This window comes from Mycobacterium sp. HUMS_12744610 (genome assembly GCF_041206865.1).
GTDB classification, from domain to species: domain Bacteria; phylum Actinomycetota; class Actinomycetes; order Mycobacteriales; family Mycobacteriaceae; genus Mycobacterium; species Mycobacterium servetii.
The window spans coordinates 854,910-970,252 of record NZ_JBGEDP010000001.1; the positions used below are offsets into that span (position 1 = coordinate 854,910).

The 115,343-nt window shown below is 63.4% G+C and carries 91 protein-coding genes and 24 pseudogenes (2 of these 115 cut by a window edge); 74 read left to right on the forward strand and 41 right to left on the reverse strand.

Annotated elements, in window-relative coordinates:
- The 4 genes and pseudogenes from AB8998_RS04320 to AB8998_RS04335 form a co-directional block, all read left to right on the forward strand.
- On the forward strand, positions 1-185 hold the 3' portion of the coding sequence (locus AB8998_RS04320; protein WP_170826031.1) for a metal-dependent hydrolase. It extends 706 nt beyond the left edge of the window; only the last 185 of its 891 coding nucleotides appear in the window; its start codon lies off the left edge, out of view; its stop codon occupies positions 183-185.
- 69 nt (positions 186-254) lie between these two features.
- Positions 255-1,124, forward strand: coding sequence for a metal-dependent hydrolase (locus tag AB8998_RS04325; protein WP_007172273.1), 870 nt, complete (start codon positions 255-257; stop codon positions 1,122-1,124).
- The gene (locus AB8998_RS04330) at positions 1,096-2,724 is read left to right on the forward strand and encodes a flavin-containing monooxygenase (RefSeq protein WP_007172274.1); all 1,629 of its coding nucleotides are present in this window, start codon (positions 1,096-1,098) and stop codon (positions 2,722-2,724) included. The genes AB8998_RS04325 and AB8998_RS04330 overlap by 29 nt, the downstream gene beginning before the upstream one ends.
- A pseudogene (locus AB8998_RS04335) lies at positions 2,721-3,413 on the forward strand (SDR family NAD(P)-dependent oxidoreductase); the annotation flags it as partial. The gene AB8998_RS04330 and the pseudogene AB8998_RS04335, both read left to right, overlap by 4 nt.
- Before the next feature lie 173 nt (positions 3,414-3,586).
- Here the strand turns inward: AB8998_RS04335 and AB8998_RS04340 are convergent.
- Positions 3,587-4,987 (reverse strand): IS1380 family transposase, encoded by a 1,401-nt coding sequence (locus AB8998_RS04340; RefSeq protein WP_369736302.1) that lies wholly within the window; start codon positions 4,985-4,987, stop codon positions 3,587-3,589.
- Between the two features lie 118 nt (positions 4,988-5,105).
- On the opposite strand from AB8998_RS04340, the pseudogene AB8998_RS04345 reads away from it, so the two are divergent.
- Positions 5,106-5,375 (forward strand): annotated as a pseudogene (locus AB8998_RS04345) (SDR family NAD(P)-dependent oxidoreductase); the annotation flags it as partial.
- Positions 5,376-5,702: 327 nt separating this feature from the next.
- Here AB8998_RS04345 and AB8998_RS04350 read toward each other — a convergent pair.
- The 4 genes from AB8998_RS04350 to AB8998_RS04365 all read right to left on the reverse strand — a co-directional run bounded on the left by AB8998_RS04350 (position 5,703) and on the right by AB8998_RS04365 (position 8,328).
- Positions 5,703-6,110, reverse strand: a complete 408-nt coding sequence (locus tag AB8998_RS04350) for an SCP2 sterol-binding domain-containing protein (RefSeq protein ID WP_007172276.1) — start codon at positions 6,108-6,110, stop codon at positions 5,703-5,705.
- Positions 6,111-6,389: 279 nt separating this feature from the next.
- Positions 6,390-6,677 (reverse strand): NADH-quinone oxidoreductase subunit I, encoded by a 288-nt coding sequence (locus AB8998_RS04355; RefSeq protein WP_007172277.1) that lies wholly within the window; start codon positions 6,675-6,677, stop codon positions 6,390-6,392.
- A 26-nt stretch (positions 6,678-6,703) separates the two neighbouring features.
- Complete coding sequence (locus AB8998_RS04360) at positions 6,704-7,156, reverse strand: hypothetical protein (RefSeq protein ID WP_007172278.1); 453 nt, start codon at positions 7,154-7,156, stop codon at positions 6,704-6,706.
- Positions 7,144-8,328 (reverse strand): ferritin-like domain-containing protein, encoded by a 1,185-nt coding sequence (locus AB8998_RS04365; RefSeq protein ID WP_007172279.1) that lies wholly within the window; start codon positions 8,326-8,328, stop codon positions 7,144-7,146. Before AB8998_RS04365 ends, AB8998_RS04360 begins: the two co-directional genes overlap by 13 nt.
- A gap of 248 nt (positions 8,329-8,576) precedes the next feature.
- Between AB8998_RS04365 and istA the strand changes: the two genes are divergently transcribed.
- Together istA and istB are read left to right on the forward strand one after the other, a co-directional pair.
- Positions 8,577-10,085: an IS21 family transposase gene (istA, locus tag AB8998_RS04370; protein ID WP_079669096.1), complete on the forward strand. Its 1,509-nt coding sequence runs from the start codon at positions 8,577-8,579 to the stop codon at positions 10,083-10,085.
- Complete coding sequence (gene istB, locus AB8998_RS04375; protein WP_007172566.1) at positions 10,082-10,891, forward strand: IS21-like element helper ATPase IstB; 810 nt, start codon at positions 10,082-10,084, stop codon at positions 10,889-10,891. Before istA ends, istB begins: the two co-directional genes overlap by 4 nt.
- 351 nt (positions 10,892-11,242) lie before the next feature.
- On the opposite strand, the gene AB8998_RS04380 is transcribed toward istB, so the two are convergent.
- The 4 genes from AB8998_RS04380 to AB8998_RS04395 all read right to left on the reverse strand — a co-directional run bounded on the left by AB8998_RS04380 (position 11,243) and on the right by AB8998_RS04395 (position 14,969).
- Positions 11,243-12,751: a carboxylesterase/lipase family protein gene (locus tag AB8998_RS04380; protein ID WP_033721569.1), complete on the reverse strand. Its 1,509-nt coding sequence runs from the start codon at positions 12,749-12,751 to the stop codon at positions 11,243-11,245.
- A gap of 132 nt (positions 12,752-12,883) precedes the next feature.
- Positions 12,884-13,780 (reverse strand): alpha/beta fold hydrolase, encoded by an 897-nt coding sequence (locus tag AB8998_RS04385; protein WP_033721570.1) that lies wholly within the window; start codon positions 13,778-13,780, stop codon positions 12,884-12,886.
- 52 nt (positions 13,781-13,832) lie between these two features.
- A complete protein-coding gene (locus AB8998_RS04390) occupies positions 13,833-14,273 on the reverse strand; it encodes a PaaI family thioesterase (RefSeq protein ID WP_007172283.1) in 441 nt (146 codons plus the stop codon).
- 48 nt (positions 14,274-14,321) lie between these two features.
- Positions 14,322-14,969 carry a TetR/AcrR family transcriptional regulator gene (locus AB8998_RS04395; RefSeq protein ID WP_046182710.1) on the reverse strand — a complete coding sequence of 216 codons (648 nt, stop codon included), beginning with the start codon at positions 14,967-14,969 and terminating at the stop codon, positions 14,322-14,324.
- Between the two features lie 120 nt (positions 14,970-15,089).
- Here AB8998_RS04395 and AB8998_RS04400 point away from each other — a divergent pair, with 120 nt between their 5' ends.
- Together AB8998_RS04400 and AB8998_RS04405 are read left to right on the forward strand one after the other, a co-directional pair.
- A complete protein-coding gene (locus AB8998_RS04400) occupies positions 15,090-16,583 on the forward strand; it encodes an acetyl-CoA acetyltransferase (protein ID WP_007172286.1) in 1,494 nt (497 codons plus the stop codon).
- Positions 16,580-17,677, forward strand: a complete 1,098-nt coding sequence (locus tag AB8998_RS04405) for a zinc-dependent alcohol dehydrogenase (RefSeq protein WP_007172287.1) — start codon at positions 16,580-16,582, stop codon at positions 17,675-17,677. The genes AB8998_RS04400 and AB8998_RS04405 overlap by 4 nt, the downstream gene beginning before the upstream one ends.
- A 42-nt stretch (positions 17,678-17,719) precedes the next feature.
- Here the strand turns inward: AB8998_RS04405 and AB8998_RS04410 are convergent, their stop codons facing one another.
- Entirely contained in the window at positions 17,720-18,928 is a 1,209-nt protein-coding gene (locus tag AB8998_RS04410) for an IS110 family RNA-guided transposase (RefSeq protein ID WP_007172600.1), read from the reverse strand.
- Between the two features lie 270 nt (positions 18,929-19,198).
- Between AB8998_RS04410 and AB8998_RS04415 the strand changes: the two genes are divergently transcribed.
- Both AB8998_RS04415 and AB8998_RS04420 read left to right on the forward strand, forming a co-directional pair.
- Positions 19,199-19,744, forward strand: a complete 546-nt coding sequence (locus AB8998_RS04415; RefSeq protein WP_007172288.1) for a carboxymuconolactone decarboxylase family protein — start codon at positions 19,199-19,201, stop codon at positions 19,742-19,744.
- Between the two features lie 287 nt (positions 19,745-20,031).
- Positions 20,032-20,501: pseudogene (locus AB8998_RS04420) on the forward strand (PaaI family thioesterase).
- 31 nt (positions 20,502-20,532) lie between these two features.
- Here the strand turns inward: AB8998_RS04420 and AB8998_RS04425 are convergent.
- From AB8998_RS04425 to AB8998_RS04440, 4 genes and pseudogenes are all read right to left on the reverse strand, one after another.
- Positions 20,533-23,050: pseudogene (locus tag AB8998_RS04425) on the reverse strand (MMPL family transporter); the annotation flags it as partial.
- Positions 23,051-25,984: an MMPL/RND family transporter gene (locus AB8998_RS04430; protein ID WP_007172562.1), complete on the reverse strand. Its 2,934-nt coding sequence runs from the start codon at positions 25,982-25,984 to the stop codon at positions 23,051-23,053. It abuts the pseudogene before it with no gap.
- Positions 25,981-26,400 carry an MmpS family transport accessory protein gene (locus AB8998_RS04435; protein WP_007172563.1) on the reverse strand — a complete coding sequence of 140 codons (420 nt, stop codon included), beginning with the start codon at positions 26,398-26,400 and terminating at the stop codon, positions 25,981-25,983. Before AB8998_RS04435 ends, AB8998_RS04430 begins: the two co-directional genes overlap by 4 nt.
- 104 nt (positions 26,401-26,504) lie before the next feature.
- Positions 26,505-27,698 (reverse strand): cytochrome P450, encoded by a 1,194-nt coding sequence (locus AB8998_RS04440; RefSeq protein WP_007172294.1) that lies wholly within the window; start codon positions 27,696-27,698, stop codon positions 26,505-26,507.
- A 65-nt stretch (positions 27,699-27,763) separates the two neighbouring features.
- On the opposite strand from AB8998_RS04440, the gene AB8998_RS04445 reads away from it, so the two are divergent.
- On the forward strand, positions 27,764-28,345 hold the full coding sequence (locus AB8998_RS04445) for a TetR/AcrR family transcriptional regulator (protein ID WP_007172295.1): 582 nt from the start codon (positions 27,764-27,766) through the stop codon (positions 28,343-28,345).
- A 645-nt stretch (positions 28,346-28,990) separates the two neighbouring features.
- On the opposite strand, the gene AB8998_RS04450 is transcribed toward AB8998_RS04445, so the two are convergent.
- The 3 genes and pseudogenes from AB8998_RS04450 to AB8998_RS04460 form a co-directional block, all read right to left on the reverse strand.
- Positions 28,991-29,614, reverse strand: coding sequence for a hypothetical protein (locus AB8998_RS04450; RefSeq protein ID WP_033717424.1), 624 nt, complete (start codon positions 29,612-29,614; stop codon positions 28,991-28,993).
- Complete coding sequence (locus AB8998_RS04455) at positions 29,599-30,210, reverse strand: hypothetical protein (RefSeq protein WP_087139652.1); 612 nt, start codon at positions 30,208-30,210, stop codon at positions 29,599-29,601. Before AB8998_RS04455 ends, AB8998_RS04450 begins: the two co-directional genes overlap by 16 nt.
- Before the next feature lie 119 nt (positions 30,211-30,329).
- A pseudogene (locus tag AB8998_RS04460) lies at positions 30,330-30,443 on the reverse strand (hypothetical protein); the annotation flags it as partial.
- Between the two features lie 457 nt (positions 30,444-30,900).
- On the opposite strand from AB8998_RS04460, the gene AB8998_RS04465 reads away from it, so the two are divergent.
- The 10 genes from AB8998_RS04465 to AB8998_RS04510 all read left to right on the forward strand — a co-directional run bounded on the left by AB8998_RS04465 (position 30,901) and on the right by AB8998_RS04510 (position 43,424).
- Positions 30,901-31,944, forward strand: a complete 1,044-nt coding sequence (locus AB8998_RS04465; RefSeq protein WP_369736894.1) for a tyrosine-type recombinase/integrase — start codon at positions 30,901-30,903, stop codon at positions 31,942-31,944.
- Positions 31,945-32,162: 218 nt separating this feature from the next.
- Complete coding sequence (locus AB8998_RS04470; protein WP_369741376.1) at positions 32,163-33,200, forward strand: tyrosine-type recombinase/integrase; 1,038 nt, start codon at positions 32,163-32,165, stop codon at positions 33,198-33,200.
- Positions 33,200-33,532 (forward strand): helix-turn-helix domain-containing protein, encoded by a 333-nt coding sequence (locus AB8998_RS04475; RefSeq protein ID WP_369736420.1) that lies wholly within the window; start codon positions 33,200-33,202, stop codon positions 33,530-33,532. The genes AB8998_RS04470 and AB8998_RS04475 overlap by 1 nt, the downstream gene beginning before the upstream one ends.
- Positions 33,533-33,535: 3 nt before the next feature.
- Entirely contained in the window at positions 33,536-35,965 is a 2,430-nt protein-coding gene (locus AB8998_RS04480; RefSeq protein ID WP_369736419.1) for a hypothetical protein, read from the forward strand.
- A 5-nt stretch (positions 35,966-35,970) separates the two neighbouring features.
- Positions 35,971-37,443 (forward strand): flavin-containing monooxygenase, encoded by a 1,473-nt coding sequence (locus AB8998_RS04485; protein WP_369741420.1) that lies wholly within the window; start codon positions 35,971-35,973, stop codon positions 37,441-37,443.
- Positions 37,444-37,701: 258 nt separating this feature from the next.
- The gene (locus AB8998_RS04490; protein WP_007172299.1) at positions 37,702-38,025 is read left to right on the forward strand and encodes a helix-turn-helix domain-containing protein; all 324 of its coding nucleotides are present in this window, start codon (positions 37,702-37,704) and stop codon (positions 38,023-38,025) included.
- 158 nt (positions 38,026-38,183) lie between these two features.
- Positions 38,184-39,293: a site-specific integrase gene (locus AB8998_RS04495; protein WP_225330576.1), complete on the forward strand. Its 1,110-nt coding sequence runs from the start codon at positions 38,184-38,186 to the stop codon at positions 39,291-39,293.
- 254 nt (positions 39,294-39,547) lie between these two features.
- The gene (locus tag AB8998_RS04500) at positions 39,548-40,801 is read left to right on the forward strand and encodes an IS30 family transposase (protein ID WP_101930934.1); all 1,254 of its coding nucleotides are present in this window, start codon (positions 39,548-39,550) and stop codon (positions 40,799-40,801) included.
- A gap of 431 nt (positions 40,802-41,232) precedes the next feature.
- Complete coding sequence (locus AB8998_RS04505) at positions 41,233-42,468, forward strand: IS256 family transposase (RefSeq protein ID WP_042909891.1); 1,236 nt, start codon at positions 41,233-41,235, stop codon at positions 42,466-42,468.
- A 557-nt stretch (positions 42,469-43,025) separates the two neighbouring features.
- Entirely contained in the window at positions 43,026-43,424 is a 399-nt protein-coding gene (locus AB8998_RS04510) for a hypothetical protein (protein WP_174814222.1), read from the forward strand.
- Here AB8998_RS04510 and AB8998_RS04515 read toward each other — a convergent pair.
- Positions 43,340-43,801, reverse strand: a pseudogene (locus tag AB8998_RS04515) (acetyl-CoA acetyltransferase); the annotation flags it as partial. The gene AB8998_RS04510 and the pseudogene AB8998_RS04515 sit on opposite strands and share 85 nt — an antisense overlap.
- Before the next feature lie 126 nt (positions 43,802-43,927).
- Here AB8998_RS04515 and AB8998_RS04520 point away from each other — a divergent pair.
- From AB8998_RS04520 to AB8998_RS04530, 3 genes are all read left to right on the forward strand, one after another.
- Complete coding sequence (locus AB8998_RS04520; RefSeq protein WP_007168379.1) at positions 43,928-44,572, forward strand: TetR/AcrR family transcriptional regulator; 645 nt, start codon at positions 43,928-43,930, stop codon at positions 44,570-44,572.
- Positions 44,573-44,621: 49 nt separating this feature from the next.
- A complete protein-coding gene (locus AB8998_RS04525) occupies positions 44,622-45,020 on the forward strand; it encodes a PaaI family thioesterase (protein ID WP_369736895.1) in 399 nt (132 codons plus the stop codon).
- Positions 45,021-45,096: 76 nt separating this feature from the next.
- Entirely contained in the window at positions 45,097-45,843 is a 747-nt protein-coding gene (locus tag AB8998_RS04530; protein ID WP_369736896.1) for a transposase, read from the forward strand.
- 19 nt (positions 45,844-45,862) lie between these two features.
- Here the strand turns inward: AB8998_RS04530 and AB8998_RS04535 are convergent, their stop codons facing one another.
- Entirely contained in the window at positions 45,863-47,098 is a 1,236-nt protein-coding gene (locus AB8998_RS04535; RefSeq protein ID WP_369741377.1) for an IS256 family transposase, read from the reverse strand.
- 117 nt (positions 47,099-47,215) lie between these two features.
- Between AB8998_RS04535 and AB8998_RS04540 the strand changes: the two genes are divergently transcribed.
- The 9 genes and pseudogenes from AB8998_RS04540 (at position 47,216) to AB8998_RS04580 (ending at position 55,457) form a co-directional block, all read left to right on the forward strand.
- Positions 47,216-47,923 carry a transposase gene (locus AB8998_RS04540; RefSeq protein WP_369736897.1) on the forward strand — a complete coding sequence of 236 codons (708 nt, stop codon included), beginning with the start codon at positions 47,216-47,218 and terminating at the stop codon, positions 47,921-47,923.
- A 179-nt stretch (positions 47,924-48,102) separates the two neighbouring features.
- Positions 48,103-48,189 (forward strand): annotated as a pseudogene (locus tag AB8998_RS04545) (phenylacetic acid degradation protein); the annotation flags it as partial.
- Between the two features lie 52 nt (positions 48,190-48,241).
- The gene (locus tag AB8998_RS04550) at positions 48,242-49,138 is read left to right on the forward strand and encodes an alpha/beta fold hydrolase (protein WP_007168381.1); all 897 of its coding nucleotides are present in this window, start codon (positions 48,242-48,244) and stop codon (positions 49,136-49,138) included.
- A 47-nt stretch (positions 49,139-49,185) separates the two neighbouring features.
- Positions 49,186-49,401 carry a hypothetical protein gene (locus AB8998_RS04555; RefSeq protein ID WP_019732564.1) on the forward strand — a complete coding sequence of 72 codons (216 nt, stop codon included), beginning with the start codon at positions 49,186-49,188 and terminating at the stop codon, positions 49,399-49,401.
- Positions 49,402-49,987: 586 nt separating this feature from the next.
- Positions 49,988-51,379, forward strand: coding sequence for a group II intron reverse transcriptase/maturase (gene ltrA / locus AB8998_RS04560; protein ID WP_224112898.1), 1,392 nt, complete (start codon positions 49,988-49,990; stop codon positions 51,377-51,379).
- Positions 51,380-52,125: 746 nt separating this feature from the next.
- On the forward strand, positions 52,126-52,716 hold the full coding sequence (locus AB8998_RS04565) for a TetR/AcrR family transcriptional regulator (protein WP_007168385.1): 591 nt from the start codon (positions 52,126-52,128) through the stop codon (positions 52,714-52,716).
- A gap of 87 nt (positions 52,717-52,803) precedes the next feature.
- Positions 52,804-54,105, forward strand: a complete 1,302-nt coding sequence (locus AB8998_RS04570) for a cytochrome P450 (RefSeq protein WP_007168386.1) — start codon at positions 52,804-52,806, stop codon at positions 54,103-54,105.
- An 11-nt stretch (positions 54,106-54,116) separates the two neighbouring features.
- On the forward strand, positions 54,117-54,308 hold the full coding sequence (locus tag AB8998_RS04575; protein WP_074021704.1) for a ferredoxin: 192 nt from the start codon (positions 54,117-54,119) through the stop codon (positions 54,306-54,308).
- A 132-nt stretch (positions 54,309-54,440) separates the two neighbouring features.
- Positions 54,441-55,457, forward strand: coding sequence for an LLM class flavin-dependent oxidoreductase (locus tag AB8998_RS04580; RefSeq protein WP_033717470.1), 1,017 nt, complete (start codon positions 54,441-54,443; stop codon positions 55,455-55,457).
- Positions 55,458-55,649: 192 nt separating this feature from the next.
- On the opposite strand, the gene AB8998_RS04585 is transcribed toward AB8998_RS04580, so the two are convergent.
- Positions 55,650-56,519 (reverse strand): metal-dependent hydrolase, encoded by an 870-nt coding sequence (locus AB8998_RS04585; RefSeq protein WP_033712834.1) that lies wholly within the window; start codon positions 56,517-56,519, stop codon positions 55,650-55,652.
- A 76-nt stretch (positions 56,520-56,595) separates the two neighbouring features.
- Here AB8998_RS04585 and AB8998_RS04590 point away from each other — a divergent pair, with 76 nt between their 5' ends.
- The gene (locus AB8998_RS04590) at positions 56,596-57,300 is read left to right on the forward strand and encodes a TetR/AcrR family transcriptional regulator (protein ID WP_057969459.1); all 705 of its coding nucleotides are present in this window, start codon (positions 56,596-56,598) and stop codon (positions 57,298-57,300) included.
- A 26-nt stretch (positions 57,301-57,326) separates the two neighbouring features.
- Here the strand turns inward: AB8998_RS04590 and AB8998_RS04595 are convergent, their stop codons facing one another.
- Complete coding sequence (locus AB8998_RS04595) at positions 57,327-57,995, reverse strand: TetR/AcrR family transcriptional regulator (RefSeq protein ID WP_023900852.1); 669 nt, start codon at positions 57,993-57,995, stop codon at positions 57,327-57,329.
- A gap of 134 nt (positions 57,996-58,129) precedes the next feature.
- On the opposite strand from AB8998_RS04595, the gene AB8998_RS04600 reads away from it, so the two are divergent.
- From AB8998_RS04600 to AB8998_RS04610, 3 genes are read left to right on the forward strand one after another with little or no spacing between them, the layout of a single operon-like run.
- A complete protein-coding gene (locus AB8998_RS04600) occupies positions 58,130-58,966 on the forward strand; it encodes an SDR family NAD(P)-dependent oxidoreductase (RefSeq protein ID WP_007168393.1) in 837 nt (278 codons plus the stop codon).
- An 18-nt stretch (positions 58,967-58,984) separates the two neighbouring features.
- Positions 58,985-59,908, forward strand: a complete 924-nt coding sequence (locus tag AB8998_RS04605) for a hypothetical protein (RefSeq protein ID WP_007168394.1) — start codon at positions 58,985-58,987, stop codon at positions 59,906-59,908.
- Complete coding sequence (locus tag AB8998_RS04610) at positions 59,905-61,551, forward strand: flavin-containing monooxygenase (RefSeq protein WP_007168395.1); 1,647 nt, start codon at positions 59,905-59,907, stop codon at positions 61,549-61,551. Before AB8998_RS04605 ends, AB8998_RS04610 begins: the two co-directional genes overlap by 4 nt.
- Before the next feature lie 17 nt (positions 61,552-61,568).
- On the opposite strand, the pseudogene AB8998_RS04615 reads toward AB8998_RS04610, so the two are convergent.
- Positions 61,569-62,496: pseudogene (locus tag AB8998_RS04615) on the reverse strand (IS5 family transposase).
- 103 nt (positions 62,497-62,599) lie between these two features.
- Here AB8998_RS04615 and AB8998_RS04620 point away from each other — a divergent pair.
- The 6 genes and pseudogenes from AB8998_RS04620 (at position 62,600) to AB8998_RS04645 (ending at position 70,214) form a co-directional block, all read left to right on the forward strand.
- Positions 62,600-64,123, forward strand: coding sequence for a flavin-containing monooxygenase (locus AB8998_RS04620; RefSeq protein WP_007168396.1), 1,524 nt, complete (start codon positions 62,600-62,602; stop codon positions 64,121-64,123).
- A pseudogene (locus AB8998_RS04625) lies at positions 64,120-65,086 on the forward strand (alpha/beta hydrolase). Before AB8998_RS04620 ends, AB8998_RS04625 begins: the two are co-directional and overlap by 4 nt.
- A gap of 177 nt (positions 65,087-65,263) precedes the next feature.
- Complete coding sequence (locus AB8998_RS04630) at positions 65,264-66,721, forward strand: cytochrome P450 (RefSeq protein ID WP_369736898.1); 1,458 nt, start codon at positions 65,264-65,266, stop codon at positions 66,719-66,721.
- Positions 66,718-67,374, forward strand: coding sequence for a transglutaminase-like domain-containing protein (locus AB8998_RS04635; RefSeq protein ID WP_007168400.1), 657 nt, complete (start codon positions 66,718-66,720; stop codon positions 67,372-67,374). Before AB8998_RS04630 ends, AB8998_RS04635 begins: the two co-directional genes overlap by 4 nt.
- Before the next feature lie 32 nt (positions 67,375-67,406).
- Positions 67,407-69,023 (forward strand): long-chain fatty acid--CoA ligase, encoded by a 1,617-nt coding sequence (locus AB8998_RS04640; RefSeq protein ID WP_139093763.1) that lies wholly within the window; start codon positions 67,407-67,409, stop codon positions 69,021-69,023.
- A gap of 48 nt (positions 69,024-69,071) precedes the next feature.
- Positions 69,072-70,214 (forward strand): acyl-CoA dehydrogenase family protein, encoded by a 1,143-nt coding sequence (locus AB8998_RS04645; protein WP_033712837.1) that lies wholly within the window; start codon positions 69,072-69,074, stop codon positions 70,212-70,214.
- A gap of 702 nt (positions 70,215-70,916) precedes the next feature.
- Here AB8998_RS04645 and AB8998_RS31670 read toward each other — a convergent pair.
- The 5 genes and pseudogenes from AB8998_RS31670 to AB8998_RS04670 form a co-directional block, all read right to left on the reverse strand.
- Positions 70,917-71,150, reverse strand: a pseudogene (locus AB8998_RS31670) (transposase); the annotation flags it as partial.
- Between the two features lie 20 nt (positions 71,151-71,170).
- Positions 71,171-72,331, reverse strand: a pseudogene (locus AB8998_RS04655) (ISL3 family transposase); the annotation flags it as partial.
- A gap of 171 nt (positions 72,332-72,502) precedes the next feature.
- Positions 72,503-73,147 carry an integrase catalytic domain-containing protein gene (locus AB8998_RS04660; protein WP_019731991.1) on the reverse strand — a complete coding sequence of 215 codons (645 nt, stop codon included), beginning with the start codon at positions 73,145-73,147 and terminating at the stop codon, positions 72,503-72,505.
- Positions 73,126-73,233 (reverse strand): annotated as a pseudogene (locus AB8998_RS04665) (NAD-dependent epimerase/dehydratase family protein); the annotation flags it as partial. The pseudogene AB8998_RS04665 and the gene AB8998_RS04660, both read right to left, overlap by 22 nt.
- Positions 73,234-73,285: 52 nt before the next feature.
- Positions 73,286-73,989: pseudogene (locus AB8998_RS04670) on the reverse strand (histidine phosphatase family protein).
- Between the two features lie 82 nt (positions 73,990-74,071).
- Here AB8998_RS04670 and AB8998_RS04675 point away from each other — a divergent pair.
- The 3 genes from AB8998_RS04675 to AB8998_RS04685 all read left to right on the forward strand — a co-directional run bounded on the left by AB8998_RS04675 (position 74,072) and on the right by AB8998_RS04685 (position 75,764).
- Positions 74,072-74,944: a MaoC/PaaZ C-terminal domain-containing protein gene (locus tag AB8998_RS04675; RefSeq protein WP_007168405.1), complete on the forward strand. Its 873-nt coding sequence runs from the start codon at positions 74,072-74,074 to the stop codon at positions 74,942-74,944.
- Positions 74,945-75,096: 152 nt separating this feature from the next.
- A complete protein-coding gene (locus AB8998_RS04680) occupies positions 75,097-75,372 on the forward strand; it encodes a type II toxin-antitoxin system Phd/YefM family antitoxin (RefSeq protein WP_007168406.1) in 276 nt (91 codons plus the stop codon).
- Positions 75,372-75,764: a type II toxin-antitoxin system VapC family toxin gene (locus AB8998_RS04685; protein WP_007168407.1), complete on the forward strand. Its 393-nt coding sequence runs from the start codon at positions 75,372-75,374 to the stop codon at positions 75,762-75,764. The genes AB8998_RS04680 and AB8998_RS04685 overlap by 1 nt, the downstream gene beginning before the upstream one ends.
- Positions 75,765-75,911: 147 nt before the next feature.
- On the opposite strand, the pseudogene otsB reads toward AB8998_RS04685, so the two are convergent.
- The 3 pseudogenes from otsB to AB8998_RS04700 form a co-directional block, all read right to left on the reverse strand.
- A pseudogene (gene otsB / locus AB8998_RS04690) lies at positions 75,912-77,071 on the reverse strand (trehalose-phosphatase).
- Positions 77,072-77,112: 41 nt separating this feature from the next.
- Positions 77,113-78,451, reverse strand: a pseudogene (locus tag AB8998_RS04695) (wax ester/triacylglycerol synthase domain-containing protein).
- Positions 78,452-78,609: 158 nt separating this feature from the next.
- A pseudogene (locus tag AB8998_RS04700) lies at positions 78,610-78,837 on the reverse strand (IS1595 family transposase); the annotation flags it as partial.
- A 333-nt stretch (positions 78,838-79,170) separates the two neighbouring features.
- On the opposite strand from AB8998_RS04700, the pseudogene AB8998_RS04705 reads away from it, so the two are divergent.
- Positions 79,171-79,848 (forward strand): annotated as a pseudogene (locus AB8998_RS04705) (transposase); the annotation flags it as partial.
- Positions 79,849-79,888: 40 nt separating this feature from the next.
- Here the strand turns inward: AB8998_RS04705 and AB8998_RS04710 are convergent.
- On the reverse strand, positions 79,889-81,124 hold the full coding sequence (locus AB8998_RS04710) for an IS256 family transposase (RefSeq protein ID WP_369741377.1): 1,236 nt from the start codon (positions 81,122-81,124) through the stop codon (positions 79,889-79,891).
- Between the two features lie 117 nt (positions 81,125-81,241).
- On the opposite strand from AB8998_RS04710, the gene AB8998_RS04715 reads away from it, so the two are divergent.
- Positions 81,242-82,243, forward strand: a complete 1,002-nt coding sequence (locus AB8998_RS04715) for a transposase (protein ID WP_369736900.1) — start codon at positions 81,242-81,244, stop codon at positions 82,241-82,243.
- Between the two features lie 12 nt (positions 82,244-82,255).
- On the opposite strand, the gene AB8998_RS04720 is transcribed toward AB8998_RS04715, so the two are convergent.
- The 5 genes and pseudogenes from AB8998_RS04720 to AB8998_RS04740 all read right to left on the reverse strand — a co-directional run.
- Positions 82,256-83,209, reverse strand: coding sequence for an SDR family NAD(P)-dependent oxidoreductase (locus AB8998_RS04720; protein WP_007168413.1), 954 nt, complete (start codon positions 83,207-83,209; stop codon positions 82,256-82,258).
- Positions 83,206-84,783, reverse strand: a complete 1,578-nt coding sequence (locus tag AB8998_RS04725) for a flavin-containing monooxygenase (protein WP_007168414.1) — start codon at positions 84,781-84,783, stop codon at positions 83,206-83,208. The genes AB8998_RS04720 and AB8998_RS04725 overlap by 4 nt, the downstream gene beginning before the upstream one ends.
- Positions 84,784-84,804: 21 nt before the next feature.
- Positions 84,805-85,693, reverse strand: a pseudogene (locus tag AB8998_RS04730) (metal-dependent hydrolase).
- A gap of 48 nt (positions 85,694-85,741) precedes the next feature.
- A complete protein-coding gene (locus AB8998_RS04735) occupies positions 85,742-86,644 on the reverse strand; it encodes a metal-dependent hydrolase (RefSeq protein ID WP_170826078.1) in 903 nt (300 codons plus the stop codon).
- A 445-nt stretch (positions 86,645-87,089) separates the two neighbouring features.
- Positions 87,090-87,689: pseudogene (locus AB8998_RS04740) on the reverse strand (TetR/AcrR family transcriptional regulator); the annotation flags it as partial.
- Positions 87,690-87,786: 97 nt separating this feature from the next.
- Here AB8998_RS04740 and AB8998_RS04745 point away from each other — a divergent pair.
- The 13 genes and pseudogenes from AB8998_RS04745 to AB8998_RS04805 all read left to right on the forward strand — a co-directional run bounded on the left by AB8998_RS04745 (position 87,787) and on the right by AB8998_RS04805 (position 100,153).
- Positions 87,787-88,635 carry a CoA transferase gene (locus AB8998_RS04745; RefSeq protein WP_065517438.1) on the forward strand — a complete coding sequence of 283 codons (849 nt, stop codon included), beginning with the start codon at positions 87,787-87,789 and terminating at the stop codon, positions 88,633-88,635.
- On the forward strand, positions 88,632-89,807 hold the full coding sequence (locus tag AB8998_RS04750) for a thiolase family protein (protein ID WP_019732177.1): 1,176 nt from the start codon (positions 88,632-88,634) through the stop codon (positions 89,805-89,807). The genes AB8998_RS04745 and AB8998_RS04750 overlap by 4 nt, the downstream gene beginning before the upstream one ends.
- Before the next feature lie 9 nt (positions 89,808-89,816).
- Complete coding sequence (locus AB8998_RS04755; RefSeq protein WP_007168424.1) at positions 89,817-91,493, forward strand: long-chain-fatty-acid--CoA ligase; 1,677 nt, start codon at positions 89,817-89,819, stop codon at positions 91,491-91,493.
- Entirely contained in the window at positions 91,490-92,266 is a 777-nt protein-coding gene (locus tag AB8998_RS04760; protein ID WP_007168425.1) for an enoyl-CoA hydratase/isomerase family protein, read from the forward strand. Before AB8998_RS04755 ends, AB8998_RS04760 begins: the two co-directional genes overlap by 4 nt.
- Positions 92,267-92,273: 7 nt before the next feature.
- Positions 92,274-93,422, forward strand: coding sequence for an acyl-CoA dehydrogenase family protein (locus tag AB8998_RS04765; RefSeq protein ID WP_007168426.1), 1,149 nt, complete (start codon positions 92,274-92,276; stop codon positions 93,420-93,422).
- Positions 93,423-93,447: 25 nt separating this feature from the next.
- A complete protein-coding gene (locus tag AB8998_RS04770; protein ID WP_007168427.1) occupies positions 93,448-94,206 on the forward strand; it encodes an SDR family NAD(P)-dependent oxidoreductase in 759 nt (252 codons plus the stop codon).
- Positions 94,207-94,628: 422 nt separating this feature from the next.
- Positions 94,629-95,096: pseudogene (locus tag AB8998_RS04775) on the forward strand (site-specific integrase); the annotation flags it as partial.
- 97 nt (positions 95,097-95,193) lie between these two features.
- Positions 95,194-96,546: an IS30 family transposase gene (locus tag AB8998_RS04780; RefSeq protein WP_046184758.1), complete on the forward strand. Its 1,353-nt coding sequence runs from the start codon at positions 95,194-95,196 to the stop codon at positions 96,544-96,546.
- A gap of 7 nt (positions 96,547-96,553) precedes the next feature.
- Positions 96,554-97,144, forward strand: a pseudogene (locus AB8998_RS04785) (tyrosine-type recombinase/integrase); the annotation flags it as partial.
- 29 nt (positions 97,145-97,173) lie between these two features.
- Positions 97,174-97,500, forward strand: a complete 327-nt coding sequence (locus tag AB8998_RS04790; RefSeq protein WP_007168431.1) for a helix-turn-helix domain-containing protein — start codon at positions 97,174-97,176, stop codon at positions 97,498-97,500.
- A gap of 140 nt (positions 97,501-97,640) precedes the next feature.
- Complete coding sequence (locus AB8998_RS04795) at positions 97,641-98,768, forward strand: integrase (protein WP_224112882.1); 1,128 nt, start codon at positions 97,641-97,643, stop codon at positions 98,766-98,768.
- 33 nt (positions 98,769-98,801) lie between these two features.
- Positions 98,802-99,194 (forward strand): transposase, encoded by a 393-nt coding sequence (locus AB8998_RS04800; protein ID WP_369736901.1) that lies wholly within the window; start codon positions 98,802-98,804, stop codon positions 99,192-99,194.
- 4 nt (positions 99,195-99,198) lie between these two features.
- Positions 99,199-100,153: pseudogene (locus AB8998_RS04805) on the forward strand (IS256 family transposase).
- Here AB8998_RS04805 and AB8998_RS04810 read toward each other — a convergent pair.
- Positions 100,083-101,318 carry an IS256 family transposase gene (locus tag AB8998_RS04810; protein ID WP_042909891.1) on the reverse strand — a complete coding sequence of 412 codons (1,236 nt, stop codon included), beginning with the start codon at positions 101,316-101,318 and terminating at the stop codon, positions 100,083-100,085. The pseudogene AB8998_RS04805 and the gene AB8998_RS04810 sit on opposite strands and share 71 nt — an antisense overlap.
- A 155-nt stretch (positions 101,319-101,473) precedes the next feature.
- Here AB8998_RS04810 and AB8998_RS04815 point away from each other — a divergent pair.
- Positions 101,474-102,052 (forward strand): annotated as a pseudogene (locus tag AB8998_RS04815) (tyrosine-type recombinase/integrase); the annotation flags it as partial.
- Positions 102,053-102,169: 117 nt separating this feature from the next.
- On the opposite strand, the gene AB8998_RS04820 reads toward AB8998_RS04815, so the two are convergent.
- The 4 genes from AB8998_RS04820 to AB8998_RS04835 all read right to left on the reverse strand — a co-directional run bounded on the left by AB8998_RS04820 (position 102,170) and on the right by AB8998_RS04835 (position 106,392).
- Entirely contained in the window at positions 102,170-102,688 is a 519-nt protein-coding gene (locus AB8998_RS04820) for a hypothetical protein (RefSeq protein ID WP_007168435.1), read from the reverse strand.
- A gap of 68 nt (positions 102,689-102,756) precedes the next feature.
- The gene (locus AB8998_RS04825; RefSeq protein WP_007168436.1) at positions 102,757-105,246 is read right to left on the reverse strand and encodes a tyrosine-type recombinase/integrase; all 2,490 of its coding nucleotides are present in this window, start codon (positions 105,244-105,246) and stop codon (positions 102,757-102,759) included.
- The gene (locus AB8998_RS04830; protein ID WP_369736903.1) at positions 105,243-105,614 is read right to left on the reverse strand and encodes a tyrosine-type recombinase/integrase; all 372 of its coding nucleotides are present in this window, start codon (positions 105,612-105,614) and stop codon (positions 105,243-105,245) included. Before AB8998_RS04830 ends, AB8998_RS04825 begins: the two co-directional genes overlap by 4 nt.
- Positions 105,550-106,392: a hypothetical protein gene (locus AB8998_RS04835; RefSeq protein WP_369736904.1), complete on the reverse strand. Its 843-nt coding sequence runs from the start codon at positions 106,390-106,392 to the stop codon at positions 105,550-105,552. The genes AB8998_RS04830 and AB8998_RS04835 overlap by 65 nt, the downstream gene beginning before the upstream one ends.
- A gap of 150 nt (positions 106,393-106,542) precedes the next feature.
- Here AB8998_RS04835 and AB8998_RS04840 point away from each other — a divergent pair.
- From AB8998_RS04840 to AB8998_RS04890, 11 genes and pseudogenes are all read left to right on the forward strand, one after another.
- A pseudogene (locus AB8998_RS04840) lies at positions 106,543-107,043 on the forward strand (tyrosine-type recombinase/integrase); the annotation flags it as partial.
- On the forward strand, positions 107,040-107,567 hold the full coding sequence (locus tag AB8998_RS04845; RefSeq protein WP_224112849.1) for a hypothetical protein: 528 nt from the start codon (positions 107,040-107,042) through the stop codon (positions 107,565-107,567). The pseudogene AB8998_RS04840 and the gene AB8998_RS04845, both read left to right, overlap by 4 nt.
- A gap of 97 nt (positions 107,568-107,664) precedes the next feature.
- Positions 107,665-108,912, forward strand: coding sequence for a tyrosine-type recombinase/integrase (locus AB8998_RS04850; RefSeq protein WP_369736905.1), 1,248 nt, complete (start codon positions 107,665-107,667; stop codon positions 108,910-108,912).
- Between the two features lie 128 nt (positions 108,913-109,040).
- Positions 109,041-110,063, forward strand: a complete 1,023-nt coding sequence (locus AB8998_RS04855; RefSeq protein ID WP_369736907.1) for a tyrosine-type recombinase/integrase — start codon at positions 109,041-109,043, stop codon at positions 110,061-110,063.
- 14 nt (positions 110,064-110,077) lie between these two features.
- Positions 110,078-110,236, forward strand: coding sequence for a hypothetical protein (locus AB8998_RS04860; RefSeq protein ID WP_369736908.1), 159 nt, complete (start codon positions 110,078-110,080; stop codon positions 110,234-110,236).
- A gap of 3 nt (positions 110,237-110,239) precedes the next feature.
- A complete protein-coding gene (locus AB8998_RS04865) occupies positions 110,240-111,997 on the forward strand; it encodes a hypothetical protein (RefSeq protein ID WP_369736910.1) in 1,758 nt (585 codons plus the stop codon).
- A 41-nt stretch (positions 111,998-112,038) separates the two neighbouring features.
- Complete coding sequence (locus AB8998_RS04870) at positions 112,039-112,668, forward strand: hypothetical protein (RefSeq protein WP_369736911.1); 630 nt, start codon at positions 112,039-112,041, stop codon at positions 112,666-112,668.
- Between the two features lie 5 nt (positions 112,669-112,673).
- Positions 112,674-113,018, forward strand: a complete 345-nt coding sequence (locus tag AB8998_RS04875) for an FAD-dependent oxidoreductase (RefSeq protein ID WP_369741421.1) — start codon at positions 112,674-112,676, stop codon at positions 113,016-113,018.
- On the forward strand, positions 112,988-114,259 hold the full coding sequence (locus AB8998_RS04880; protein WP_369736913.1) for an NAD(P)-binding domain-containing protein: 1,272 nt from the start codon (positions 112,988-112,990) through the stop codon (positions 114,257-114,259). The genes AB8998_RS04875 and AB8998_RS04880 overlap by 31 nt, the downstream gene beginning before the upstream one ends.
- A 151-nt stretch (positions 114,260-114,410) precedes the next feature.
- Complete coding sequence (locus AB8998_RS04885) at positions 114,411-114,725, forward strand: helix-turn-helix domain-containing protein (protein ID WP_144955196.1); 315 nt, start codon at positions 114,411-114,413, stop codon at positions 114,723-114,725.
- A 488-nt stretch (positions 114,726-115,213) separates the two neighbouring features.
- Positions 115,214-115,343: the 5' end (the start) of a tyrosine-type recombinase/integrase gene (locus AB8998_RS04890; protein WP_369736418.1), read on the forward strand. Its footprint extends 1,040 nt past the window's final position; the window shows 130 of its 1,170 coding nt (coding positions 1-130); the start codon lies at positions 115,214-115,216; its stop codon lies beyond the right edge, outside the window.

Consider the following 115,343-nt stretch of genomic DNA (forward strand, 5'->3'; position numbering starts at 1 on the left):
TGCGACTGGTGCGTGAGACCTATCGGCTCTACCGCGGCCCCATTCTTCGTGGCGTGATCCCAGAGCTCAGGCAATACCTGCGACCGGGATTTCATCCCGACGACATCGACACCAACGCGTTGCTGGAGCAATGGCAGGAGGAACTCTTCGGCACCGAGGGGGCCCTGGTCGGCTACCTGAAGTGACCGACCACCACACTCAAAACAAAGGAGAGTGTCATGGTAGCTAGTCACGCAGCAGTTGCGAACACAGGAATGGCACCGGAAAGACCAGCAAAAAAGGCGTATCCGAAAACTCGCCGGATTCGGTTCTCATTCGGTGATCCGCAGCCGATGCAGCGTCACTTCGTTGAGGGCGACATCGTGCTTAGCCACCTTGTGGCGTTGCTGTCGGGCATATTTCCGCCCGGCGAGGAATTATTTATCAGGTCGGTCCGGCGCTTCGCCGATCGGGTGACCGATCCGGAGTTAAAGAAGCGGGTGGCCGGATTCATTGGTCAGGAGTCGGTGCATGGGCAGGAACACCGCCGGCTCAACGAGCAATTGGTGGACAGGGGCTATCCCCTGGTCAGTTTTTTCATGTTCGATGCCAATAGTCGGCGGCAGCGGCTGTTGGTGCGGATCGAAAACCTGCTGCCCGCGCGGGTACCCCTGGCGGTCACTGCAGCGGCTGAACACTTCACTGCCACGCTGGCTGAGCGAATGCTAGGCGAGGAGTTACAGAAGATCCCTGGTGATCCCGAGGTGCGAAACCTGCTCAACTGGCACGCGGTGGAAGAGCTGGAGCACAAATCGGTTGCCTTCGACGTTTACCGGTCGGTCCGCGGGCCGGAGTGGCTTCGCATCGGTGTGATGGGGGTTTTATACGTTCTGGCCATCCCGGTGATAACGATCGGCGTGTTGCTGTCCATCGCGACGGACCCTAAAGGGTGGCATCCGATCAAAGTGACGCGTCAAGCGCGTGCTGTGTTTCGAGGCCCGCTGCTCAAGGGTTTGATGGCCGACCTGCGCATCTACATGAAACCCGGCTTTCATCCCGACGATGTCGACACCCGTGCGCTGCTGAACAAGTGGCAGCAGGAACTGTTCGGGACCCATGGCACCCTTGTGGGTTACCAAAAGTAGCAGCAAGTCCGGCGAGCCCGAATTGAGTACAAAAGTCGAGATTGAACAGTTACCTGCTGCCGAGCGTGTCACTCCTGACCATGACGTCGTCATTGTGGGCGCTGGGTTCGGCGGTATCGGCGCCGGTATCGCCTTGCAACGGAGAGGTATTCACGACTTTGTCATCGTCGACAAGTGGGATCGGGTGGGCGGCACCTGGCATGCGAACACATATCCGGGTGTGGCGGTGGATATTCCGTCGTTTGTCTACAGCTTTTCCTACGAGCAGCGCGGTGATTGGTCGCGGATCTTCGCTCCGGGTGACGAGCTTCGGGATTACGCCGATGACGTCGTGGACCAATACGGCCTGCGTGAGAAGCTTCGGTTGAACACCACCGTCGCCTCGGCGGTGTTTGATGAGCACAACAGTCTATGGCGATTGACCGCCGCCGGCAACCAGGAGATCACGAGCCGATATGTCGTAATGGCGGTCGGCGGCCTGGAACGCCCGAAGATGCCCGATATCCCAGGTTTGGACGAGTACGGGGGTGCGCTCGTGCACACCGCGCTATGGGATCACGACGTGGTGCTGGCCGGTAAGCGCGTCGCGGTGATCGGCACGGGCGCCACGGCGCTCCAGCTTGTCCCGGCCATCGTTGACGAGGTCGAACATCTGACCGTCTTCCAGCGAACGCCGATCTGGGTGTTCCCCAAACCGGATATGGAGATCAAGTCCGTCGGCCGATGGGTCCTGGGCCGTAAACGAATCCGCTCGGCTATCCGCACGGTGGGCACTGTCGCAACTGAGATCGGGATGGCGGGGATGTGGGTCGGTCCAGGGTGGCTAGTGAACGGGACTCGCCAGCTGCTCGAGCTAGCTACACGCCGCTGGATGCGTCGGCAAATCGAGGATCCAGTAATTCGGGAGAAGCTGATCCCACACTATGGCTTGGGCTGCAAGCGCCCATCGATGTCAAACGACTACCTCCGCACATTCAACCGCGAAGATGTCAGCCTGGTCACCGATGCGATCGAGTGCATAACCAGGAAGGGGGTGCGGACAGTGGATGGTGTAGAGCACGAGGTCGACGTGTTGATATGCGCGACCGGGTTCAAGCTGTGGGATACGGGTGCAGTGCCACCCTTTCCCGTCATCGGGCGCGACGGCATCGATCTCGGGCGGTTCTGGTATGAGCAGAGATACCAGTCGTATCAAGGCGTGTCTGTTCCCAAATTTCCGAACATGTTCTCCATCACTGGGCCTTATGGCTTCGTGCTGGGATCATATCTGTGGATGATCGAAGCGACGTCGGCTCATCTGAGCCGCGCTATAGCCGAGGCGAAGCGCTGCGGCGCGACGGTCTGCGAGATACGTCAGGAAGTCCACGACGAGTATTTCCGGAAGTGTTTGAAGCGCCAGGAAAAGAACTTTCTGTTCACTCCGACCTGCGCGGATTCGAATACCTACTATATCAACAGCCAGGGCGATTCACCGTTTCGGCCGTCGACGCATGGCGAAATGTATTGGCAGAACCGACATTACAACCTTGATGTCTACCGCTACAGTACGGGCGTTAAGCTTCCGGGTGCGATCGGGGCCATGAGGAAGGAGAACGCGTGAAGGTCAATCGGTTGCGTCCACGCGTGGTGGTGGTCACCGGGGCTGCAAGCGGTATTGGCCGGGCGACAGCGATCAGGTTTGCCAAGCTCGGCGCCCATGTCGTGGTGTCCGACATCGATCTGGATGCGGCACAAGCGACCACGGCGATGATCCGTGGTCATGCCCGCAGCGCGTCGGCGGCGCAATTGGATGTTATCGACCCCGATGCCTGGGAGGCGCTCGCTCGCAGCGTGTTAGCCGATTACGGATACGCCGATGTGCTGGTCAATAACGCAGGAATCTTGGTGGGCGGCCCGTTCTTAGAGCTGCGTCCGTCGGATTGGGAACGCCAACTCGGTGTGAACCTAATGGGCGTCGTTCATGGGTGCCGTTTCTTCGGCGCCCAGATGGTTGAACACGGCGGTGGCCATATCGTCAATATCGCCTCGGCGGCGGCATTCACGCCCACCCCGGTTATGTCGCCGTACTCGGTTTCCAAAGCGGGCGTGAAGATGCTGACCGAATGCCTGCGGCTCGAGCTCGGACCGAAAGGCATCGGCGTCAGCGCGATATGCCCGGGTGTGATCAATACCAATATAGGTGATCGCGCGGTGGTTGTCGGCGTCAACCACGAACTGATCGAACAAGGAAAACAGTTCACCAAGAAGCTCCAGGAATTTGGCGAGAAGTTTCCGATCTCACCGACCTCAGAATTTCACGGTGGCCCGGGTTCTGCTGTGGCGGTCTGCGGGGCGGCAGCTTTGTCGAGGTTTTGAGGCTGGGGGTAGGCGGCGGCGCCGCGTGTCGTGCGGTGACGCCGGGTCCTTTATCCCGGGGGTGGTTACTCCTTTCTTGGGGTCGAGAGGGCATAGGGGCCTGTGGGTCAGGGTATGGCGCGGACCCTGTTGAGGGCGTCGGCGAATTCTTGTGCCCAGGGCCAGGTTTGGGGGATCCGCAGGATCAGGTAGCGGGATCGTTTGATCAGCCGGGCCGCGGCGTGCAGCAGCCGGTAGCGCAGGGTGGCGGGTTCGGCTTTGGCCAGTGGGCCGTCCAGGAGTAGCAGTCGCATCCAGCACAGCAGGTCGATGGCGATCGCGACGGCGGTGACCCAAGCGGTGTTGATGGCGAACGAGTGTGAGGGCCAGCGGGCCAGGCCGGTGTCTTTGCCGGTGCGGATGAAGCCCTCCACCCGGGCGTGGACGCGGTGGCGGGCTTCCAGTCGCTGGGGTTGTCCACCGGCAGTCGAGGTGGCGAGGACCTGGTAGCGGTAGCCGGCCAGCTGCTCGAACAATGACAACTGGGTGCCGTGTTCGATTTCTTCGCGCCGCACCAGGATGCGCATGCCGGCCGGCCAGCCGACCAGCCGATCCCCTCCGGTGCTGTGGCGCAGCAGCCCGGTCAACTCGGCGACCTGGGCGTCGTCACGGGCCGCTCCGGTGGCATCCAGTGCGGCTTGCCATCCCGCATCGGGCATCTGGCCGATCGCGACCCGGACCCGCTCATCGAGGTCGAATCCGACCGAGTAGCCCACTGACATCCCCGGCCGGGCATTGAGTTTCTCCAGGTGTTCGACGACGGCGTGGCTTGAACCCGCGCCGTCGATGGTGACCAGCAACTTGCGGCGCCACTTGGCCGGGATCGCCGCGATCGCGGCGTCGATGATCGCGATATGATCGGCCGCGGTGTTCGAGCCGGCGTTGCCTGCACGGGCGATCACCGCCAGCAGTTCGCCGGTGTTGTCACACCACGCCAACAGCGGGTGGAAGCCAAACCCGCCTTTGAAATTGCCTGCGGCGTGCTGCTTATCGCTGTGCGACTGAATCAGCGACGCGTCGATGCGGATCACGATCGTGTCCCCGAGGTCCCCATAGCAGGTCTGCGAAGCCGGGATCGCACCGTGGCGGGCCTCGATCGCCTCCCACACCCGAGAGCGGACCTTGTTGCGCACGGCCGTGACCTCGGTGATGCTCTGCTCGTCGATCTCGCCCAGGGACCGCCACATCGTCGGAACCGACGCCACCGCCTGAAACAACCGGTGCTGATCGCGCAGCACCGCGGTGCCGGCCAGGTTCTGCGCGCCGCCGGCGATCGATACCGCCACATCGCGCAACACCGCGCCTCGGTCGTGGGTGACTTCTGGGCGCGACAGCACCGACGACAAACCGCTGGTCAAACCCAGATTGTCGGCCAGCAACCGGGGTATCACGTTACCGGCGTGCCCGACCACGTCGTCGCCACGGACCTCAACTCGGACATTCTTCGACCAATCCGTAGTAGCCTGCATCTGACAGGTGCACTCCCATCCTGGATAACCGAGCCTCGAATACTCCGATTATCCTTGCGGCAGTGCACCTTTCACGTTAACGACACCCCTGAGCTCCACATTCGATGAAAAATCCAGGCCGATGAGTCCCGACCTCGTCGCTCGCGCCGCCGTGCGTGCTGTACGGTTTGATCTCGCGGTCGTACCGGTGCGCACCGAGGCCTGGCTGGGCTATTTCATGCTCCGCATTGCCCCCGCTGTCAACCGCCGTATGACACAACCATTCTCAGTGGAGGCGTTGCAGCGGCTGGGCACTCGCCTGTTGAGCACCCAGCGCGCCACGAACCAGGACAAACTTGTCCCCCGTCGAGCCGATTCGGCGGCGTCGGTCGTCAGCACGGGAAAGTAGTCTGCTGACGATCAATGGCCATTCCGAAGTCGAGTGTTTCCGACATCATCAGTCCTTCCCGCCAAGCTCACGCCCGGCGTGTCAGACCAAGATCAGATCCACCGTTGTTCAGACAGTCCCAGGTATGGAAAATGACCCCGACGAAATCCTGCCCCACACCCGTAAACGGGTTTCAGACGCAGGACCCTAGTAGCGCAGGGCTTCAAGTGCGGCGCGGACCAAGACGCCGGTCGCAGCGACCAGGCCGACGCTTATCCGGCCCGTTCGAACATCTACGCTCGAGGAGCTTGATGTACGCCATACAGCTTGACGACTTGTCGACGCGCGTCAAACAACCAGCAGGTCAGTACGGCCCTCAGCCCGCAGCAGCTCCTCGTACCGCGGGAAAAGCTTCTTGGCGACGGGAATAAGCTTCAGGATCTTTGGAACCGGCCCCTTGGCGCGGACCTGGCCTTTGGCCAGCGCGACAGCGAGATTGAGGTTGCCCTGCCAAAACCGGTTGGCCATGTCAGAGGTCATGAACATCGCTACGGTAGGCTTGATGTCACAGTTCCCGGTGAACACCTTCTTATTAGGCATGTCGACCGTAACCTGGATATCCGGGTCAGAGCAGTTGAGCTGCAGCACAACACCGGATGCCGCTAGTTGATCGGCGATCGACTCATCGTCCACCGCCTCCTCGAAGATCCCGGCAATGTACTTCGTTGCCTCGACGCCGTCTTTGAAAACGCCCATGACACAACTCCTAGTCATTTGATGGGGTGGTGATGGTCGGGACGCCGCGAGGTCTGACCGAAAAACCACGATGATGATGTCGTGATAGATCGGCAAAGCTGACGGCGACGCGGCGGGAGCTCATGCGGCAGCTGACATTGTGGGTCGAAGCCACAGCTATCGCCTGTCCGAATTTTGGCAGAGAGGTCAGAATCAACCTCCGCGCCAAGCGGCCGCGCGACACGTGGCCCCGGCCACCAATCTGATGCCAATCCCTCAGCTCCTGGATCTTTTGATGTATCAGCTATCTTTGCGCGCTGCCCAGTCGTATAGCTTTCCGATCTTCGTGTAGCCATTGTCCGGGACAAATGCCGCCTCGACCCGCCCGTCGTGAATACAATCGACGGGGCACAGCGGGACGCACTTCCCGCAGTCGATGCATTCATCGAGGTCGATGACGAATCGGCCCAGGAAATCGTCGGCCTTCTTGGATATGGCATCGACCCGTCCCGGGCACGAGTGCTCACACGCTCCGCACCCGATGCACGTGTCATCGATGTAGAAATGGCCTCGCCGAGTGCCGCTCATGCTCTTTCCTTTTCTTCAGCGGCGACTCACAGCCGAGCGCTCTTGTTGATGAAATGCTGCAAACTCTGGTTGTAGCGGAAAAACATGTCCTTGCCCAGAGGATCAGATGACCAGACCCGTATCGGCGTCGACGCCATGCTCAAGGCGTTGAGGGTGTGATCGAGGTCCGGTCGGCCGTCTCCGGCGCGGATGTTGTCCACCATGTCCAGCCACGAATCACGGTCGGTTTCGATGACGAAATCCATCGACTCCAACCCTGTGTCGCTGATCTCTTTGATCTCGCTCACCTCGAAGCCGTCGAACGTGAGCTGGACAATCAACGCAGACCCATCTGGGCCGCCATCGAAGATGTTGACGGCAAACCGGCAGTCGACCTCGCCGAGTTTACGGAACTCGGCGAGGTCAGCCTTACTGACCTCCGCCAGCCTGGTGAACCACTCAACGGTAGGAAGATCTGCGCTCGTACTTACGCCGTCCACGGCATCTCCAAGGGGATCGTCACCTTCTCGCGACGGTCAAACCCGGCCCGCTCACAGCGCTGCAGGTACTCCTCAATAATCGTCCCCCACAGGAACGACACACCCTCCATACCTTCGTCGATCTTGTCCACTCCACCGCCCATAAGAACGGCCAGCGGTTCCAACAGCCCGGGACTGCTCAGTGCGGTGAGGATGATCTGCTCGCCAAGATCGGCGAAGCGATGCATATCCGAAAGCGCCTTTTCCCGATCAGTCGAGCTGTCGAGGAAGTTCTTCAATTCCAGGGTCCCGTACGACACGTGACGGGCCTCGTCCTGCATGCAGCGCCGGAAGATCTCCTTGTCGACATGCGTCTTGGACAGGTACTCCCCGGCCCGGAAAATCGTAAGGACAAGCCCTTCGCCCAGCACGTTCAGCAGGAACGTGCCCTGGGTGTGGCTCGGCGACTCGAGGATCGCCTTCAGTGCCCACTCCAGGGCCGGGCTGGCGTGCAACAAGCCTCCCCCGCCGGCGAGGGCACGCTTTCGGAACACCTCCATGTGGCGGGCCTCGTCCATCATCTGCGTCACGAGGAAGTTCTTAACCTCGTAGAAATCCGGTGAGGTGCGATACACCCACCGCGACGGAAAGTCACCGGCGACGAACTCAACCTCCGTCAAAGAGGTAGCCAGCTGGCACGCCGCCTTCTCCAGATCCTCACTGGCGGGCTCCAGCTCGTTCCACGGAATATCGCTGGTGGAGTTCCACTGCCGTGCCTTGGCCTCCTCATACAGCGTCATGACGTTGTCCGCCCAGGCCTCCTTCTTGTCGAGGATGTCATAAGCGTCGATGGTCGGCATCTGGTCAACATAGGGCTCACGCACAGAGCCGCGCGGGGCGAAGTTGCGCCACGTCGTGTGCTCGGGCAGCGTGCCGTAGGCTGGCGGGCGGTTGATGTCGGTATAGGTCAACCCCCGCGAACTCGGGCGCGCGCGAACACCCCAATTGGCCTTGTCGGTGTTCATCCAGTGCAGCGAAAACGAGCCGCGCCCGAGCCGGTCGAGGTTCTCCTGCAACAACTCAGCCCAAATCGTGTTGTCCTCCCGAAACTTCTTCTCGTAAGCCGCCAACGCCTCGTCTTCGAGCGGAGTTTCACTGGGAAGCGCCTGCATCTGGGTCAGCATCTCGGTCATGTGGTGATCCTTCACATTAGTGACCTAATCCATTCGTAGCGCCAGCGTATGGCGCCGCTCACATCGCGTGTAAGGTCCGGCAGGTGTCCGTGGCCATGAAAAAGTACCCACTGGTGGCCAAGTGGAGGTATCCGCTGGTGGCCGGATAAAAGTACCCACCCCGTGTTCGTCGTGTCGATCAGGAACTGCGGGCCCCGGTGGTGACGGTGAAGGTGCCAACCACTCATCGTCACCACCGGGGAGTTCCATTGAAGTCTGCGAGGGACCGCATGGACATCATTTCTGCTTATCAACAAGTCGGGTCATACCGCGGCGCCGCGCAGCTGTGCGGCACCACCCATAGGACCGTCAAGAAAGTCGTCGAGAAATTCGAAGCCGGTGAGAGCGCACCGCCGCGGGTCGAGCGGGCCCACAATTACGATGCGGTGGCCGATCTGGTCGCCGAGCGTGTCGAGAAGTCGGCGGGTCGGATGTCGGCGAAGCGGATGTTGCCGATCGCGAAGGCCGCCGGTTACGACGGGTCGGCACGCAACTTCCGTCGCCTCGTTGCTGAGGCGAAGGTGTTGTGGCGCAACGAACATCACCGGGGACGTCGCCCGGCGGTGTGGTCACCGGGTGAGTATCTGGTGATCGACTGGGCCCAAGCCGCACCCGGGTTGTTCCTGTTCTGCGCAGTGCTGGCGTTCTCCCGGTGGCGCTTCGTCGCGTTCGCCACCGACCAGAAGGCGTCCACGACGTTGGCGTTGATCGCCGAAGCGATGGCCGGGATAGGTGGTGTCCCGGCCCGGGTGCTGGCCGACCGGATGGCCTGTCTGAAGGGCGGCGTGGTCGCCAACGTGGTGATCCCTACCGCCGAATACGTCCGGCTGGCAGGTCATTACGGTTTCGCGCCGGACTTCTGCCATGCATCCGACCCTAAATCGAAGGGCATCGTGGAGAACTTGTGCGGCTACGCCCAACGCGACCTCGCCGTCCCGCTGCTCACCGACGCCGCCATCGCCGGGGTGCCGGTTGATCTGCGTGCTGCCAACGTTGCGGCCAGGGCGTGGTGTCTGGAGGTCAATGCCGCGGTGCATTCGGAGATCTGTGCGGTCCCCGATGAGCAACTGCTGATCGAACGGGAACTCCTGCAACCGTTGCCGTCGCTGCAACTTCGAATCGGGGCACCGTCGGTGATCCGCAAGGTCGACCGGCTGTCGTGTGTCCGGTATGCCTCGGCCCGCTACTCGGTGCCCACCCGACTGATCGGGACCAGCGTGGCCGTCGTCGTCGATCACGGCGCGCTGTGCATCGTGGAGCCCGCGACTGGGGTGATCGTGGCTGAGCACGAACTGGGTGCCCCAGGCAGCGCATCAGTCCTCGACGATCACTACGACGGTCCCCGCCCGGAACCTAGCCGCGGACCACGACCCAAAACTCATGCTGAGCAACAGTTCTGCACACTCGGCGAGGATGCTCAAGCATTCCTGGTCGGGGCCGCCGCGATCGGCAACACTCGGCTGGGCTCCGAACTGGAAGTCCTACTGGCGTTGGGCGCCGCCCACGGCACCGACGCCTTGGTCGGCGCGCTTCGCCGGGCGGTCGCGTTCCGGAGGTTCCGCGCGATCGACGTGCGGTCCATCCTGGCCGCCGGCGCCGGAACGCCGCAGCCCCGCCCCGCCGGGGATGCGTTGATCCTGGACCTCCCAGTCGCCCCGACCCGATCCCTGGCTGCCTACACGGTCAACCCGGCCGCAGACGGTGGTGCCACGTCATGAACGGCACGCCAGCCAAGGCAACCAAACCCGTTGCACCACTGTCCACTCCGCAATTCGCCGCTGATCTCGACGCCGGGCTGCGGCGGCTCAAGCTCGCCGCGATCCGGCGCACCGCCCCCGAAGTCCTAATCACCGCCAAGACCCAGCGCTGGACCCCCGAAGAAGTGCTACGGACCCTCGTCGAGACCGAACTGGCGGCACGGGATGCCTCCAACGTCGTCAACCGGCTCAAGGCTGCCGGGTTCCCGGTCACCAAGACCTTGGAGTCCTTCGACGTGGCCGCATCGTCGATTCAGCCCAAGGTGTTCGACTACCTGTCGAGCCTGGAATGGGTTCGCACACAACAGAATCTGGCGATCATCGGACCGGCTGGGACCGGCAAGTCCCACACCCTGATCGGACTGGGGGTCGCTGCGATTCATGCTGGGCACAAGGTCCGGTACTTCACCGCCGCCGACCTCGTCGAAACCCTCTACCGCGGCTTGGCCGACAACACCGTCGGCAAGATCATCGAATCCCTGCTCCGTGTCGATCTGATCATCCTCGACGAACTGGGCTTCGCCCCACTCGACGACACCGGCACCCAGCTGCTGTTCCGCCTCGTCGCCGGCGCCTACGAACGCCGCTCCCTGGCCATCGGCTCGCACTGGCCCTTCCAAGAGTGGGGTCGATTCCTGCCCGAGCAGACCACCGCCGTCAGCATCTTGGACCGGCTCCTGCATCACGCCACCGTCGTCATCACCGACGGCCAGTCCTACCGAATGAAGGACGCCCAACACCGGAAGGAGAACCCCCAACCAATCTAAGAATCACTGCACGGGGTGGGTACTTTTATCCGGCCACCAGCGGGTACTTCTACTTGGCCATTGACAGCAGGGTCAACTCTGACCCGAGTGGGCCATCCCACTATCGAAACTTTTGGCCCGCCGCCGTAGCGCGAGCCGATAGGCTGAAGCTCAAGCGCTCCGCGCGCAACTACCTGGGCGTCTGGTTCCATTCCCAGGTGGTGGTGGTAATCAGCAGCTGACGCGACGAACAGCGGTTCAACGTAGGGCTGAACGCCGCTCCCCGCCGAATTACGGGCGAAGCTCTGTCTTTGAATACCTCGCCCGCGGCAGTTCGCGGCATGTCGGGAACGAGATGCACACAGAATGCGGTCAGGGGCGGCGGAAGGTAAATCCCTCCCACGCCTGGCGCCGAACCGCAAGCGGGTCACACTCGACCCGCGATGTCCTGTCGAAGATCATCACCGCATGGTCGGCACTGACGTGGCTGGGCCAACCCGCGCCAGGCACGCCTGTGCGGGCGAAGGCGCACCACCGCGACTGGACATCCTCGGTAATGCGCAGCGCCGTATATTTGTCGCCTGCCGCGCTGAGCAGCCGACCCAACCGCGTTCTGTAGACGTCGAAAACTGCGAGCAATTCGGTAGCATGAGTGGCCCCCAGCCCGGACCATCGCAACGTGCGCGGAGCGTAGTCATAGCGGTACACGTATACCGGAGCGTGTGCGCTGTGCGCGTCGGCGATCTGCCATACGACCGATGCGAACGTGAAGTCGCCTCCCAATTCAATACAAGCAGCGGCTTTCGGATAAGAGGGGTACGCCGCCGTAATCCGCTCACGGTCAGCAGATTCCACAGTCGATAGCAGCAGCTCGATCTTGGGTTCGTTCGTTGGCAGTAGTTTCAGGAAGCGGGTGAACAGCTTGGCTTCTTCCGCATTGTTACCCACGACGAGAGGCACTCGGTGTGCTTTTCCCAAGCGCAACGAATCCATTGGATCCAGCGGCAGGTAGTCGGTTCCATATGTGGGACCGACCGGATATACGCCCGGCGCGTTGCGGCTTTCCTGCATGATCAGATGATCCAAAGTCGCTACGAGGTCGGTCGGCGGCGCGGTCAGCAAGACCGCGGCAGCGTCTCGCCTCCGAGCTCCGAGAATCGCCGCAAACCTTGCGGCGTATTCTTCAGATTGTTCACGGGAACTAGCCAAACCTCCCGCGGGGCTCTCAGAAATGGCTTGAGCGAACAGCCCTTTAGCAGCTGGAACAGCCAACAGCGTCGCCACTGCGTGTGCCCCTGCGCTCTCGCCGAATATCGTCACAGCGTCGGGATTGCCGCCGAAGCTTGCGATGTTGTCACGCACCCAACGGAGCGCCATAACCAGATCACGCAGATAAAGATTGTCGTCGATGCGGAAGGCGTCGGTAGACAGAGACGAGAGGTCAACTGCTCCAAGCGCGCCCAGCCGGTAATTAACTGACACGAACACGCACCCCTTGCGAGCCAACGATGCCCCGTCATATACCGGTGTCGCGGAGCTGCCGAGGAAGTATGCGCCGCCATGGATGAACACCATCACAGGTAACGGCCGCTCGTATCTGGTGTCGGGCGCGACGACGTTCAGCGTCAGGCAGTCTTCGCTCATCGGCTGATATTTGCCGAGGCCAACAAAAGTGTATTTGCGCGGCTGTGGTGCACAGTACCTGAAACGGTGACACGGCAAGACTCCCTCCCACGGCTCGATTGGCCGGGGGGCTCTTAGGCGCAACGCCCCGACGGGCGGCTCGGCGTAGGGGATGGATCGCCACCTGGTCACGCCGTCTCGGGAGAAACCCTCGACCAAGCCGGAAGTTACTGTGGTGCAGACGGTACGAAGGTGCATCGCTCGACTGTAGCTAATGGCCATTCACATCCTGCTTAAGTGGATGGATGTCACGCATATCTTGGTTTTGGTAGCTGTCGGCTGCCCTTAACTATGGCCAGCTTTGGGCTGCGCCACACAGCTCAGAGGTTCTCAGGCCGAATTGGCTATCGTGCGGTCGAGAAATCCGGCGACTGCTGCAGTGAAGGCGTCGTTGTCGTCGCCGGCCACCATGTGACCTGTGCCGGAAACGTCCACCGCTTCGGCGTGCGGGACAACCTGGAGGAATTCATCGACCGACTGCTGCGATGTCACATCCGAGAGGACGCCGCGCACCAGAAGCGTTGGTGCCTGCACGCGACGGGCCCCCTCAACAAGCAGTTCGCTGATCGCGTCGAACTGTTCGGCACCAGTGGCGGGGTCACCTTGCAGGAACTGAAAATTAGAGGTGATGAAAGCCGGATCCCATCGCCAAATCCACCTGCCATCGTCGCGTTGGCGCAACACTTTTCGCAGTCCGTCCAGGCTTTCGGGACGAGCGCGGTGCGGATTGTATTGGGCGATGACGTCGGCCGCGTCGTCGAGCGTGCCGAATCCGTCGGGATGGGCGGCCATAAATGACACGACGCGGCGTGCACCGTGGAACTCCATTCGCGGGGTGATGTCGACAAGAACGACTGCTGACCACAAATCGGCTGGTGCCAGCAGATGGGTTCCCAAAATGGTCATGCCACCCAACGACGCACCAACGACCACCGGCGGGCGGTCGTCACTCGCATGTTCGCGCACAGCCAGCAGATCGGATGTGAGTCCTGCGAGTTCGTATCGCCCAGTCGGGTCCCACCCGCTATCGCCGTGGCCTCGGGCATCGTAGGCGACGACGGTGTAACCGCGCGCATGCAACCGGCGCGCCGTGGTGGTCCAAGCGTGGCGATTTTGACCACCACCATGCAGGAGAAGTACGACGGCGCGGGCGGTGTCGTGCCGGTAGAAATCCGCCGTGAGGGTGACGCCGTCTTCGGTGCGGATTCGCTCGCAGGTAACAGTCATTTGATTAGGCCGCGATAGCCAATTCGGACGGCACTCGTGCTCAGTCTCGCCATCAACCGGAATACCCCCTCGGGCTAACCACCGTCACGGTTCCCTGCGCCGCGCATACCGCGCGCCCCGCGTTGGAGACATCGATTCTGGCGACACCGCTACGCTTGCCCAGCGCGATGATCTCGGTGACCGCAACGCACACTCCGCTCGACACGGGCTGCAGCAGATTTAGCTTGAATTCCGTTGTGGCCACCCATGATCCCGCTGGGATAACCGGATAGAACACCACGCCCAGACAGTGGTCTACCATCGCCGACAAGCATCCGCCGTGCAGGTTGCCGAACGGCGTCATCAGGTCGTCCCGAGCATCCATCTCCACAACCAGACGTCCCGCGGCGAATTCGGTGTGCCGAAATCCCAAGTAGCTGGACAGCCCACCCGCGGTTGCCGCCGCATTCTGCAACTCGTCGGCAATCTCTTGGCTGAACTGCTCGAACTTCATGTCTAGAGCCCCTCGTCGTTCACCGATACTGCTGCCACTAACGAGACATTACTCCGTACTTGTTGCATCAGCGCAAGACCGGGTGGTGGTGAGCAGAGGAGGAAGCAGGAATCTTCGTAGAAAAGCATCGAGGCCCTCCGGGCTGCGCTGCCTTGGGCCTTCGACCGTGAGTAGGCTGAGGATAGCCCGCAGTATCCACTCGGATGCATCGTCGACCGACACCCCACGCTCAAGTTGATCCCAGTGCGCGGCGAAGACAGGGCGAAGGAACTCGGCGACGAGTTCGAACAAAGCCACCGACGTACCCTTGGCCAGCCCTACGCCGGCGAGTTCGTCGTCACTGCCGAATAGCAATCCGATTATGGGTTCACGGTGGGCCGCACGGAGTGTAACCTCGACGAAATCCAGTATCGCCGAGCCTAAATCGGCATGCGCTGCGATCCGCGCACTAATGCGGCGGAGGTAGCGTTCGGCTGACCGCAAGATAACACCGGAAATGACGGATTCACGACTCGGAAAGTAGCGATACACCGTGGCGCGGGACACCCCGGCCTGCCTGGCGATGTCCTCCATCGTGGTGCCCGGTAGCCCCTTGTTCTCGAGGGACGTTGCGGCGGCATCGAGCAGATGGTCTCGGGCGATGTCGCGGCTCGCGGCGGTCGCCGTGCCCCATCGCAACGATTTTTTCGTCACCATTCAAGTATGCCGTCCCGTGCCGTTCGTGGGCTGACGATCGAAGCAGTTGTCGTATAGCACCTTATGTGACAATATCGCAGATATGTCGCAAAGGCGTCGACGATGACCGCGGCCTGACCGTTGCCGATTCCACGCCGCACTCCGGTCGTCGTCGCAGTTGGTGAGATCACGCACCGCGACGACGGTGTCGTTGACCCCATCGATTTGGCTTCCGAGGCCGTGCGTCGAGCATTGCAGGACTCGGGCGCTGCTATCGGGCATCGAATCGATATGGTGGCGACGCCCGGAATCTTGATGATTCCGCGTGACAATCCTGCGACGAGGATTGCCGAAGCGGCTGGGCTGGCGCCAATACGGCGCATCAGTTGTCCGGTTGGCGGTAATACGCCTCAGTACCTCGTTGAGGTGCTCGGCGCCCGCATCGCGCGCGGTGTCAGCGACGCGGTGTTAGTCGTCGGAGCGGAGAGCGGCGCGTCAGCTCGTAGGGTTGGATCGGGTCAGGTGCGACGAGACCCGAAACCCGTTGAGGGCCGGGATGAGTCACTTGGCGATACTCGCCCCGGTCTGAGCGCGGCCGAGATGTGTGCTGGACTGCGTTGGCCGCACCAGGTGTACCCGGTCTTCGAATCGGCGATTGCGGCTCGATCGGGCCGGACCTTCGATGAGCAGCGTCGCTGGCTGGGAAACCTGATGGCCCCCTTCACGCTCGAAGCATCGAGGCATCCCGGCCAGGCATGGTTTCCGCGCGCGCGCACTGCCAGTGAGCTCAGCTCGGTCTCGCCAACTAACCGGATGGTGTGCGAGCCATATCCCAAGATGCTCAACAGCATTATCACCGTCGATATGGCAGCCGCCTTCGTCATGATGGCTGCCGAAGTCGCCGACGAAATCGGTGTTCCTCGTGACCGATGGGTTTTCCCATGGTGCGCGGCCACTTGCAACGACGTGTACTTTCCGGTTCAGCGGCCCGATCTCAGTCGGTCCGCGGGAATTCGCGCTGTCGGACGGGCGCTCCTAGCTGCCTGCGACCTTTCCGCCGATGACATCGGATGGTTCGATTTGTACTCCTGCTTCCCTTCCGCGGTCGAAGTTGCGATCGAGGCGCTCGATCTCGATCCAGCGGATCCACGCGGGTTCACGGTGACCGGTGGATTGCCCTACCACGGAGGACCGGGTAACAACTATGTCAGCCACTCGATTGTGGAGATGGTTCGACGCTGCCGAAGCGAACCGGACGCCCTAGGACTGGTTTCCGGATTAGGTTGGTACATCACGAAGCACTCGTTGGGCCTATGGTCGGCGACGCCGCCGCCGACTGGGTGGCAGACACCGGACATGGCGGAAGCGCAGGCCGCGATTGATGCGACTGCGGTTCCAGTCGCTTCTGCCGCCGACACATCCGGTAGGGCAACGATCGACGGCTACACGGTGGTACACGACCGCGACGTTGGCCCTTCGTGGGTGCCTGTTCTCGCGCGTCTACCCGACGGCCGGCGCGTCGCGGCTCGCAACGACGATGCGAAGGTGGCGAAGGAAATGTCAAAAGAGATGATGGTCGGACGTCAGGTAACTGTGCGGCCCGCTGATCAGCGCGTCGAATTCGAACTGCCATGAAGGCCGATGCGCTCGTGCTGACCAAGCCGCGCGCCCTCGAGCGGCGCACTCTTGCGGTACCGCCCGTCGACGGCCACTCCGGAGTCCTTCGGATCGAGGCGTGCGGGCTCTGCGGAACCGATCACGAGCAGTACAGCGGTCACCTACCAGCGGGCTTCGCCTTCGTCCCGGGACATGAAATCGTCGGTGTCGTTGAGGCAGTCGGTGACGCCGCAAGCGCGCGTTGGGGTGTGTCGGCAGGTGATCGGGTTGCGGTCGAGGTTTTTCGATCGTGCCGGGAGTGCGACGCGTGCCGCCGAGGTGAGTATCGCAGGTGCTCGCGCAACGGACTGGCCACGATGTTCGGCTTCGTCGACGTAAACATCGATCCCGGCCTGTGGGGAGGGTACGCAACGCACCTGCATCTGCCCTTCGATTCCATGCTGTTGTCGATTCCAGACAGACTCGACCCGATTGTCGCTACGTTGTTCAACCCGCTGGGCGCGGGAATCAAATGGGCTGCCACGCTGCCGGAGACCGCGTCAGGCGACGTCGTCGCAGTCCTGGGGCCAGGCATCCGCGGCATCTGCTCGGCCGTAGCAGCGAAGGAATCCGGAGCGGCATTCGTCGCTATGACCGGACTCGGACCACGCGATCGACCACGGTTAGCCGCAGCGTCCAAGTTCGGCGTGGACCTGACCATTGACGTGACCCGTGAAGACCCGGTCAAGGCCCTGCAACGAGCGACCGGTCAACTCGCAGACGTCGTCGTCGACGTCACCGCCAAAGCGCCAGGTGCATTCGCTGACGCCGTCGCACTTGCTCGACCAGGCGGACGCGTGGTGATCGCCGGCACCCGCGGCGGCGGCGGAGCACCAGGCTTCGAGCCAGACCTCCTCGTTTTCAAAGAACTACGCGTCCTCGGCTCGCTGGGGGTCGATTACCCCGCCTATCAGAGCGCGATCGAATTGCTCGTCTCTGGGCGTTGGCCCTTCGATGAACTATCCCGGGACGTCGCCGGTTTCGCGGGCCTACCACGATTACTCGACGTCTTAGCCGATGGCGAGCCGGGCACGATTCCGGCCTTGCACAACGTCTTCGTACCGATGGCCTGACGTGCCAGCAGTGCCCAACTGAAAGGACTCTCAATGACGATGTCAAGCCGCCGACTGAGTGATCGGGGGTGAGTCGGGTTGCCAGGTGCGGTTGTCGCGGATGAGTGCGTAGAGGACGTTGGTGCGGCGTCGGGCCAGGCAGATGGTGGCTGGGATGGGTCGTTTGCCTTGGTTTCGTTTGCGTTGGTAGTAGGCGCGGGAGGCCGGGTCGCAGCGGATGGCGGTCAGTGCGGACATGTACATCACCCGGCGCAGCCGGCGGCTGTAGCGCTTGGGGGTGTGCAGTCGTCCGGTGCGTTTTCCCGAATCTCGAGATACCGGTGCGAGCCCGGCCCAGGCGGCGAGCTGGTCGGCCGAGCCGATCAGTTCGGGATCGCCGACGGCGGCCAGGAATTCAGCACCGAGCCGAAATCCCATGCCTGGGATGCTGGTGATCACTTCGGCCAGTGGATGGCGGCGAAATCGGTCCTCGATGTCGGCATCGGTGGTCTTGATGCGGTCATCGAGGGCAATCACCCCCTGCGCCAGATCAGCGATCAGTCCGGCGGCCACTTGTTCGCCGGGCAGTCGGACCGTTTGAGTTTTGGCGGCCGCCACCGCAGCCGCCGCAATGGCCGCGGCATTACGCACTCCGGCGTCGGCCAGGATCCGGGTCAGCCGCGAAATACCGGTCTGGCGGATGGCTTTGGGGCGCTGGTAGCGCGCCAGCAGCACTACCCAGCCCCGGTCAGCGCTGAGCTGGGCGGCCCGCTCCAGCGCCGGACACACCGCAACGAGTTGTTGGCGCAGTCGGTTGATCGTGCGGGTGCGGTCAGCGACCAGGTCGGCGCGATGAGCGGTGAGCAGCCGCAGTTCGGTGATCAGATCGTCGTCGGGATGCAGCAGTGGCAAGTCATCGCCGCGCATCCGCGACTGATCAGCGATCACCCGGGCGTCTTTGGCGTCGGTCTTGGCTTCACCACCTCGATAGACCGCCGAGGCTTGCCAGACCGCACGGCCCGCCAGGTAGCGCACCGACTTGCCGGCATCAGCCAACACGGTCAACAACAGGGCGGCATACACCGTGGTCAGGTCCACCGTCCAGGCAACCTGATCAGCCAACGAGTCAATCTCGCCGATCAGCGCACGGATCGGTTGCTCCTCGTTGCCGAGTCTGCGCGACAACACCACCGTGCCGCTGTTGTCGACCACGCACACCCAGTGATGTTCCTTGCCGACATCAACCCCAGCCCACAACTGGCCCGCTGCCATCGATCTCCTATCCGCTTGTCTGCCAACACGATCCCCACGGACAACCCCGCCAGCATTTCCTTAAACAAGCGATCACGTCGCAGATCTCAATCAGCGGCCCGAGGAAGTCCAGGAAGGCCGGGCGGCCAGTCCTTTCAAGCCGCACCACCAGGCCGGCAACCGACATGCCGCCTCACCCGACCCACCCGGGTCACAGCACAACGTAACAACACGAAGTAACTGCACCTACGAACTTAAGGACCGACTGTGGGCAGTGGAAACCGCGTCGAAATGCTCGGCCTGACAGACGCGCGCCGGCGCGCTGCTCAATGTGGCATCCCCGAAGCCATAGCGGAGTTGTCGATATTCCGAATCGCGCTTCACCAGCCTAGTGTGGCAATGGCCTTGAACGGACTGCTGGAGGCGTTGCTGTGGACCGGGGACCTCGACGCGCGGCTGCGAGAGCTGATCATCATGCGAATCGGCTGGGTCACCGGCTCGGTCTATGAATGGACGCAACATTGGCGACTCGCACGAATGCTCGACGTGTCCGAGCGTGACCTGCTCGCGGTGCGAGATTGGCAGAATGCTAACCACTTTGGCGATGCCGAACGTGCTGTACTTGCGGCGACCGATGAGACACTGCGTGACGGCACCATCTCGGATGGCACGTGGGCTGTGTGCCGAGATGCGTTGCAAGCAGACCCGGGGCTCCTTGTAGAACTTGTCGCGGCGATTGGCAACTGGCGACTCTTTTCTGCGCTCCTGCGATCTCTGGATGTGCCGCTCGAAGACGGCGTCGACGAATGGCCCCCTGACGGTGTTCGACCATCGTGACGCAGCGTGTCCAAAATGCCTGCGGTACCGTGCTAACGGTATCGCGCCGAAGCGGACCGTACTGGCGCTTGGATCGCCCGGCGCGGCTCGCCGTGACCATGAGCTGCACTTTGCCAGGTCGGCATACGCCAAGTTGCTGCGTTCGGCACCTTAATGCGGGATTTCTCGTCGTTTAAGGCCGCAATGGCCGAAGTTATCGAACACGTCCAACCGGAAACGAGGCCGCAACCTTGGATGCTCCAAATTCAACTGAACCGCAACGCCTGCCGTCACACACGCCTACCTGTATGGGTTGCGGGACCCGAGAATTCCAGTGGCCTGCAGCTAGAGGTCTATCGTCTGGACGATGAGGTATATGCCGATGTGGCATTCGATGAGCGTCATATCGGTGCGCCCGGCTTGGCGCACGGCGGGGCTATCGCGGCGGCGTGCGACGACCTTTTGGGCTTCACCCTGTGGATCGCCGGCACGCCTGCGGTCACGCGCAATCTCGCGATCGAGTATCTAGCGCCGGTTCCGCTACACCAGCCCCACCGCATTAGCGCACGTATCAGCGTGCGGCAAGGACGTGCCTTACACTGGCGAGGGGGTCGGTGAAGATGGCGTCATTCGTTTCACCGCAACAGCGGTTTTCATCACGGTAGAACCCGAACACTTCGCCGCCCACGGCGACATCGCCGGTTTCGGAGAGCTTCTTGACCAGCTCGTCCGCTTCGCTGGACCCAACACCGCTCATGACTCAGATGAAGGTGCGTAATCGTCGGTATTTTAGTCAAAATGCAAGAGTTTCAAGCGTCCTCACGTTTACGTTGCGGCCACCAGCTGGTCTCACGGAGCAATGTGGCGATCGCGGGAACCGTGAGAGTGCGGACAACAAAGGTGTCGAGTAGTAGGCCACAGCCGATGATGAGCCCGGCTTGGATCATGATCGCGACCGAACCGACCATAAGGCCGAACATGCTGGCCGCGTAGATGAGCCCGGCGGAAGTGATGACTGAGCCGGTGTTTGCGACCGTGCGCAGTACGCCGACGCGGATGTTGTGAGCGGATTCCTCGCGTAACCGCGAGATCAGCAGCATGTTGTAGTCGGCGCCCACCGCGATCAAGATGATGAACGCCAAAAGCGGTACCAGCCAAGCGATTTTCTTACCGAGGCCGTATTGGAAAACGAGCGTCCCGATGCCCAGTGCGGCTGCGTAGTTGAGCACGACCGTACCGAGCAGGTAGAGCGGGGCCACCAAGGCGCGCAGGAGAACGACGAGGATCAGTCCGACGATGACGAGCGTGGCAATGGCCAGCAGATGGAAGTCGGCCGACAGAAGGCGCTGGATATCGGAGTTGACGGCGGGGAATCCGGCCATCGATATTTTGGCGTTGGCCAAGGAGGTGTTGGGCGTGCAGCATCGGCAACTTGGGTGATCTTCTGAGCGAGATCCATCGCTTCGCTGCTGTAGGGGTTGTAGCTGGATTCGATGGCGAAGCGTGCGGTCTTGCCGTCAGCGGACAGGAAGTGCTTTGCCACATCGGAGAACTGGCGATTCTCGAAGGCGTTAGCCGGGAGGCAAAAGCCGCTGGAGTTGTCCGAACCGGCGCTGGACCGCGCGGAATTCTGTAGTTGGGTGGCGATCTGACTCATGCCGGACAACATTTCGATGTTGCTGTCGGCAAGGGTATGCACACCGGTGGCTAGGGCTTGTGCGCCCGATGCGAGCTGGCTGATGCCGTTTTGGAGGCGGCGGATGTTGCCGGCCATGTCGGCGGGGTCGCCGAGCGCTCCGAACGCCTTGTTCAGCGAGGTGACCGTGTTCTGCAGGTCTGCCATGGTGCCCCCCGCAGTATCGCCGCCCGGCTGGTACATGTCGCCGAGGTTGGCGAGCTGGCTGAAAAAGCCGCCATCGCGCAAGGTCACCAGAATCCGTACCTGGTCGCGGATCTGGGTGCACTCGGGTGTGGAGGCAAACCAGGGGGAGGTGTTGAGCGCACCGACCAGCGGGTCGATCGTGGCGATCGCATTCTGAGCTTGTTGAGCTTCTTGACGTAGCCCAGGTCCGGCTCGGATAGCTTGGTCGATGGTCGGTGTGGTAGTCGAAAGTTGCTGCAGCAGAGGGCGAAAGCGCTGAAATTGCGAGCCGCTGGACTGGGCTTGGTTAAGGATACCGGTCAGCGGAGTCAACGCTGTGCGAAGGGTGGTGTCAAGTTGCGCCAGGCCGCTGGCGAGTTGGTCGGCACCGCCGGTGAGTTTGGTGAGATCGGTCTTGTGGGCGTCTCCTTTGGCGACGGCATCGGCCATCTTGTTGCCGATCTGGACGTTTTGCCAAGAGAGCTGTGCCTGATCGAGTCGTGCCCCGGTGGGCCGGGTGACGCCGGATACTTTGGTGACGCCCGGCAATTGCGACACGCGAGACGCCATCTCATCCAGGTCGGCCAGGCCTTTACCGGTGTGCATATCGGTCCGTGATTCCACGACCATGAACTGGGTGATGACGATATCTTTGCGAAAGTGCCTGTCCAGCAGGTGATAACCTTCGTTGCTGGCGGTTGTGTCCGGCTCTCCTTGGCGGTCGTCGTAGCTCATGCGCATGGTCAGCGCGACAGCCGCTAGCCCTAATACAAGGGCCAGGCTGGCGGCCAGCAGTGGGGTGGGTCGGCGGACTACGGCCACGGCGATCCAGTTCCAGTAGCGGCGTGTGCGGTCGGCTTTGGGTTCGCCAATGCCGCCGTTTGGCGGCCAGCGCCAATACCGGAGGGAACAATGTCACGGTGGCCGCGACTCCGACGAAGACGGCTATCGCGCACGCTGGGCCCAGCGCGCCAAAAACGCTCAGCTTTGCAAAGAACCATGGCCAGAAATGCAAACGCCACAGTCGCGGCGGAGGCCAGGATCACCCGGCCGATGGTGGCGGTTGCGTTGATCACCGCGAGGTCAGCCGAGACGTCCTGGCGGCGCTGCTCGTGATACCGGCTGATCAAAAATGCCGAATAATCGGTGCCGGCGCCCAACAGAATCGCCGTCATGAACGCGATGGTGAATCGCGACACCGGCATTCCCGCTTCGCCCAGCGCCGAGAGCACTCCGCGCCCTACCGCAAGGCTGACCCCGATAACCAACAGAGGCAGCAACGCGGTAAACAGTGACCTGTAGATGACCAGCAAGATCAGCGCTATCAGCCCGGCGGTCACGACGGAGATGACAATCAAATCCTGCTCAGCCGAATCGATTTGATCGCTGAACGTCGCGGGAGGGCCGGTTACGCGGACCGTCGTGGATGTGCCGCTAAAGGACTGGGCGGCGATAGCGGTGATGGCTTAGTAGTGCGGTGAGGCCGCCGGGAACCGGTCGGTGGTCGCCGACTGCGGGTCATCTTGCCGGGGCAGCAGGTAGGCGCGAACCGCCGAACGTGGCCCGTAGGGCCGAAGTAGCTGGCTGGCCGGGCGAGTGCGTACCTGCTGCGGCCACCAGAACCAGCGCCCCAGCAGCGCGGCGACGGACGGCATCATGAATGAGCGCACGATCAGGGTGTCGAACAGCAGACCCAGGCCGATGGTGGTGCCGACCTGCCCGACGACTTTCAAATCGCTGAATATGAACGAGGCCATGGTGGCGGCGAAGACCAGGCCCGCAGACGTCACCACCGCACCGGTGCCGGCCATCGAGCGGATGATTCCGGTTTTCAAACCGGCACCGATTTCTTCTTTGAAACGGGACACCAGCAGCAGGTTGTAGTCGGATCCGACGGCCAGCATCAAGATGATGGACATCGCCAGCACCATCCAGTGCAGTTTGAAGCCGATGATGTCCTGCCACACCAGCACGGACAGTCCGAACGAGGCGCCCAACGAGATCAGCACCGTGCCCACGATGGTGACCGCGGCGACCAGGCTTCGGGTGATGATCAGCATGATGATCAAAATCAGGCTGGCCGCAGCTATTGCCGCGATCATCAGGTCGTATTTGGAGCCGTCGCGCATGTCCTTGTAGACCGCGGCGGTGCCGGCAAGGTAGATCTTGGCGCCCTCCAGCGGAGTTCCCTTGATGGCTTCCTTGGCTGCGTTCTTGATCGGCTCGACGTGCGAAATGCCTTCCGGGGTCGCGGGATCCCCTTCATGGGAGATGATGAAGCGGGCCGCGTGCCCGTCCGGCGACAGGAACATCTTCAGACCGCGCTTGAAGTCGGGGTTGTCGAAGACTTCCGGCGGGATGTAGAACGAGTCGTCGTTCTTGGCGGCGTCGAAGGCCTGGCCCATGGCGGTCGAGTTTTGGCTCATCACGTCCATCTGGTCATACAGCGACGACATCGAGCTGTGCATGGTCAGCATCATTTGCTTCATGGTCGTCATGGTGGCGATCATGGGCGGCATCTGCGCCAGCATCTGCGGCATCAAGGCGTCCAGCTGAGATATGTCGCCGGCAAGATAGGTGAATTTTTCGGTGATCTGATCCAGACCGTCGAGCGCGTCGAAGAGGGATCGCAGCGACCAGCAGCCCGGGATGTCGAAGCAGTGCTTTTCCCAGTAGAAGTAGCTGCGAATCGGCCGGAAGAAATCATCGAAGTTGGCGATGTTGTCGCGCAATGTGTTTGTGACATCCAACATTTCATGCGTGAGGCCGTCCATGTGGTGGGTGACCGCGGCCATCTGCGAGGTGATGTTGTACATGCGCTGCATGGTGTCGATGGACTGTTGCATCGCGTCGGCCTGCTTGAGCATGTCGTCCATGCGCTGGTGCATGTACTGCTGGTTTTCGACCTGCGTGGTGTTTTGCATGCTGATCTGGAACGGGATTGAGGTGTGCTCGATCGGCGTTCCCAGCGGCCGGGTGATCGCCTGGACGCGCGCGACACCCGGGATGTGGAAGACCCCCCTGGCGATCCGGTCCAACACCAGCATGCCCGCCGGGTTGCGCATGTCGTGATCGGTCTCGATCATCAACAATTCCGGATTCATCCGGGACGCGGGGAAATGCCGTTCGGCGGCGGCGTAGCCGATATTCGCGGGGACGCTCGGGGGTAAATACAGCCGGTTGTCGTAATTGGTTTGATAACCGGGTAGGGCGAGTAGACCGATGAGGGCGATCGCGACTGACACCGCGAGAATTGGCCCGGGCCAGCGCACGATCGCGGTGCCCACCCGTCGCCATCCCCGGGTCCGCATCTTGCGCTTAGGATCGAACAGCTTGAAGAAACTGCCGACGGTCAGGACCGCCGGACCCAAGGTCAGCGCGGCAGCAACGGCGACCAGCATCCCGACCGCACAAGGGATACCCATAGTCTGGAAATACGGAAGCCGGGTAAAGCTCAGGCAATACATCGCACCGGCAATAGTCAGGCCAGAGCCAAGGACGACGTGCGCGGTTCCGTGGAACATGGTGTAGAAGGCTTTTTCGCGGTCCTCGCCTAGGCCGCGCGCCTCTTGATATCGGCCGAGAATAAAGATCGCATAGTCTGTCCCAGCGGCGATGGCCAACAGCACCAAAATATTAACCGCGAAGGTCGACAATCCCATGATGTTGTTGTAGGCCAGGAAAGCGACAACCCCCCGAGCCGCCATCACCTCGATCACCACCATGAACAACGTGCTGAACACGGTGATAATCGAGCGGTATACCCACAGCAACATCACGATGATCACCACGAAGGTGATGATCGTGACCTTCTGGAGGCTCTTTTGTCCGGCCGAGTGCTGATCGGCGATCAACGCCCCAGCGCCGGTCACATAGGCCTTGACCCCCGACGGCGCAGGCACGCTGTCCACGATCTTGCGGACCGCCGCGACAGACTCGCTGGCCAGGCTCTCGCCCTGGTTACCAGCAAGATACGCCTGCACATAGGCGGCCTTGCCGTCGGAGCTTTGCGAACCGGCGGCCGTCAGCGGATCCCCCCAGAAGTCCTGGACGTGCTGGACGTGTTTCGTGTCAGCCTCGAGTTTGCGGACGATCTGGTCGTAGAAATGGTGGGCCTCATCGCCCAGCGGCTTGTCACCTTCCAGCACGATCATGACCGCACTGTCACTGTTGAATTCGTTGAATACTTTGCCGATGTGCTTCATCGCTTGCATCGACGGCGCGTCCTTGGGGCTCATCGACACGGTGTGTTCTTCGGCGACCGCGTCCAGCGATGGAACCAAGACGCTGAGGACGACGACAAGCCCCACCCAGGCAAAGACGACGGGCACCGCGAGTTTGTGGACCGTTCGCGCGAAAACCGGCATATGCGGCAGCCCTGCGGCCCGGTCATCGGTCATGCGGACTTCACTATGCAGAACGTTTGCGCATTCATACCCTGACTCGACCTTTCGTCCTTGACCACCTCGTCCACGATGATCCGGCAGCCGATTTGGTTGCTGTCGCCCTGCGCGACGATGTTGACGCTCACCGAGGGCAGCGTCGAGGTAACCGAGAGCGTCCAGGGCAAAGGCACGTTGCTAGCTTTCTGGGGCTGGGCATTGATGTCCAAGTAGTTGATGTTGGCCACCGTCCCCGGGGGACCATAAACCTGGTAAACCACGCGCTTGGGATTGAACGGCTTGATCTCATCGGCGATGCCGCTGGTCATCGTCTGATCGTCGTGGACGCCGAAAAAGGTGCGAAGCCGCAGTACGCAGAAGCCCGCTACCGCCACCACCGCCACGATGACCAGGACGATCCACATTTTCTTCATCGCAGCGCCAACGTGAATCCTCCCCAGCCAACCATCTCCCGCTAGTTGGGCGCCCCACCGCCCATTCGACTGGATCGGTCACAGCCAATTGGACCGCAGCGCGGCTAGTTCGCCGACCAGGAGATCGGCAACGACAAATAGCCTCGGATCGGGCCCGACCGCAGGCGCTGCGCGCGGCCCAAGTCGACTTCCCAGTTGGGCACGCGGGCCAGCAAGGCGCGCAACGCGATCCGGGCCTCCATCCGGGCCAAGGACGCACCGAGACAGAAGTGAATGCCTCGGCCGAATGCCACTTGGTGTTCGGGTTTGCGCCCGATGTCAAACACGTCGGGATCAGCGAACACGCGTTCGTCACGATTAGCCGAGCCGAACAACAACAGCACCGAATCACCCGCCGACATTGTGACGCCATGCACTGTCACGTCGCGGGTCAACGTTCGCGAAAGTCCTTGAGCCGGTGAGTCATACCGCAGCAGCTCCTCAACAGCTGCCCCGAGCAAGCTCTCATCGCCAGCCAGCCGGTGGCGGGTGTCGCGATAGTCGGCCAGTACCACCGCGGCGTTGGCCAGCAGATTCGACGTCGTCTCATGACCGGCGATCAGCAGCAGCAGGCAAAAGCCAAGCAGTTCGTCGTCACTAAGGTGCTTTCCGTCGATCTCGGCACACACCAACGCTGACATCAAATCGTCGCGCGGTTGGCCGCGGCGGTCGGCGAGGAAATCGGTGAAGTAGCCATAGATCGCGGCCGCGGCTGCCAAAGCCTCGCCGGTCTCGCCGTGGGTGGGATTGGACTGCACCAACGCGTTCGACCATCGCCGAAATTGTGTACGGTCCTCGCGCGGCACACCGAGCAAATCAGCGATCACCATCGCTGGTAGTACAGCTGCGAAGTCGGCGACGAAATCGGCCGAACTGGCTTCCTGGATCAGGCCGGCCGTCAACTGATCAGCGAGGTCCTCGATCGCGCACGTCAGCGCCGCGATTCGTCGCGGGGTGAAGGCCTTGCTAACCAATGCCCGCAGCTGATCGTGTCGCGGGGGATCCATCAAAATCATCATCGGCAGCAGCGATTCGCGAAAAGTCGAGCCCGGTGGAGTCGGAAATACTCCGTCGACCGACGAGTAGCTGTGATGGTCAAGCAGCGCGCTGATGACATCCGCGTGGCGACTAAGTACCCAGGTGTTGGTATCGGCGGCGTGATAGACCGGTGCCGCGTCGCGTAGCTGCCGGTAGACGGGGTAGGGGTCGTCCTGAATTTCCGCGTCAAAGGGATCGTAGCGAAGTTGTACCGTCGACATAGCGTCTCCTGCCACATTGCAGAACGTCGGTTTAGACTGAGAGTTTAAACCGAGGGGAGGACTTTATGCGGAAGATTCCCGCTCAGATTGCCGACCGGTTGCCTGCCGCGGCCGAACTCTTCGCCGAGCGCGGGCTCAACGACACAAAGATCGAAGACGTCGCCGCGACCACGGGCATCGCCAAGGCCACGCTCTACTACTACTTCGCCGGCAAAGAAGAAATACTCGCCTTCCTCCTCGAAGACGCCCTACAACACGTCGCGCACGAGGTCACCGCGATCGTCGAGGCAGACGGCGCCGCCGCCCAACGCCTGCACGACGTCATCAGTGCCCAACTGCGCGTGATGGCCCAGCGGCCCGCTGTCTGTCGCGCCCTCATAGGAGAACTGGGCCGCGCCGCCCGCATGCCCGTCATCGCCAACATGATCAGCACTGCCTACTTCGAACCCGTCGAGACCTTGCTTCGCGCGGGCGCTAACGACCGTTCACTCGAGGCTCTCGACAACCCCAGAGCTGCCGCCATCGCGCTATTCGGTGCAGTCACCACCAGCGCACTGACCTACCTAATCACCGACGATACGCTCGACGAAGATCTAATCGCACGAACAATTCACGACGTCGTGTTTACCGGCATACGGCCACGCTAGCTCCCCCCGCAGACCAATCTGCGACCACGCGTGTGCTCGATAGTCAACGACTTTGAGCATTTCTGAACATCTCCTACCGCAACAGCTCACCCCCAGAACGCCCGCGTCCGATGGAGGTTCGCGGCCGGCGAGATCCGGGCACCTGACCAGTGCAGCCAGAACGTCGGACCCGAAAACCGCTAGCCCACCACGGCAATACCGCAGGTTTCGAATACGACCACTCCACCAGCACAGTGCCAACACACGACTTACACACCGCCCCTTGGTGTTTCGTGCACTGTGCAAAGTCTCGATGGTCGTCGCACACCAACCATGCGCCCGCACACGACGGGTCAAGTAGCCCGTGGCCGCGGGCAAAATTAGCGTCAGACGGGGGACTTGCCAGGGCTACGGAGGCGTGGCACAGCCTCGAAGCATCCAGGTCTCGAATGGCTCCGCCGGGCGGCGGCCGCAATAGTCAGATATGGCCAATCCGACCCGCGTCTCGGCAACGTGGGATGTCCACATCGCGATATTCGGTATCGCCGGTGGATCCTCACCCGAAGGCTGTCCCCGACGGCCTTCCGTTGTGTGGGCCACAGCCGCGAACCTCCGCGACCGGGCTTCCTTGGAGGCGCCGGGGGAGACCTCGACGTGATGGACGCTCTACGTCTTGACGTCGGGATCGTCTGTGTCACGCTGCGGGTTGGAAAGTCCTGGCGCGGGTGTATTTGATTGAGCTGCTGGCGGATTCGCCCCAGTCGTGCCAGTACCAGCAGTGCCAGGCGCCTTTTTCGTAGTGGTGTCTGCTTCGGGTTCAATCGGGTCGCGCAGATCGATCATTTCGGTGCCAGCCTGGGGAGATATGGTCTTGGTCGTCCAGGTGGACTTGACCCTCGACGATTTGCCTTTGTGTTCGACGTGTACCTCGATGGCATCGGTTGCACTCGCCCCGCTGGTGAGTGTGAAGTAGACGCGAATCTTGGCTTTGCCGCCATCGAAGTTGATTGGCCCGGCACCAGTTTTGGAACGTCCGATTAATGGCAGCTTGGTGTTGGTGCCAGCTGCCATGAGTTCAACCGAATCGACTTGCGCGGCCCCGCTTCCCTCCTTGGCGAGGACGACTTCCACGAACCCGGTCTTGTCGAATTCGCTTGTCACCGTGATGTTGGCGCGGTTCTGACGGATGTAGAGGACGACCGGCACGCCGATTGCGGCCCCCAACGTGGCGGCGGCAATGATGACGCCCCAAATAATCCAGTCGATGCCGAACATCAGGGACACCCGCACGGAAATGACTGTGCGCCCGTTATGGGGTCCACCTCGATGCCTCTATGACACACCTCGCTGCACCCGACCACCTTGCATTGCAAGAGGCCGTTGAAGAATCGTCTGAGATGGCAGCGGTCGTCGTTGTCCTCCCACACGACCTCATACGGGCCCCTCGACGCAGTGCCCACGCGAAAATCGATCGCACCCTCGTCGTCATTGCGCGTGGCTCGATAGAACGACACCGCTTCAGGGTGACCCGGATCCGGGGTCAACAGGTAGTCACCGTTGACCAGCGGAACCGCCGTGTGCCAGATGGCCGCGATGCGCTCGCCCTGACCCCGCTCAACGATGCCCAGACCTGAGCGCGCCTGAGCCCACGATTCTGCGGTGAAAGACAATACGGTAGGGGTGTGGAGCGACGGATGATCCGCATCCGAGAACACGATATCTTGTAGCGAGGGTTCTTCCGCTAGACGCTGCGCGAGCTCGACACTCTCTTCGTCTTGAGCCAATTCATTTCGCACTCTTGGATCTAGCGGTGGCACGATCCCGGCGAGTTCGAGCACGAATGCTGCCATTGTTGCCGGCCACGCCGGCATGCCTACCCCCGTCATGGCACAAACGATAGGGCGATCGCCGCAGCATGGGGCGCATTTCGGCATTTTCGCAGCGGTGGTCAATTTCATTGATCAACGCTGCGCCCCTCGCGGTCCGCGGTGTCGGCGGACGGTGGCTACGGTCTCCACCTTGTCGTAGGGAGACGTTCCCAGGTCGCTGCTTCGACGAGGCCCACCGTGATGAGGAAGGGCACGAACATGCGTTGTTGGGCTTCGGGTTGGCGGGCCAAAGCAGGCTCCAATCCCCCGGCGGGGGAGCGGCTGCGCAGTAGGACCACAGGCAGGAGCGTTTGCTGGAAACGCCCGCCCGCTCGACCGCTCGCCCGGTTATCGGCCCTAGGAATTGACTCATCGAGTGAATCACAATGCGTTAGTGCCACACTCGCTGCATCACGTCGAAACCGGTTGCAAGAGCGTGCGATGCGTATGGCGGCGGATTATCGGGAATGTATAGTGGCGCTCGACTACGTTGAAGTACAACCGATTGCGCTATATGCGGTAGTTAACCAACAGTCGACGGGTTCCTGAGCCACCGAGTGGTGTGCGCCAGCCCGTCGAGTGCCTGGACCAGCTGTTGTGGGCGTGTCCCTGCTGCAAAACCCGCGAATGAAGTGGCATCATCTTTGCCGACTGGATAACTGATCAGCTGATGATTCTTCACTGTGGGTGAAGTTGAGGAGGCGTGGGTTGGCTCTGGCTGTCGTGCGGGACCTGAGGGAGCAGCGGGCACCGGCGACCGAGGATGAGCTCGCCGGCTTCGAGACCGATGTGCTGGCCGGATTCGTCCTTGCCCGGGCATCGGCCGGGTTGGTCGACTCGACCATCCGCAACGACGTGAATCACCTTGAGCTGATCCGGGACTGGTTCGGTCGGCCGCTGTGGGAGATCCAGCCTGCTGACGCCGACACCTACTTCGGCAAGGTGCTGCGTGATGCCCGGGCGTCGACTCGGACCGGGCGGGCGGCCGCGCTGACGGTGTACTTTCAGTTCCTCGAACTGCGTCACAAGGTCGAGTTGCACAATCTCAGCGGCCGGGTCATCGAGTGCCCGCTCGATGAGATCAACCGACCGCGGGCGTGGGTGGATCCGCAGCTGCGCATCCCGCCGACCGCCGACGAGGTGGAGCAGCTGTTCGCGGGGTGGCGCGGGGAGCTGGTCACCTGCCGCAAGTTCGCCCCGACCGCCCGAAACTACGCCGTGGCTCGCCTGGTGGCCGATGTCGGATTGCGGATCAACGAGGCGCGGATGCTCGACCTGGATGACGTGCGCTGGGAGCTGGGCCGGTTCGGCAAGCTGAACGTCCGTCATGGCAAGGGATCTCGTCGCAAAGGTCCCAAGCCGCGGGTAGTGCCACTGATCAACGGCGCCGACCGCAGCCTGCAGTGGTTCATCGAAGACGTGCTGGGCCTGTTCGATGTCGACCCGAAAAACCATGCTGCGCCGCTGTTTCCGTCCGAACGCAAGAACATCGACGGGACGTGTATGCGCGCGACCGCCGACGTCTATCGCCGCGCCCTGGCCGAGGCCACCGACCGATATCTGCCGAGGTGGTCGGGGAAGCTGACACCGCATGTGCTGCGGCATTTCTGCGCATCCCAGCTTTATCTGGCCGGTATGAACCTATTCGCGATCCAGGAACTATTAGGTCACGCCTGGACGGGCACAACGGCTCGGTATATCAACTATCAGAAATTGCATCAGACGGGCGCGTCTCCGCTGGTCGCCTGCTGAAGCAGATCTGGCTATGGTGTCATGTCGCCTACAGGACAGGGCGTCCCACCTGCATTGCTTGCATATCGCGCCCGTTGGATGCATGATCCTTTCGCCGGACGGTTGCGGGGATTCAGGTTGGAGGCGGCGTGGTGCGGGCAGATCTGGCTGGGTCGGCGCATCTGGAGCTGGTCTCCGGAGTTGTGCAGTTGCGTCCGGAAGACGCTGTGCTGGAGGCGATGTTGCGCGGATGGCGTGCCCAGCAGGTTGCGCGTGGTTTGCGGGAGGAGACCATCGCGCCGCGGGAGCGGTTGGTGCGCCGGTTTGCGACGTTCACTAACGAGTACCCGTGGCATTGGCTGCCGGGTCATGTCGACGAGTGGACGCAGTCGTTGATGGCGGAGTCGCATCTGGCACCTTCGACGATTCGCGGCTATCAGACCGAGCTGCGATTGTTCAGCGAGTATTTGTGCGACGGCCGTTATAGCTGGGTTGCGGTGTGCGAGCAGGAGTTTGGTTCGGGTGTGCATCCGGTGCCGATCTGCCATGAGTGGAACACGATAGAGCACCTCAATGGCTACGAGGGCAACCCAGAGGCCCGGCCATTCACCCGCGAGGAGTTGCAGCGGTTTCTCGACTACGCCGACGACCAGGTTGAGCGTGCGGTGTGCGCGAAACGCAAGGGCGCGTTGGCCGCCTACCGGGATGCGACGTTATTCAAAGTGGTGTATGGGTGGGGCCTGAGGCGGACCGAGACGGCGAAGCTGGATGTAGTTGACTGGGGCCGTAACCCGGCGGTGCCGGAGTTCGGCCGGTTCGGGATGCTGCATGTGCGCTATGGCAAGTCGGTGCGCGGGCAACCGCCGCGGCGACGCAACGTGCCGTCGGTCATGGGGTGGGCGGTGGAAGCGGTCGCCGACTACGTCGACAACATCAGGCCCCGTTTCGGGTGCGAGGACCATCCGGCACTGTGGGTGACCGAACGTGGCGGTCGCATCGCCCCGGCAGAGATCAACGCCCGCTTCGTCACATACCGTGACGCGCTCGGGCTACCGAAAACCCTTAGTCCACATAGCCTTAGGCATTCGTGGGTGACGCACCTTACTGAGGAGGGCGTTGACCGACGATTCATCCAGGAGGCCGTTGGGCATCGCTGCGATACGTCCACCGCGATCTACACCCACGTGTCCGGTGACTTCATGAACACCGCGCTGCGCAAAGCCCTGGCGCCGGCGTTCGACACGGCGCCCGACCCCACGAGCGGCAAGGAGTCCTGATGGCCCGCAAACTCGACTACCGATGGCACCTGCGTCAGGTGATGGCTGCACGCGAGATGTTCAGCACCACCGACCTGATAGAGCCGTTGGCGCAACGCGGCATCCATCTGTCGTCCAGCCAGGTCTATCGGCTCGTCGTCGAGCGACCCGAGCGGCTGAGCCTGAATATTCTGATGGCGCTGCTGGACGTCCTGGACTGCCGGATGGACGAGCTGATCGAACCGGTCGCCGCAGCCGCGCCGACGCGCAAGAAACGTGCCGCTGGCGGCGCCGACGCCGGTCTGGGCGGACTGCGGCCAAAACGCGCTCGCATCAGCGGCATTGAAAGCTAAGCAATGCCAAAGACATTCGCATCTGAGGTGCTCGCCGACCCGATCGGGGTCATCGTCGATCTGGTGCTTGGCGAAAAGCCCGGGCTGGATCGACGCACGGTCATCGGACTGGTCGAGGCGATGGCCGGTGGACGAGCGAAACGGCGCCGCCTCGCCCAGGCATTGCTGGACCGGCCCGCAGTGTTGACCGACGGGCGCTCGCCAGCGCCACGTGGGATTGGTGAGCTGCTGATCGCGCTGAATGCGGCTGGCGCCATGCATATTTCGTCTCCGGTTTGCGCAGGTTGCGGCAAGCATCTACACACCCTGCAGCGACGCGGGGATGACTGGTATTGCGCGAAGTGCGGTCCTCGACGAGAACCCTGCACAATATGCGGCTCGAGCAGGCCGGTTTACCTTCGCGACCGCGACGGCCGACCCAGGTGTTCACGATGCCTGCCCGATGACGGGCGGGATCCGACGCCGCTCATCGTCGACGTCGTGAGGCGAGCAGACCCGAGCTTGTCGGGTGAGGAGATCAACGCGGCAATCGAGGCGGTGGTGCCGCGTGCCGGACGCCGATACCGATTGGCGTGGGCATTGCAGCAGCGACCCGCCCTGCTGACCGGCGCCGGTGCCGAGGCGTCTGATCCTGCGGTGCTGCGGTTGATCGACCAGCTCGGGGACGCCGGAGCGAAAGGCATTGTCCACCCGGCCTGCCCCGGTTGTGGTCGAATCATCCACCTGCACCGGCCTATCGGCGGAAAGTGGTTATGCCGCAGCTGCACCGCCAAGTCCCGTGCCCAACCATGCGCTCGCTGCGGCGCGCTTCGCGAAGCCGCCACCCGTGACGAACAGGGCCAACCCGTGTGTCCGAGCTGCCTGGTCACCGATCCGATCAACCAGGAAGTCTGCGTGGACTGCGGCCGCCGCCGACCGGTTAGTATCCGCTGCGAGGACGGACCACGCTGCGCCAGTTGCCGCCCGCCGACGATCGCCGAATGCGCGATCTGCGGACGGACCGCGCCGAGCACGATTTCAATTGCCACCGGCCGCCCGTGGTGCGAAGCCTGCCACAAGCGGTGGGCCCAATGTATTTCGTGCGGCGAGTTCCGCCCTATCCGCGGCGGCACGCTGGCCGAACCGCTTTGCGCCGAATGCGTTCGTGACGAGTCCGGTTTCTGGCGCACCTGTCCCGGATGTGGTCAACGCGGCCGCCGGTATACGAGCCGGTGCGCCCGCTGCAACGTGCAGCAGCGGCTGCGCGAGCTGCTCGGCGACGCCCGCGGTGACATCCGCCCCGACCTGTGCGACCTCTACGAGGCCCTGGTCGCGGTCGAACGTCCCAACACGGCCGCGGTATGGCTCGATAACGGCGGCGGTCCCGCCATCTTGCGCGAGCTAGAGGCCGGTCAGCGCGTGCTGTCGCACGAGACGCTCGACGAACTGCCCGCGGGCAAGCCGGTCGAGCACCTGCGCAGCGTCCTGGTCGCGATCGGCACCCTGCCACACCGCGACGAACAGATGCTGCGGTTGCAGCGCTGGACCGCCGCCCTCATCACCGAACGCGTCGATCCCGAGGAGCGCGGCCTGCTGCACCGCTACGCCGTCTGGCACGTCATCCGCCGCCTGCGTGCCCGCGTCGGCGACACCGACACCACCTACGGGCAAGCCCGCGCCGCCAAGCGCTCCATCAGATCTGCAGCTGCCCTACTGGATTGGCTTGCCGCGCATAACCTTAAGCTTGCCACTGCCCGACAGGGAGATCTCGACCGGTGGCTAACCAGCGCCGCCGCCGGCCAGCGTCGCGACAGCGGCAACTTCGTGCGCTGGGCACGCCGAAACAGGCTCACCCGAGTCGAGCACGCCGCCCAACGATGGGACGGCCCCAGCGGCGTCATCGACACCGAGACCCGCTGGGAACAAGCACGCTGGCTGCTACACGACGACACGATCGACACCGCCGGCCGTGTCGCTGCCCTGCTGGTGCTGCTCTATGCCCAAACCGCCGCCGCCATAAGCGAACTGACCATTGATGACATCGAACTCACCGACGAAAGCGTCCGGTTGCGGCTCGGACACGAGCCGATCCTGATCCCAGCACCGCTAGACCGACTGATCCGCGCCCTGGTCTCCACCCGATCACCTCACGCCGCCGTCGGCCGCCCTCGCAGCTCGCGATGGCTATTCCCCGGCGGGCAGCCCGGCCGCCACCTCAGCGCCTTCCGCATGGCCGAACGACTCCGTCAACTCGGCATCCAAGCCAGCCGCGCACGTTCCGCCGCCCTGTTTCAACTCGCCACCGACCTGCCAGCCGCCGTGCTGGCGCGCACCCTGGGAATCCACATCAGCGTCGCCGCGACCTGGCAGCGCGCCAGCAGCGGCGACTGGACCACTTACGCAGCCGAAATCAGCCGCCGATCACCCACTGAGATAAGGATGCGGGTCACGTGACAGACATGCGGGCCGGGCGGATCGGCGTGATCGGCGCGGGAATTGCGGGCCTGGTCACCGCGAAAGTGCTGCGCGAGGACGGCTTCGAGGTGATCGTGTTCGAGAAGGAGCAGGCGATCGGCGGTGTTTGGACCCAATCGCGGACCTATCCCGGACTGCGTACCAACAACTCACGCGACACCTACGCATTCTCCGACCATCCCTATGACCGATCAGCCGACATCTTCCCGAGCGCTGAGCAGGTGCGCGCGTATCTGGCCTCGTATGTGGCCCGGTTCGAGTTGGCCCCGCTTCTTCGGTTATCGACTGAGGTGGTGCGGGTGTCTCGCCACGGTAACGAATTCACGGTAGAAAGCTGTGGCCCAACGGGTTTGAGCACCGTGGTGTGTGACTTTGCGGTGGTATGCGCGGGAACCTTCTCTGAACCGGACATGCCTGCGATCGACGGTGCCGACCGGTTCACCGGGACGGTGGTCCATTCAAGCCAAGCGACCAATCCTGCCCTGTTCGCGGGGCGACGGGTGGTGATCGTGGGCGCGGGCAAATCCGCGCTGGATTGCGCGGCGTGGGCCGGGTCGCACGCGCAGGAATGCACGCTGGTGTTCCGAAAGGCCCACTGGATGATGCCCCGCTACTTCCCGGGAGGTATTCCCGCCGACCGGCTGACTCTGGGACGTTCGACCGAGGCGTTCTTCCGCTACCACCACCCCAGCCTGATGGAGAGGTTGTTGCACGGGCCGGGCAAGCAGCTGACCAACTTGGTCTGGCGGGTGGTGAGTCTGCTGTTTCGATTCCTGCTCAGGATGCCTGCGGCCATGGTGCCTGACGAGCCGATGCCTACTGGAATCGAAAACCTGGGGTTCGGCAAGGAGTTCTACGATATGGCCCGCCGCGGTCGGCTGGTCCTGCGGCGTGACTCGGTCGCGGCCTTTCTCGGCGGACCGCAGGTCCTGCTGGCCAGCGGCGATCAGATCGCTGCCGACATCGTCGTTTTCGCCACCGGCTGGCGCCAGCCGTTGTCGTTTCTAGCGCCCGAACTGCGGACACCCGTTGTCTCCGACGGGCGATTCCAGCTCTACCGGCATATCCTTCCGCCCACCGAGCAGCGCCTCGGGTTCGTGGGCTACGCCTCATCGACCGCGTGTCAGCTCAGCTCAGAAATCTCAGCCCACTGGCTTTCACGATGCTTCCGCGGCGAACTCGCACTTCCCAGTCTCGATGAAATGCAGACTGGATACGACGCGTGCAGGCCTGGCTGGAGGAGGTCATGCCAGCTCGACCGCAGGGCTATCAAATCGGACCGCACCTGGTGCACCACATCGACGACCTGTTGGCCGACATGGGATTACCGACACGGCGAACCAGCAACTTCGTCAGCGAATATTTCGGGTCGTTCTCGCCGACACGCTACCGAAACCTCGCCCAAGAACGGCGCCCGGCCCGCGGTCGCAAGATCGACCGTCGCCGCTACTACTTGAGCGCCCAGCATGCTCTTGCGGCATTTGCCGCTCTCACCCTGGTTGGTGTCCTTCGCCGACACAACGCGACCCGGCGCCGGACCAACGAACACCCCGATCGGAACCAGACATGACACCGACAGACTCGGACCCGACCAACCTGGCATTCCGACAGTTGCGATATCCGACGTCGCCAGAGCACGTGCACGCCACCCACGTCGAAGATGCCTGGGTCACCGGGCAACGCCGGGTCGCCGATCGATGGAAAGGACTCGCTCGATGAAATGGAACCTGCGATTGGCCGCGGCCAATCGCGGCATCTGGAAGGCCAGCGAACTCCAGCGGATGCTCGCCGACCGCGGTCTGGTCATCAGCGCCGGCAAGATGTCGGGCCTGTGGTCGGGCAACCCCAACGCCATCAAACTGAACGACCTGGACGTCATCTGCGCCGTCCTCGGCTGCGGGGTCGACGAGTTGCTGATTCCCGAACCCGAAACCGTGGCAGCGGCCACGCCCGTCACCGACGACGAGTCAGCGGCGGTCGGTGAGGCCCGGTCGGTCACGCCGCGCACTCGCGCCGGCAGGTCGCTGCCGCCGCGATGAACTGCCTGCACTGCGGGACTGCGCTGCCTGCCAACAGTCGCCGCGACCAAAAATACTGCGGCAGAAGCTGTTCAAGAAGAGCGTCCTACCAACGCAGAAAGGCGGGACTGCCTCCTCGCCCGCCCCGGCGGCATCCAGCCTTGGAATCCGACGACCCCGTGCTCGCGGCCGCCGCGATACACGCCCGGGAACTCGGTGCCGCCCACGATTGGTGCGGTGAGACCACAAACCGATGCCTCGACGCCCTGCTCACCCTTCTGGCCGGTCGGCCCACCGGTGATCGCGTGCCGCTCACCGAGGTTCGAACCCGGCCGCATCGGCTCGCGTCCCGTCGCAGGCTCGTCGAAATCCTATCCCACTTCGACCTGCTGAAAGACGACACCGAACCTCCGATCCGTGCCTGGATCGACCGCGTCACCGCGGAACTTCCGCCAGGATTCGCCGAGCCGGCCCACCACTGGCTCCTTACCCTGTTGGTCGGCGGCGCACGTGCTCGCCCACGATCACCGAGGACGCTCTACAGCTACTTCGGCTCGGTCAAGCCCCTTCTCGCGCACTGGTCCACCTCCTACGAGCATCTCAGGGAGGTCACCAGGGCCGACGTCGACGCGGCGCTGCGGCCGTTTCAGGGAAACCAGCGCCACAATCTGATCAAGGCGCTGCGGTCGCTGTTCCGGCACGCCAAGAAGAATGCTCTGGTCTTCAGCAACCCAACAGCGGGTTTGAAGAGCCAACCAGTAGACCAGGACCTCCTGCCCATCACCGATGACGAGGTGCGCTCGATCGAACAGCTCGCCAGCGAACCGCTTGAACGCCTCGTCGTGGCGCTGAGCGTCGAACATGCCTGCCGCACAGCCGTTATACGCAAACTCACGCTCGACGACATCGACCTGCCGAACCGGCGGATCACCCTTGCCGGACACAACCAACGGCTCGGTGAGCTCACCCACATCGCGCTGAACACATGGCTCGACCACCGCCGGGACAGATGGCCCCACACTCCGAACCGGCACGTTCTACTCACGACGAAAACTGCATTGCGCACAACGCCGGTCAGTCAAAAATCGGTGAAACCATCGTTGAGCGACAATGGATTCACGATCGAACGCATCCGTGCCGACCGAATCCTTCACGAAGCGCTGACCGCAGGCCCGGACCCACTGCACCTGTCTCTCGTCTTCGGCATCTCCCACAACACCGCACGGCGCTACACCACCGTGGCCGAACGGCTGCTCAGCGACGAACTCGAGCAGCCGGTAGAACCGTAGTGCCACCCAACGCCGCCAGACTCAGGGCCCGCGAACCCGCCGCAGTTATGAACCTTCACAGCCGAAAGGCCGTGGGTTCCAACTGAAATCGCTTCAATCCGGCTGAACTCACGGGAAACTCACTGGTAACCCGCCATATTCGATTCGGTCGTATTGCCGCTTGACAGTGTCGGCGTCGTCTGAAAACTGACCCCGTGTCGACGCGGTGGTTTCTAGGTGCGGTCGCAACACTTCTCTAGATTCTGGAGGTTGTGTTGGCATCGTCGCGTCGGGTGAAGAAGGGGCCGGGACGTCGTCCGCAGTCGGCCAAGCGTCAGCGGTTCATGGAGTTGCGGGCTCGCGGGTGGAGCGTGCGGGCCGCGGCCCGCGAAGTCGGTGTGTCCCGGTCCGCTGCGACGAACTGGACACGCGGTTACAAGACCTACCGCAACGGCGTCGCGGTCGGGTTCGTCCCGCCGCTAGATCGACTAGCGGTCCGCCAGATCAGCACGCGATACCTGTCCCAGGACGAGCGCATCGAGATCGCCGATCTGCATCACTCAGGGCTGAGGGTGCGGACGATCGCCACCCGACTCGGTCGAGCGCCGTCGACGATTTCGAGGGAGCTACGGCGCAACGCACCAGCCGGCCGCGGATATCAGCCCTTCGATGCCCACCGGCGAGCCACCGCGCGACGAGCACGTCACCACCGCCGTCGGGTCGACACCAACGACCAGCTCGGTAACGCGGTCGCCGAGCTGCTTCTTCAGCGTTGGAGCCCCCAACAGATCAGCCGTCACCTCCGCCACCGCTTCCCCGATGATTCATCGATGTGGTTATGCCACGAAAGCATCTATCAAGCTGTCTATCAACCGAATTCACGTTTCATGCGGCCCTCGCGATTAGCGCCGCACCGACGCTCACCGCTGCGCACCGGTCGAGATCACCGCCGAGCGCATCACCGCCAGAGTTGCCGGCGGCCGCGGTTCCAGCAGCCGATGCTCACCATCCACGACCGGTCCTTCTCGGCTGTCGACCGGTCTGAAGCCGGCCACTGGGAAGGCGACCTTATCATCGGTAATAACCACCTCTCGGCGATCGGCACTCTGGTCGAACGCCAGACCCGGATGCTGCGGTTGGTGCATCTGCCTCGCAGTGACGCCGACTCCCTGCACGCGGCCTTGGTGGCCCGCATGAAGGATCTGCCACCCACGCTGATGCGGTCGATCACCTGGGACCAGGGCACCGAGATGGCGCGCCACCTTGCCACCACCGACAAGCTCGGCGCGCCCGTCTACTTCTGCGACTCCAGATCACCCTGGCAACGCGGCACGAACGAGAACACCAACGGACTGCTGCGCGACTACTTCCCGAAGGGCGTCACCCTCATCAGCCACCCGCCGGAGCAGTTGTTGGCCGTCGAACACGAACTCAACCATCGCCCCCGCATGGTCCTCCAAGACCGTTGCCCCGCCGATCTATTCGCTGCCCTGTTAGTCTCGAGTGATCCGTCGGTGTTGCGACGTTGAGTAGAACCCACCCCGTCGAAAAGGGGTCAATTTTCGGCCGCCGTTGACAGCGGTTGTGCTAAGTAGTTGGGTGAGGGCGAATCGCTCTACACCCGAGTCGATTCCAGCCAATCTTTGACGTCATCCAGTAACCATCGACGGTGCCGATCGCTAAGCCTGAGGTGATGTGGACCAGGCGCATCAATCCCACGTTCCCGCCTGGCCGCCCATTCATGCAGCGTTGAGACCGGAACTCCGGTCATCGCTCGAACTTCATGAGCGGTGAGCATGACCGACGCATTTTCTATCGTCATCGTCTCCAACCCCAGTTGCGTCCAGCAGAGTGGTGTACGAGCCGGTGATGACCGGCGTGTCGTAGCCGGATGAATGAAGGTCATCGCGTGATTCTTCGAGGGACCGACCAAAGTCACTCGAGCAAAGGAATCAACGCGATGACCATTGCCCACGATATCGACCTGTCTGCCGTGCTGGCCGAACGACTCACCACCACGCACCCTGATGTGCTGCGCGAGTTGTTGGCCGCCTTCATTCACGCCCTGATGGGCGCCGAAGCCGACGCGGTGTGCGGTGCCGGCTACGGCCAGCGCAGCAGCGAGCGCACCAATTCCCGCAACGGGTATCGGCACCGCGAGTTTGACACCCGCGCAGGCACATTGGATCTGGCGATTCCCAAGCTAAGGCAAGGTTCGTACTTCCCGGACTGGCTGCTGGAACGGCGCAAACGCGCCGAGCGGGCCCTGACCACGGTGGTGGCTACCTGCTACCTGCTGGGCGTTTCGACGCGGCGGATGGACAAACTCGTCGAGACTCTGGGCATCACCAGCTTGTCGAAGTCCCAGGTCAGCGTGATGGCCAAAGAGCTCGACGCCGCGGTCGAGGCGTTCCGGACCCGGCCACTGGATGCAGGCCCGTACACGTTCATGGCTGCTGACGCCCTGGTGCTCAAGGTTCGCGAAGCAGGCCGGGTGGTCAACGTGCACGCGCTGATCGCCACCGGGGTCAACGCCGAGGGCTACCGCGAAATCCTGGGCATCGACGTCACCACCGCCGAGGACGGGGCCGGCTGGCTGACCTTCCTGCGGTCGCTGACCGCCCGCGGCCTATCAGGGGTCCGTCTGGTCACTTCCGACGCCCACGCCGGTCTGGTGGCCGCGATCGGCGCCACCCTGCCTGGGGCATCGTGGCAACGGTGTCGCACCCACTACGCCACCAACCTGATGGCCATCACTCCGAAATCATCGTGGCCGTGGGTACGCACACTACTGCATTCGGTCTTCGATCAACCTGACGCCGGTTCCGTTGCAGCCCAATATGACCGCATCATCGACGCACTGGCCGACAAGCTCCCCAAGGTCGCCGACCACCTCGAAGACGCCCGCGCCGACCTGCTCGCCTTCACCGCCTTCCCCAAACAAATTTGGCGGCAGATCTGGTCCAACAACCCACAAGAACGACTCAACAAGGAAATCCGCCGGCGCACCGACGTCGTCGGAATCTTCCCCGACCGCAACGCCCTAATCCGCCTCGTCGGCGCGGTGCTGGCCGAACAACACGACGAATGGGCCGAATCCCGCCGCTACCTCGGCCTCGACGTCCTCAGCAAATCCCGCGCCGACCACACGCCATCAACAGAACAGGAGGACACCCCGGCGGCACTGACCGCCTAAACCACCAAGTCGAAGAATCACACGACGACGTCGTACACCACGTCCCTGGACTTGACCCCAACCCCGTCTCCCGCCGTTGGTACTGGCCGGCAGGTCATACCGAGATCATGAGGCATAGTTTTCGATTCCCGCTACCAGCAGTGCGACATTCGATCGGAAATGCACCGTCGAGTGCGGTCAGGGGGTCGAATCTGCGAGACCGGCTTTAGGAGAGCGGTCAAGCCCTTCTGGTTGAGGTCCAGAAGGGGTGTCTGAGCTGGTCATATAGCGCCATCGCACACCAAGCGAAACCACCGCGTGCCGACCAGTGCAGATAGCGGGTTTCAGGCTGCTGTGGTACGGGTCTCGTTGGCATAAGTGTGTCGTAGCGCGTGAACGAGCGCACCCGACCGTTTCCCGGATCGGACAGGTGGTTGTGGTGAGTGGTGCGGATCGGTGCGGATGTGTTGCATTGGTAGGCAGTCGATTTGGCGACAAAGGGTGCGGACAAATGGGGACACAGATGATGTTGGTCAGGATGGTAGAGCACGACGATGGGTGCGTCCTATGGTTCCCACGTGGTGAACATCAATTCGAAATCGGCAGCGCGCAAGCGTGTCCGGGAGGCGCAGAACAAGGCCAACGAGGCACGTCTGGAGCGTGAGCGTCAAAATGTCGATGACGCTGCGTCGTTCCTCGTCGAGCTTGGGCGGCTGGCCGCCGTCGACGAGTGGGAGCGCAACCGTATCCTCGAGATACACGCAGAGGGAGAGCGGCGCCGTCACGAACACCGCCAGGCCGGCGCGACAGCGTTGGCCCGGATGCAAGGCCGCGGTGAAAGCCTCACTGCGATCGCTGAACTGGCGGGAGTCAAAGTCGGTGAGGTAGCACACATCTCGGCTGGGCTCAATCCGGGACGTGTGTCGCCAAGTGACTCATCCTGTGCATCAACGGGTTTCGGATCGCGGAGCGCATGACCCGATTTGACTCTGCGGGCGGACTCGCCGGTCTCGGCTCCGACGACCAGCACCGCATCGCTGATACCGCGCACAATGTCCCCACCAAGGACCTCGACGAGGTATTGCGGTGTATTGCCGCCAATCGGGCAGCTGATGCGACGCCGGGGCGCCAGCCCAACCGCTTCGGCAATTCTCGACGCGGGATTGTCACGCGGAATCATCAGAATGCCCGGTGTCGCCACCGTATCGATCCGATGCCCGATCGCAGCGCCCGCGTCTTGCAATGCTCGACGCGCGGCTTCGCAAGCCAAATCGATGGGATCGACGACGCTGTCGCCGCGGTGCGTGATCTCACCGACCGCGACGACAACGGGAGTGCGGGGCGGAATCGCCAACGGTCAGGTCACGTTCATCGTCGGCACCTTTGTTGCGACATATTTGCGATATTGTCACATAAGTAGCCATGCGACAACCGGTTGGGTCGTTAATTCACGATCGGTCCGAGGCTGCATACTTGCTTCGTGACGAAGAAATCGTTGCGCTGGGGCACGGCACCTCCCACGACCCGCGACGTCGCCCGAGACCTCCTGCTCGATGCCGCCGAAGCGTGCCTGGAGGGCAAGGGGCTGCCGGGCACCACCATGGAGGACATCGCCAGACAGGCGGGGGTGTCGCGCGCCACGGTGTACCGCTACTTTCCAAGTCGTGAATCCGTCGTTTCCGGTGTCATCCTGCGTGCGGCCGAACGCTACCTAGACCGCATGCGTCGACGGATCGCAGTACATCGCGATTTGGGCACGGCAATACTCGATTTCGTCGAGGTCACGGTACGCGCCGCTCATCGCGAGCCGACAATCGGATTGCTGTTCGGCAGTGACGAGGAACTCGCCGGCGTGGGGTTGGCCAAGGGAACGTCGGTGGCTTTGTTTGAACTCGTGGCCGAGTTCCTTCGACCTGTCTTCGCTGCGCACTGGGACCAACTCGAGCCCGGGGTGTCGGTCGACGATGCCGCCGAATGGATCCTGCGAACCGTCCTCAGCCTGCTGTCGGTCCGCGGCCCCAGACACCGCAGCCCCGAAGGCCTCGATGCCTTTTTACGCCGATTCCTGCTTCCAGCTCTGCTCACCAACACCCAGCCTTGCGTCGATGCAACAAGTGCAGAGTAGTGTCTCAAACCATCGCATCGATATCCGTGGATGAGAAGGGGCGCTAACCATGGAGTTCGCGCAGTTCAATCAGCAGATCGCCAAGGAATTGCAGAACGCGGCGGCAACCACGGGAGGACTCTCCAAATACCTGGATTTTCGCCACACCGAGTTCGCCGCCGGGCGGCTGGTTGTGCAGATGGATGCTCGGGACGACCTTTTGACTCCGTTCGGCAATCTGCACGGCGGATGCCTGTCAGCAATGGTCGACCACTGCTTGGGCGTGGTGTTTTACCCGGTGATCCCCGCTGGATCGTGGGTCGCCACAACCGAATTCAAGCTGAACTTGCTGCAGCCCGTGTCAAGCGGAGTATGCGTCGCCGTCACCGAGATCATCGCGCTGGGCAAGCGCAGCGGTGTCGCCAGACCTGGATTTTTCATCGAATGTGGAGCTCAGGGGTGTCGTTAACGTGAAAGGTGCACTGCCGCAAGGATAATCGGAGTATTCGAGGCTCGGTTATCCAGGATGGGAGTGCACCTGTCAGATGCAGGCTACTACGGATTGGTCGAAGAATGTCCGAGTTGAGGTCCGTGGCGACGACGTGGTCGGGCACGCCGGTAACGTGATACCCCGGTTGCTGGCCGACAATCTGGGTTTGACCAGCGGTTTGTCGTCGGTGCTGTCGCGCCCAGAAGTCACCCACGACCGAGGCGCGGTGTTGCGCGATGTGGCGGTATCGATCGCCGGCGGCGCGCAGAACCTGGCCGGCACCGCGGTGCTGCGCGATCAGCACCGGTTGTTTCAGGCGGTGGCGTCGGTTCCGACGATGTGGCGGTCCCTGGGCGAGATCGACGAGCAGAGCATCACCGAGGTCACGGCCGTGCGCAACAAGGTCCGCTCTCGGGTGTGGGAGGCGATCGAGGCCCGCCACGGTGCGATCCCGGCTTCGCAGACCTGCTATGGGGACCTCGGGGACACGATCGTGATCCGCATCGACGCGTCGCTGATTCAGTCGCACAGCGATAAGCAGCACGCCGCAGGCAATTTCAAAGGCGGGTTTGGCTTCCACCCGCTGTTGGCGTGGTGTGACAACACCGGCGAACTGCTGGCGGTGATCGCCCGTGCAGGCAACGCCGGCTCGAACACCGCGGCCGATCATATCGCGATCATCGACGCCGCGATCGCGGCGATCCCGGCCAAGTGGCGCCGCAAGTTGCTGGTCACCATCGACGGCGCGGGTTCAAGCCACGCCGTCGGAGCCTGTCACGATTTCTGTGTAAGTCAGAGGTGATTTGACTACGAGTTGTATTCTAGCACAATGGGATTCGCCCAGGGAATAGTCTGGCGAGTGTGTTGAGCGCCACAGTCCAGTTGTGCGTTCCAGTACCCGAATAGCCTCCTCTCTCGCTGGAGATGTTGCGCAGCCCGAGGTACAGCAACTTCATCGCGGCGTCCTTGTCCGTGAAATGACCACGGTTCTTGGTGATCTTGCGCAACTGGAAGTTGATCGACTCGATCGCATTGGTGGTGTAGACGATCTTGCGCAACTCCACCGGATAGTCCAGGAACGGAACGAATTCCCCCCAGGCGTTGTGCCACACGTCAATTGCACCCGGATATTGGGCGCCGAATTGCTGGTCGAACTCCTTGAGTGCGAGTTCGGCTCCATCGACGGTCGGCGCACTGTAGATCGCCCGCATCGCGGTGGCGACCTTCTTGCGGTCCTTATAAGACACGAAGCGCATCGCATTCCTAATGACGTGCACGACGCAGGTCTGCACCACGGTATCGGGATAGATCGAGCGGATCGCATCAGGCAGACCGGTCAGCCCGTCGCAGCAGGCGATGAGGATGTCGCGCACCCCGCGGTTGCGCAGGTCGATGACGACCTTCTGCCAGAACTTCGCCCCCTCGGAGTCCTGGATCCAGCAGCCCAAGGCGTGTTTGCGGCCCTCCAGATCCACGCCAATGGCCAAATAGGCGACCTTGGTGGTGATGACCCCGTTGTCGCCGATCCGCAGCCGCAGCCCATCGATGTAGAGGATCGGGTAGACCTCATCGAGCGGGCGGGCCTGCCAGGCCTTGATCTCATCGACCACCACCTCGGTGATATTGGAGATCAACTCCCGCGACACCGACGCCCCATAGACCTCCTGCAGGTGGGCTTCGATATCGCGGGTGGTCATTCCCCGTGAATACAGCGACAACACCACCGAATTGATGTTGTTGAGCCGGCGGGTCTTCTTCGGCACAATCGCCGGCTCAAACGAGCCGTTGCGATCACGCGGCGCATCGATCTGCACCGGGCCGTTGACGGTGGTCACCGTTTTCGGCGTGGTGCCGTTGCGCGAATTTCCCGATCCGCGTCCGGCCGGATCGCCGGCCTCATAACCCAGATGGTGGGTTAGCTCCGCATTCAGCGCCCGCTCCAGCACGGCCTTAGTCAGCTGGTTCAGCAAACCGTCCGCGCCGTCGATCGGGGTCCCGGTCTTCACCGCATCCTTAATCAACGAGTCCAGCGTCTCTTCGGTGAACATCTCGGCCAGCCGCCGCGCCGCGGTCGTCTCCTCAGCCGGCATCTGCATGGTCTTGGTCACAAAACACTCCTTCTGTCCGCCCAACGGCGGTCCGATGATGGACCACCCCGGACTTACACAGATGGAATGACACGCCCCGCCGTCGTCGAACACCTGGAGAAACTCAATGCCCGGCCGGGGATGTCAGTGGGCTACTCGGTCGGATTCGACCTCGATGAGCGGGTCCGGGTCGCGATCGGCCAGATGCCCGATGCGGGATGGCAAGCCGCACTGGATGCCACCGGAGCGGCCCGTGACGACGCCCAGGTCGCCGAGTTGACCGGGCTGCTGCGCCACAGCACCGGAGGGGATCGGCTGGTCGGCTGGCCGGCCGGCATGCGCATCCTGGTGCGGCGCGAAGAAATCGAACACGGCACCCAGTTGTCATTGTTCGAGCAGCTGGCCGGCTACCGCTACCAGGTCCTCGCCACCTCGACTGCCGGTGGACAACCCCAGCGACTGGAAGCCCGCCACCGCGTCCACGCCCGGGTGGAGGGCTTCATCCGCACCGGCAAAGACACCGGCCTGGCCCGCTGGCCCTCACACTCGTTCGCCATCAACACCGCTTGGGTCACCGCCGTCGCGATCGCCATCGACCTGCTGTGCTGGATGCGACTGCTACTCCTGGACGGCCCACTGGCCAAAGCCGAACCCGCCACCCTGCGCTACCGGCTGCTGCACGCCGCGGCCCGGCTGATCAAACGATCCCGCTACCTGATCCTGCGGATCCCCCAAACCTGGCCCTGGGCACAAGAATTCGCCGACGCCCTCAACAGGGTCCGCGCCATACCCTGACCCACAGGCCCCTATGCCCTCTCGACCCCAAGAAAGGAGTAACCACCCCCGGGATAAAGGACCCGGCGTCACCGCACGACACGCGGCGCCGCCGCCTACCCCCAGCCTCAAAACCTCGACAAAGCTGCCGCCCCGCAGACCGCCACAGCAGAACCCGGGCCACCGTGAAATTCTGAGGCAGAATCGACATCACCAACGACGGGCGCGCGGTATGTGCCGCCCAAGGAACAGTGACCGTCGTTAGCCCTAGGGGGAATTCCTCGTGATGAAAAGGACCGATGGTATTGTCGTCCGACTTCACAACGGCGAGCGCACCCGATGACCGTTACGCTCGAGCGATTCCGCACCACAGACGGCGTCACCCTCACGGCGGATTGCTACCGGCACGACGCTGCCCGCGCCGTTGTGCTGCTCCTGCACGGCGGTGGTCAAAACCGACACGCCTGGGCGACCACAGCGCGCCGCTTGCACGCTCGTGGGTACACGGTCGTCGCGTATGACGCCCGAGGTCACGGCGACAGCGCGTGGGACCCTACCGGAAGATACGACCTCGGACGGCTAGCGTCCGATCTGCTGGCCGTGCGTGAACACGCGAGCACCGACCGCCCGCCGGCCGTCGTCGGCGCATCCTTGGGCGGCATGACCGTCCTGGGCACGCACTTGCTGGCGCCCGCCGACCTGTGGGGAGCCGTCGTCCTGGTCGACATCACTCCGCGAATGGAGTTTCACGGAGCACGCCGCGTCGTGTCGTTCATGGCCGCCCATCCTGACGGGTTCAGCACGCTCGACGACGCCGCGGACGTCATTGCCGAATACAACAGACATCGCACTCGGCCCAAGAACCCGGACGGACTCCGTAAAGTCTTGCGGCAACGCGACGATGGTCGGTGGATCTGGCGATGGGATCCGGCCTTCATCACTTCCAACTTCCAGTTTCTGCAAGGTGACCCCGCGACTGGTGCCGAAAAGTTCGACGCGATCAGCGAACTGCTTGTTGAAGGGGCCCGCCGCGTGCAGGCACCCACTCTTCTGGTGCGCGGCGTCCTTTCAGATGTGACATCGCAGCAGTCGGTCGACGAATTCCTCAAGGTCGTACCGCACGCCCAAGCGGTGGACGTCTCCGGCACCGGCCACATGGTCGCAGGCGACGACAACGATGCCTTCACCGCAGCCGTCGCCGGATTTCTCGACCGCACGATAAGCACTTCAGCGTGAAAAGCTCTGGGCTATCTGGCGCAGCCCGGGCTGGCCGCGCCAAAATCATGGCCGAGCTCGGCATCAAGGGGATCAGTCCGCGGAGGTTTAAGACCACCACGGTGGTCGATCCGGCCTCGTTTCCGCCGGATCTGATCGGCCAGCGCTTTGATAAGGGCCGACTCGACGCGGTGTGGTCCTCGGATATCGAGCGCCGTGAGGCGCTGTTCAACCGAACGGAGGTGAGAGACCACCGTCGCCGAGCCATCGCAGTGGCCCGGTAGAAGCTGGGGGCAGCCTGATCTAAAGAGACTTTGGTGAGGGTGGGAAGCAGCCCCGACAACGCCGGGACGGCCTGGTACTGCCAGACGGGTCGGGTCCGGCTAGCGAGACGGGAAGGTGTACGCGAGGAACCAGCGGCTGAACGCCTCTTAAGAGAAGACCACCAGCTCCAACCTGGCGGATGCGGGCTGGGCAGCGACGCGCACCCGCCCTGAGGGCGGGGAACTCGTGGGCCGGTTGATGTCGCCGGTTCGGGAGGTCACGGTGAAGGACTGCGGCGTAGCCGTGACGAGGTCGCAGGGGCATAGCTGGACACCTCACCCGTCAAACGGTTGACAGTGAACACGGGAACCACCGCGCCGGTCCCCGGTCAGATCCGGCAGCCAGCCGGGCTGGAGGGGTAGGCAGTCGTCGGCTGATGCCGGTGTGGTGGGGCGGAGGAGCCGTAGTAGTCCGAGGCCGGGAAAGCCGGTCGCATGGCAAAGGGCTCCAGCGGGTTCGCGGCGAGTACGCAGACTGTGGAGGTCACTTGTGAATACGAGTGCTTTGTGGCCCGACCCGGACACGGCCGAGCTGCGGGTACGCAGGATGCAACGCAAACTGCACCATTGGGCGGTTGATGAAAGCGACCGCTGTTTCGATGATTTGTACAACCTCGTTTATGACCCCGCATTCCTCACCCTCGCGTGGGAGCGGGTGCGGACGAACAAGGGTGCGCGCTCAGCCGGTGCCGATGGGACCGCACCGCGGTCTGTCGGTGCGGCAGAGGCGGTCGGACTGCTTCAGCGGCTCCGCGAGGAACTCAAGGAGCGGATATTCCGGCCGGATCCGGTGCGGGAGGTGATGATCCCGAAGGCGAACGGCAAGCTCCGCCGCCTGGGTATCGCGACCGTCGCCGACCGGGTCGTGCAAGCTTCGCTGAAGCTGGTGCTGGAGCCCATTTTCGAGGCGGACTTTCATCCGTGCGCATATGGGTTCCGGCCGGGCAGGCGAGCCCAGGACGCCATCGCTGAGATCCATCACCTCGCCAGCGGCTCACGGGCCTATCACTGGGTTTTCGAGGGAGACATCACGGCGTGCTTCGATGAAATCTCGCATTCGGCCCTTATGGGCCGGGTGCGGCGACGTGTCGGGGACAAACGCGTTCTGGCCCTGGTGAAGTCGTTCCTCAAAGCCGGGATTCTCTCGAAAGATCTCGGCTACCGGGACACCATCACCGGCACTCCGCAAGGCGGAATCCTCTCACCACTGCTCAGCAATGTCGCCCTGTCCGTTCTCGACGAGCACTTCGCCGCGAAGTGGAAGGCGCTCGGCCCGGAATGGACACGTGCCAAGCATCGACGCGCCGGAGTTCCGACCATGAAAATCGTCCGCTACGCAGACGATTTCTGTGTCATGGTCCACGGCACTCGCGCTGATGCCGAAGCGCTTTGGGACGAGATCGCAGCAGTGCTCGCGCCGATGGGCCTGCGCCTGTCGGTCGAGAAGAGCAGGATCTGCCACGTCGACGAGGGGTTCGAGTTCCTCGGCTTCCGCATCCAACGGCAGATCAAAAGGGGCACGACCAAGCACTACGTCTACACCTGGCCGTCGAAGAAGGCACTTATGTCCATCACCGACAAAGTCAGGAATCTGACGCGGCGACACAAACATCGAACGCTCGCTGATCTGCTGCGCCAACTCAACCCCGTCCTGCGGGGATGGTGCAATTACTTCCAGCACGGGGTGTCCAAACGCACCTTCGACTACCTCGACCACTTCACATGGTGGCGGGTGGTGACTTGGATGCGCAAACGGCACCACGGGCTGGCGTGGGGCGTCTTCCATCGACGGTTCCTGCCCAATTGGCAAATCCGCGAAGGCAAGACGGCGATGTTTCGGCCGCAGAAGGTAGAGGTCACCCGATACCGCTACCGGGGCACGAAAATCATCACCCCTTGGACAGCGAGGCCGACGGACATCACTGCACCAGTGGCCTGAATCCGTGGAGAGCCCGTTGCGGAGAAATTCGCTCGGCGGGTTCGGAGGGCGGGCCGGGGAAACGGATCGGTAGAAATGCCGACACCGCGCCCCGGTCCGACCCCTACACCTATCTGGGCTGCGGGGAGGGCGACATGTTCTTGTGCGCGATCCGCGACGAGCACTCGCGGCGGGCACTGGGTTGGGCTGTGGATGATCACATGCGCACCGAGTTGGTCACCGTGGCCGTGCAGCGGGGGGTGTTCGCGCGCGGTGGGCGCTGCGCGGGTAATGCTGGGACAACGTCGGCGCCGAGTCGCTGTGGTCGAGTTTCAAACAGGAATGCTACTACCGGCACACCCTACGCGACCAAAGCGGAATTGATTGCAGGAGTTGACAATTGGATGAACTTCTACAATAATCAACCAAGGCATTAAGCGATCGGGACGCGCTCACCTATCGACTACGAGCGGACGCTGAACCCTGTCGCGGAAGCAAGTTATCCGTGTCCATTTTTTCAGGGGAACCCCAGACTTCGATCGCGACGTTGGCATCAGCTCGAAGCGTGGCGGTCGCCAAGCCGATGTCGCGAGTTCCACCGGATGATGACAGTGCCATGGTGAGAAGTAGCGGAACCCGGACAGCCAAACCGGCGAAGTGCATTGTTGTCGGCGTGGTCCTCGATAGCCCCGACGGAACACTTGTGCAAGACGCATATCCTGCTCACCATGCCAACAGAGTCCGTTCGCCTCTCGTTTCGCCGGCATATGCGTGAGCAAGTCTTGAGGGCTGCCCGGACCCTCACTATCGAGAAGGGCTGGGATCGCGTTCGCATGGGTGAAGTCGCAGAGCTTGTCGGCGTGTCCCGCCCGACGCTCTACAAGGAATTCACCGATAAGCAGGGACTGGGCGACGCGCTGGTTGTGGCCGAAGGCGAACGCTTCTTGAATGGCATTCACGCAGTTTTGGCACAACACGCCGGAGACGTCGGCGGGGGCATCACCGCTGCGGTGTCGTACACACTGAAGGAAGCGGAAGCGAGCCCGCTCTTGAAGGCGGTGCTGACATCGAACCGGCCTACGGACAGGACGGTCGCTGAGTCAACCGGTATGTTGCCGCTCCTGCCGACCTCTGCGTCGCTACTGGAGCTATCCTCGGCAGCCCTCGTGACCTGGTTCAACGAGCACTTTTCAGGCCTGGACGCCAATGACGTCAATGATGTCGCCGATGCACTGGTAAGGCTGACGGTGAGTCACGTCGTGCTTCCGACCGCCGACGCCGAGACGACCGGGGAGCGCATCTCGCGGATCGCACTTCGCTATTTGGGCGTTCATTCCTCCGCAGGCGAGGCGCGTTAACACTAAGGATTTTATGTTCAAATGTTGACTCTGAAGGAATAATTGTAAACACTTGGAGTGGGGCCGCACGAACCTTAGGAGATTCTCATGATTGCCAGCACGACGTCCGCACTGAAAACGTCGGCGGAGCGGCGTTCAGCACGTCCATATGATTCTGCCGACTTGTCCTCGACTGCATTTTGGGCCGGCACCGCCGCCGACCGGGAGAAGACATACGCCGAACTGCGCAAACGTGCTCCCATCAGCTGGCACCCGCGAGTCGAGCACACCATGATCGACGACGGGAACGACCGGGGCTTTTGGGCTGTGGTTACGCATCCGTTGCTTGTCGAGGCGACCCGGCGACACGACGATTTCCTGTCAGGTCAGGGCATTGTCATGGAGTCGATCCCGCAGGAATTGCTCGACACCGCTCAAGGCTTCATTGCGATGGATCCGCCGCGTCATACCAAGATTCGACGATTGCTGGCATCCGCATTCACGCCGAAGCAGATGCGACTGATCCACCATCAGATCGAGGCCAACGCGAAGCGCGTCGTCGACGACCTGGCTCCACAGGGCAAGGCCGACTTCGTCGACGAATGCGCGGCGTTGCTGCCGATGCACAACATCTTCGACATGATGGGCGTGCCGGACTCGATGCGCCGCGACATCGCGTGGGAATCACGGTATGCCGGTGGGTGGAGCGACCCCGAGGTGATGGGCGACGACCCAGTCATACCTCGCCTTTTCCAAGCGATGGGATTCCTAGGCGACGGCGCCCGCGAAATCATCGCTGCACGTCGCCGGCAGCCCGAAGACGACCTCATGACGAACCTCGTTCAGGCTGAAGTGGACGGTGAAAAACTCACCGAAGATGAGATCGTCTCGTTTTTCATACTTCTCACGATCGCTGGGAACGACACCACGCGCCAAAGCACCAGTCATGCGATGAAAGCCTTGACCGACTTTCCCGATCAACGAGCGTGGCTGATGGAGGATTTCGACGGACGAATCAAAGGAGCGGTCGAAGAGTTCGTCCGGTGGGCCACCCCGATCATGACCTTCCGCCGAACGGCAGCTCGCGACTGCGACCTGGGCGGACAACAGATCACCGAAGGTGACAAGGTCGTACTTTTTTACAGCTCGGCCAACTGGGACACCACAGTGTTCACCAACCCGGAAAAGTTCGATTTGTCACGGGACCCCAACCCGCACGTGAGCTTCGGAGGTGGAGGTATCCACCACTGCTTGGGCAATCAGCTGGCGCGGCAGCAACTCGCCGCGCTCTTCCGGGAATTGCTGCACCGCCTGCCTGATATTGAAGTCTGCGGGCCACCCAGCTATACCGTTAGCACTTTCTTCCACGGGGTGAATCATCTTCCCGTCCGCTTCACCCCGACTACGTGAGGCAGCGTGGCATGAAAATCACAGTCGACCGCGATCGATGCTCGTCAATCGGGATGTGTGAAGGCCTGGCTCCCGACTTCTTCGAGGTCAGTAACGATGGGAAACTCCACATCCTGAATCCTGGGCCACCCGAATGTCACAGGGCACTGATCGAAGATGCCGTGGCGAGTTGCCCCACAGGCGCGCTCGCGTTGCACGATTGACAGACTGGCAGCAGCGAGATCCGGTGCAGCTGTTCGGCACTGGCTTCCGGCCGGTCCACGATGACTGCTCCTCGTCCAACGGGCTCGCCGACATCGCTCAGGAGCACAACACAACGCAATGGAGCCGCAGTAGTGAGTACCTTTGGACTCTCTGTCCTAGCCCCTGACCTTGCCGCGATGAAGGTCACCGCCACCGCGGCCGACCAGGCCGGGTTCGACGCGGTGTGGGCATCGGAGTTCTATACCCGGTCGGGATCCATCTCGATGGCGGCAATGGCCACCTCGACTGACAGGTGTCGCATCGGGTCGTCGATTCTCTACGGCGTCGGACGCAGCCCGCTGGTCTTGGCGACCGAGGCGCGCGATCTCGACGAACTGTCCGGCGGTCGCATCGTGCTCGGCATCGGCAACGGCACCAAACGGATGATGAGCAACTGGCACAGCGTCGCCGATACCAGCGCCCCCGCCCTGCGCGTCGAGGAACTCGTACCCCTTATTCGGCGCATCTGGAACCTGCACGAGGGACCAGTCCGCCACGAAGGCCGCTTCTACCAGATGAATCTCATCCCCAGCGGCCCGGTAGACCCGCCTGCGCGCGATATTCCGATCATCACCGCCGCGGTGCGCCCGCGGATGTGCGAAGCCGCCGGCCGGGTCGCTGACGGGCTGGCCGGGCATCCGCTCTTCACGACCGCCTACGTGGAGGAAGTCGTGCGGCCCGCGGTGGCCAAGGGCGCCGCACGCACCGGGCGCGATCCCGACGACGTCGAGATTGTGTCAATGGTCATGTGCTCCATCCACGACGACCCGGAAATCGCCCGTCGCGAGGTCGCGCAACAGATCGCGTTCTACGCATCAGTCAGAACCTACCAACCGCTGCTCGACTTCTGCGGATTCGCCAAACAGGGTGCCGTTATCCGAGAAGCCTTCGCACGCGGTGACTTTGCGGCCATGTTCGACGCGGTGACGGACGACATGATCGACGTGATGGGCGTCGCTGGCACCGCCAGCGAGGTGCGCGCCGGGCTGCGCCGCTACGAGGGGGTACTCGACCACATCATGCTCTACCCGCCGTCGGTGGGTATCGCACCTGAGCGGGTCGGCCAAAACCTCGGTGAGATGATCAAGCACTGCGCCCCCGGCCAGTAACATCCCGGTTCATGTAGGTGCGCCAGCGTCTGTGTCGACGACAACCCGCGGCGGTGAATGAGTCTCCCGTCTAATTCGAAATGACCGGTTCATCGACGGTGTGCTCCTGCCGGTACCGTAGGGATCGCCTTCGACGACGAGTTCGTAAGCCACCTAGTGCCAGTGCTTCTCTGCTCGCGCTCACCGTTGATGCTAGACGCGGCTCCCGATTCGCTGGGCGCCATCGGAGTCGAAGAGTTCTTTGGCCCAGCGTTCGAGGACTTCGGTGCTGTCCCAGTCGTCGGGGTGGAAGCCGGCGCGGGTGTAGGAACGGAAGCGCTGCACCGCGTCCGGGCTGAACAGTGGGGAACGACGGAAGGCTCGAAGGCTGCGCAGTAAGCGCAGTGGGTTGTAGGCTGCGCGGTCACCCGCCAGAGAGCGAGTGGTCTGGATGACCAACTCGGTGAACAAGATGACTGTGGCAATCCGCATTCCCCAGACCCTGGTGCGTTCGGTTCCACCGACCGTCTCGAAGACGTCGAAAGCGACGGCCTTGTGCTCGGATTCTTCTAAAGCGTGCCAGAGCAGAATCGGCCGGACCTCGGTGTCGCCGATCAGCTCTTGTGCCTCGTCGCTGGTCAGAATGATTTCGGCGAACGTCGCCGTGTAGTGCTCAAGGGCAGCCGTCACGGCCAGGCGCATCTTCGGAGAGAATCGCTTCTCGAGCCGGTCAACCAACTTCTTGATGTGCCGATCGATCCCGTCGGTCGGATAGCCCATCGCTTGGAGCCGCTCGTTAAGCAGCCGATGCTGGTGCCGGTGGGTGGCCTCCTGCGCGATGAATCCCTTGACCGCCTCTTGGAGGTCGGGGTCGCTGACCTGGTCACGGTACTGGCGCACCGATCGGATGAAGAAGTCTTCGCCCTCGGGGAACGTTGCCGACAAGGTAGAGACAAAGTGGCTCATCACCAAGTCGCCGTCGACGAAGTGCTGGCGACTGGTCCCAGCAGGCATTGCGAAACGGACACGGCGAGCCTTTGGCAGCACCCTCTTTGCTGGCCGTGTGGGCGACTCACTGGTCATGTGCTACTCCCATCTCCAAGCGGACCTCAATAATCTGACTTTATACCTAGTCAGATTTAGATGACAAACTGTGTCTATGCGTTCAGTCCGGGTGTATCGCGGAGTGTCTGCAGAGCAGCGCCATCAGCACCGGCGTACACGTCTCATCGACGCCGCTATCGAGCTGATCGGTACCCGAGGCGTGGCCGCCACCACCGTGACTGCCGTCTGCGCCGAGTCACGTGTCACCTCGCGTTACTTCTACCAGCATTTCTCCGACCGCGACGCGCTCTTGCGGGCCGTCTACCAGCAGCTCTATGCCACCTTCCAAGACGTAATAGTCCAAGCGATCCCAGACGCCGGCGCGCCACCCGACGTGTTGGCGTATGCCCCCATCCGCGCACTGGTCAACATGATCGAAGACGATCCTCGGCTGGCCCGCATTTTGTTCGTTGAATCCGCAACGGAGCCACTCCTTCGCGAGTTGCGGAGCCAATTGATGGCCGGTTTCGCCGACCTCGTGCTGCGCGAGGCCAGACTTCACCTGGATATCGCCGACTCTGCGGTGGGCGTCGCGCATCTGGCTTCAACCCTCGGTGTCGGAGGACTCTTCGAGGTTCTGCGCCGCTGGCTGGACGGCGAACTGGACTTCAGTACTGATGAACTCGTCCAACACTGCGCAGGTTTCCTGGGCAGCCTCGGCACCTACGTGCTGCTGCAGAACATAGGCGAGGCGCCGGTTCCTGAATCCGGGGCATCGGCAAACGCTCTATCGGCTCGCGGCCACGCCCGGCGATGCTGAGTGCGTGTCCGGTTTGACGCCCACGATCAGGACGGTAGCGTCCCGGGCACGTCATCGACGCTGAGCGCGTGCACCAGATAACGTTCAGCTAGGGTTTCGGCGAGCCGACTGGTGTGTTCGACGATCTCCTCCTGACTTACGTCGAGCAAGCCGGCATGCCAGGCGGTGATCAGCTCGACGAAGCCCCCAACCGCCACCAAGGTGTCCATGCGGAGCGCGGTTTCATCGGCATCCGGTCTCAGATGGGGCTTGCTCGCCGCGACCACGAGGTGCGTCGCCTCTTGCAGGGCAACAGCGCGCCGGTCTTGCAGCGGTGAGCTGCCCACGTGCTGGGTCAGCAAGATCTTTGCCCTGCCGGGATCTTGTGTGATGCGGTCGACCACCATAGAGATGGTCATGCGAATAGTCTCGAGGGGCGGCTGCCCGACGCGTTCTGCGAGGGTCGCGGAAACCTCACCGAGCATCTCGTTCCGTACCCCGTCCCAGGCGGCAACCAGCAACTCGTCGCGGGTCTTGAAGTCTTCATAGAAGTAGCGGTCGTTCAGGCTGGTCCGGGAGCAAACGCCCCTCATGGTGACTGCGGCCCAACCGCTTTCGCTCCAGATCTCGGTCGCGGCATCGATCAGACGCTGCCGACGTTCCGCGCGGCGTTCCGCGCCGGTACGCCCGCCCCATCGTTTCGCCTTCGTCCGCACATTTCCATCTTGACAAAGCAACGTAGGTCACACCAAACTGACGGCATGTGCCCACAATGGTGGCTGGTGCCACCAGTTGCTTTCGAGGCAGCGACGGAATCAACCGTCAGATCGCAGCAACGGCGGATACTCCGATGAGGCTGCTGCCGTTTGGGAATCCCCCCCGCCGGAGTGACCGTGCCGACGCGGTGATCACCGGTGCAGGCAGCGGCATTGGCCGCGCATTTGCCGTCGAGCTGGCGCGCCGGGGCGGCCGTGTGGTGTGCGCCGACATCGACGGCATTCGCGCCAAGGAGACAGCGGACCTGATCTCCAAGCTGGGCGGTCATGGCATCGGCGTTGTTTGCGACGTCTCAGACGAGCATCAGGTCCGGGATCTTGCCGATTCGGCCGAGAAGTGGTTCGGCGGCGCTCCCGGACTGGTGATCAACAATGCCGGAATTGGCGCTGGAGGCAACGTCGTCGGTGCGACATCCACGAGCGATTGGTCCGCGACGTTGTCGGTCAATCTGTGGGGAGTCATCCACGGCTGCGAAGTCTTTGTCCCGCGGCTCCGGGAACGTGGATTCGGAGGGCTCATCAACGTCGCGTCGGCGGCAAGCTTCGGTGCGGCCCCCCGCATGGCCGCCTACAACGTGAGCAAAGCGGGCGTACTCGCGCTGTCCGAAACCTTGGCAGCCGAGCTCAGCGGAACCGGCGTCACGGTGACCGTCCTATGCCCCACCTTCGTCAAAACAAATATCGTCGACAATCCACGCATCGAGGAATCGGCGGCCACGCTAGCCGCCAACTTGATGAAGTGGACCGGCGTATCACCAGAGTCGGTAGCACGAACCACCCTGGATGCGCACGACCGCGGCCAGCTATACGTCCTGCCGCAACTCGACGCCAAAATCCTCTGGCAGCTCAAGAGAACCATGCCGGGTACCTTCACCCACGCGATGGGACTCATCCAGCGAATAACGCGTTGACACAACCTAGGAGGAGACATGGCTTTCGAATACGGCGATATGCTGCAGACGATTAAAGACCGCCAGTGGGCGCTGGCCGACATCGACTGGGACGCACCGGGTGCCGAGTTGATCACCGACGAACAGCGCCCCAGCCTGAAACAGTTCATGTCAGACGTGGTATGGATCGAGCATGTCGGTGCCCGCGCTTTCGCGGCCATGGCCCCCAAGGCGCCGTTCGACGCGTTGGGTGAGATTTACAGGTATTTCCACGCCGAAGAGCAGCGGCACGCCAACGTGGAGCTCGCTCTCATGCATCGCTGGGGGATGCTCGAGGAGGGCGAGACTCCGGTGCCGAACAAGAACATCCGGCTGGTCATCGAATGGCTGGACCGATACGCCGAAGCACTTCCGTTGACGGTGATCGGTGCTGCCATACCGGCTTTAGAAACCGCTCTGGACGGAGCACTGTTGAAGTTTTTGGTGGACGAGGTGTCAGATCCCGTGTGCGGCGAAGTTTTCGCCAAGGTCAACAGCGACGAGTCTCGCCACCTGGCGGTGGGTTTTCAGGTGCTCAACGACCTGGGCGCCAGCCCAATGAGGATCCATGCGATTCAGACGGTGGGAGCTCTTATCGACCCGAGGGTACTTACCGGTGCGTTGCTTTACATCCCGCTGCTGACCCGGATGCTGATAAACCTGAACGCCTGGGGCCTGTCCGAGGAAAGGCTGTACAACGCAGTCACCCGCTACTCGAACGTCGGCGATCGCAGCGAGCACACCCGCCGTGTTCCCCCCTATCACATCCTCAAGGCCCATATGTCTGCCACGATCAAGCACTCCCAACCGCTGCACTTCATCTCGCAGCGCCTCGGTAGGGTGATCGACCACTTCCCCACGCAAGTGCTCGGCAAGACGCCGTCATGGACTGATGAGCTGACCTATGAACCGGTGGCCAGATGAGCGACACGACCAGTGTTCTGATCATCGGAGCCGGCTTTGCCGGACTTGGCACGGCGATCCAACTACTCAAGCGGGGTATCGACGATTTCGTCATCCTGGAGCGCGCGGGCGAGGTCGGAGGAACCTGGCGTGACAATAGCTATCCCGGTGCCGCCTGCGACATTCCGTCATTGTTGTATTCGTACTCCTTCGAACCAAATCCGGACTGGTCGCGTGCGTACTCGGGAAGCAGCGAGATACTCGCCTACATCAAGGCCATGGTCGACAAGCACGCGCTGGCGCGCTTCATCTGTTTCCACGTCAACGTGACCGGCCTGGCGTTCGACGAAGACAGCGGCACGTGGACCGTCGAAACGGATGGCGGGTCAAGCTACCGGTCGCGCACGGTGGTGATGGCAAGCGGCCCACTGGCCAATGCAAATTTTCCTGACATTCGCGGACTGCACAGCTACGCAGGCCACAAAATCCACAGCGCGCGCTGGGATCACGACTATGACATGAGCGACAAACGTGTTGCGGTAATCGGTACCGGGGCGAGCGCGGTGCAGATTGTTCCGGAATTGGTGAAGACGGCGCGATCAGTCAAAGTGTTTCAACGGACGCCCGGTTGGGTGCTTCCCCGGCCTGATTTTCCGCACCCCAGTGTTGCCAAGGCCGCGTTTGGTCGGCTACCGATTCTGCAGAGCGCCGCTCGCCAGGCATGGTTTTGGGCGCACGAAGTCATGGCCGTCGGCATGGTGTGGAACACCCCGGCCACTACCGCCATCGCCTGGGCGGCCAAGGCGAACCTTCGTCGCCAGGTGAAAGATTCGTGGATGCGGCGACAACTGACGCCCGACTTCCGGCCCGGCTGCAAGCGCATGCTGATGACCAGCGACTACTATCCGGCTCTCCGACAGAACAATTGCAAACTCATCACCTGGCCGATCGCGACCATCTCGCCCATCGGCATTCGCACCGCGGACGGCATCGAACACGAGGTGGATTGCATCGTATTCGCGACCGGCTTCGATGTGTGCAAGGCCGGCACACCGTTTCCCATCACCGGCGTGGACGGTCGAAAGCTTGCGGAGGAATGGTCTAACGGCGCCTACGCCTACAAGAGCGTCAGCGTCTCAGGCTATCCCAACCTCTTTTTCACCTTCGGGCCGAATTCCGGGCCAGGACACAACTCGGCCTTGGTCTACCTGGAAGCGGAGATCCGCTACATCGTCGACGCCATCGGCATAATCATCGAAGGCGGTATTCAGACCTTCGACGTCAAAGAGGACCGGCAGAACAGCTATCACGCCCAACTCCAGCGTCGGCTTGCCGGCACGACGTGGAACTCCGGATGCAAGAGCTGGTACCTCACCGAAGACGGCTATAACGGGACCATGTATCCCGGCTTCACCACCCAATTCGCCCGACAACTAGCGAGGGTCGAGCTCGACGATTACTCGATGAGTTCACAGCCCCCTCCCCGCAAGAAGCCCAGGCGGGCGCGGCCCGAGTTGGCCGCGGAGAGTTCGCACGGCGCAAGCAAAGGAGGACGGCAGCGCAACGACGATCGCGTGTCCGTCGACAAGCGCGAAGGTGTTCGTTTCTCGGCGCAAACCGCTTCACCCGAGGCAGCATCACCGCGGATGGTGGATCGTGCTTGAGCCGCGACTGGCTCCGGCTAGGGCGTGTCTCCCAATTGGTTGTTTCCGACGCGGGAATGGATTACGGCGCAGGCCAATAGGACACCGCCGAGGTAGGTCAGGGCGTATTTGTCGTAGCGGGTCGCGATACCGCGCCATTGCTTGAGCCGGTTGTAGCCTCGTTCGACGGTGTTGCGCAGACCGTAGAGCTCGGCGTCGAACGCCGGTGGGCGACCCCCGGCCGATCCCTTGGCCTTGCGCCGGGCGATCTGGTCTTTGCGTTCGGGAATCGTGTGCTTGATTCTTCGGGAACGTAATTCGGTGCGCGTGCTCGGGTGTGAATACGCCTTGTCGGCGAGCAATCGGAAGTCGCCACCGGTCACACCGTGCTCAGCGCAGGCGTGGTCGTAGTCGTCGAGCAAAGGCAGCAACTGCGGATTGTCGCCGGCCTGGCCAGCGGTCAACCGGACCGCGACAACAGCTTCGCGCTGATCGGTCAGGGTGTGGATCTTGGTGGTCAGCCCGCCTCGCGAACGCCCAATTGCATGGTCGTCGGGTTCATCGGCGGATTTCTTGTAATTCGACAGGGCCCCCTTTTGCCAGCGTGTCCGACCGGGCACCCGCCGAATGTTGATGCGCCCGTACGTTCGTCGAATCCACCGACAACAGCTTCTCGATATCGCCGGCCATCTCGGCGTCGAACCCGAAGGCGTGCGCCACCTGAGCAAACATCACGTCATAGGTGCCATCCAGCGACCATCGGTGATGACGCTTCCACACCGTTTTCCATGGCCCGAAATCAGCGGGCAGGTCCCGCCACGGGCATCCCGTGCGAAACCGCCAGGCAATCCCCTCCAAAATCAACCGGTGATCACCAAACCTCCGGCCCCGCTTGCCCTCATGCGAAGGCATCAACGGCTCAACCACCGCCCAGAACTCGTCAGAAATCACACCAATCCGCGTCACCAGCCAATCCTGGCTGGTCAACAGTCGAAAAATTGGGAGACACGCCCTAGGCAGTCGGCGACAGGTGCCTGGCATCAGCCCCCAGATAAGCCAGAAGGACGGTATGGACCACAGCGATAAGCACCGCTTCGAAATCATCGTGATCGGTGCAGGATTCTCCGGGATCGGAATGGGGATAAAACTCCTGAAAGCCGGCTTTTCGGACTTTCTTATTGTCGATGAGGCAGACGACGTAGGCGGAACGTGGCATTGGAACACCTATCCGGGCATCGCCGTCGACATTCCGTCGTACAGCTACCAATTCTCCTTCGAAAAACGGTCGTCATGGTCGCGGACGTATGCGCACGGCAACGAGTTGAAGGACTACGCAAGACACTGCGCGCACAAGTACGGTCTTAGCCCACGAATCCGCTTCGCCGTCAAGGTGACTGAAGCTTGGTTCGATGAGGACGCGACCCTGTGGCGCTTGCACACGGCCGCAGGACAGGACCTATCCGCGCGCTTCGTGATCAACGCCTCGGGCGTCCTGACACGCCCCAAGCGGCCGGATATCTCCGGTGTCGATGATTTCGGCGGGATCACCATGCATACATCCCGCTGGGACCACAACGAAGACATCGCCGGCAAGAGGGTGGCTGTCATCGGAACGGGCGCGTCGGCAGTGCAGTTGATCCCGGCAATCGCGAAAGACGTCAAGGCGCTGACCGTGTTCCAGCGCACACCGATCTGGTGCCTGCCGAAACTGGACTTCCCGGTGCCGCGGCTGGCAAGAGGGTTCCTCAAATACGCTCCCGGCGGACAACTCGCGGCGCGCGCAGCGAGTCAAACCTTCGTCGAAGTCACGTTCCCTGTCGCCGCTCACTTCCACACCGCCATTCCCTTGGCGTCACTCATCGAGCGTGCCGCGTTGCGGTACATGCGCAGCCAGGTGACCGACCCCGCCGTCCGTCAAAAACTGACCCCCCGTTACGCGCTCGGGTGTAAGCGCCCAAGCTTTCACAACGAGTACCTGGCCACATTCAACCGAGACAACGTCCACCTCGAGACCAGTCCGATAAGCCACTTCGATGCCGCCGCCGTCCACACCGTCGACGGCCGATCGCACGAGATCGACGTCCTCATCCTCGCCACAGGCTTCAAAGTGATGGAACCGGAGAACATGCCGACCTATTCGCTCAGGGGGATCGGTGGACTCGATCAAGCCAAGTGGTGGGACGAGAATCGGCTCCAAGCGTACGAAGGCGTCAGCGTGCCCGGATTCCCCAACCACTTCTCCATCTTCGGACCCTATGGATACAACGGTTCCTCGTACTTCACGCTCATTGAAGCCCAGACCAGGCACATCGTGCGATGCCTTCACCATGCGCGGTCCCGGCACGCCAACTACGTCGAAATAACCCGGCAAGCCAACGACCGCTTCTTCGCCGAAATGCTCAAACGCCGCCACCGCCAAGTCTTTTGGCAACCCAGCTGCGCAACCGCCAATAGTTACTACTTCGACAAACACGGCGACGTACCGCTACGCCCGACGACCACCCTCGAATCTTTCTGGCGTAGTCGCACCTTCGACCTTGGTGACTATTCGTTCGAGCGGCGCACCACTGAAAAGGTACTTAGCTCATCGTGACAACCCTTTACTCGGAACAGCATCCGAGCACGGCAAGTTATCTCATCGCGACGTCGGCCCGCGGGATCCTGCGCCCTGACGCAAGCACTACCGTCTAACCAGTACGGGCTCGCGGTAATGGACCGGGTGCTTCGGGCGGCGCTCATTGCGTCCCGCCCGCGGCGCGGATTGCGAGTTGAACAGGTCGACACCGTCTTTGCTGGCGATCGGGTGAGAGGCGACTGGATCGTTGCCCCGGACGTCGACCCGGACGGGCCGCCGATTCTCTATATCCACGGCGGCGCCTTTTCCATGTGCTCCCCGCAGACCCATCGTGGTCTGCTAGGCGAACTGTCTGCCGCGTCGCTCAGGCCGGTGTTCGCCGTCCGCTACCGCCTGGCTCCGCGATACCCGTATCCCGCGGCCGCCGACGACGCACTGAGGGCCTACCGGTGGTTGACCGGCTCTGAAGAATCGGCGTCAAACCGCACGGTGGCGATCGCGGGAGATTCGGCGGGCGGCCAACTCGCCGTCGCGACCTCGTTGGGCGCGCTCGCACATCGCTCCCCGCCGCCCGATGGCATGTTACTCATGTCCCCCGTCGTCGATCTGACGTGCCAGCTGGCGATGGCACGTGAAACTCGCCGCCGCGATCCTTTCGCATCGGCCCGGTCCGCAACGCGTGCGCTCAGCCTCTATGTAGGCGATGCCCACCCGACCGACCCCCGCGTCAATGTCCTCGCCGCAGATCTCACCGGCTTGCCGCCGACATTGATCCAGGTCGGTGGAAGGGAGATGCTGCTCGACGACTCCCGTCAACTCGCCGAGCGCATGCGCGCCGCAGGAGCATCCGTGCGGCTTCAGGTGTTTCGCGGCCAGATTCACGTGTTCCAAGCCCTGTTTCGACTCTTGCCCGAGGCGCGTCACGCTTTGCACCTCAGCGGAGCGTTTCTCACAGACAGGGCCGAAGACACGTTTCCTTGACGCACGGGCCGAACGCAGGCAGGCGGCTAGCGCGCAGCAACCGCTTTTGTCACGCCCCACCGCGAAGGACCCGTTTGACAAACAGGGCAATTATGTATAACTATTAACATTGGTGGCCCAACTGTAAACAGCTGGTCGATCCTCCATCCCACGACGACCACAGGCCGGGGAGCGACAATGGTTAACCCGCTACACGCACCCGTCGATAAAGCCCGGGAACGGTTATCTTCGGTCATCTTGATTCCCGCGCCGCAACGGGTGGACGACGGACTTCGCCGGTGGAGTCGGCGGTGGCCAGTGCGTGAACTAGCCGCGCCCCCGGCCGGAAGCGGACTGCGACCGGTTCTCGGTGATGCCGGGCTCCCCTTGGTCGGGCACACCCTCGACTACATCCGGTTTGGGTCCGACCTGGGCAGAGAGCGCTACGAACGGTTCGGATCTGTCTCGTGGATGGGAGCGTTCGGCACCAAAATGGCGGTCATCGCGGGCCCCCAAGCTACCCAGGAGGCGCTCACCACCAACGCAAAGGCGTTCTCGCAAGACGGCTGGGCCTTTCTCATCGACGCGTTCTTCCACCGCGGATTGATGCTGATGAGCTTTGACGAACACCTCATGCACCGGCGCATCATGCAGGAGGCCTTCACGCGGCCGCGACTGGCCGGCTACGTCACCCAAGTGACCCCTTGCGTCCGCGCAACCCTGCCCACGTGGCCGACCGGCCCGTCCGTCCGCATGTACCCGCTGTTGAAAAACCTGACCCTCGACATCGCCACCGATGTGTTCATGGGTGGCCGAGGCAAAGACAGCAGCGACGCCATTAACCAGGCGTTCGTCGCTACGGTACGCGCGGCCAGCTCACTCGTCCGCGCGCCGCTTCCCGGCACCCGCTATCGCGCCGGGATCCGCGGCCGACGGGTGCTCGAGGAATACTTCGCCCGGCACTTGCCGGCCGCCCGGGCCGGCAACAGCAATGACCTGTTCTCGGCGCTGTGCCATGCCAGCACCGAAGACGGACAACGTTTCAGTGACTCCGATGTCATCAACCACATGATTTTTCTGATGATGGCCGCTCACGACACATCGACGATCACCACCACCGCGGTAACTTATTACCTGGCAAAGCATCCAGAATGGCAAGATCGGGTTCGCGCCGAAAGCGATGCTCTCGGCGACCGATCACCAGAGATCGACGATTTGGAAGCGCTCAGGTCGCTCGATCTGGTGATCAAGGAATCCATGAGACTCGTGGCGCCGGTCCCGCTAGTCATGCGCAAAACAGTGCAAGACACCGCAATAGACGGCCACTACATTCCCCGCGACACGCTTGTGGCGATCACTCCCGCCGTCAACCATTTCGTCCGCGAAGTCTGGCATAACCCGGATCGCTTCGACCCCTTACGTTTCGACGACCCGCGCCGCGAGGACCAAGCTCACCGCTTCGCGTGGCTGCCCTTCGGCGGTGGCGCGCACAAATGCATCGGCATGCACTTCGGCACCCTCGAGGTCAAAGCGATCCTGCACCAGATGCTGCGCACGTTCACCTTCGGCCTCGACACCGACTACCGCATCCGCTGGGACAACACATCGCTGCCGATCCCGGTCGACGGGTTACCGATCACGCTGCGCCGCCGATGAAGACAGAATTTGCGCGGTTCCTCGCAGCCACCGAATTCCTCGACTGGAAACACGATGCCGTGCAGCAGTTCACCGAATCGGCGACACGCAACGCCACCGATTCCGTCGATAAGGCGTGCCGCATCTTCACCGCTGTCCGTGATTCGATCTGGTACGACCCGTATTCCGTCTCCGACGACCCGCGCCAGTACCGAGCCAGCGCGGTCGCCGTCGCCGAGCGCGCCTACTGTGTCCCCAAGGCGGTGCTCTTGACGGCTGCATGTCGCGCCGCGGGGATTCCGGCGCGGTTGGGTTTCGCCGACGTCCGCAACCATCTACAGACCGCGAGTCTCCGTGAACGGATGGGTGGTTCGGACGTTTTCGTCTACCACGGCTACAGTCAAATACTGCTGAATGGTCGGTGGGTCAAGGCCACACCGGCATTCAACCGCGAGTTATGCGCGCGCTTCCGCGTCGCTCCCATCGAATTCGACGGTCAGCGAGACGCCATGTTGCACGCCTACACAGGCGACGGCTCTCAACACCTGGAATACCTCCATGACCGTGGTGTTTTCGACGACCTTCCCCTCACGGAAATCATCGACGCGCTGCGCGACAATTACGGCGAACTCATCTACGAACCTCCTCCAGTGCCGGACTCATTCACCAACTAGCAGTTTGAAGGATTGTGCCTGTGCAAAGCACCATGCAGGATATCCCCTTGACCGTAGCCTCGATCGTCAGGCACGCGACATCCATCCACGCTGACAGCCAAGTCGTCACGCCGACCGGATCGGGCTACCGCACAACGACCTACGGTGCGCTCAAGCGACGAATCAGCCAGTTGGCCAACGCACTACGGAGTCTGGGCATAACTGACGATCAGCGCGTGGCCACCTTCCAATGGAGCAATCAGGAACACCTGGAAGCCTACTGTGAGGTGCCGTCGATGGGCGCGGTGCTTCACACCCTCAACCTTCGACTCACCGCAGAACAACTTGGCTACATTTCAGATCACGCCGACGACAAGGTCATCATCGCGGACGTCTCTGTGGCACCGCTTCTAGCGAAGGCACTGCCGACGATGTCGTCGGTGCACACCGTGATCGCAGCGGGCGACGGCGACCTGGAGCCGCTGCTGGCCAGCGGTAAAAACGTGCTGCGCTACGAGGACCTGCTTGCTGATCAAGACGGCGAATTCGACTGGCCAGAGCTCGATGAGAGGTCGGCCGCGGCGATGTGCTACACCAGCGGCACTACCGGAAACCCGAAAGGTGTTGTCTACAGTCATCGTTCCACCTATTTGCACTCGCTGACTGGCTGCACACCCAACGTGCTGTCCATCGGTGAAGAAGACCGCGTCTTGGCGATCGTCCCGATGTTTCACGCGAACGCATGGGGGCTGATCTATTCCGCGCTGATGTGTGGAGCCGACCTCGTGCTGCCCGACCGATACCTGCAGGCGGCACCGTTGGTTGCCATCATCGAGGACACGCAGCCGACCGTGGCCGGTGCGGTACCGACGATCTGGAATGACGTGCAGCATTTCCTGGAATCCGAACCGGAGCACGATATTTCGTCGCTACGCCTGGTCGCCTGCGGCGGGTCGGCCGTTCCAAGGTCACTGATGGAGCACTTCGAGAGTGAATTCGGTGTCCCGATCCTGCAGGCCTGGGGGATGACCGAAACCTCGCCGCTGGCAACCGTGGCGCGCGCGCCGAAGGGGACCAACGGCGAGCGCCAATGGGAGCTACGCGCTTGTCAGGGTCGTCCCGTCTGCGGTGTCGAGATTAGGCTGCGTGGCGACGATGGCCGTACCCTGCCCTGGGACGGACGGTCTATCGGCGAGATCCAGGCCCGCGGACCGTGGGTCACCGGCTCGTACTTCGGCGACAACGACTCCGACAAGCTCGACGAAGGATGGCTGCGCACCGGCGACGTGGGTCGCATCGATCAACACGGCTACCTTACGCTTACCGACCGGGTAAAAGACGTCATTAAGTCAGGTGGCGAATGGATTTCCTCGGTCGACTTGGAGAATGCGCTCGTTGCCCATCCAGCCGTGCATGAGGCGGTGGTGATCGGCGTGCCCGACGAGAAGTGGCAGGAAAGACCCTTGGCGTTGATCGTCACGAAGACCGAAACCAGCTTGGATATCAACGAATTGCGGGTCTTCCTGGACGGCGCGGTCGCCAAGTGGTGGATCCCGGAGCGCTGGGCGTTCATTGCTGAGGTTCCCCGAACCAGTGTGGGCAAATACGACAAAAAATTGCTGAGAGCACGCCACGGCGCCGGCGAATACCAGGTCGTGTACTGCGGCTAACCCGAAAAGCCGCCAACGTCGTCAGCAGCACCTAACCGAAAGGACACCATGACAGTCGCCTCACCTTGGCTCAGCCCGGAATTGGAAGCGCTTCGTGATCTCGCCGCAAAGTTCGTTGCCACTGAGATTGCACCCCACTCAGAGCGCTTCGCCGAGCAACACCATGTCGACCGGGCGGTGTGGGAACGAGCAGGCGAGCTGGGCCTGCTGTGCATGTCGATGCCGGTCGAATACGGCGGCGGCGGCGGGACGTTCGCGCACGAAGCAGTTCTGCTCGAAGAGCAAGCTCGAATCGGGGACAGTTCGTGGGGCGCCGGCCTGCACAGCGGCATCGTCGCACACTACATCCTGCACTACGCACGGGAAGACCTGAAAAGGCAGTGGTTGCCCAAGATGGCGTCGGGCGAATTGATCGGTGCCATTGCGATGACGGAGGCTGGAACCGGATCTGACCTTCAAAGCGTGAAGACGCGCGCCGTCCTCGATGGGGACGAGTACGTCATCACCGGCTCGAAGACGTTCATCACCAATGGTCAGCAAGCCGATCTCGTCGTCGTCGTGGCCAAGACCGACCATACCCAAGGCGCCAGCGGTATCTCGCTGATCGTCGTGGAAGCCGATCGCCCCGGGTTCCGGAGAGGACGAGTCCTCAGCAAAATAGGTCAGCGCGGTCAGGACACATCTGAATTGTTTTTCGACGGCGTGCGCGTCCCCAAGACGCATCTGCTAGGCGACACCGAGGGGCAAGGCTTCTTTCAGCTGATGACGCAACTGCCGCAGGAGCGACTTATCGTCGCGGTCGGAGCGGTTGCCGCCATGGAATTGGCCTTGCACCAGACGATCGAATACACGCGCCAACGAGAAGCATTCGGGCGAACGATCTTCGGGTTCCAAAATACCAAGTTCACCCTCGCTGAAGCCGCCACCGAAACAAGGATTGCGCGAGTGTTCCTCGACCACTGCATCTGTCTGCATCTCGACGGTAAGCTCGACGTGCAAACTGTCGCGATGGCCAAATGGTGGACGACGGAACGGGCGATGAAAGTCCTCGACGACTGCCTGCAGCTGCACGGCGGGTACGGATACATGACGGAGTATCCGATTTCGCGTCTCTGGGTTGATCAGCGAGTACAGAAAATCTACGCGGGGTCTAACGAAATAATGAAAGAGATTATTTCGAGGTCGCTTTGACAAGATAGCGACGACCGAACGCCCGGTGTATCAACGCAGATGAGGATCTGCTATTCGAGACAGGCAAGCTCCACTGCAGACAAAAGCCATCCCGGTGCCGTATCGGCGGACACGGCGGATCCGTCAAGCTCCCGCGGTTCCCCCTGGCCTCAGGGCTTATTCGCGGACGAGGAGTGTCCGGCTGCAGCTGTCCTCTCGCCACGATTCGTTCTCACGACGTGAATCCCGGAATCCGGCAACGCCGTCAGCCCACGTTGCCGACCTCGGCGATCTTGATTCCAGTAAGGAAACTTCTCACATGCTGCGTCGGGGGCGTGATGCATCACGTCAAGTTGCCCGCGAAACCTGATCCATGCATCACGTAAGGAATGCCCGCGAAAACGAGGTCAACTGGCGGTCTTGTTCTGGATGCGGATGCCGGATCTGACCTCGGGTAGGGCGGTGGGGATGGCGGCGAGGTAGAGGTGTTCGGTCTTGTTCTTGGCGAGTCTGAGCAGGGCGGCTTGTAGATCGGCGATCTGGCGTGCGATCGCGGCGGGGTTCAGGGTGTCGCGGTAGGCAAGCAGCTCCGATTCTTGGGCTGGCGAGAGGACCCCGGCTGCCAGCAGCCGGTCCAGTGGGGTCATGGGCTCGTCGTAGAGGCGGCGGCGCTGGCCGTCGCGGCCAGCGCCGTAGCCGATGGGTTTGATGGCTCTTCGTAATTCAGAGTGCATTGACAAGTTGGTGGAGTGCTCCGCTGTGTAGTAGTGAGCGCCAACGGTAGTGGGTGAGGTTGCGGAATCCGAGGGCGTTGCGGCGCAATGCTTCCAGGCGGCCGTTGATGGCCTCGGTGGGTCCGTTGGAGACGTGGTGGTCGAAGAAGGCCAGGATGTCGGCGCGGCGGCGCGATAGCGTGCGGCCGAGTTGGGCGATCTCCTCCAATCCGGCGGGTACGCCGCGCCGACTTCCAGGCGGCCGTTGATGGCCTCGGTGGGTCCGTTGGAGACGTGGTGGTCGAAGAAGGCCAGGATGTCGGCGCGGCGGCGCGATAGCGTGCGGCCGAGTTGGGCGATCTCCTCCAATCCGGCGGGTACGCCGCGCCGTATCGACTCGATCAGCCTGGTCATTGCCTTCTTGCCGTGACGTCGGTTCGGGTCGGCGTAGGCGGCGATGATCTTCTGATAGATCAGCCAGGCGACCTTGACGGCGAGATGGTCGTCGCCGTCGAGCACCTCGGTCAGCCGGGTGTATTGGCGTGGGGAGAGCAGCTGCAGGCGGGTTCGGGCGATGCGCCGGATCCCATAGAGCGGGTCACCGGTGTGTCCGCGCCGACCCAGGGTCTGCTGCTGGATGCGTTGGCGGATCAGGTCGAGCTTGGTCCCGGCCAAAGCCACAACGTGGAAGGGGTCCATCACGGTGACCGCGTCCGGGATGACCTCGGTGGCGGCGGTCTTGTAGCCGGCGAACCCGTCCATCGCAATGACCTCCACGGCCCGGGCAAAGTCGGTGGGTTGGGCGGCCAACCACGTGGCCAGTGCGGTCGCTGAGCGTCCTTCGACCAGGTCGAGCAGGCGTGCCGGGCCGGTCTGGTCGTGGGTAGGCGTGAGGTCGATGATCAGCGTGACGAACCCCTCTGTGCCGCGACGCCGAGGCGCCCAGCGATGCTCATCGACACCGATCACCGTCACCCCGGCCAGCCGATCCGGCCCGGTTGTGGCGATCAGGCCGGCGGTCGCACGCATCGCGATGGAGCTGACAGTATGCCAGGACACCCCGAGTTCGGCGGCGATCGCCGAAATGGTGGTGCGGTCGATCATCAACCGCCGCAATACATACCGGGCACAGCGCCGCGTCGTCGATGAGCGCGGGGCCGCCAACTTGCCCAGATCCTGGTTGAACACTGCCCGCCCACACGCTGGCGTTGTGCAGCGGTAGCGAGGTAGGGCACCCTGCAGCACCAGCGGGTAGCCGGCCACCGGCAGATCCGTCAACGGCCGAGTCACAGTGTCGCGGTAGCGGCCCTCCCGGCCGCAGTCCGGACACCTGGCGTCACAGGCCACCGGCCTGCAGAAGATCGTCGTCGTCTTCTCGTCGACCGCGGCGTCGGTGATCGTCACCCCCAACTCGATGGTGCGCATGATCGTGTCGGCAACAACAGACGGCGGGCAGGCAGTAGCCTCAGGCAAGGGTCACCTCGGTGGTGTTGGTGAAGCGGCGTGTAGGAACCTGAATCGTCACCCACCGAGGCCCCACCTCAGCTCAACGACACGAACCCCCACCGCGGATATCCGCCAACCACTGCTGCACGCTCATTTCCGCAGAGCCGGTTTGATGGTGGGCGTCAGGTAGTTGAGCCGGTCGTTGACCAGCCTCCAGAGCCGGTTGAGCACCGCACGTTCCTCGTCGGTGTCATAGCGGTAGTAGAACCCATACTTGCGGACGAGGTGGTTGTTCTTGGACTCGATTGTGGCCTGATCGTTCTTCTTGTACGGCCGCGACCTGGTGAAGAAGATCTCCATCTGCGCAGCCCACTTGATGACGGCCTTGTTGAGGAATTCGGTTCCGTTGTCGAAGTCCAAACCGGTTACCTCGTAAGGTATTTCATGGACACCGGCTTTGAGGGCGCCGAGGATGTGAGTGTGGGCGTTGTTGCGTTCGGTGCGGGTGAAGACCCAACCGATATGCATATCGGTGAGGTTGACGGTCCGGGCGAACTCGCCTTTGAGGGTTGGACCGCAGTGCGCGACGGTGTCGCCTTCGAAGAACCCCGGAGATCCCTCGACCTCGTCGGTTGCCTTGCGGATCTTGATCGAAGACCGCAGCAACGGGGAGGCCTTGGTGGTCGATTTCCCCTTGATCTGGTCGCGCGCCTTGACCGCACGCAGGTAGCGGTCGATCGTCGCGCTGCTCATCGCCAACAGCTCGGCACGCACCTGCGGGCTGTAGCGGTCCACACCTGCGCGTCCGGCCGGGTTTCCAGCAGGCGAGGTACGACGCGGCGACCAATAAACCCGGTACCGCCGGTAACGACATAGCGCATGCAAGCCATCGTGGCGGGTCACACCGCGCACGTCAACCATGCTGTCCAGGCATCAGCCGGCGAAGTTGCGGATGCCGTCCCAGTCCACCAGCGTCCAGCCGGTCATCGGGTTTCCGGTGATCACCACGCGGCCGACGTTGGGCAGCGGATGACTGGTCGCCAGGCTGTCCTTGGCGTTCTTCGTGTTCATCAGCGTCCAGTACTCGATGGCGTACAGATGCGAGAACACCACCGGTTGGTTGTGGCCGCTGTTGTAGATCTTCTGCACGGCCGCGGTGAACCAGTCGTTGAACTCCTTGCCGGTGATCGACCCGGGGATGCGGTCTCCGACGTCGCCGTTGAGCCAGTCCGCCGGTACGTCGAGGGGGCCATCGAGACGGGCTTGCCCTCGTACCAGCCGGCGTTGATCTCTTGGATGCCTTGCAGCACCTCGACTTGCTTGCCGAGTTCGGCGGCCAACGGCGCGGCGGTCTGTTGCGTTCGCACCATGGTGGAGGCGTAGACGGCGTCGTACTTGTTGTGGGCGAGTTGGTGCGCGACCTGTTCGGCCTGCCCCTTGCCCTCCGGGGTCAGGCCCGGGCCCGGCACGTCGGTGTCGATGACGCCGCTGGCGTTGGTCTCGGACTCCGCGTGCCGGACGAACGTCACGGTGATGCTGTGGGCCTGCGGTGACCCGCCGCAGGCGCCGACGATTACCGTTGCGGCCAGCACGGCTACCGCTTTTGAGGCCTTCCTGATCAAGCTGGGATTGCGCATGGCGATAGCCTGCCCCGCCGACGGTGCCGGTGGGAAGGGTTTGCGATGGTTGGGTGGCAGAAAAGCTTGAAGGGAGACTCGTATGGCGATTGACCCGAGTGCCGTCGGTGCGACGACGGAGCCGATGCTGTTCGAATGGACGGACCGGGAGACGCTGCTCTACGCGCTCGGTGTCGGCGCCGGAACTGACGACCTATCGTTCACCACCGAAAACAGCCACGACATCACCCAGCAGGTGCTGCCCACCTATGCGGTGATCTGCTGCCCGGCGTTCGGTGCGGCGGGCAAGATCGGAAAGTTCAACTGGGCCATGCTTTTACACGGGTCGCAGGGCATCCGGCTGCACGCACCGCTGCCGCCGGCGGGCAAGCTGTCCGTGGTCTCCGAGGTCGCGGACATCCAGGACAAGGGCGAGGGCAAGAACGCGATCATCGTGCTGCGCGGCCGCGGCACCGACCCCGACTCGGGGGAGCTGATCGCCGAGACACTCACCACGTTGGTCATCCGGGGCGAGGGCGGGTTCGGGGGAGTGCCGGGTCAGCGGCCGATCGCGCCGGAGTTTCCCGACCGCGAGCCCGATGCCCGGATCGCGCTGCCCACCCGTGCGGACCAGGCGCTGATCTATCGGCTCTCCGGTGACCGCAACCCGCTGCACAGCGACCCGTGGTTCGCCAGGGACATGGCCGGTTTCCCGAAGCCGATCCTGCACGGGCTGTGCACCTACGGGGTGTCGGGCCGCGCGCTGGTCGCCGAGCTGGGCAAGGGCGTGGCCGCCAACGTCACGTCGATAGCGGCGCGATTCACCTCGCCGGTGTTTCCAGGGGAGACGCTGACCACGCTGATCTGGCGGACGGAACCGGGCAAGGCGGTGTTTCGGACGGAGGCTTGTGGCGCCGAAAGCGCGAACGCGCGGATCGTGTTGGACGACGGCGCGGTGGAGTACGCGGAGGCCTAGCCGATGGCTTAGAACCCGGTACGTCGCCCCGGCGCGCAGGCGTTCACTGGTGCGCCTGGCCTGCCGTCCAGCCATGACCTGTCCCGCATTCGGCGGGCTTCGGGGGGATCGCTCGGGCGCTAAGCTAAACAGCTATGTGCTACAGTTAGCACATGTCTACGGTGGGCGTTCGTGAGCTGCGGCAGCGGGCCAGCGAACTCCTCCGTCGGGTCGAGGCCGGCGAGACGATCGAGATCACCGACCGTGGTCGGCCTATCGCCCTTCTCTCGCCGATGCCGGAGGGCGGTCCGTACCAGCAGATGCTGGCAAGCGGCGGGATCGAACGTGCGACGCTTGACTTTGATGACCTTCCCGAGCCGGTCCGACTCAAAACGGGTATCGAGCTGCCGTCCGTGACGCTTGCGCGCCTGCGTGAGCACGAGCGTTGATGGCGGCCATCTACCTGGACTCGTCCGCAATCGTCAAGCTTGCAGTTCGTGAGCCAGAGTCGGATGCGCTGCGTCGCTACCTTCGCACCCGGCTGCCGCGGGTGTCGAGTGCCCTTGCGCGGACGGAGGTCATGCGGGCTCTGCTCCACAAGGGTGAATCAGCCCGAAGAGCCGGACGCCGGGCGCTCGCGAGCCTAGACCTACTACGCATCGACAACCGATTGCTCGATCTTGCTGGTGGGCTGCTGCCAATCGAGCTACGCACCCTCGATGCAATTCACCTGGCGACTGCCCAGCGGCTCGGCATGGATCTTGGCCGGTTGTGCACTTACGACGACCGCATGCGCGACGCCGCCGAGGCGCTCGGCATGGCAGTGATTGCCCCGTCTTGATCGGCTACCTAGGGTGGCGCGTGAGGCGGCCAACGCTTCATGTCCCGGCATGTCGCGCCAACCTCGTGCCACCGCCGAATGGGGACACCGTCGTGCTGGATCACTCGAATGTTGGCACCCTGAGCGCCGTTAGAACCGTTGCCGTCGCTAATTTACGCGGGCGTCACTTAACCGCTGTGCCAACCTTTCGGTGAACTCGGCGGCGCGCGCGGGACTGTCCAACGCAAACAGCGCGGCGGTGGCGCGGTCGCCGTCTTCGCTGTGTCGCACCAGGATCGGGATACCATCATCGCGGACCGCGTCGAACGCGTCCTCGTCGGTGATGTCGTCGCCGAGATAGATGGGCACCAGCGGACGCGCGTCGGCCTCGCGCAGGTGATCGATCACCCAGCGAAGCGTCTTTCCCTTGTCCCAGTCCATGTCCGGACGCAGCTCGATGACTTCGCGACCCGTCGTCACCCGAAGTCCGTCCCGCCGGCCCGCCGCGCGCACCGCCGCGGCAACCTCGCCCACGCGGTCCCGCGCGGCGTTGCGGTAGTGGACCGCAACGCCAAATCGCTTGTGCTCCATCATAACTCCGGGGATCGAGTCGAGCCGGTCGCGCAGCTCGGCGGCGGCCTGTTCGAGCACCGGTGTGGCCGCCGCCGCGGCGTCGTTCTGGTGGTGTGTGCCGTCGGGTGCGGTCAGCTCGAAACCGTGGCTGCCGGCATACCAGATCCCGGGCACACCGAGGCGCTGTGACACGTCGGCGAGGTCGCGGCCGGACAGAACCGCGACCGGGCATTGCGCGGCCAGCTTCCGCAGCGCCTCGACCGCGGCGGCGACGGGCCGGGCCGCGGCGGGATCGTCGACGATGTCCGACAGCGTGCCGTCGAAGTCGAAGAACATATGGCCGGCCTCCGGTCGGTGAGGGCACCGAGGGCCTGCACAGCATCGGGTAGCTGGGACATCCGGTGGTCCCCGGTGCGCACGGCGACCTCATCCAGATCGCCGACCACGGCGTCGGCGCCGACGCGCCGCAGGGCGTCACTTTGCCCTGTTCGGTCGGGGCCGATGACCAACGCGAATCCGCCGTCGCGCGCGGCCTGGACGCAAGCCGCGTTGTCGGTAAGGACGGCGCATCGCCCCGGGCGGACCGACAGCTTGTCTGCTGCCTCACTCAGGGTGTCGCGGACGTTACCGTTCGACGCGAAGACGCCGGTGTCGACGCCGGCTTCGCGCAATCGCCGGGTCAGCGCCTGGGTGCGGTCCAACGCGGTGTCGAACAGCACCGCGTCATGGCGGCGCGGGTCGATGGTGACCGGCATTGACCAACCTTCTCACGGTGTTCAACGCCGGTGAGAGCGGGTCAGTGACGTGCCGGCGTGGGTGCCGACGGTCGCGGCCGCTGCGCCTGGCCCGGAAACGCGCGCGCCGCGCGCGTGCGCCGGCGGTCCTTGCTGAACAGCAACACCGAATCCTGGCTGAGCGCCACCATCCGTGCCATGCCCAGCTCGATACCGGCTGCCAGCTGCTTGACGTCGGCCGTGGCGTCGTATTCGGCGGTGATGCCCGAATACCAATTCGTCGCCGTAGCTGAGCATCGCGACCCCGGTGCTCAGCTGCAAGGCGATCGGGGGGATCGGCAGCAGGCGCTCCATCGTCTGGCCCATCAGCCGCAGCTGATGGCGAGGCCCGGGCGCGTGGTTCGCCAGCGTTACGAGGCCGCGCTGCGGGAGCCTGGGTAACAGTTGTATGAGGTTGCCGCGCAGCATAGTTGGCAGACAATTGATCGCAGACTCCACGATACCGGGCGGAGATTTGTCGGCGTGCTGCGCTTTCCACCGGCTGTGCACGGTCCGCAATTGCTGGACCGGGTCGTCATGCTCGACGGGCAGGTATGGCAGTAGTGCCGAACGTACCGGCATCGGCACCAGGGTGCGCAGCGAGTCCGCCCGCGGTTCTTCGCCGCGGCGTAGCAGAACCCTTCGGAAGCCCTCGGTGATGGCCGCCAGCGCGACATCGTTGACGGTCACACCGAATTTGCGGCACACGCACTCGACGTCGGCAATCGGGACGCGCACCGTGCTGTAGCGCCGCAGGACCGGGTCGACCGAGGGCCGTGCCGTCGGCCAGATCGCCCCGACGAAGTTGCCGGCGAGTGCCCCAGCCCACTCCAGGGGCCAGCCGCGCTTCGAGGCCTGCGGCGGCGAATCATGTTTGTCGCCAACACCGTTCGCGAATGCATCGTGGTCGGCGTCGTCGCAAAGCCGGGTGAGCAGGTGGGCGGCTGAGTTCCCGTCGGCCAAGCCGTGGTGGATCTTCATCAAGATTGCCCACCGGCCGCCTTTCAGGCCCTCGATCACCCAGCACTCCCACGGCGGACGGTCCAGGTCGAGGGGACGCTCCAGGGCGTGGGCGATCGCGCCGGACAGCTGGGCGTCGTCGCCCGGGCGCGGAATCGCCACCCAGCGCACATGATGGGCCAGGTCGAATCCGGGACAGTCGATCCACTCGAAGCTCTGCGTCCGCAGCACCTGTGTGCAGCGCGGTATCGACTGAATCCGTTCCGCCAGCAGCTGTTTCAGCAGTGCGTAATCGGGGACGCCACCATCGACGATGGCGACCGCGCCGATCACCAGGCTGGCGTACTGATCGGGATCTTGAGCTCTCAGGTACGCCGTATCCAGTGTTATCGCTTGCGCCATGCGCAGTCCCCGCCCCTCGTTTCTCGCACTTGTACCAGTATTTGCGCGGGACCTCCGGGGCGGTAGGCCAGGAGCGTTAAGAATGTGTTTAGACCCGTTAAACAGCTCGCCTAAGTCGAACATACTTATTGCTTATCTGCTTAAGTGGACTCGTTTGCTTAAAAAAATTCGTCAAAAGTACTGCCGGGCAGTGGTTTAGCAGTTGCTCGCAGAGTTTGCTCTTGGCCTTCGGCGGCGCCGATGAGGTCGGCTAGTGGGTGGGGATCGGTGTTGACGCTTTGTTGCAGGAGTCGGTAGAAGAGCATTCCGCGGGCTTTTGACCTGCGGCGATTGAATCTGAAGGTGAACTCGTCGAGGTAGTACTGCAGGTGCTCGCGTTCCACGCGGGTGTAGCGGCCATGACAGGAGCGATCGTCGGCGCCCGCGACGGCGTTGAATCCATCCCTGCTCGCTGGCTCGAAGCACTCGAAGACGGCGACCGCGGACGCACCCACGTGAAGCAGCTCGCCGCGCTTCTGCTCAGGTAGCGCGCTCTGCGCCCTACCCCCCCGCTCACCTAGGTGCGTGGGTCGGTATCCACGAGTTGTTGGTGTGTCACGCTGATGGCGACGTGGATGGTCGGGAAAACTGTGTCCATGGATTTGATGACGGCCCAGGATCAGCTGTTTGAGACCGAGTCCGCGCGGCCTCGCTCGTCATCGTCACCGGGCGAGGTTTCGGTGGACAAGACGTTTCGGGCCTATGACCAGGATCAGTCGTTTTTGATGCCGCCGTCGTTGCGGGATTGGTTGCCTGACGATCATCTGGCGTTGTTTGTGTCCGAGTTGGTCGATGAGGTGCTTGATCTGGCAGTGTTTTTCGCCTCCTACAGCGAGGCCCGGGGCTTTCCGCCGTATCACCCGCGGCTGATGCTCAAGCTGCTGCTCTACGGGTACACCAGCGGGGTTCGTTCATCTCGCAAGATCGAAGCCCGTTGCCATGACGATGTGGCGTTTCGGTACCTGGCCGCCAACACCGCACCGGACTTTCGCTCCATCGCCCGCTTTCGGCGCCGTCACCTCGCCGCGCTGGAAGCCCTGTTCCTGCAGGCGCTGACCCTGTGCCAGCAGGCGGGCATGGTCACGATGGGCCGGGTGGCCCTCGATGGCACCAAGGTCAAGGCCAATGCCTCCCGTCACAAGGCGATGAGCTATGACCGGATGTGCGAGGCGGAGCCGGCCCTGCAAACCCAGGTCGAGCAGATCATGCGGGAGGCCGAACGCGTCGATATCGACGAGGACCAGGCCCACGGTCCGGACAATCGTGGCGGTGACCTGCAGGGCGAATTGGCCCGCCGTGAGAGCCGGCTGGCCAAGATCCGCAAGGCCAAGGCCGACCTGGAACGAGCCTGTCACGATTTCTGTGTAAGTCAGAGGTGATTTGACTACGAGTTGTATTCTAGCACAATGGGATTCGCCCAGGGAATAGTCTGGCGAGTGTGTTGAGCGCCACAGTCCAGTTGTGCGTTCCAGTACCCGAATAGCCTCCTCTCTCGCTGGAGATGTTGCGCAGCCCGAGGTACAGCAACTTCATCGCGGCGTCCTTGTCCGTGAAATGACCACGGTTCTTGGTGATCTTGCGCAACTGGAAGTTGATCGACTCGATCGCATTGGTGGTGTAGACGATCTTGCGCAACTCCACCGGATAGTCCAGGAACGGAACGAATTCCCCCCAGGCGTTGTGCCACACGTCAATTGCACCCGGATATTGGGCGCCGAATTGCTGGTCGAACTCCTTGAGTGCGAGTTCGGCTCCATCGACGGTCGGCGCACTGTAGATCGCCCGCATCGCGGTGGCGACCTTCTTGCGGTCCTTATAAGACACGAAGCGCATCGCATTCCTAATGACGTGCACGACGCAGGTCTGCACCACGGTATCGGGATAGATCGAGCGGATCGCATCAGGCAGACCGGTCAGCCCGTCGCAGCAGGCGATGAGGATGTCGCGCACCCCGCGGTTGCGCAGGTCGATGACGACCTTCTGCCAGAACTTCGCCCCCTCGGAGTCCTGGATCCAGCAGCCCAAGGCGTGTTTGCGGCCCTCCAGATCCACGCCAATGGCCAAATAGGCGACCTTGGTGGTGATGACCCCGTTGTCGCCGATCCGCAGCCGCAGCCCATCGATGTAGAGGATCGGGTAGACCTCATCGAGCGGGCGGGCCTGCCAGGCCTTGATCTCATCGACCACCACCTCGGTGATATTGGAGATCAACTCCCGCGACACCGACGCCCCATAGACCTCCTGCAGGTGGGCTTCGATATCGCGGGTGGTCATTCCCCGTGAATACAGCGACAACACCACCGAATTGATGTTGTTGAGCCGGCGGGTCTTCTTCGGCACAATCGCCGGCTCAAACGAGCCGTTGCGATCACGCGGCGCATCGATCTGCACCGGGCCGTTGACGGTGGTCACCGTTTTCGGCGTGGTGCCGTTGCGCGAATTTCCCGATCCGCGTCCGGCCGGATCGCCGGCCTCATAGCCCAGATGGTGGGTTAGCTCCGCATTCAGCGCCCGCTCCAGCACGGCCTTAGTCAGCTGGTTCAGCAAACCGTCCGCGCCGTCGATCGGGGTCCCGGTCTTCACCGCATCCTTAATCAACGAGTCCAGCGTCTCTTCGGTGAACATCTCGGCCAGCCGCCGCGCCGCGGTCGTCTCCTCAGCCGGCATCTGCATGGTCTTGGTCACAAAACACTCCTTCTGTCCGCCCAACGGCGGTCCGATGATGGACCACCCCGGACTTACACAGATGGAATGACACGCCCCCTGGAACAACACGCCAAAGACCAGGCCGCGGACAAGGCCCGGGCAAGGGCGCAAAACGCCGGCCATGATGACGACGCGGCCGCGCGGGCCGCCGAGCAGGCAGCACAGTGCGCGACCGTCAAGCCCAAGGCGCAGCGCAACTTCACCGACCCTGACGCCCAGATCATGAAGACCGCCGACGGCAGCTTCCACTACTGTTACAACGCGCAGGCCGTCGTCGATGAAGAACATCAGGTGATCGTTGCGACCGACTTCGCCGAATCCGGCGCCGACAACCCCGCATTCGGCGAGCTGCTCGCCCAGACCATCACCAACACCGCGACCACACCGCGTCAGACGCTCGCCGACGCCGGCTACTTCAGTGAGAACAACATCGACGCCGCCCACAAGGCGGGCACCGATCCGCTGATCGCGACCGGCCGGCTCGCCCACGGCGAGCAGGTTCCCGACGCGCCACGGGGACGGACACCGAAAAATGCGACACCAAAGGCGCGGATGGCCCGCAAACTTCGCACCAAGAAGGGCAAGGCCGCATATTCGCGGCGCAAGGTGATCGTCGAGCCGGTGTTCGGGCAGATGAAGACCACCCAGGGGGCGAGTCGACTCCTGCTCCGCGGCCACCATCACGCCCGCGCCGAATGGCGCCTGCTCGCCGCCTGCCACAACCTGCGAACCCTCCTACTACAACATTGCAGCGCAGGCTGCGGCCGGCTGAAAGGGTCGTGCGCAGCGAGTTACGGCCACCGATCCGCCATCCCGCGGAATGCGGCCCGCCCGATCACACCACCAGGCCAACAAAACGCCGCCCGATGCCCTCCGTCCAGGACAAATCCACCTGCCGACCCGACAAATCCGTTACCGACCCACGCACCTAGCCGGGGGCAGCAGGAATCAAGATCACTACAAGTCAAGTCCCCACGGAATCAGGGGAACCCCTTCACCCGAGCTGCACGGCGTATTGACGGCAGAGCACCTACGATTGGCCGCTGATCAGCCCGCACCCTACTTTCCCGTGCTGGTGACCGGTGCCGCCGCCTCGGCTCCACCGGCGGCAAGCTCACCCTGGTCCGCAGCACCCACTGTCTTTGACAGGCGAGCACCCAGCCGCTGAAATGCGTCCACCGAGAATGGCTGCATCATACGGCGGTTGACACCAGGGGCGATACGGAGCATGAAATAGCCCAGCCAGGCCTCGGTGCGCACCGGCACGACCGCCAAATCAAACCGTACCGCACGTACGACGGCACGAGCTACGAGGTCCGAGCTCATCGGCGAGACCCTAAACTTCTCGCTAAATTCCTGGAGCTTCTTCGTGAACTGCTTTCCTTGTTCGATCAGGTTCTGATCGACGCCGACTACGATCGCGCGATCAGCGATGTTGGTGTTGATCACACCCGGGCACACGGCGCTGACGCCGATGCCTCTCGGTCCGAGTTCGAGCCGCAAGCACTCGGTCAGCATCTTCACGCCCGCCTTGGACACCGAGTACGGCGCCATCACCGGCGTGGGTGTGAACGCCGCCGCTGACGCGATGTTGACGATGTGGCCACCGCCGCGCTCAACCATCTGGGCGCCGAACACACGACATCCGTGGACGACACCCATTAGGTTCACACCGAGTTGGCGGTCCCAATCCGAGGGACTCAGCTGCAAAAAGTGGCCGCCCACCAAGATACCTGCGTTGTTGACCAATACATCGGTGTAACCGTGATCGGCTAACACATCGCGACCGAACACCGCCCAGGCGTCGGGGTCGGTGACGTCCAACTGCGCCGCCGACGCGCCGAGGCCGTAACCGCGGATCATCGCGGTGGTCGCTTGTGCCGCATCCAGATCGATGTCGGAGACCACGACGTGGGCGCCGAGCTTAGCGAACCTGATCGCTGTCGCCCGGCCAATGCCGCTTCCAGCCCCGGTGACCACCACCAGGCGCGGTCGCAATCGGTTGAACTTCACAGGCTCTCCTTCGTCATGGCCGCGGCTGCGTCCAGAACCGCAACGCCCCTGCTGTATCGGTAGACATCAAGGTTGTAATAGCGGTTCTGCCAGTACATTTCGCCGTGCGTCGACGGCCGAAACGGTGAATCGCCCTGGTTATTAATGTAGTAGGTGTTCGAACCCGCACACGCCGGAGTGAACAGGAAGTTATTCTGTTGGCGCTTCAGGCATTTCCGAAAATACTCGTCGTGGGCTTCCTGACGAATCTCGCAGACCGTTGCACCGCGGCGCTTCGCTTCGGCTATGGCGCGGCTCAGGTGAGCCGATGTCGCTTCGATCATCCACAAGTACGAGCCGAGCACGAATCCGTAGGGCCCGGTGATTGAGAACATGTTCGGAAATCCGGGAACCGAAACACCCTGGTACGACTGGTATCTCTGCTCACTCCAGAACCGCCCGAGATCGACGCCGCCCCGCCCGATGACGGGGAAGGGAGGCACCGCGCCCGCCTCCCACAGCTTGAACCCGGTCGCGCAGATCAACACGTCGATCTCGTGCTCCACGCCGTCCGCCGTCCGTACCCCCTTCTTGGTAATGCACTCGATCGCATCGGTGACCAGGCTGACGTCGTCGCGGTTGAAGGTACGCAAGTAGTCGTTTGACATCGACGGGCGCTTGCAGCCTAACCCGTAGCGTGGGATCAGCTTCTCCCGAACGACCGGGTCATCGATCTGGCGGCGCATCCAGCGGCGGGTAGGAACCTCAAGCATCCGGCGGCTCGCGTTCGTCAGCCACTGTGGACCGACCCACATCCCGGCCATGCCGACCTCGGTTGCGACGGTTCCCACCAGGCGGATACCCGAACGGATTCGCTTACGCCCCAGAACCCACCGGATGGCGGACGTGACCTCCTTGTCAGGTTTTGGGAACACCCATATCGGTGTTCGTTGGAAGACTGTCAAATGTTCGACTTCGTCGACAATGGCCGGGACGACCTGCAGCGCCGTTGCGCCAGTGCCGATGACCGCGACGCGCTTGCCCGCCAGCGCCACGTCATGGTCCCAGAGTGCGGTGTGCATGAGCACACCCCCGAACTCGTCGAGACCCGGGATATCAGGCATCTTCGGGCGTTCGAGGCCACCGACCGCCATGACTACATTTCGGCCGGTAATCTCCTGATCGGCGTCGGTAGTCAATCGCCATAGGCTATTGCGCTCATCGAGCACCGCCGAGGTGATCGTAGTGTTCAGCCGCAACTTTTGAGCTAGGCCGTACTTGTCCACAAGGTCGCTGGCGTAATCGCGAAGCTCGTAACCCGGAGCGAAGATCCGCGACCAATCACCACGCTGCTCGTAGGAAAAGCTGTAGACAAACGAGGGAATATCCACCGCCACACCCGGATAAGTGTTCGCATGCCAGGTGCCGCCCACCTGATCCCACTTGTCGACAATCACGAAGTCGTGAATGCCTCTGCGTTGCAAGGAGATACCAGCACCGATACCGCCGAATCCAGCGCCGACGATCACGACTTCATGGTCTGGAGTGACACGCTCGACAGTCGGTAACTGCTCGATGTCGATCGTTGTACTCAACTTGAACTCATGGCCTTCCTGCTACTTGAGATGACCGACAAGGGCACCGTCGTCGCCGAACAGCTCCTGCCGCCACTGCTGCACCAGCGCGGTCGTGTCGATGTCGTCGGGATGGAAGCCCGGCTTTAGGTACATGCGCAGATCGGCCATCAGCCCCTGCACCAACGGGTCCCGGAACACCGCACGCGTTTGACGCGCCACTTTGATCGGGCGCCATCCCCGCGGATCGGCCAAAATAGACAACAGCACCCCGATCGACACCACCGGGATCGTCAGGATGTACAGCACCGCCATCACCCCGATCCGGAGCCACTCCGGCCCATCGACGGCCCGGTAGACGTCGAACGCCACCGACTTATGTTCCAGCTCTTCCACCGCGTGCCAGTTGAGCAGGTTTCGCACCTCGGGATCGCCAGGAATCTTTTGTATCTCTTCGCCCAGCATGCGCTCAGCCAGTGTCGCGGTGTAGTGCTCGGCCGCCGCCGTGACCGCCAGGGGTACCCGCGCTGGCAGCAGGTTCTCAATTCGCACGATCAACCGCTCCCGGCGGCTGTCATGCGGGAACATAAACAGCCGGACAATCGGGTAGCCCATCTCGATGAGCTTCTCGTTGAGCCGGCGGTGTTCCTGGCCGTGCACCGACTCCTGGCCAAATGAATCCGGCCACCCGCTTCATCAGTACCGGATCGGTCATCTGATCGGCAAAGCGCCGAACCGACCGGATAAACAACTCCTCACCTGGCGGAAACACGCCGGACAGCAACGCCACAAGGTGGCTGAACACGATATTGCCCTCAACGAAATGGTGGTCCATCGGCTCGGGATCGCCGAACCAAAACCGAATCCGCCGAGCCTTAGGATACGTACTCTCGGCTACTTTTTCGGCTGCTGTTCCGCTTTTCGCAGCCATTGCCTGACTAGCTACCATGGCAATCCCTTTTGTTGTGGATGTTCGCAATCACTTCAGGTAGCCGACGAGTTCTCCGTCGGTGCCGAAGAGTTCCTCTTGCCAGTGCTCCAACAACGCGTTCGTGTCGATGTCGTCAGGATGGAATCCCGGTCGCAGATATTTCGTAAGGTCTGGGATCAAACCCCGGAAGATGGGGCCACGGTACAGCCGATAGGCCTCCCGTATCACCCGTAGCGGCTGACGACGCCCATCCGGGTCGTGCGCCAGCGAGTAAACCAATGTGACGGCTATGAGGAGAAGCAGGGTCGGAATCATCACGGCCATCACACTCCTGCGCATCCGCTCCGTACCTCCCGCCACCGTGCGGAAGACATCGAATGCGACCGATTTGTGCTCAAGTTCCTCCACGGCATGCCAGTTCAGCACGTTCCACACCTGCAACTCGCCCGGAATCGCCTGGATTTCCTCTTCGCCCAGCGTGCGCTCAGCAAGTACGGCGGTGAAGTGTTCTGCAGCTGCTGTTACCGCCAGGGGTAGCCGCGCAGGCAGCCGCTCCTCCAGTCGCTTGACCCAGTCGTTAAACTTCTTCGAATCCCACCAAGCGATCGGGTAACCCATGTCGATGAGTTTCTCGTTCAGCAGGCGGTGTTGCTGTCCGTGGACCGATTCCTGGCCGATGAAGCCCGCCACCCGTTTCTTCAACGTGGGATCGGTGACCTCATCTGAGAATCGACGCACCGACCGAATAAACAACTCCTCCCCTGACGGGAACGCACCCGATAGGTTCGCCACGAAGTGGCTGAACACGATGTCGTCGTTGACGAAGTACTTGCCGTGTGTGCCGCCGTCGCCGCCAAACGGAAAGCTTATCCGTCGGGTCCTCGGATAACGGGATCCAGCGCTCGCTGCGGTCACCGACTTTGCCTCTTGCCTTGCGTGGTCACTCGCCATGAATGCTAGCCCCTTCCTTGAACGTGTGACGTGTAGTTCCAGGTACCAATAGTACTAGGTGTTGGAACCACGCTACTGCGGATCCACGAGGTCGGCAAGCATCCGGCAAGCATCACGAAAAGTGCCCGCGAAACGCCCTCGGTGCATCACGTAAGAATGCCCGCGAAACGGTGATCCCCGCCAGGCATGGAGAGTGGGCTGTCGATGTCGTCTCGTGCCGAGATCACCGCGAAGTTCGCCAAGGCGTATGTGAAGGCGTCGAAGGCGAATAAGGGGCAGATTCTGGATCAGGTGGTGGAGGTCACCGGCTGGTCGCGTGACAATGCTCGGCGCCGGTTGACGGCCGCGGCCCGGCCGCCGGGAGCGGGCCGGCAGGTCGCCAAACGACCTCGCCGGCAGCGCAAGCCGAAGTATTCCTATGACGCGCTGAAGGTGCTGGGCCACTGGAGCGAACGGCGACGTGCAGTGTCGGTTTGTCGTCGTCTGACTCGTCTGGGCGGGAGACTTGATCCCACATGGTGTCGATCATCGGTTGCAGGAAGAGCTGTCCCAGCTGTCGGACCATGATGTCGATGATCTGGGTGGATCCGCTTCGCTCCGCATTTGCGATACCGGCGTCGCGGGCTTTGATGAGCTCCGTTCGGGTCAGCTCTGTCAATCGCTGGAGCAGTTGGCCTTTAGACCCTGCGGGGTCCAGTAGCGCGCGGCGCAGATAGTTGACGACGGCTGGGTTCGATTCGAGCATCTCCTTCACAGCCACGTCACGCGCCGTGGCGACTTGTCTTGGTGTTCCATCAACGGGGACCTGCGCGATCGTCTGCGCGAAGTAGTCGACGACGAGTTGTTCAACGGCGCGGCGGATTCCGTCCTTGGTCTTGAAGTGGTGGACAACCAGCCCGACCGTGACGCCGGCTCTCGAGGCGATATTTCGCATCGACGTGCGGTCCTCCCCGAACTCCGCGAACAGGTCCATCGCGGCGTTGCGAATGCGCGCCTTCGCGGTCAGGTCGTCTGCGCCTGCGCGTGGATCGGCGAACGGTCCCATGCGTCTCCTTCGTTCCGGGCAAGTGTACAGTGAACATCACTTCTTGTACAGATAGGAAGCTTCCTGTACAGTCGTACGGTATCAATTGAAGGACCACATGGTGCAGGGCAGTCTGAACGGCGTTCGCATCGTGTCGCTTGCGGTGAACATCCCGGGCCCGCTCGCGGCGGCACGGCTGGCGCGCTTCGGCGCGTCGGTAACAAAGGTGGAGCCCCCTACCGGAGATCCCTTGGCCGCGGTCGCGCCCGGCTGGTACGCAGAGCTCGCCAGCAAGCAGACGGTCTTGGTTCTGGACCTCAAGGACGCCGGCGACCGCGCCAAGCTGGACGTCGAGCTGACTTCCGCCGATGTGTTGCTCACCGCCATGCGCCCTTCGGCGCTACGCAGGCTCGGGCTCGACGACGCGCATGTCAGGTATCCGGGGCTCTGTCACGTCGAAATCGTGGGCTACGACGGTGACCTCGAGGAGCGTCCTGGCCACGACCTGACCTATCAGGCCACGCACGGCACCCTGCAGCCCCCGTTGATGCCGGCGGTTCCGGTCGTGGACCTCCTGGGTGCCGAACGTGCCGTGTCCGGGGCCCTGTTGGCGCTGCTTGATAGGCCGAATTCCGGTGCCGGCCAACACGTCCGGATCGTACTGGCGGACGCCGCAGCCGACGCCGGCGCAGCCGTGCGGTACGGCGTCGCAGGGCCCGGCGACCCGCTCGGTGGCGCGACTCCGACCTACGGGATCTACGCCAGTGCCGACGGCTATATCGCCCTGGGCGCAATCGAACCGCATTTCCAGAAGCGGACCCTCGAGGTCCTGGGCGCAGCAGATACCCACGAGGATCTCGCACGAGTCTTTGCCGGACAAAGCACGCGCCACTGGGAAGAAGTCGCCGAGACGGTTGACATCCCCATCGTTGGAATTCGTACACCGGAACAAGGAGTGGAACATTGAACGCGCGCGAAGCAGTGATTGTCGGGGCGGTGCGCACGCCGGTGGGTAAACGAGGTGGCGCTTTGAGCCGGTGGCATCCGGCCGACTTGCTCGGTCACACCTTGCGAAACCTGGTGGAGCGCAGTGCGATCGATGCCAAAGACATCGATGACGTCATCGTCGGCTGTGCGATGCAGCATGAGCACCAGTCCGGAAATATCGGGCGGCACGCGGTGCTGGCTGCGGGTCTACCCGAATCGGTGCCGGCGGTCACCATTGATCGCCAATGCGGGTCCGGTCAGCAGGCGGTCAACTTCGCTGCATTCGGCGTCACCGCGGGCATCTACGAGCTGGCGATTGGGTGCGGTGTGGAGTCGATGTCGCAGGTGCCGATGCCTGCGTCGTTCATGCCGGGCGCGCCGCTCGGTCCGCAGTACTCGCCCGTGGAGTTGGCCCGCTACGACGACAACTTGGTGGCGCAAGGGGCGGCGTCGGAGTTGCTGAACTCCAAGTTCGGTATTTCTCGCGAGGAACTCGACGAATTCAGTATCCGAAGCCATGAGCGAGCATTCGCCGCGACCCGGGCGAAAAAGTTTCGCGCGCAGTTGGTGCCGATCACCGTCGATCCGCTGGATCCGTCGGCGGCGCCCGTCAGTGCCGACGAAGGAATCCGTGAGCAGTTGGATCCGGCGAAGATCGCGTCGCTGGAGCCTGTTTTCGCGGCCGACGGCCGCACAACCGCGGCCAATTCTTCCCAGATCAGCGACGGGGCAGCGGCGTTGCTGATCGCCGAGCGTGGCTACGCAGAACGCAGCGGGCTGGTTTCGCGGGCGCGGTTCCTGGCGATGACGGTCGCCGCGGCGGACCCGGTACTGCAGTTCACCGCGGTACTGGACGCCACCCACAGGGCGCTCGAGCGCGCCAACCTGAGTGTCAGCGACATCGACTTGTTCGAGGTCAACGAGGCCTTCGCCGGGGTGCCGCTGATGGTGCAACGCGAGTTCGGCATTCCCGATGACAAGCTCAACGTCAACGGAGGCTCGGTCGCAATCGGGCATCCGCTCGGGTCGACCGGGGCCCGCATGCTCACCGATCTGCTGTGCGAACTCGAGCGCACCGGACAGCGCTACGGCCTGCAGACCATCTGCGAGGCCGGCGGAACCGCCAACACCACCATCATCGAACGAATCTAAGGCACAGACATGGTCAGGGAAATCGTGAAGGGCGTGCCGTCGACGCACGGCGACCACTACCAGCTCAACACCACCAACCTGATCAGACATGCGGCGCGCACCTATCCCGAGCAAGAGGTCGTCTACCGCACCACGGAGGGCGACTGGCAGCGGTACACCTACGCAGACTTGTACGTTCGGGTCAAGCGGGCGGCGAACGCGCTCAGAGGAATAGGGATCGGCCCGGCCGACACAGTCGGAGTGCTCGACTGGAACAGCAAGCGGCACTTTGAGCTCAGCTGGGCCATTCCCGGCATCGCCGCGGTGATGCTGCAGATGAATCTGCGGCTGGCCACCGAAGACCTGAGCTACGTCACTGACCACGCCGAGGCGCAATGGATCCTGGTCGACGAGACACTCCTTCCGGTCGCCGAGGCGTTGGCTCCACACGTGCCGAAGGTCAAGGGCTGGATCGTAATGTCGGATAAGCCGCTCACCGAGATCGACACCACGCTGGAAAACGTCTTTCACCTCGAGGACCTGATGGCCGAGTCCGACACCGAGATCGACTGGCGGGTCATCGACGAAACCTCTGCTTACAGCGCGTGTTACACATCGGGAACGACGGGTCGGCCGAAGGGCGTCTACTACTCGCATCGTGGCAGCTACCTACACGCGATGGCGATGGCAGCAGCGATCAATCTCCGTCGCGAGGACACCGCGATGCTCATCACCCCGATGTTTCACGGCCAGTCGTGGGGGCTTCCGCACACCGCGATGTGGACCGCGGCGAAGGTGATCCTACCCGGCCGCTACCTGGCCGAGAACACGCAAATGCTCGTCGACGTGATGATCGCGGAGAATGTGACCGTCGCGAACGGCGCACCGGCGATTTTCCAGCCGATGCTGGACTACATCAAGACCCTTGCTGTGAAGCCAGATTTCAGCAGGACGAGACTGCTGTCCGGTGCGACCGAGCCGGCGAAGTCGCTGATGCGCGATTTCCACGAGCTCACCGGCGCCGATTTTGTGCAGGGCTACGGTGCGACCGAGACGACGCCGCTGATCACGATGAACATGGGCATCAAACCGTCCCTGCAGGGCACGATCACCGACGACGAGAAATGGGATTTCAAGCGTTTTCAAGGGCTGCCCGCTTCCGGTATCGACATCCGGATCGTCGACGACAACGGCAATGACCTGCCGCACGACGGTAAGAGTGTCGGCGAGGTACTGATGCGTGGGCCCTGGGTCATCGAGCGATACCACCAGCTCGACGACGACGACAACGCCGACCGCTTCCTCGACGGTTACTGGCGCAGCGGCGATGTCGGCACAATCTACCCGAACGGGTATCTCAAGCTCACCGACCGCCTCAAGGACGTAGTCAAGAGCGGCGGTGAATGGATTTCCTCTATCGATATGGAGAACGCCATCGTCGGACATCCGCTGGTGAAGGAGGCCGCGGTTGTGGGGATCAGCCATCCGAAGTGGCAGGAACGTCCGCTGGCCATCGTCGTGCCCGTCGAAGGTGGCGTGCTGACCCGCGATGACATCGTCGGTTGTCTGCAGGGGCAGTTCGCCAAGTGGCAGATGCCCGACGCGGTTCTCTTCGTCGAGGCGTTGCCGCGCACCAGTGTCGGCAAATTGGACAAGAAGATCCTGCGGGCCGAACACGCCGACGTTTACCGGGATGCGGTCACGTGAACAAACAAATTTTGCGATCGACTCGCGACGGTGCGGTGGCCCTGCTGGAGATCAATCGCCCGAAGTCGAAGAACAGCCTCAACGACGAGCTGTTGGGCGCGATGGGGGCCGAGCTGGCGGCGTTGCGGTCCGACACGGCCGTGTTGGCCGTGGTCATCGCGGGCGCCCACGGCATGTTCTGCGCCGGCGCCGACATCACGGCGTTCGACGAGATCCGGGCCCGGCCACTGGTCACCGGAGAGTCCAATGAGAGCTTCTGGTCGATACTGGCTGCGTTTCCGAAGCCGGTCATCGCCGCGGTCGAGACATACGCACTCGGGGGCGGCTGTGAGCTGGCGTTGGCCTGCGACATTGTCATCGCCGGCGAGTCGGGCCAATTCGGACTTCCCGAGGTGAAGATCGGCGCAATCCCTGGCGCTGGCGGAACTCAACGCCTCATTCGGGCGATCGGCAAATCCAAGGCTATGGCAATGCTTTTGACGGGCGATTCCATCAAGGCCCAGGAGGCGTGCGATGCAGGGTTGGTAGCCGAAGTCGTCGCCGACGGCGAGGCCGTGCCACGGGCGCTGGCGATGGCGCAACGGATCGCGACGAACTCCCCGCTAGCGGTGGCGCTGGCCAAGGATGCCGCTGTGCACGCGTTTCAGACATCACTGACGCAGGGACTCGAACACGAGAAACGGAATTTCTACGTGGCGGTGCATTCCGCCGACAGTCACGAGGGCCAGGCGGCATTCCTCGCCAAGCGCGCGCCCCAGTTCACCGGAAAGTAGGTAAAGCATGCCCGGACTCTTATTCCCGGACTACGTCGTTCCGTGGGAGACCGAGGATCAAAAACTCCTGCGCAAGCACGCCGCCGAGTTCTTCCGCAAGGAAGCGACTCCCAACCAAGCCAGGTGGGCGAAACAGCAGAAGGTGGACCGAGAATTTTGGAACAAAGCCGGCGCTGCCGGGCTTTTGGGCCTCGACCTGCCCGAGCAATACGGCGGTGGTGGCGGCAGTTTCGGTCACGAGGCGGTGGTGATGCAGGAGCGCGCCTACGCGCACGACACCGCGTTCGGTTTCTCCGTGCATTCGACGCTGGCTTCCCACTACATCGCCGAGTATGCCTCCGAGGAGCAGAAGAAGCGCTGGATCCCGAAGATGGTCAGCGGGGAGATGGTGATCGCCGTCGCGATGACCGAACCGGGCACCGGGTCAGACCTGCAGTCGATTCGCACCACCGCGGTTCGCGACGGCGACGAGTACGTCATCAACGGCTCGAAGACCTTCATCTCCAACGGTTCCCACTGCGACCTGGTGGTGATCGTGGCCAAAACTGAGTCCGGACTGTCGCTGATGGTGGCCGAAACCGAAGGGCTGGCGGGTTTCCAGCGCGGCCGGGTTCTGGAGAAGGTCGGCCAGCACGGCCAGGACACCCGGGAGCTTGCGTTCACCGACATGCGGGTGCCGGCCGCAAACCTGCTCGGCGGCGTTGAGGGCAAGGGCTTCGCCCAGTTGATGGAGCAACTTCCGCGCGAGCGGTTGACCATCGGGGTCGAGGCGATCGCGATGGCGGAGGCGGCGGTAGTAGAGACGATCCGTTATGTCAAGGAGCGCACCGCGTTCGGCAAGCCCCTCCTCGCCTTCCAGAACACCAAGTTCGTGCTGGCCGAATGCAAGGCGGAGGTGCTGGCCGGCAAGGCGCTGATCGACTACTGCACCGGCCGGTACCTCGACGGAAAACTCGATGCCGCAACCGCATCGATAGCCAAGATGTGGGGATCTGACAAACAAGTAGAGGTCACTGACAAGTGCCTGCAGCTTTTCGGTGGATACGGCTACATGATGGAATACCCGATCGCGCAGATGTATGCGGCGGCTCGGGTGCAGAAGATCTACGGCGGCACCAACGAGATCATGAAGGTGCTGATCGCGCGAAGCCTGTAGACAGACACACAAAAGGAGCAGCCGAATGGACATCGCAGCTAGCAGCGCGGTCGTCACCGGTGGCGCGTCCGGGCTCGGTTTGGCGACGGTGGAGACGCTGGCGCGGTCCGGAGCGCGGGTGGTCGCCGTCGACCTGCCCAATGCAAACACGGACGCGCTAAGCCTCCTCGGCGACACCGTCCGGTTCGCGCCCGCCGACGTCACCGACGAGGATGCAGTGACCAGGGCCATCGAGATCGCCAACGCGGACAAGACATTGCGTATCATCGTCAACTGCGCCGGCGTCAGCGATGGCACCAAGACCGTCAGCAAGAAGGGCCCTTTCCCGCTCGACGCGTTCGAGAAAGTAATCAAGATCAACCTGATCGGGACCTTCAACGTCGTGCGCCTGGGCGCATACGCAATGTCGCAGAACGACCCCGTCGGCGGCGAGCGTGGCGTGATCGTCAACACTTCCTCCGGCGCGGCCTTCGACGGCCAGATCGGGCAGGCGGCCTACTCCGCTTCCAAGGGAGGTGTGATGGCGGCGACGCTGCCGATCGCGCGTGATCTGTCGTCGTACTTGATCCGGGTCAACACGATCGCTCCGGGGCTGTTCGAAACCCCGCTTCTCAACTCACTTCCAGAGGCTGCGCTAACCGCTCTCAAGGCGCTGACGTTGCACCCAAACCGACTCGGTGATCCTGCCGAGTACGCACACCTGGTCGTAGCCATCGTTGAGAATCCGATGCTCAACGGCGAGACGATCCGTCTCGATGGCGCAGTACGGATGCCTCCGAGGTGATGTCCGGCCGTCAGAGTTGCTGATTGGATCCCACAACTCCAGGAGAGAATCAACGTGCAGGACAGTGTCCGCGTCGTCGTCGACCATGTGAACGAACACGGAAAATCGCGGCTGAGCGAGCGGCGGGTGGTGGCATCGGTGGGCCAGGCACTGCGTTGCAAGATGCGCAACGAGCGTGAACGCAGTTTCGTCTTCGTCACTCCGAGTCGGAGTCGGAGAGAGAGAGGCTTAGTCACGTTAGCCAACAGTCGACGAGTTCCTGAGCCCACGGGTATCGCCCGTTAGCCCTTTCAACGCCTGGAACAGCCGTTGTTGGCGTGTCCCTCCATCAAAACTCTCTGATGAACCGGCATCATTCTTGCTGACTGAATAGTTGATCAGATGATGTTTCTTCACTTTAGGTGAAGTCGAGGAGGCGTGGGTTGGCTCTGGCTGTGGTCCGCGATCTGCGGGAACATCGAGTACCGGCGAGCGAGGAGGAGCTTGCCGACTTCGAGACCGATGTGTTGGCCGGGTTCGTGCTGGCACGGGCGTCGGCCGGATTGGTCGACAGCACGATCCGCAACGACATCAACCACCTCGAGCTGATCCACGACTGGTTCGGCCGGCCGCTGTGGGAGATGCGGCCCGCCGATGTCGACGTCTATTTCGGCAAGGTGCTGCGCGACGCCAACCCCTCGACTCGCACCGGGCGGGCGGCGGCACTGACCGTGTACTTCCAGTTCTTGGAGCTTCGGCACAAGATCGACCTGCACAACATGACAGGTCGGGTCGTCGAGTGCCCGCTGGACGAGATCAACCGGCCGCGAGCCTCGGTCGATCCGCAGCTGCGTATCCCTCCGACCGCCGACGAGGTGGAGCAGCTGTTCGCCGGGTGGCGCCAGGAACTGGCTGGATTCAATCGGTCGTTGCAACACCTCGATTCCTCGGAGGTGTGTGGTGGCGTATGGGAAGCGGCAGTTGGAGGTTCGTGCGTATCGGGGGCAGATGCCCTCCCCGGGGCGGCCGTCGGTGGCCTGGCGGCAGGACAGGGTCCGGTTCTGGGCGGGGATCGCTGCCGGAGCGATGACCGAGGACGCCGCTACCGAAGCGGGCGTGTCTTCGCCGGTCGGGTTCCGCTGGTTCCGCCATGCTGGCGGCGTGAATCCACGCTTGCCAGAAACTGTTTCGGGCTGCTACCTATCCTCGAATGAGCGCGAAGACATCGCTTTATGGCGTGCCCATGGTGCCGGAGTGCGCGAGATAGCCAGGAGGCTGCGCAGGGCGCCGTCGACCATCTCGCGTGAGCTGCGCCGTAACGCCTCGACGCGCACGTATCGGCTCGACTACAAGGCCTCGGTCGCGCAGTGGCATGCCGAAAGGCGGGCGAGGCGCCCGAAGACGGCCAAGCTGGTCGGCAACGACCGGCTGCGCCAGTACGTCCAGGACAAGCTCTCCGGTGTCGTTCGTGGCGCTTACGGGCAGATCATGGCTGGTCCGGCCGCGACGCCGTGGAAGGGACGCAACAAGCCGCACCGAGGGGATCGGGCCTGGGTGACAGCATGGAGTCCTGAGCAGATCGCCCATCGGATCAAGCTTGACTTCCCTGATGATGAATCCATGCGGATCAGCCACGAGGCCATCTACCAAGCGCTCTACGTGCAAAGCCGCGGTGCGCTCAAGCGGGACTTAATCACCTGCCTGCGCCGGGGTCGGGCATTGCGGGTGCCGCGGGCACGGTCTCGGCAGAAAGCGTGGGCGCACGTCACGCCGGAGACGTTGATCAGCGCTCGGCCGCCGGAGGTCGCTGATCGCGCGGTCCCGGGACACTGGGAGGGAGATCTGCTGATCGGGTTGCAGCGCAGCGCGATCGGCACGCTGGTCGAGCGCAGCAGTCGGTTCACGATGTTGATCCATCTTCCGCGGGAGGCCGGATACGGGCTGATTCCGCGGACCAAGAACGGGCCGGCTCTGGCCGGCTACGGCGCCCTCACGATGGCCAACGCCCTAGCGCAGACGATCACCTCGCTGCCCGAGGAACTGCGCCGGTCGCTGACCTGGGACCGGGGAAAGGAACTGTCGGCGCATGCCCAGTTCTCGATCGCCTCCGGGGTCAAGGTGTACTTCGCCGACCCGAAGAGTCCGTGGCAGCGTGGCACGAATGAGAACACCAATGGCCTGTTGCGCCAATGCTTTCCGAAGGGCACCGACCTATCCCGGTGGAACGCCGACGACATCGCGGCGATCGCTCACACCCTCAACACCCGACCACGCAAGACCCTCGGATGGCGCACCCCGGCCGAAGCGTTCAACGAACACCTACACTCACTTCAGCAAGCCGGTGTTGCAACGACCGATTGAATCCAGCCTGGTCACCTGCCGCAAGTTCGCCCCGGCCGCCCGCAACTACGCGGTCGCCCGGCTGGCGGCCGACGTGGGACTGCGCATCAACGAGGCGCGGATGCTCGACCTCGACGATGTGCGGTGGGAGCTGGGGCGGTTCGGCAAGCTGAACGTCCGTCACGGCAAGGGATCACGCCGCAAAGGCCCCAAACCGCGACTGGTGCCGCTGATCAACGGCGCCGACCGCAGCCTGAGATGGTTCATCGAAGACGTGCTTGGACTGTTCGATATCGACCCGAATAGCCATGCCGCGCCACTGTTTCCGTCCGAACGCAAGAACATCGACGGGACGTGCATGCGCGCGACAGCTGACGTCTATCGCCGATCGTTGGCGGAGGCGGCGGACCGGCATCTGCCTGCGTGGTCGGGGAAGCTGACCCCGCATGTGCTGCGGCACTTCTGCGCGTCCCAGCTTTACCTCGGCGGAATGAACCTGTTCGCCATCCAGGAATTATGTGGTCACGCCTGGACGGCCACGACGGCTCGATATATCCACGTCCACGCCACCCACGTCGAAGATGCCTGGGTCACAGCACAACGTAACAACACGAAGTAACTGCACCTACGAACTTAAGGATTGGCTCAATGAAGTGGAATCTACGCCTGACCGCGGCCAACCGCGGCATTTGGAAGGCCAGCGAACTCCAACGGATGCTGGCCGAGCGCGGCCTGGTGATCAGCGCCGGCAAGATGTCGGGCTTGTGGTCGGGCAACCCCAACGCCATCAAGCTCCACGATCTCGATGTATTCTGCGCCGTGCTCGACTGCGCCATCGACGAACTGCTGATCCCCGAGCCCGAAACCGTGGCCGCACCCACGCCGAAGGGTAGCGAGGAGGCCGCCGCTGCGGCCGGTGAGGCACGTCCCGTCACCCCGCGCGCTCGGACGGGAAGGTCGCTGCCGCCGCGATGAATTGCCTGCAATGCGGAGCCGAACTGCCAGCCAACGGTCGCCGCGACCAAAAATCCTGCGGCAGAAGCTGTTCAAAAAAAGCGCACTACTATCGCGGAAAGGCGGGACTGCCTGCTCGCCCGCCCCGGCGGCATCCAGCCTTGGAATCCGACGACCCCGTGCTCGTGGCCGCTGCGGTATACGCCCGGGAACGCGCTGCCGCCCACGATTGGTGCGGTGAGACCACAAACCGATGCCTCGACGCCCTGGTCACCCTTCTGGCCGGTCGGCCCCCCGGTGATCGCGTGCCGCTCAAAGAGGTTCGAACACGGCCGCATCGGCTCGCGTCCCGTCGCAGGCTTGTCGAAATCCTCTCCCACTTCGACCTGCTGACAGACGACACCGAACCTCCGATCCGTGCCTGGATCGACCGCGTCACCGCGGAACTTCCGCCAGGGTTCGCCGAGCCGTCGCACCACTGGCTCCTTACCCTGTTGGTCGGCGGCGCACGTGCTCGCCCACGATCGCCCAGGACCCTCTACAGCTACTTCGGCGCGGTCAGGCCCCTTCTCGCGCACTGGTCCACCTCCTACGACCATCTCAGGGAGGTCACCAGGGCCGACGTCGACGCGACGCTGCGGCCGTTTCAGGGAAACCAGTGCCACAATCTGATCAAGGCGCTGCGGTCGCTGTTCCGGCACGCCAAGAAGAATGGTCTGGTCTTCAGCAACCCAACAGCGGGTTTGAAGAGCCAACCAGTAGACCAAGACCTCGTGCCCATCACCGATGATGAGGTGCGCTCGATCGAACAGCTCGCGAGCGAACCGCGTGCACGCCTAGTTGTGGCATTGAGCGTCGAACATGCCTGCCGCACAAGCGTTATACGCAAACTGGTGCTCGACGACATTGACCTGCCGAACCGGCGGATCACCCTTGCTGGACAACCAACGGCTCGGCGAGCTCACCCACAGAGCGCTGATCACATGGCTCGACCACCGCCGGGACAGATGGCCCCACACTCCGAACCGGCACGTTCTACTCACGACGAAAACTGCATTGCGCACAACGCCGGTGAGTCAAACATCGGTGAAACAATCGTTGAGCGACAATGGGTTCACGATCGAACGCATCCGTGCCGACCGAATCCTTCACGAAGCGCTGACCGCAGGCCCCGACCTGCTGCATCTGTCTCTCTCGTTTTCGGCATCTCCCACAACACCGCGCGGCGCTACACCACCGCGAGGGAGTATCCGAAATTCGGTGTAAGTGGCCCGACACGCCGGGTGTGAGCCTGGCGGGGAAGGTCCACGATGACCGAAACGATGAGGGCTGTGACAGCAACAGCCGATGTCCACGATGATGAAGTGATGGTCAGCTCTCCGACACCGGAGGAGCTGGCGACGGCCCGCGAGCTGGTGCGGGCGGCCCAGGCCCGCGGGGTGTCGTTCGCCGATACCGCTGACGGGGTGCTTAAGGCGCTGACCAAGACGGTGGTCGAGACCGCGCTGGAAGAGGAGCTCGCCGATCACCTCGGCTATGACAAGCACGATCCGGCCGGGCGGGGGGCGCCGAATTCACGCAACGGCACCCGCACCAAAACCGTGTTGACCGACACGGTCGGACCGGTCGAGATCGCCGTGCCCCGCGACCGCGGCGGCAGCTTCGAGCCCCAGATCGTCAAGAAAGCATCAACACCGGTTGACCCGGGTCGATGAGATCGTGTTGTCGTTGTATGCCAAGGGATTGACCACCGGGGAGATCGCCGCCCACTTCGACGAGCTCTACGACGCCAAGATCTCCCCGGACACCATCAGCAGGATCACCGACAAGGTCCTGGCCGACATGGCGGAGTGGACCGCGCGGCCGCTCCGTCTACGCCGCAATCTTCATCGACGCGCTGAGCGTGAAAGTGCGCGACGGTCAGGTCGCCAACCGACCGTTCTACGCCGCGATCGGGGTCGATCTGGCCGGGCACAAGGACGTGCTCGGACTGTGGGCCGGCGACGGCGCCGGGGAATCAGCCAAGTTCTGGTTCGCCGTATTGACCGACCTGCGCAACAGAGGCGTCACCGACACGTTCTTCTTGATCTGCGACGGACTTAAGGGGCTGCCCGACGTTGTCGGTGAGGTGTGGCCGGCCACCATCGTGCAGGCCTGCACCGTGCATCTGATCCGCAACAGCTTCCGCTACGTACCGCGCCAGCACTGGGACGCCCTGCGCCGCGATCTCAAACCGATCTACACCGCCCCGACAGCGGCGGCCGCAGAAGCGGCGCTCGAGGCGCTCGCCGACCGCTGGGGCAGCCGATATCCGGCCCTGATCCGACTGTGGCAGTCGTGTTGGAATGAGTTCATCCCGTTCCTGGATTACGACACCGAGATTCGGCGGGTTCTGTGTAGCACCAACGCAATTGTTATCTGGAGTCCTCCGGGCGGTGTCCTTGATGTCCGACACGAGGCGTTCAGATCCCAGGTTCTGCGTGGTGGACGTGATTATCTGCAGTCGTCCAGGAGGCAAGAACCTGCGGAGGGACGATGCAGATTGCGGTCAAGTCCAGGGACGTGGTGTACGACGTCGTCGTGTGATTCTTCGACTTGGTGGTTTAGGCGGTCAGTGCCGCCGGGGTGTCCTCCTGTTCTGTTGATGGCGTGTGGTCGGCGCGGGATTTGCTGAGGACGTCGAGGCCGAGGTAGCGGCGGGATTCGGCCCATTCGTCGTGTTGTTCGGCCAGCACCGCGCCGACGAGGCGGATTAGGGCGTTGCGGTCGGGGAAGATTCCGACGACGTCGGTGCGCCGGCGGATTTCCTTGTTGAGTCGTTCTTGTGGGTTGTTGGACCAGATCTGCCGCCAAATTTGTTTGGGGAAGGCGGTGAAGGCGAGCAGGTCGGCGCGGGCGTCTTCGAGGTGGTCGGCGACCTTGGGGAGCTTGTCGGCCAGTGCGTCGATGATGCGGTCATATTGGGCTGCAACGGAACCGGCGTCAGGTTGATCGAAGACCGAATGCAGTAGTGTGCGTACCCACGGCCACGATGATTTCGGAGTGATGGCCATCAGGTTGGTGGCGTAGTGGGTGCGACACCGTTGCCACGATGCCCCAGGCAGGGTGGCGCCGATCGCGGCCACCAGACCGGCGTGGGCGTCGGAAGTGACCAGACGGACCCCTGATAGGCCGCGGGCGGTCAGCGACCGCAGGAAGGTCAGCCAGCCGGCCCCGTCCTCGGCGGTGGTGACGTCGATGCCCAGGATTTCGCGGTAGCCCTCGGCGTTGACCCCGGTGGCGATCAGCGCGTGCACGTTGACCACCCGGCCTGCTTCGCGAACCTTGAGCACCAGGGCGTCAGCAGCCATGAACGTGTACGGGCCTGCATCCAGTGGCCGGGTCCGGAACGCCTCGACCGCGGCGTCGAGCTCTTTGGCCATCACGCTGACCTGGGACTTCGACAAGCTGGTGATGCCCAGAGTCTCGACGAGTTTGTCCATCCGCCGCGTCGAAACGCCCAGCAGGTAGCAGGTAGCCACCACCGTGGTCAGGGCCCGCTCGGCGCGTTTGCGCCGTTCCAGCAGCCAGTCCGGGAAGTACGAACCTTGCCTTAGCTTGGGAATCGCCAGATCCAATGTGCCTGCGCGGGTGTCAAACTCGCGGTGCCGATACCCGTTGCGGGAATTGGTGCGCTCGCTGCTGCGCTGGCCGTAGCCGGCACCGCACACCGCGTCGGCTTCGGCGCCCATCAGGGCGTGAATGAAGGCGGCCAACAACTCGCGCAGCACATCAGGGTGCGTGGTGGTGAGTCGTTCGGCCAGCACGGCAGACAGGTCGATATCGTGGGCAATGGTCATCGCGTTGATTCCTTTGCTCGAGTGACTTTGGTCGGTCCCTCGAAGAATCACGCGATGACCTTCATTCATCCGGCTACGACACGCCGGTCATCACCGGCTCGTACACCACTCTGCTGGACGCAACTCAGATTGCACGAGTTATCTCGCCGGTCTCGTTGCGTGAGTCGTGGACCGTTCTCGGCGACGACGATGCTCCGGTAGCGCCGGTCGACCGGTATCTGGCGTATCTGACCGACATCGAGCGATCACCGAACACGGTCAAGGCATACGCGCACGATCTCAAGGACTGGTTCGGTTTTCTCGCCGAGCGTGGTCTGGACTGGCGGGGCGTTCGGCTCGACGATCTCGGTGAGTTCGTGGCCTGGCTGCGGCTTCCGCTGCAGGCCCGGCATGGGCAGGTCGCGGTGTTGCCGTCGGTGCCGCATCATTGCACGGAATCGACTGTAAACCGCAAACTTTCGGCCGTCGGGGCGTTTTACACCCACGCTGCACGAGATGGGGTGGATGTCGGTGAGCTGCTGACCTCGTGGCAGGTCGGCGGCGCGCGCGGCGGTTGGAAGCCGTTCCTGCACCACATCAGCAAGGGCACGCCGAGGTCGAGGCGGGTGATCGCGTTGAAGACGCCGAAGAAGCTGCCGCGGGTGCTGTCGCCGGACGAGGTGCAGGCGATCCTGGACGGCTGCGGCCGGTTGCGGGACCGATTGCTCTTCGCCGTGCTCTACGACACCGGGATGTTCTCCAGGGCTCGGCCCCCGTGCGCCAGCGTGATTCTCTGAGTTTGTGCAGCTCAGAAGCTGATGTCGGAGATGCTATCCACCGCAACAGGTGTGGTGCAAGCAGACTCGCGCGTGTCATCGCAGCCGGGTTGGTGTGTTGAGTCGGGCCATGAGTTCGCGGTTGGCCGCCCGGGCTGCGGCGAGGTCTTCCTCGCGTTCGTCGAGTTGTTGCTTAAGGTCGAGGTTGTGCTGCTCGAGCTGGCTGATGCGCTGGTGGAGGGCGTCGATATCGGTGCGGGCGCCGAGCCCGGACTCGCGCCACGTCTGTTCACCGAGCGCTTCGGACAGCCGCTTCTCCAGCTGCTGGATGCGCGCGCCGAGCCGGGCGGCGCGTTCGTGGGCAGCGAGCAGATCGGCCTGCAGTGAGGCTCGGGTGACCCCAGGGCCGGTGTGCTCACTCGGGACTGGATCTGCTTGCAGCGCATGGATTTTCTCGAGCAGGTCGGGGTGTCGGTAGAGGAATGTGCGGTCAACGGCGGCGGCGCGGGCGATCGCGGTGGCGCTGAGCCGGTCGCCGGCGGCGGCGGCTTGGTCGATCGCGGCCAGCACGCGCCGGCGTCGGCGCATCGAGTCGTCGCGCCGGCCGTCAAGCATCGATCGGGTGCGTGTTGTCGACGAGACGGATTGTGCGGGTGTGTGATTCGACGTGGTAGCGGTGGTGGTCATGCGGTGGCCTCCGAGGCGATGGTTGTCGGTGCGGGTGGGGTGAGGCTGGGCATGCCCAGCGGGACGGTGTGGGCCGCGCGGTGACGGCGCACGATAGCGATCGCGTCGTCGATGCGGGCTTGCTCGGTCTCGTTGAGGTCGGCGACGTCTGCTTTGATGCGGTTGATCAGCCGCCGGATGCGGGTGATCTCCTCGTCGGTGGGGGTGGCATCGGCGCGGGCCCAGTCATCGACCCCGTCGATGGTGGCGGCCAGCCGTTCCCGGGTGCGTAGCAGATCATCGAGGTAGGCCTGCAGGTCGGGCAGGAACGCGATGTTGGTGCGGAAGTGATCGCAGCCCACGCAGCGGAACCGGACCGGGCAGGCCCCGCCGCCGGCCTTGACGTTGGTGGGTTCGGTGCAGGTGCCGTAGGGGACGGCGACCTCGCCGACGGCGTGGCGGGCGCGTTCGGATTCCAGCAGCATGCGCGCGTCACGCCAGATCCGGTTGCCGTGCCGGTCGAAACTGAGCGCGGTGACGGTGTCGACGGCGTCGCGGCGACGGTCCTCGCCGATGCGGTAGTAGCGCCGGGTCATGGAATAGCTACGGTGATCGAGCAATTCGGCCAGAACGTCGATCGGCACCCCGGCATCCGCGTGACGTTGGGCATAACAATGCCGATAGGCATAGGGCGTGACCTTGGTCTTGTCGACCTCGACCCCGTCGCGGGTGCGCAACACGGGCAGGGTCGAGATCCACTCGCGGTGCCGGTTGTCGAGCGTATCGATGCTGATCGGCTTTCGCCCCTCGGGGTTGCGGCGTGGTGTGGGCAGCAGTGTCAGTTCTGCGGGCGGGGTGTGAGGAAACATCGCCCGCACCCGGTCCTGCTGAGCGGCAATGACTTTCGCGGTAGCTTCGCCGATCGGCACACGCCGTCCGAGACGGTTGGCCTTGGCGTTGTCGTAAACCAGCACCGCCGATCCGTCCTTGTCGCGGTGCAGGCAGTTCAACGGCAAGGCGAGAATGTCCTCGGGCCGGCGCCCGGTGTCGATGCCGATCTGGGTGGCGACCCGCACCTCGACGGGTTCGAGGGCATCGAGGTGGGCGCACAGGATGGCCAGGACCTCCGGTGGCAGGTCGCGGCCGGGTTCGCCGCGTTCGGGTTCGGCGGGGATATCGCCGCGCTCGATGGCGAAATCGCCGGCCAGTCCGGCGGCTGTCTGCCCCGGCCGGGTCAGGCCGAGGGCGCGGATCCCGGCCAGCACCTCGCGCATGTCACGGCAGATGCCGTTGCGCCGGTATCGGCTGATCTCGCCGACGGACTCCAGATAAGCGAGTCGGTTGAGGAAATCCTCGATGTCGCTGCGGCCCAACGCCGAAGCGACGAGTCCACCATCGGGTCTGCGGCCGAGGAACTCCGACAGCAGCCGCAGCGCGTTGATCTTGCCGCGCACTCTCGCGGCGCCGCGACCTCGGTGGCGCGGGAGTTGTTCTGCTGCCCACCGCTTGACGGACTGGGCCAGCCAGGCCTGGCCGATCCCGGTGAACGACAAAGACCCGCGATGGCCGAAGACCGCGAGATCCCATGTGTCCTTTGCCTGTTCGCTGCCGGGATCGGCCAGAGCCCGCCGGACGTGCTGGGTCAGGGCGCTCCGCAGCGACCGCACGGACTTGTTGCGGGTGATCTCGGCCCGGTCGGTGGTGATCGAGGCGGCCTGTCGCCGGCGCAGCCCGTCGCAGAGCACCCGCAGCTCTACCTCGGTGATCTTCGCCCCGCCCCGGACGCGCTGCTGAACGCCGAACAGCACCTCGACCACCACCAGCACCGGCAGCGCGCGCAGGTTCACCCGCCCGCACTCGGCCACACCCGATTCCTGGGCTTGCCACCGATGCGAATCGAACTCAGGGTTGGTACCGAGCGCGCTACGCCAGCGCTGGTAGTGGGTGTTGCAGTAGCCGCGCGCGCTGTCGGCGGGCCGGGTGCACGCGGCCACCGCGCACGCGGGCATCGGCGGCAACGGCCGCACTCGCGGGTCGGCCAGGAACTGCTGCATCGACACCGGCGGTCGCCGCAGGCGGAACTTCTTGGCGTGCGGCTCGCACAACACCGCGTGCCGCACCGTCGGCACACACCGGCATCCCGGCACCGCGCACCGCGTCGCGGACGCGGGTTCGGCGGGCAGGCATGCGGCAGCGGCGATCTCGGCCGTGTTCATTCCCCGCCGAGTCAGGCGCGTGCAGCACCGATGACACACCGTGAGACCGGATTGCACGGTGTTCTGGCATCCCTCGGCCCGGCACACCGTCCGGCCCAACAATCGATGCTCCGCGAGCAACGACAACACCCTGGTCCGCGGATCCCACCCCGCCTCGTCCAAGAACCTGCGGTCGAGCATCCTCGCCAGCCGCGCGGCCGTGCCGATCACCACGACCCCGTCCAACACGTGCGGGGACTCGCCGCAGTCCTGCTCGACCGCGATTCTTTCAGCCAGCCCCACGGCGGTCACCGGGTCACCTGGGCCTGCTCGCGGGGACTGGGCACCGCATCCACGGCGGCCCGCAGCCGGGAGGAGTCCGGATGCAGGTAAACCTGCGACGAGGACACCGCGGCGTGGCCCATCAGGTCGGCGACCACATCGATCCCGGCCCCGGCATCAACAACGTTGCTGCCGAAGGCATGTCGCAACTGGTGGGGCCGCACCGCGACGTCGAGTCCGGCCCGCCGGGACGCCGCGGCCATCAACTCGCCGATCGCATCCGGCCGCATCGGCGCACCGATCCTGCCGCGGAACAGGTTAACGAACACGAAGTCACTGTCGGCGGCGCCGGTGACACGCATGCGTTCGAACTCGTAGACGTCGAACAGTTGCACCACAAGGAAATCCAGCGGCACCACCCGCTCCCGCCGCGACTTGGCCCAGGCCTGGTTCGGGTTGTCGTCTCGGCGCACCACATGCAGATGCGCGCTCGACATCGCAGCCCAGCCGCCGCGAGTCCACCAGCAGGTGCACATCGCTGCGCCGCAGCCCGCACACCTCCCCGCGGCGCAACCCGCCCCGCGCCATCAACAACACGATCAATCGGTCCCGCGCCGACCGGCACGCCCGCAGCAGCGCGACGATCTGCTCGTCGCTGGCCCGATCGATCGTCGTCTCCGGTTCCCGCAGCCGATGCCGGGCCCGCATCCGCCACGCCATCCGCCCGTCCTCGCCGCGGGCCTCCGCCGGCAGGTCCCGGTCATCGGCGACCTCATACAGCATCGACACCAGCCCCGCCGCGCCGTGGCCGGTCGCCACCGCGTGCACCACCATGCCCCGCACCGCGGTCAGCACCCCGTTGATCCGCGACGGGCCCCGCACCGCAGCAGCGCCAGGTCCGGCCACCACCACGCTCGCGGCGTCATCGACCGATGACCGGGCGTGAGCCAGCCACGTCATGAACAACGCGAAACCCTCCACACCGGCCTGCCAGGACCGGCCCGACCGGGCACACCAGCGCAGGAACAACGCGATCGAATGCGCATACGCCTTCGTCGTGGACTCGGCCGCGTCGTGGCCGAACCGCAGATGCCGCAGATACGCATCGGCGACATCAACCACCTGCAGGTCCTCATCCAGCACCGTCCAATACCGTTGCCCGGACGGCAAACTCACCGGGAATACTCGCATGGGCTCTCACTTTCGGGCCGACAGTCACAAACAACTACCAGCCACGAGCACCACACCCCCGGAGAAACGCCGAGCAACCCGCCCGATCATGTAGATCGAGCAACGTCCCGCAACAGGTCAGGAAACCCCGGAGAAGGGATGCGGATCGGCGAGGTACTTGGTTTGCGGCACAACGACATCGCCTCCGCTGAGCATGAAGTAACGGTGCGGCGACGCGACAACGCCAATGGCGCGCGCGCCAAGTCACAGACCGTCCGCACGATCCCGGTCAGCAGCGCGTTGATCCGATTGTTCGCCGACTACCTTCACACTGAGTACGGCGATCTGGACAGCGACTATGTGTTCGTCAACCTGTGGGGCCGTCCGCAGGGGCATCCGCTGACCTACGCCGCGGTCTATGACCTGGTGCGGCGGCTGCGCCGGCGGACCGGGATCGACTTCGACCCGCACTGGCTGCGACACACGGCCGCAACCCGGCTGCTGCGCGACGGAGTCAGCATCGAGGTGGTCGCGCATCTGCTCGGACATGCGCACGTGGCGACGACGACCACGACGTATGGGCACCTCACCGTGGAGGACGCTCGGCGGGTCATGGAACAGGCCGGTTGGTTCACCGATGGGCAGGTGCGGCTGTGAGGGCGCCGTCGCTCAAGCCTGCCGGCCCGTCGGGGCTGCTGGGCAAGCTGATGGCCGAGGTCCGCAACGAATTCCGCAGCAATGTACTGGAATTCGGGCCCGAGGATCCGGTGTTTGGTGGAGCCGAGTGCCGGGTTGAGGGGTGCGAGCGAACCGCCCGTGGACGCGGCCTGTGTGAAGGACATCGGCAACGGTGGCATGAAGAGGGGCGTCCGTCGCTGGAGCGGTTCGCCGTGTCGACCGATCCGCGGTGGCGGCGGCGACAACCCAACCAGCGCTGCCGGGTGCCCGGTTGCGGTTACGGCTCTGCCCGTGGCGGCATGTGCGGGCTGCACGCGCAACGATGGGAACGAGCCGGGCGCCCCAGCCTGGCGGGATGGCTGGCCGAACCACAGCCGTTCAAGCAGCCAGCGCCGGGCGCGACCTGCCGCATCCCGCATTGCGAGCTCTGGCCGCAGGGCACGTCTGCGTTCTGCCAAACCCACACCAATACCTGGAAGGGTCAACGGCAGACCCGACATTGACGAGTTCGCCGACCGCTTCGCCGCCGAAACCCCGCTGGCCAGCGAGCAGATCCGGCTCGACCGGCTGACCGGTCAGCTGAAGCTGGAACTGCAGTACGTGCTGCAACGCCGTCACGACGATCGGCAGGGCAAGCTGACCCCGGACGTGGTCATGCGCGTCGTGAAGGCACTGGCCGCAATAGGCGTGGGCTCCCTGCTCAACCACGACGAGGACATCTGGCACGACTGGGCTCGGTCGACGATCAATGACACTCGCTCCCGTGGGTTCCTCAGCTACGCATCCCGGGTGATCGCCGACCTGGCCGAAGCCGGCGGCTGGGACGCCGAATACCCGCGCGATGTCTGGCGCATGCGCCGGCTCGGCTACGACGGAGACCGCACGCTGCGGTTCGGCGGTATTCCGCAGCCGTGGCTGCGGGATCTGGCCAAGCGGTGGGCCCGGTGGCGGCTGTCGACCGGATTGGGCCTGGAAGCCGGCGGCGGCAGGCCGGTCGTTGTGCTCACCCGCTTCGCCGGGTTCCTCGCCGACATCGGCGTCGAGAGCATCGACCGGATCGACCGGCCGGTGCTGGAGCGCTATCTGGCCAACCTGCGCGGCGACTCCATCGGTGCCCAACGTCGCGGGACCCATATCGGGCTGCTCAACCGGTTCTTCGCCGCCGTTCGCCAACACCGTTGGGACACAGACCTTCCCGCAGACGCGATGTTCTTCGCCGAGGACTACCCGAAACGCGACGAACGGTTGCCTCGGGCACTGGCCGAACAGGTCATGGCTCAGCTCGAGGATCCCGACAACCTCGCCCGATTCACCGATCCTGCCCACCGGTTGATCACGATCATCTTGATGCGTTGCGGGCTACGGATCACCGATGCGCTACGGCTGCGCCGCGATTGTGTGGTCGCCGACGCCGAAGGTGCTCCGTATCTGCGCTACCTCAACCACAAGATGAAACGCGACGCGTTGGTGCCCATCGACGTGCAGTTGCGCGAGCTCACCGCCGAACATCGCAACCGCACCGCCCAGCGTTGGCCGGCAGGCACGCCGGTGTTGTTCCCACGGCCGACGAAGAACATTGACGGCACCCACCCGATCGCCAGCCCCACCTACCGGATGGCGCTGTTGCGCTGGCTGTCCGTCTGCGACATCCGTGACGAGCACGGCCAGCCGGTGCACCTAACCCCGCACCAGTGGCGCCACACCCTGGGCACCCGGCTGATCAACCGCGACGTCCCACAAGAGGTCGTGCGACGCATCCTGGACCACGACTCCGCGCAGATGACCGGGCATTACGCCAACTATCAGAAATTGCATCAGACGGGCGCGTCTCCGCTGGTCGCCTGCTGAAGCAGATCTGGCTATGGTGTCATGTCGCCTACAGGACAGGGCGTCCCACCTGCATTGCTTGCATATCGCGCCCGTTGGATGCATGATCCTTTCGCCGGACGGTTGCGGGGATTCAGGTTGGAGGCGGCGTGGTGCGGGCAGATCTGGCTGGGTCGGCGCATCTGGAGCTGGTCTCCGGAGTTGTGCAGTTGCGTCCGGAAGACGCTGTGCTGGAGGCGATGTTGCGCGGATGGCGTGCCCAGCAGGTTGCGCGTGGTTTGCGGGAGGAGACCATCGCGCCGCGGGAGCGGTTGGTGCGCCGGTTTGCGACGTTCACTAACGAGTACCCGTGGCATTGGCTGCCGGGTCATGTCGACGAGTGGACGCAGTCGTTGATGGCGGAGTCGCATCTGGCACCTTCGACGATTCGCGGCTATCAGACCGAGCTGCGATTGTTCAGCGAGTATTTGTGCGACGGCCGTTATAGCTGGGTTGCGGTGTGCGAGCAGGAGTTTGGTTCGGGTGTGCATCCGGTGCCGATCTGCCATGAGTGGAACACGATAGAGCACCTCAATGGCTACGAGGGCAACCCAGAGGCCCGGCCATTCACCCGCGAGGAGTTGCAGCGGTTTCTCGACTACGCCGACGACCAGGTTGAGCGTGCGGTGTGCGCGAAACGCAAGGGCGCGTTGGCCGCCTACCGGGATGCGACGTTATTCAAAGTGGTGTATGGGTGGGGCCTGAGGCGGACCGAGACGGCGAAGCTGGATGTAGTTGACTGGGGCCGTAACCCGGCGGTGCCGGAGTTCGGCCGGTTCGGGATGCTGCATGTGCGCTATGGCAAGTCGGTGCGCGGGCAACCGCCGCGGCGACGCAACGTGCCGTCGGTCATGGGGTGGGCGGTGGAAGCGGTCGCCGACTACGTCGACAACATCAGGCCCCGTTTCGGGTGCGAGGACCATCCGGCACTGTGGGTGACCGAACGTGGCGGTCGCATCGCCCCGGCAGAGATCAACGCCCGCTTCGTCACATACCGTGACGCGCTCGGGCTACCGAAAACCCTTAGTCCACATAGCCTTAGGCATTCGTGGGTGACGCACCTTACTGAGGAGGGCTCCATCTGTCGTCCAGCCAGGTCTATCGGCTCGTCGTCGAGCGACCCGAGCGGCTGAGCCTGAATATTCTGATGGCGCTGCTGGACGTCCTGGACTGCCGGATGGACGAGCTGATCGAACCGGTCGCCGCAGCCGCGCCGACGCGCAAGAAACGTGCCGCTGGCGGCGCCGACGCCGGTCTGGGCGGACTGCGGCCAAAACGCGCTCGCATCAGCGGCATTGAAAGCTAAGCAATGCCAAAGACATTCGCATCTGAGGTGCTCGCCGACCCGATCGGGGTCATCGTCGATCTGGTGCTTGGCGAAAAGCCCGGGCTGGATCGACGCACGGTCATCGGACTGGTCGAGGCGATGGCCGGTGGACGAGCGAAACGGCGCCGCCTCGCCCAGGCATTGCTGGACCGGCCCGCAGTGTTGACCGACGGGCGCTCGCCAGCGCCACGTGGGATTGGTGAGCTGCTGATCGCGCTGAATGCGGCTGGCGCCATGCATATTTCGTCTCCGGTTTGCGCAGGTTGCGGCAAGCATCTACACACCCTGCAGCGACGCGGGGATGACTGGTATTGCGCGAAGTGCGGTCCTCGACGAGAACCCTGCACAATATGCGGCTCGAGCAGGCCGGTTTACCTTCGCGACCGCGACGGCCGACCCAGGTGTTCACGATGCCTGCCCGATGACGGGCGGGATCCGACGCCGCTCATCGTCGACGTCGTGAGGCGAGCAGACCCGAGCTTGTCGGGTGAGGAGATCAACGCGGCAATCGAGGCGGTGGTGCCGCGTGCCGGACGCCGATACCGATTGGCGTGGGCATTGCAGCAGCGACCCGCCCTGCTGACCGGCGCCGGTGCCGAGGCGTCTGATCCTGCGGTGCTGCGGTTGATCGACCAGCTCGGGGACGCCGGAGCGAAAGGCATTGTCCACCCGGCCTGCCCCGGTTGTGGTCGAATCATCCACCTGCACCGGCCTATCGGCGGAAAGTGGTTATGCCGCAGCTGCACCGCCAAGTCCCGTGCCCAACCATGCGCTCGCTGCGGCGCGCTTCGCGAAGCCGCCACCCGTGACGAACAGGGCCAACCCGTGTGTCCGAGCTGCCTGGTCACCGATCCGATCAACCAGGAAGTCTGCGTGGACTGCGGCCGCCGCCGACCGGTTAGTATCCGCTGCGAGGACGGACCACGCTGCGCCAGTTGCCGCCCGCCGACGATCGCCGAATGCGCGATCTGCGGACGGACCGCGCCGAGCACGATTTCAATTGCCACCGGCCGCCCGTGGTGCGAAGCCTGCCACAAGCGGTGGGCCCAATGTATTTCGTGCGGCGAGTTCCGCCCTATCCGCGGCGGCACGCTGGCCGAACCGCTTTGCGCCGAATGCGTTCGTGACGAGTCCGGTTTCTGGCGCACCTGTCCCGGATGTGGTCAACGCGGCCGCCGGTATACGAGCCGGTGCGCCCGCTGCAACGTGCAGCAGCGGCTGCGCGAGCTGCTCGGCGACGCCCGCGGTGACATCCGCCCCGACCTGTGCGACCTCTACGAGGCCCTGGTCGCGGTCGAACGTCCCAACACGGCCGCGGTATGGCTCGATAACGGCGGCGGTCCCGCCATCTTGCGCGAGCTAGAGGCCGGTCAGCGCGTGCTGTCGCACGAGACGCTCGACGAACTGCCCGCGGGCAAGCCGGTCGAGCACCTGCGCAGCGTCCTGGTCGCGATCGGCACCCTGCCACACCGCGACGAACAGATGCTGCGGTTGCAGCGCTGGACCGCCGCCCTCATCACCGAACGCGTCGATCCCGAGGAGCGCGGCCTGCTGCACCGCTACGCCGTCTGGCACGTCATCCGCCGCCTGCGTGCCCGCGTCGGCGACACCGACACCACCTACGGGCAAGCCCGCGCCGCCAAGCGCTCCATCAGATCTGCAGCTGCCCTACTGGATTGGCTGCCGCGCATAACCTTAAGCTTGCCACTGCCCGACAGGGAGATCTCGACCGGTGGCTAACCAGCGCCGCCGCCGGCCAGCGTCGCGACAGCGGCAACTTCGTGCGCTGGGCACGCCGAAACAGGCTCACCCGAGTCGAGCACGCCGCCCAACGATGGGACGGCCCCAGCGGCGTCATCGACACCGAGACCCGCTGGGAACAAGCACGCTGGCTGCTACACGACGACACGATCGACACCGCCGGCCGTGTCGCTGCCCTGCTGGTGCTGCTCTATGCCCAAACCGCCGCCGCCATAAGCGAACTGACCATTGATGACATCGAACTCACCGACGAAAGCGTCCGGTTGCGGCTCGGACACGAGCCGATCCTGATCCCAGCACCGCTAGACCGACTGATCCGCGCCCTGGTCTCCACCCGATCACCTCACGCCGCCGTCGGCCGCCCTCGCAGCTCGCGATGGCTATTCCCCGGCGGGCAGCCCGGCCGCCACCTCAGCGCCTTCCGCATGGCCGAACGACTCCGTCAACTCGGCATCCAAGCCAGCCGCGCACGTTCCGCCGCCCTGTTTCAACTCGCCACCGACCTGCCAGCCGCCGTGCTGGCGCGCACCCTGGGAATCCACATCAGCGTCGCCGCGACCTGGCAGCGCGCCAGCAGCGGCGACTGGACCACTTACGCAGCCGAAATCAGCCGCCGATCACCCACTGAGATAAGGATGCGGGTCACGTGACAGACATGCGGGCCGGGCGGATCGGCGTGATCGGCGCGGGAATTGCGGGCCTGGTCACCGCGAAAGTGCTGCGCGAGGACGGCTTCGAGGTGATCGTGTTCGAGAAGGAGCAGGCGATCGGCGGTGTTTGGACCCAATCGCGGACCTATCCCGGACTGCGTACCAACAACTCACGCGACACCTACGCATTCTCCGACCATCCCTATGACCGATCAGCCGACATCTTCCCGAGCGCTGAGCAGGTGCGCGCGTATCTGGCCTCGTATGTGGCCGGTTCGAGTTGGCCCCGCTTCTTCGGTTATCGACTGAGGTGGTGCGGGTGTCTCGCCACGGTAACGAATTCACGGTAGAAAGCTGTGGCCCAACGGGTTTGAGCACCGTGGTGTGTGACTTTGCGGTGGTATGCGCGGGAACCTTCTCTGAACCGGACATGCCTGCGATCGACGGTGCCGACCGGTTCACCGGGACGGTGGTCCATTCAAGCCAAGCGACCAATCCTGCCCTGTTCGCGGGGCGACGGGTGGTGATCGTGGGCGCGGGCAAATCCGCGCTGGATTGCGCGGCGTGGGCCGGGTCGCACGCGCAGGAATGCACGCTGGTGTTCCGAAAGGCCCACTGGATGATGCCCCGCTACTTCCCGGGAGGTATTCCCGCCGACCGGCTGACTCTGGGACGTTCGACCGAGGCGTTCTTCCGCTACCACCACCCCAGCCTGATGGAGAGGTTGTTGCACGGGCCGGGCAAGCAGCTGACCAACTTGGTCTGGCGGGTGGTGAGTCTGCTGTTTCGATTCCTGCTCAGGATGCCTGCGGCCATGGTGCCTGACGAGCCGATGCCTACTGGAATCGAAAACCTGGGGTTCGGCAAGGAGTTCTACGATATGGCCCGCCGCGGTCGGCTGGTCCTGCGGCGTGACTCGGTCGCGGCCTTTCTCGGCGGACCGCAGGTCCTGCTGGCCAGCGGCGATCAGATCGCTGCCGACATCGTCGTTTTCGCCACCGGCTGGCGCCAGCCGTTGTCGTTTCTAGCGCCCGAACTGCGGACACCCGTTGTCTCCGACGGGCGATTCCAGCTCTACCGGCATATCCTTCCGCCCACCGAGCAGCGCCTCGGGTTCGTGGGCTACGCCTCATCGACCGCGTGTCAGCTCAGCTCAGAAATCTCAGCCCACTGGCTTTCACGATGCTTCCGCGGCGAACTCGCACTTCCCAGTCTCGATGAAATGCAGACTGAGATACGACGCGTGCAGGCCTGGCTGGAGGAGGTCATGCCAGCTCGACCGCAGGGCTATCAAATCGGACCGCACCTGGTGCACCACATCGACGACCTGTTGGCCGACATGGGATTACCGACACGGCGAACCAGCAACTTCGTCAGCGAATATTTCGGGTCGTTCTCGCCGACACGCTACCGAAACCTCGCCCAAGAACGGCGCCCGGCCCGCGGTCGCAAGATCGACCGTCGCCGCTACTACTTGAGCGCCCAGCATGCTCTTGCGGCATTTGCCGCTCTCACCCTGGTTGGTGTCCTTCGCCGACACAACGCGACCCGGCGCCGGACCAACGAACACCCCGATCGGAACCAGACATGACACCGACAGACTCGGACCCGACCAACCTGGCATTCCGACAGTTGCGATATCCGACGTCGCCAGAGCGTCCGTCGGCGACATTCATCGAGGACGCTTATCGGCGTGCGGTCACCTCGACCTTGGCCGAGCTCAGCGGAGAGGACGGGACGGCATGAAGATCCGGTGGCGGTTGCGGATGGCGGCTGCGCAGCGTGAGGTGTGGACCGGAACCGAGCTGCGGCGACTGCTGGCAGAGAAGGCCGGGGTGGAGATGTCGGCGGCGTCGGTGTCGGCGCTGTTCACCAAGGAACCCAGCCAGATCAAGCTCTCGACGCTGATCGCGTTATGCACCGCATTGCAGTGCACCCCCGACGACCTGTTCGAGACCGATACCACCCCGCTCGAACGGCCCGCCACTCCGGCGCGGTCGGTTCCGTCGGAACCGAAGACAGCCAACGTGCGGGGCCGGTCGATGCCGCCGATGTAGATTCGGCGAAGCTTCGGAACGGGTTGCGGCCGATGGGGAAAAAGCAACGAGACTGCGTCGACTGCGGAGCCCCGGTCGGATACCTCGGCCGCGAGCATTGCTGCCTGTGCACCCGCCGGTTACGGACGCAGGCGGCCAAGGCGCAATGCCCACGCTGTGGGCGCGACCGGGTGCTGGTGTCGGCGGTGGGTCGGTGCGTGCTGTGTTCGCGCTGTTGCCGGGAATGCGGCAGATCGATGCGGTTCCGCAACGAGGTGGTGTGCCGGCCGTGTCAGAAGCGGGCCAAGCTCGCGGCCGCGAGATCGACCTGCCCGCGCTGCGGAAAACCAGGCTATCTGCGCGAGTCGACTGGGTGGTGTGGCTCGTGCTCACGACCCGGTCCGCCGAAGGATCCGCCCCGGGTCTGCGTGTCCTGCGGCGAGTTGCGCCGCCACGTCGGGCGCGGCATGTGTGGGCGATGCTGGCAGCGTCGCCCGGACCGGCCGTTCGTGCGTGGCGAGACGCTGGCCGCCCGGCTCGCCGAGCCGCCGGGCTGGCTCGATGATTTCGTCGCGGACCTGGCGACGCATTACTGCCCGGCGCAGGCATGCAAGCTGCTCACCACGTTGGCACGGTTGC

What these genes read in the sequence shown, in the direction of transcription:
- AB8998_RS04325 (WP_007172273.1), top strand. Translation starts at nt 255, where the DNA reads ATGGCACCGGAAAGACCAGCAAAAAAGGCGTATCCGAAAACTCGCCGG.
- AB8998_RS04330 (WP_007172274.1), top strand. Translation starts at nt 1,096, where the DNA reads ATGGCACCCTTGTGGGTTACCAAAAGTAGCAGCAAGTCCGGCGAGCCC.
- AB8998_RS04340 (WP_369736302.1), bottom strand. Translation starts at nt 4,987, where the DNA reads ATGCAGGCTACTACGGATTGGTCGAAGAATGTCCGAGTTGAGGTCCGT.
- AB8998_RS04350 (WP_007172276.1), bottom strand. Translation starts at nt 6,110, where the DNA reads ATGGGCGTTTTCAAAGACGGCGTCGAGGCAACGAAGTACATTGCCGGG.
- AB8998_RS04355 (WP_007172277.1), bottom strand. Translation starts at nt 6,677, where the DNA reads ATGAGCGGCACTCGGCGAGGCCATTTCTACATCGATGACACGTGCATC.
- AB8998_RS04365 (WP_007172279.1), bottom strand. Translation starts at nt 8,328, where the DNA reads ATGACCGAGATGCTGACCCAGATGCAGGCGCTTCCCAGTGAAACTCCG.
- istB (WP_007172566.1), top strand. Translation starts at nt 10,082, where the DNA reads ATGAACGGCACGCCAGCCAAGGCAACCAAACCCGTTGCACCACTGTCC.
- AB8998_RS04380 (WP_033721569.1), bottom strand. Translation starts at nt 12,751, where the DNA reads ATGCACCTTCGTACCGTCTGCACCACAGTAACTTCCGGCTTGGTCGAG.
- AB8998_RS04385 (WP_033721570.1), bottom strand. Translation starts at nt 13,780, where the DNA reads ATGACTGTTACCTGCGAGCGAATCCGCACCGAAGACGGCGTCACCCTC.
- AB8998_RS04390 (WP_007172283.1), bottom strand. Translation starts at nt 14,273, where the DNA reads ATGAAGTTCGAGCAGTTCAGCCAAGAGATTGCCGACGAGTTGCAGAAT.
- AB8998_RS04395 (WP_046182710.1), bottom strand. Translation starts at nt 14,969, where the DNA reads ATGGTGACGAAAAAATCGTTGCGATGGGGCACGGCGACCGCCGCGAGC.
- AB8998_RS04405 (WP_007172287.1), top strand. Translation starts at nt 16,580, where the DNA reads ATGAAGGCCGATGCGCTCGTGCTGACCAAGCCGCGCGCCCTCGAGCGG.
- AB8998_RS04410 (WP_007172600.1), bottom strand. Translation starts at nt 18,928, where the DNA reads ATGGCAGCGGGCCAGTTGTGGGCTGGGGTTGATGTCGGCAAGGAACAT.
- AB8998_RS04415 (WP_007172288.1), top strand. Translation starts at nt 19,199, where the DNA reads ATGCTCGGCCTGACAGACGCGCGCCGGCGCGCTGCTCAATGTGGCATC.
- AB8998_RS04430 (WP_007172562.1), bottom strand. Translation starts at nt 25,984, where the DNA reads ATGACCGATGACCGGGCCGCAGGGCTGCCGCATATGCCGGTTTTCGCG.
- AB8998_RS04435 (WP_007172563.1), bottom strand. Translation starts at nt 26,400, where the DNA reads ATGAAGAAAATGTGGATCGTCCTGGTCATCGTGGCGGTGGTGGCGGTA.
- AB8998_RS04440 (WP_007172294.1), bottom strand. Translation starts at nt 27,698, where the DNA reads ATGTCGACGGTACAACTTCGCTACGATCCCTTTGACGCGGAAATTCAG.
- AB8998_RS04445 (WP_007172295.1), top strand. Translation starts at nt 27,764, where the DNA reads ATGCGGAAGATTCCCGCTCAGATTGCCGACCGGTTGCCTGCCGCGGCC.
- AB8998_RS04455 (WP_087139652.1), bottom strand. Translation starts at nt 30,210, where the DNA reads ATGACGGGGGTAGGCATGCCGGCGTGGCCGGCAACAATGGCAGCATTC.
- AB8998_RS04470 (WP_369741376.1), top strand. Translation starts at nt 32,163, where the DNA reads ATGTTGCGCGGATGGCGTGCCCAGCAGGTTGCGCGTGGTTTGCGGGAG.
- AB8998_RS04475 (WP_369736420.1), top strand. Translation starts at nt 33,200, where the DNA reads ATGGCCCGCAAACTCGACTACCGATGGCACCTGCGTCAGGTGATGGCT.
- AB8998_RS04480 (WP_369736419.1), top strand. Translation starts at nt 33,536, where the DNA reads ATGCCAAAGACATTCGCATCTGAGGTGCTCGCCGACCCGATCGGGGTC.
- AB8998_RS04485 (WP_369741420.1), top strand. Translation starts at nt 35,971, where the DNA reads ATGCGGGCCGGGCGGATCGGCGTGATCGGCGCGGGAATTGCGGGCCTG.
- AB8998_RS04490 (WP_007172299.1), top strand. Translation starts at nt 37,702, where the DNA reads ATGAAATGGAACCTGCGATTGGCCGCGGCCAATCGCGGCATCTGGAAG.
- AB8998_RS04505 (WP_042909891.1), top strand. Translation starts at nt 41,233, where the DNA reads ATGACCATTGCCCACGATATCGACCTGTCTGCCGTGCTGGCCGAACGA.
- AB8998_RS04525 (WP_369736895.1), top strand. Translation starts at nt 44,622, where the DNA reads ATGGAGTTCGCGCAGTTCAATCAGCAGATCGCCAAGGAATTGCAGAAC.
- AB8998_RS04530 (WP_369736896.1), top strand. Translation starts at nt 45,097, where the DNA reads ATGCAGGCTACTACGGATTGGTCGAAGAATGTCCGAGTTGAGGTCCGT.
- AB8998_RS04540 (WP_369736897.1), top strand. Translation starts at nt 47,216, where the DNA reads ATGACACGCCCCGCCGTCGTCGAACACCTGGAGAAACTCAATGCCCGG.
- AB8998_RS04550 (WP_007168381.1), top strand. Translation starts at nt 48,242, where the DNA reads ATGACCGTTACGCTCGAGCGATTCCGCACCACAGACGGCGTCACCCTC.
- AB8998_RS04555 (WP_019732564.1), top strand. Translation starts at nt 49,186, where the DNA reads ATGGCCGAGCTCGGCATCAAGGGGATCAGTCCGCGGAGGTTTAAGACC.
- ltrA (WP_224112898.1), top strand. Translation starts at nt 49,988, where the DNA reads ATGCAACGCAAACTGCACCATTGGGCGGTTGATGAAAGCGACCGCTGT.
- AB8998_RS04565 (WP_007168385.1), top strand. Translation starts at nt 52,126, where the DNA reads ATGCGTGAGCAAGTCTTGAGGGCTGCCCGGACCCTCACTATCGAGAAG.
- AB8998_RS04570 (WP_007168386.1), top strand. Translation starts at nt 52,804, where the DNA reads ATGATTGCCAGCACGACGTCCGCACTGAAAACGTCGGCGGAGCGGCGT.
- AB8998_RS04575 (WP_074021704.1), top strand. Translation starts at nt 54,117, where the DNA reads ATGAAAATCACAGTCGACCGCGATCGATGCTCGTCAATCGGGATGTGT.
- AB8998_RS04585 (WP_033712834.1), bottom strand. Translation starts at nt 56,519, where the DNA reads ATGACCAGTGAGTCGCCCACACGGCCAGCAAAGAGGGTGCTGCCAAAG.
- AB8998_RS04590 (WP_057969459.1), top strand. Translation starts at nt 56,596, where the DNA reads ATGCGTTCAGTCCGGGTGTATCGCGGAGTGTCTGCAGAGCAGCGCCAT.
- AB8998_RS04600 (WP_007168393.1), top strand. Translation starts at nt 58,130, where the DNA reads ATGAGGCTGCTGCCGTTTGGGAATCCCCCCCGCCGGAGTGACCGTGCC.
- AB8998_RS04605 (WP_007168394.1), top strand. Translation starts at nt 58,985, where the DNA reads ATGGCTTTCGAATACGGCGATATGCTGCAGACGATTAAAGACCGCCAG.
- AB8998_RS04610 (WP_007168395.1), top strand. Translation starts at nt 59,905, where the DNA reads ATGAGCGACACGACCAGTGTTCTGATCATCGGAGCCGGCTTTGCCGGA.
- AB8998_RS04620 (WP_007168396.1), top strand. Translation starts at nt 62,600, where the DNA reads ATGGACCACAGCGATAAGCACCGCTTCGAAATCATCGTGATCGGTGCA.
- AB8998_RS04630 (WP_369736898.1), top strand. Translation starts at nt 65,264, where the DNA reads ATGGTTAACCCGCTACACGCACCCGTCGATAAAGCCCGGGAACGGTTA.
- AB8998_RS04635 (WP_007168400.1), top strand. Translation starts at nt 66,718, where the DNA reads ATGAAGACAGAATTTGCGCGGTTCCTCGCAGCCACCGAATTCCTCGAC.
- AB8998_RS04640 (WP_139093763.1), top strand. Translation starts at nt 67,407, where the DNA reads ATGCAGGATATCCCCTTGACCGTAGCCTCGATCGTCAGGCACGCGACA.
- AB8998_RS04645 (WP_033712837.1), top strand. Translation starts at nt 69,072, where the DNA reads ATGACAGTCGCCTCACCTTGGCTCAGCCCGGAATTGGAAGCGCTTCGT.
- AB8998_RS04675 (WP_007168405.1), top strand. Translation starts at nt 74,072, where the DNA reads ATGGCGATTGACCCGAGTGCCGTCGGTGCGACGACGGAGCCGATGCTG.
- AB8998_RS04680 (WP_007168406.1), top strand. Translation starts at nt 75,097, where the DNA reads ATGTCTACGGTGGGCGTTCGTGAGCTGCGGCAGCGGGCCAGCGAACTC.
- AB8998_RS04685 (WP_007168407.1), top strand. Translation starts at nt 75,372, where the DNA reads ATGGCGGCCATCTACCTGGACTCGTCCGCAATCGTCAAGCTTGCAGTT.
- AB8998_RS04715 (WP_369736900.1), top strand. Translation starts at nt 81,242, where the DNA reads ATGACACGCCCCCTGGAACAACACGCCAAAGACCAGGCCGCGGACAAG.
- AB8998_RS04735 (WP_170826078.1), bottom strand. Translation starts at nt 86,644, where the DNA reads ATGGCGAGTGACCACGCAAGGCAAGAGGCAAAGTCGGTGACCGCAGCG.
- AB8998_RS04745 (WP_065517438.1), top strand. Translation starts at nt 87,787, where the DNA reads ATGGTGCAGGGCAGTCTGAACGGCGTTCGCATCGTGTCGCTTGCGGTG.
- AB8998_RS04755 (WP_007168424.1), top strand. Translation starts at nt 89,817, where the DNA reads ATGGTCAGGGAAATCGTGAAGGGCGTGCCGTCGACGCACGGCGACCAC.
- AB8998_RS04765 (WP_007168426.1), top strand. Translation starts at nt 92,274, where the DNA reads ATGCCCGGACTCTTATTCCCGGACTACGTCGTTCCGTGGGAGACCGAG.
- AB8998_RS04770 (WP_007168427.1), top strand. Translation starts at nt 93,448, where the DNA reads ATGGACATCGCAGCTAGCAGCGCGGTCGTCACCGGTGGCGCGTCCGGG.
- AB8998_RS04780 (WP_046184758.1), top strand. Translation starts at nt 95,194, where the DNA reads ATGCCCTCCCCGGGGCGGCCGTCGGTGGCCTGGCGGCAGGACAGGGTC.
- AB8998_RS04790 (WP_007168431.1), top strand. Translation starts at nt 97,174, where the DNA reads ATGAAGTGGAATCTACGCCTGACCGCGGCCAACCGCGGCATTTGGAAG.
- AB8998_RS04800 (WP_369736901.1), top strand. Translation starts at nt 98,802, where the DNA reads ATGAGGGCTGTGACAGCAACAGCCGATGTCCACGATGATGAAGTGATG.
- AB8998_RS04810 (WP_042909891.1), bottom strand. Translation starts at nt 101,318, where the DNA reads ATGACCATTGCCCACGATATCGACCTGTCTGCCGTGCTGGCCGAACGA.
- AB8998_RS04820 (WP_007168435.1), bottom strand. Translation starts at nt 102,688, where the DNA reads ATGCTTGACGGCCGGCGCGACGACTCGATGCGCCGACGCCGGCGCGTG.
- AB8998_RS04860 (WP_369736908.1), top strand. Translation starts at nt 110,078, where the DNA reads ATGGCGCTGCTGGACGTCCTGGACTGCCGGATGGACGAGCTGATCGAA.
- AB8998_RS04865 (WP_369736910.1), top strand. Translation starts at nt 110,240, where the DNA reads ATGCCAAAGACATTCGCATCTGAGGTGCTCGCCGACCCGATCGGGGTC.
- AB8998_RS04875 (WP_369741421.1), top strand. Translation starts at nt 112,674, where the DNA reads ATGCGGGCCGGGCGGATCGGCGTGATCGGCGCGGGAATTGCGGGCCTG.
- AB8998_RS04885 (WP_144955196.1), top strand. Translation starts at nt 114,411, where the DNA reads ATGAAGATCCGGTGGCGGTTGCGGATGGCGGCTGCGCAGCGTGAGGTG.